The 115,343-nt window shown below is 63.3% G+C and carries 105 protein-coding genes, 1 tRNA gene and 1 pseudogene (1 of these 107 running past the window's edge); 53 read left to right on the top strand and 54 right to left on the bottom strand.

The window, feature by feature from the left end; translation table 11 throughout:
- On the top strand, positions 1-1,303 hold the 3' portion of the coding sequence (locus LCM4576_RS13625; RefSeq protein WP_071032551.1) for a thiamine pyrophosphate-dependent enzyme. Its footprint begins 458 nt before the window's first position; 1,303 of the gene's 1,761 nt are visible here — the last part of the coding sequence; its start codon lies off the left edge, out of view; it ends in the stop codon at positions 1,301-1,303.
- 48 nt (positions 1,304-1,351) lie between these two features.
- Here LCM4576_RS13625 and LCM4576_RS13620 read toward each other — a convergent pair whose 3' ends face one another.
- From LCM4576_RS13620 to LCM4576_RS13605, 4 genes are all read right to left on the bottom strand, one after another.
- Positions 1,352-1,954, bottom strand: coding sequence for a diguanylate cyclase (locus LCM4576_RS13620; protein WP_071032550.1), 603 nt, complete (start codon positions 1,952-1,954; stop codon positions 1,352-1,354).
- A 154-nt stretch (positions 1,955-2,108) separates the two neighbouring features.
- Positions 2,109-2,534, bottom strand: a complete 426-nt coding sequence (locus tag LCM4576_RS13615; protein WP_071033130.1) for a hypothetical protein — start codon at positions 2,532-2,534, stop codon at positions 2,109-2,111.
- Between the two features lie 261 nt (positions 2,535-2,795).
- Entirely contained in the window at positions 2,796-3,146 is a 351-nt protein-coding gene (locus LCM4576_RS36515; RefSeq protein WP_157900450.1) for a response regulator, read from the bottom strand.
- A gap of 416 nt (positions 3,147-3,562) precedes the next feature.
- Positions 3,563-4,045: a DUF6894 family protein gene (locus LCM4576_RS13605; protein ID WP_040990475.1), complete on the bottom strand. Its 483-nt coding sequence runs from the start codon at positions 4,043-4,045 to the stop codon at positions 3,563-3,565.
- On the opposite strand from LCM4576_RS13605, the gene LCM4576_RS37630 reads away from it, so the two are divergent.
- Positions 4,019-4,567, top strand: a complete 549-nt coding sequence (locus tag LCM4576_RS37630; RefSeq protein WP_320411855.1) for a hypothetical protein — start codon at positions 4,019-4,021, stop codon at positions 4,565-4,567. The genes LCM4576_RS13605 and LCM4576_RS37630 overlap by 27 nt on opposite strands.
- Before the next feature lie 85 nt (positions 4,568-4,652).
- Positions 4,653-4,790, top strand: coding sequence for a hypothetical protein (locus LCM4576_RS36510; protein WP_157901213.1), 138 nt, complete (start codon positions 4,653-4,655; stop codon positions 4,788-4,790).
- Between the two features lie 829 nt (positions 4,791-5,619).
- On the opposite strand, the gene LCM4576_RS13590 is transcribed toward LCM4576_RS36510, so the two are convergent.
- Together LCM4576_RS13590 and LCM4576_RS13585 are read right to left on the bottom strand one after the other, a co-directional pair.
- Complete coding sequence (locus tag LCM4576_RS13590; RefSeq protein WP_040990472.1) at positions 5,620-5,859, bottom strand: hypothetical protein; 240 nt, start codon at positions 5,857-5,859, stop codon at positions 5,620-5,622.
- A 191-nt stretch (positions 5,860-6,050) separates the two neighbouring features.
- Positions 6,051-6,323: a hypothetical protein gene (locus tag LCM4576_RS13585; RefSeq protein ID WP_041004172.1), complete on the bottom strand. Its 273-nt coding sequence runs from the start codon at positions 6,321-6,323 to the stop codon at positions 6,051-6,053.
- A gap of 184 nt (positions 6,324-6,507) precedes the next feature.
- On the opposite strand from LCM4576_RS13585, the gene LCM4576_RS13580 reads away from it, so the two are divergent.
- The 9 genes and pseudogenes from LCM4576_RS13580 (at position 6,508) to LCM4576_RS13530 (ending at position 15,952) form a co-directional block, all read left to right on the top strand.
- Positions 6,508-7,614, top strand: coding sequence for an NAD(P)-dependent oxidoreductase (locus tag LCM4576_RS13580; RefSeq protein WP_071032549.1), 1,107 nt, complete (start codon positions 6,508-6,510; stop codon positions 7,612-7,614).
- A complete protein-coding gene (locus LCM4576_RS13575) occupies positions 7,611-8,684 on the top strand; it encodes an NAD-dependent epimerase/dehydratase family protein (RefSeq protein ID WP_071032548.1) in 1,074 nt (357 codons plus the stop codon). The genes LCM4576_RS13580 and LCM4576_RS13575 overlap by 4 nt, the downstream gene beginning before the upstream one ends.
- The gene (locus tag LCM4576_RS13570) at positions 8,681-9,973 is read left to right on the top strand and encodes a TIGR04295 family B12-binding domain-containing radical SAM protein (RefSeq protein WP_071032547.1); all 1,293 of its coding nucleotides are present in this window, start codon (positions 8,681-8,683) and stop codon (positions 9,971-9,973) included. Before LCM4576_RS13575 ends, LCM4576_RS13570 begins: the two co-directional genes overlap by 4 nt.
- Positions 9,958-11,058 (top strand): glycosyltransferase family 4 protein, encoded by a 1,101-nt coding sequence (locus LCM4576_RS13565; protein ID WP_071032546.1) that lies wholly within the window; start codon positions 9,958-9,960, stop codon positions 11,056-11,058. Before LCM4576_RS13570 ends, LCM4576_RS13565 begins: the two co-directional genes overlap by 16 nt.
- A 2-nt stretch (positions 11,059-11,060) precedes the next feature.
- Entirely contained in the window at positions 11,061-12,191 is a 1,131-nt protein-coding gene (locus LCM4576_RS13560; RefSeq protein WP_071032545.1) for a glycosyltransferase, read from the top strand.
- Complete coding sequence (locus LCM4576_RS13555) at positions 12,188-13,282, top strand: glycosyltransferase (protein ID WP_071032544.1); 1,095 nt, start codon at positions 12,188-12,190, stop codon at positions 13,280-13,282. Before LCM4576_RS13560 ends, LCM4576_RS13555 begins: the two co-directional genes overlap by 4 nt.
- Positions 13,279-14,385 (top strand): glycosyltransferase, encoded by a 1,107-nt coding sequence (locus tag LCM4576_RS13550; protein WP_071032543.1) that lies wholly within the window; start codon positions 13,279-13,281, stop codon positions 14,383-14,385. Before LCM4576_RS13555 ends, LCM4576_RS13550 begins: the two co-directional genes overlap by 4 nt.
- A gap of 23 nt (positions 14,386-14,408) precedes the next feature.
- A pseudogene (locus LCM4576_RS34780) lies at positions 14,409-15,428 on the top strand (UDP-glucuronic acid decarboxylase family protein); the annotation flags it as partial.
- A gap of 365 nt (positions 15,429-15,793) precedes the next feature.
- Positions 15,794-15,952, top strand: coding sequence for a DUF3309 domain-containing protein (locus tag LCM4576_RS13530; protein ID WP_041010234.1), 159 nt, complete (start codon positions 15,794-15,796; stop codon positions 15,950-15,952).
- Positions 15,953-15,985: 33 nt separating this feature from the next.
- Here the strand turns inward: LCM4576_RS13530 and LCM4576_RS13525 are convergent, their stop codons facing one another.
- The 6 genes from LCM4576_RS13525 to LCM4576_RS13500 all read right to left on the bottom strand — a co-directional run bounded on the left by LCM4576_RS13525 (position 15,986) and on the right by LCM4576_RS13500 (position 22,284).
- Entirely contained in the window at positions 15,986-16,867 is an 882-nt protein-coding gene (locus LCM4576_RS13525; protein ID WP_244510797.1) for a cytochrome c oxidase assembly protein, read from the bottom strand.
- 62 nt (positions 16,868-16,929) lie between these two features.
- Positions 16,930-17,526: a cytochrome c oxidase subunit 3 gene (locus LCM4576_RS13520; RefSeq protein WP_071032539.1), complete on the bottom strand. Its 597-nt coding sequence runs from the start codon at positions 17,524-17,526 to the stop codon at positions 16,930-16,932.
- Positions 17,527-19,440 (bottom strand): cytochrome c oxidase subunit I, encoded by a 1,914-nt coding sequence (gene ctaD, locus LCM4576_RS13515; RefSeq protein WP_071032538.1) that lies wholly within the window; start codon positions 19,438-19,440, stop codon positions 17,527-17,529.
- Positions 19,437-20,516, bottom strand: coding sequence for a cytochrome c oxidase subunit II (gene coxB / locus LCM4576_RS13510; protein WP_083361394.1), 1,080 nt, complete (start codon positions 20,514-20,516; stop codon positions 19,437-19,439). Before coxB ends, ctaD begins: the two co-directional genes overlap by 4 nt.
- A gap of 167 nt (positions 20,517-20,683) precedes the next feature.
- Positions 20,684-21,736, bottom strand: a complete 1,053-nt coding sequence (locus LCM4576_RS13505) for a c-type cytochrome (RefSeq protein WP_071033129.1) — start codon at positions 21,734-21,736, stop codon at positions 20,684-20,686.
- Positions 21,737-21,828: 92 nt separating this feature from the next.
- Positions 21,829-22,284 carry a cytochrome c family protein gene (locus LCM4576_RS13500; protein ID WP_071032536.1) on the bottom strand — a complete coding sequence of 152 codons (456 nt, stop codon included), beginning with the start codon at positions 22,282-22,284 and terminating at the stop codon, positions 21,829-21,831.
- A 202-nt stretch (positions 22,285-22,486) separates the two neighbouring features.
- Between LCM4576_RS13500 and LCM4576_RS13495 the strand changes: the two genes are divergently transcribed.
- The 12 genes from LCM4576_RS13495 (at position 22,487) to LCM4576_RS36810 (ending at position 31,573) form a co-directional block, all read left to right on the top strand.
- Positions 22,487-23,590: an inositol-3-phosphate synthase gene (locus LCM4576_RS13495; RefSeq protein WP_071032535.1), complete on the top strand. Its 1,104-nt coding sequence runs from the start codon at positions 22,487-22,489 to the stop codon at positions 23,588-23,590.
- A complete protein-coding gene (locus LCM4576_RS13490; RefSeq protein WP_071032534.1) occupies positions 23,587-24,183 on the top strand; it encodes a histidine phosphatase family protein in 597 nt (198 codons plus the stop codon). The genes LCM4576_RS13495 and LCM4576_RS13490 overlap by 4 nt, the downstream gene beginning before the upstream one ends.
- Positions 24,184-24,196: 13 nt before the next feature.
- The gene (locus LCM4576_RS13485; protein WP_071032533.1) at positions 24,197-25,297 is read left to right on the top strand and encodes a glycosyltransferase; all 1,101 of its coding nucleotides are present in this window, start codon (positions 24,197-24,199) and stop codon (positions 25,295-25,297) included.
- Positions 25,297-26,100, top strand: a complete 804-nt coding sequence (locus tag LCM4576_RS13480; protein ID WP_071032532.1) for a nucleotidyltransferase family protein — start codon at positions 25,297-25,299, stop codon at positions 26,098-26,100. Before LCM4576_RS13485 ends, LCM4576_RS13480 begins: the two co-directional genes overlap by 1 nt.
- Positions 26,101-26,102: 2 nt before the next feature.
- Positions 26,103-26,864: a TIGR04290 family methyltransferase gene (locus LCM4576_RS13475; RefSeq protein ID WP_071032531.1), complete on the top strand. Its 762-nt coding sequence runs from the start codon at positions 26,103-26,105 to the stop codon at positions 26,862-26,864.
- Entirely contained in the window at positions 26,857-27,789 is a 933-nt protein-coding gene (locus LCM4576_RS13470; RefSeq protein ID WP_071032530.1) for a beta-xylosidase, read from the top strand. The genes LCM4576_RS13475 and LCM4576_RS13470 overlap by 8 nt, the downstream gene beginning before the upstream one ends.
- A 7-nt stretch (positions 27,790-27,796) precedes the next feature.
- Complete coding sequence (locus LCM4576_RS36300) at positions 27,797-27,985, top strand: hypothetical protein (RefSeq protein WP_131803248.1); 189 nt, start codon at positions 27,797-27,799, stop codon at positions 27,983-27,985.
- Positions 27,982-29,046, top strand: coding sequence for a glycosyltransferase (locus LCM4576_RS13465; RefSeq protein ID WP_071032529.1), 1,065 nt, complete (start codon positions 27,982-27,984; stop codon positions 29,044-29,046). Before LCM4576_RS36300 ends, LCM4576_RS13465 begins: the two co-directional genes overlap by 4 nt.
- On the top strand, positions 29,043-30,029 hold the full coding sequence (locus LCM4576_RS13460; RefSeq protein WP_071032528.1) for a GNAT family N-acetyltransferase: 987 nt from the start codon (positions 29,043-29,045) through the stop codon (positions 30,027-30,029). The genes LCM4576_RS13465 and LCM4576_RS13460 overlap by 4 nt, the downstream gene beginning before the upstream one ends.
- 50 nt (positions 30,030-30,079) lie before the next feature.
- Positions 30,080-30,940, top strand: a complete 861-nt coding sequence (locus LCM4576_RS13455) for a bifunctional 2-polyprenyl-6-hydroxyphenol methylase/3-demethylubiquinol 3-O-methyltransferase UbiG (RefSeq protein WP_244510796.1) — start codon at positions 30,080-30,082, stop codon at positions 30,938-30,940.
- 63 nt (positions 30,941-31,003) lie between these two features.
- Positions 31,004-31,222, top strand: a complete 219-nt coding sequence (locus tag LCM4576_RS13450; protein ID WP_040990444.1) for a hypothetical protein — start codon at positions 31,004-31,006, stop codon at positions 31,220-31,222.
- A 174-nt stretch (positions 31,223-31,396) separates the two neighbouring features.
- Entirely contained in the window at positions 31,397-31,573 is a 177-nt protein-coding gene (locus LCM4576_RS36810) for a hypothetical protein (RefSeq protein ID WP_198540247.1), read from the top strand.
- Positions 31,574-31,582: 9 nt separating this feature from the next.
- Here LCM4576_RS36810 and LCM4576_RS13445 read toward each other — a convergent pair whose 3' ends face one another.
- From LCM4576_RS13445 to LCM4576_RS13415, 7 genes are all read right to left on the bottom strand, one after another.
- Positions 31,583-32,167, bottom strand: coding sequence for a sigma-70 family RNA polymerase sigma factor (locus LCM4576_RS13445; RefSeq protein WP_071032527.1), 585 nt, complete (start codon positions 32,165-32,167; stop codon positions 31,583-31,585).
- 106 nt (positions 32,168-32,273) lie between these two features.
- Positions 32,274-33,560, bottom strand: coding sequence for an Nramp family divalent metal transporter (locus tag LCM4576_RS13440; protein ID WP_071032526.1), 1,287 nt, complete (start codon positions 33,558-33,560; stop codon positions 32,274-32,276).
- A 280-nt stretch (positions 33,561-33,840) separates the two neighbouring features.
- Positions 33,841-34,221, bottom strand: coding sequence for a response regulator (locus tag LCM4576_RS13435; RefSeq protein ID WP_041004134.1), 381 nt, complete (start codon positions 34,219-34,221; stop codon positions 33,841-33,843).
- 25 nt (positions 34,222-34,246) lie between these two features.
- Positions 34,247-37,810 carry a CheR family methyltransferase gene (locus tag LCM4576_RS13430; protein WP_071032525.1) on the bottom strand — a complete coding sequence of 1,188 codons (3,564 nt, stop codon included), beginning with the start codon at positions 37,808-37,810 and terminating at the stop codon, positions 34,247-34,249.
- Positions 37,764-38,861 carry a chemotaxis protein CheB gene (locus LCM4576_RS13425; protein WP_083361391.1) on the bottom strand — a complete coding sequence of 366 codons (1,098 nt, stop codon included), beginning with the start codon at positions 38,859-38,861 and terminating at the stop codon, positions 37,764-37,766. The genes LCM4576_RS13430 and LCM4576_RS13425 overlap by 47 nt, the downstream gene beginning before the upstream one ends.
- A 126-nt stretch (positions 38,862-38,987) precedes the next feature.
- Positions 38,988-39,902, bottom strand: a complete 915-nt coding sequence (locus LCM4576_RS13420; RefSeq protein ID WP_071032524.1) for a YihY/virulence factor BrkB family protein — start codon at positions 39,900-39,902, stop codon at positions 38,988-38,990.
- A 39-nt stretch (positions 39,903-39,941) separates the two neighbouring features.
- Positions 39,942-40,931, bottom strand: a complete 990-nt coding sequence (locus tag LCM4576_RS13415; protein ID WP_071032523.1) for an SDR family oxidoreductase — start codon at positions 40,929-40,931, stop codon at positions 39,942-39,944.
- 286 nt (positions 40,932-41,217) lie between these two features.
- Here LCM4576_RS13415 and LCM4576_RS13410 point away from each other — a divergent pair, with 286 nt between their 5' ends.
- Positions 41,218-41,592, top strand: coding sequence for a hypothetical protein (locus LCM4576_RS13410; RefSeq protein ID WP_131803429.1), 375 nt, complete (start codon positions 41,218-41,220; stop codon positions 41,590-41,592).
- Here LCM4576_RS13410 and LCM4576_RS13405 read toward each other — a convergent pair.
- From LCM4576_RS13405 to LCM4576_RS13375, 7 genes are read right to left on the bottom strand one after another with little or no spacing between them, the layout of a single operon-like run.
- On the bottom strand, positions 41,589-42,461 hold the full coding sequence (locus LCM4576_RS13405) for a DUF3618 domain-containing protein (protein ID WP_071032522.1): 873 nt from the start codon (positions 42,459-42,461) through the stop codon (positions 41,589-41,591). The genes LCM4576_RS13410 and LCM4576_RS13405 overlap by 4 nt on opposite strands.
- A complete protein-coding gene (locus tag LCM4576_RS13400; protein WP_041004125.1) occupies positions 42,458-42,850 on the bottom strand; it encodes a phage holin family protein in 393 nt (130 codons plus the stop codon). The genes LCM4576_RS13405 and LCM4576_RS13400 overlap by 4 nt, the downstream gene beginning before the upstream one ends.
- Positions 42,847-43,602, bottom strand: coding sequence for a hypothetical protein (locus LCM4576_RS13395; protein WP_244510795.1), 756 nt, complete (start codon positions 43,600-43,602; stop codon positions 42,847-42,849). Before LCM4576_RS13395 ends, LCM4576_RS13400 begins: the two co-directional genes overlap by 4 nt.
- 21 nt (positions 43,603-43,623) lie before the next feature.
- Positions 43,624-43,953, bottom strand: a complete 330-nt coding sequence (locus tag LCM4576_RS13390; protein ID WP_071032521.1) for a PRC-barrel domain-containing protein — start codon at positions 43,951-43,953, stop codon at positions 43,624-43,626.
- A 2-nt stretch (positions 43,954-43,955) separates the two neighbouring features.
- Positions 43,956-44,315: a hypothetical protein gene (locus tag LCM4576_RS13385; RefSeq protein ID WP_071033126.1), complete on the bottom strand. Its 360-nt coding sequence runs from the start codon at positions 44,313-44,315 to the stop codon at positions 43,956-43,958.
- Complete coding sequence (locus tag LCM4576_RS13380; RefSeq protein WP_071032520.1) at positions 44,315-45,535, bottom strand: NRAMP family divalent metal transporter; 1,221 nt, start codon at positions 45,533-45,535, stop codon at positions 44,315-44,317. The genes LCM4576_RS13385 and LCM4576_RS13380 overlap by 1 nt, the downstream gene beginning before the upstream one ends.
- On the bottom strand, positions 45,532-45,966 hold the full coding sequence (locus LCM4576_RS13375; RefSeq protein WP_071032519.1) for a hypothetical protein: 435 nt from the start codon (positions 45,964-45,966) through the stop codon (positions 45,532-45,534). Before LCM4576_RS13375 ends, LCM4576_RS13380 begins: the two co-directional genes overlap by 4 nt.
- 114 nt (positions 45,967-46,080) lie before the next feature.
- Here LCM4576_RS13375 and LCM4576_RS13370 point away from each other — a divergent pair, with 114 nt between their 5' ends.
- On the top strand, positions 46,081-47,715 hold the full coding sequence (locus LCM4576_RS13370; RefSeq protein ID WP_071032518.1) for a M20/M25/M40 family metallo-hydrolase: 1,635 nt from the start codon (positions 46,081-46,083) through the stop codon (positions 47,713-47,715).
- A gap of 52 nt (positions 47,716-47,767) precedes the next feature.
- Here LCM4576_RS13370 and LCM4576_RS13365 read toward each other — a convergent pair whose 3' ends face one another.
- Positions 47,768-48,652: an alpha/beta fold hydrolase gene (locus LCM4576_RS13365; protein WP_244510794.1), complete on the bottom strand. Its 885-nt coding sequence runs from the start codon at positions 48,650-48,652 to the stop codon at positions 47,768-47,770.
- 464 nt (positions 48,653-49,116) lie between these two features.
- Positions 49,117-49,467, bottom strand: coding sequence for a DUF768 domain-containing protein (locus LCM4576_RS13355; protein WP_071032515.1), 351 nt, complete (start codon positions 49,465-49,467; stop codon positions 49,117-49,119).
- Between the two features lie 122 nt (positions 49,468-49,589).
- On the opposite strand from LCM4576_RS13355, the gene LCM4576_RS13350 reads away from it, so the two are divergent.
- From LCM4576_RS13350 to LCM4576_RS13340, 3 genes are all read left to right on the top strand, one after another.
- On the top strand, positions 49,590-50,198 hold the full coding sequence (locus LCM4576_RS13350; RefSeq protein WP_071033125.1) for an ATP-dependent Clp protease proteolytic subunit: 609 nt from the start codon (positions 49,590-49,592) through the stop codon (positions 50,196-50,198).
- A gap of 110 nt (positions 50,199-50,308) precedes the next feature.
- On the top strand, positions 50,309-50,842 hold the full coding sequence (locus LCM4576_RS13345; protein ID WP_071032514.1) for a DUF4142 domain-containing protein: 534 nt from the start codon (positions 50,309-50,311) through the stop codon (positions 50,840-50,842).
- 63 nt (positions 50,843-50,905) lie between these two features.
- A complete protein-coding gene (locus tag LCM4576_RS13340; protein WP_040988197.1) occupies positions 50,906-51,232 on the top strand; it encodes a low affinity iron permease family protein in 327 nt (108 codons plus the stop codon).
- A gap of 258 nt (positions 51,233-51,490) precedes the next feature.
- Here the strand turns inward: LCM4576_RS13340 and LCM4576_RS13335 are convergent, their stop codons facing one another.
- A complete protein-coding gene (locus LCM4576_RS13335; RefSeq protein ID WP_071032513.1) occupies positions 51,491-52,408 on the bottom strand; it encodes an NADP-dependent oxidoreductase in 918 nt (305 codons plus the stop codon).
- A 286-nt stretch (positions 52,409-52,694) separates the two neighbouring features.
- Positions 52,695-54,188 (bottom strand): FAD-dependent oxidoreductase, encoded by a 1,494-nt coding sequence (locus LCM4576_RS13330; protein ID WP_198540245.1) that lies wholly within the window; start codon positions 54,186-54,188, stop codon positions 52,695-52,697.
- A 384-nt stretch (positions 54,189-54,572) separates the two neighbouring features.
- On the opposite strand from LCM4576_RS13330, the gene LCM4576_RS13325 reads away from it, so the two are divergent.
- Positions 54,573-55,217, top strand: a complete 645-nt coding sequence (locus tag LCM4576_RS13325) for a redoxin domain-containing protein (RefSeq protein ID WP_071032512.1) — start codon at positions 54,573-54,575, stop codon at positions 55,215-55,217.
- A gap of 195 nt (positions 55,218-55,412) precedes the next feature.
- Here the strand turns inward: LCM4576_RS13325 and LCM4576_RS13320 are convergent.
- A tRNA-His gene (locus LCM4576_RS13320) sits at positions 55,413-55,489 on the bottom strand.
- A gap of 339 nt (positions 55,490-55,828) precedes the next feature.
- Positions 55,829-56,296, bottom strand: coding sequence for a phasin (locus tag LCM4576_RS13315; RefSeq protein WP_071032511.1), 468 nt, complete (start codon positions 56,294-56,296; stop codon positions 55,829-55,831).
- A 276-nt stretch (positions 56,297-56,572) separates the two neighbouring features.
- On the opposite strand from LCM4576_RS13315, the gene LCM4576_RS13310 reads away from it, so the two are divergent.
- Positions 56,573-60,595, top strand: a complete 4,023-nt coding sequence (locus LCM4576_RS13310; protein WP_071032510.1) for a PAS domain S-box protein — start codon at positions 56,573-56,575, stop codon at positions 60,593-60,595.
- Between the two features lie 253 nt (positions 60,596-60,848).
- Here the strand turns inward: LCM4576_RS13310 and LCM4576_RS13305 are convergent, their stop codons facing one another.
- A complete protein-coding gene (locus LCM4576_RS13305; RefSeq protein ID WP_071032509.1) occupies positions 60,849-62,807 on the bottom strand; it encodes an acetoacetate--CoA ligase in 1,959 nt (652 codons plus the stop codon).
- Between the two features lie 266 nt (positions 62,808-63,073).
- Here LCM4576_RS13305 and LCM4576_RS13300 point away from each other — a divergent pair, with 266 nt between their 5' ends.
- Positions 63,074-64,954, top strand: coding sequence for an AsmA-like C-terminal region-containing protein (locus tag LCM4576_RS13300; RefSeq protein WP_071032508.1), 1,881 nt, complete (start codon positions 63,074-63,076; stop codon positions 64,952-64,954).
- 28 nt (positions 64,955-64,982) lie between these two features.
- On the opposite strand, the gene LCM4576_RS13295 is transcribed toward LCM4576_RS13300, so the two are convergent.
- The 6 genes from LCM4576_RS13295 to LCM4576_RS13270 all read right to left on the bottom strand — a co-directional run bounded on the left by LCM4576_RS13295 (position 64,983) and on the right by LCM4576_RS13270 (position 72,136).
- Positions 64,983-65,801: an ABC transporter permease gene (locus tag LCM4576_RS13295; protein ID WP_041008830.1), complete on the bottom strand. Its 819-nt coding sequence runs from the start codon at positions 65,799-65,801 to the stop codon at positions 64,983-64,985.
- Positions 65,798-66,760 carry an ABC transporter permease subunit gene (locus LCM4576_RS13290; protein WP_071032507.1) on the bottom strand — a complete coding sequence of 321 codons (963 nt, stop codon included), beginning with the start codon at positions 66,758-66,760 and terminating at the stop codon, positions 65,798-65,800. Before LCM4576_RS13290 ends, LCM4576_RS13295 begins: the two co-directional genes overlap by 4 nt.
- Before the next feature lie 9 nt (positions 66,761-66,769).
- Positions 66,770-67,909, bottom strand: a complete 1,140-nt coding sequence (locus LCM4576_RS13285; protein WP_041007979.1) for an ABC transporter ATP-binding protein — start codon at positions 67,907-67,909, stop codon at positions 66,770-66,772.
- Between the two features lie 80 nt (positions 67,910-67,989).
- Positions 67,990-69,087 (bottom strand): polyamine ABC transporter substrate-binding protein, encoded by a 1,098-nt coding sequence (locus tag LCM4576_RS13280; protein WP_071032506.1) that lies wholly within the window; start codon positions 69,085-69,087, stop codon positions 67,990-67,992.
- A 503-nt stretch (positions 69,088-69,590) separates the two neighbouring features.
- Positions 69,591-70,556, bottom strand: a complete 966-nt coding sequence (locus LCM4576_RS13275) for a DMT family transporter (RefSeq protein ID WP_071032505.1) — start codon at positions 70,554-70,556, stop codon at positions 69,591-69,593.
- Positions 70,557-70,693: 137 nt separating this feature from the next.
- On the bottom strand, positions 70,694-72,136 hold the full coding sequence (locus tag LCM4576_RS13270) for a short-chain fatty acyl-CoA regulator family protein (protein ID WP_071032504.1): 1,443 nt from the start codon (positions 72,134-72,136) through the stop codon (positions 70,694-70,696).
- Between the two features lie 252 nt (positions 72,137-72,388).
- Between LCM4576_RS13270 and aceA the strand changes: the two genes are divergently transcribed.
- The 3 genes from aceA to LCM4576_RS13255 all read left to right on the top strand — a co-directional run bounded on the left by aceA (position 72,389) and on the right by LCM4576_RS13255 (position 74,649).
- Complete coding sequence (gene aceA, locus LCM4576_RS13265; RefSeq protein WP_071032503.1) at positions 72,389-73,678, top strand: isocitrate lyase; 1,290 nt, start codon at positions 72,389-72,391, stop codon at positions 73,676-73,678.
- 54 nt (positions 73,679-73,732) lie between these two features.
- A complete protein-coding gene (locus tag LCM4576_RS13260) occupies positions 73,733-73,975 on the top strand; it encodes a hypothetical protein (protein ID WP_027168360.1) in 243 nt (80 codons plus the stop codon).
- Positions 73,976-74,199: 224 nt separating this feature from the next.
- A complete protein-coding gene (locus LCM4576_RS13255; RefSeq protein ID WP_040988168.1) occupies positions 74,200-74,649 on the top strand; it encodes a response regulator in 450 nt (149 codons plus the stop codon).
- Between the two features lie 66 nt (positions 74,650-74,715).
- Here the strand turns inward: LCM4576_RS13255 and LCM4576_RS13250 are convergent, their stop codons facing one another.
- The 3 genes from LCM4576_RS13250 to LCM4576_RS13245 all read right to left on the bottom strand — a co-directional run bounded on the left by LCM4576_RS13250 (position 74,716) and on the right by LCM4576_RS13245 (position 76,418).
- The gene (locus LCM4576_RS13250; RefSeq protein ID WP_071032502.1) at positions 74,716-75,126 is read right to left on the bottom strand and encodes a hypothetical protein; all 411 of its coding nucleotides are present in this window, start codon (positions 75,124-75,126) and stop codon (positions 74,716-74,718) included.
- Between the two features lie 77 nt (positions 75,127-75,203).
- Positions 75,204-75,518, bottom strand: coding sequence for a MerR family transcriptional regulator (locus LCM4576_RS37730; protein WP_083361390.1), 315 nt, complete (start codon positions 75,516-75,518; stop codon positions 75,204-75,206).
- Between the two features lie 186 nt (positions 75,519-75,704).
- On the bottom strand, positions 75,705-76,418 hold the full coding sequence (locus tag LCM4576_RS13245) for an HAD family hydrolase (RefSeq protein ID WP_071032501.1): 714 nt from the start codon (positions 76,416-76,418) through the stop codon (positions 75,705-75,707).
- A gap of 148 nt (positions 76,419-76,566) precedes the next feature.
- Between LCM4576_RS13245 and LCM4576_RS13240 the strand changes: the two genes are divergently transcribed.
- From LCM4576_RS13240 to LCM4576_RS13230, 3 genes are all read left to right on the top strand, one after another.
- Complete coding sequence (locus LCM4576_RS13240; RefSeq protein WP_407067377.1) at positions 76,567-78,003, top strand: glutamine synthetase family protein; 1,437 nt, start codon at positions 76,567-76,569, stop codon at positions 78,001-78,003.
- Positions 78,004-78,013: 10 nt separating this feature from the next.
- Positions 78,014-79,300 carry an FAD-binding oxidoreductase gene (locus LCM4576_RS13235; protein WP_071032500.1) on the top strand — a complete coding sequence of 429 codons (1,287 nt, stop codon included), beginning with the start codon at positions 78,014-78,016 and terminating at the stop codon, positions 79,298-79,300.
- A gap of 258 nt (positions 79,301-79,558) precedes the next feature.
- Complete coding sequence (locus LCM4576_RS13230) at positions 79,559-80,452, top strand: SH3 domain-containing protein (RefSeq protein WP_198540244.1); 894 nt, start codon at positions 79,559-79,561, stop codon at positions 80,450-80,452.
- Here LCM4576_RS13230 and LCM4576_RS13225 read toward each other — a convergent pair.
- On the bottom strand, positions 80,436-81,755 hold the full coding sequence (locus tag LCM4576_RS13225) for a Mur ligase family protein (RefSeq protein ID WP_244510793.1): 1,320 nt from the start codon (positions 81,753-81,755) through the stop codon (positions 80,436-80,438). The two genes, LCM4576_RS13230 and LCM4576_RS13225, sit on opposite strands and share 17 nt — an antisense overlap.
- A 122-nt stretch (positions 81,756-81,877) precedes the next feature.
- A complete protein-coding gene (locus LCM4576_RS13220) occupies positions 81,878-82,624 on the bottom strand; it encodes an SDR family oxidoreductase (RefSeq protein ID WP_071033122.1) in 747 nt (248 codons plus the stop codon).
- 289 nt (positions 82,625-82,913) lie between these two features.
- On the opposite strand from LCM4576_RS13220, the gene zwf reads away from it, so the two are divergent.
- From zwf to edd, 3 genes are all read left to right on the top strand, one after another.
- Positions 82,914-84,383 (top strand): glucose-6-phosphate dehydrogenase, encoded by a 1,470-nt coding sequence (gene zwf, locus LCM4576_RS13215; RefSeq protein ID WP_071032498.1) that lies wholly within the window; start codon positions 82,914-82,916, stop codon positions 84,381-84,383.
- Positions 84,365-85,081, top strand: coding sequence for a 6-phosphogluconolactonase (gene pgl / locus LCM4576_RS13210; RefSeq protein WP_071032497.1), 717 nt, complete (start codon positions 84,365-84,367; stop codon positions 85,079-85,081). The genes zwf and pgl overlap by 19 nt, the downstream gene beginning before the upstream one ends.
- Before the next feature lie 62 nt (positions 85,082-85,143).
- Positions 85,144-86,967, top strand: a complete 1,824-nt coding sequence (gene edd, locus LCM4576_RS13205) for a phosphogluconate dehydratase (RefSeq protein WP_071032496.1) — start codon at positions 85,144-85,146, stop codon at positions 86,965-86,967.
- A gap of 491 nt (positions 86,968-87,458) precedes the next feature.
- On the opposite strand, the gene LCM4576_RS13200 is transcribed toward edd, so the two are convergent.
- From LCM4576_RS13200 to LCM4576_RS13185, 4 genes are all read right to left on the bottom strand, one after another.
- Positions 87,459-89,120 (bottom strand): VWA domain-containing protein, encoded by a 1,662-nt coding sequence (locus LCM4576_RS13200; RefSeq protein ID WP_071032495.1) that lies wholly within the window; start codon positions 89,118-89,120, stop codon positions 87,459-87,461.
- 95 nt (positions 89,121-89,215) lie between these two features.
- Positions 89,216-90,214, bottom strand: a complete 999-nt coding sequence (locus tag LCM4576_RS13195; protein ID WP_040988147.1) for a GlxA family transcriptional regulator — start codon at positions 90,212-90,214, stop codon at positions 89,216-89,218.
- A gap of 14 nt (positions 90,215-90,228) precedes the next feature.
- Complete coding sequence (folD, locus tag LCM4576_RS13190) at positions 90,229-91,128, bottom strand: bifunctional methylenetetrahydrofolate dehydrogenase/methenyltetrahydrofolate cyclohydrolase FolD (protein ID WP_071032494.1); 900 nt, start codon at positions 91,126-91,128, stop codon at positions 90,229-90,231.
- Between the two features lie 211 nt (positions 91,129-91,339).
- Complete coding sequence (locus LCM4576_RS13185) at positions 91,340-93,817, bottom strand: GumC family protein (RefSeq protein ID WP_071032493.1); 2,478 nt, start codon at positions 93,815-93,817, stop codon at positions 91,340-91,342.
- 199 nt (positions 93,818-94,016) lie between these two features.
- Here LCM4576_RS13185 and LCM4576_RS13180 point away from each other — a divergent pair, with 199 nt between their 5' ends.
- Positions 94,017-95,312, top strand: a complete 1,296-nt coding sequence (locus LCM4576_RS13180) for a lipopolysaccharide biosynthesis protein (protein WP_071032492.1) — start codon at positions 94,017-94,019, stop codon at positions 95,310-95,312.
- Positions 95,313-95,315: 3 nt separating this feature from the next.
- Here the strand turns inward: LCM4576_RS13180 and LCM4576_RS13175 are convergent, their stop codons facing one another.
- From LCM4576_RS13175 to LCM4576_RS13165, 3 genes are read right to left on the bottom strand one after another with little or no spacing between them, the layout of a single operon-like run.
- A complete protein-coding gene (locus LCM4576_RS13175; protein WP_071032491.1) occupies positions 95,316-96,242 on the bottom strand; it encodes a DUF6492 family protein in 927 nt (308 codons plus the stop codon).
- Entirely contained in the window at positions 96,239-97,033 is a 795-nt protein-coding gene (locus LCM4576_RS13170; protein ID WP_071032490.1) for a WecB/TagA/CpsF family glycosyltransferase, read from the bottom strand. Before LCM4576_RS13170 ends, LCM4576_RS13175 begins: the two co-directional genes overlap by 4 nt.
- Positions 97,030-98,202 (bottom strand): glycosyltransferase, encoded by a 1,173-nt coding sequence (locus tag LCM4576_RS13165; protein ID WP_071032489.1) that lies wholly within the window; start codon positions 98,200-98,202, stop codon positions 97,030-97,032. The genes LCM4576_RS13170 and LCM4576_RS13165 overlap by 4 nt, the downstream gene beginning before the upstream one ends.
- 170 nt (positions 98,203-98,372) lie before the next feature.
- Between LCM4576_RS13165 and LCM4576_RS13160 the strand changes: the two genes are divergently transcribed.
- The 3 genes from LCM4576_RS13160 to proC all read left to right on the top strand — a co-directional run bounded on the left by LCM4576_RS13160 (position 98,373) and on the right by proC (position 101,657).
- Positions 98,373-99,371: a glycosyltransferase family 2 protein gene (locus LCM4576_RS13160; protein ID WP_071032488.1), complete on the top strand. Its 999-nt coding sequence runs from the start codon at positions 98,373-98,375 to the stop codon at positions 99,369-99,371.
- Positions 99,340-100,659, top strand: a complete 1,320-nt coding sequence (locus LCM4576_RS13155) for an O-antigen ligase (RefSeq protein WP_071032487.1) — start codon at positions 99,340-99,342, stop codon at positions 100,657-100,659. Before LCM4576_RS13160 ends, LCM4576_RS13155 begins: the two co-directional genes overlap by 32 nt.
- A 182-nt stretch (positions 100,660-100,841) precedes the next feature.
- Positions 100,842-101,657, top strand: a complete 816-nt coding sequence (proC, locus tag LCM4576_RS13150) for a pyrroline-5-carboxylate reductase (RefSeq protein ID WP_071033121.1) — start codon at positions 100,842-100,844, stop codon at positions 101,655-101,657.
- Positions 101,658-101,661: 4 nt separating this feature from the next.
- Here proC and LCM4576_RS36295 read toward each other — a convergent pair whose 3' ends face one another.
- A complete protein-coding gene (locus tag LCM4576_RS36295) occupies positions 101,662-101,964 on the bottom strand; it encodes a hypothetical protein (protein WP_131803247.1) in 303 nt (100 codons plus the stop codon).
- A gap of 110 nt (positions 101,965-102,074) precedes the next feature.
- On the opposite strand from LCM4576_RS36295, the gene LCM4576_RS13145 reads away from it, so the two are divergent.
- From LCM4576_RS13145 to LCM4576_RS13135, 3 genes are all read left to right on the top strand, one after another.
- Entirely contained in the window at positions 102,075-103,481 is a 1,407-nt protein-coding gene (locus LCM4576_RS13145; RefSeq protein ID WP_071032486.1) for a PTS galactitol transporter subunit IIC, read from the top strand.
- Between the two features lie 83 nt (positions 103,482-103,564).
- A complete protein-coding gene (locus tag LCM4576_RS13140; RefSeq protein WP_071032485.1) occupies positions 103,565-104,026 on the top strand; it encodes a PTS sugar transporter subunit IIA in 462 nt (153 codons plus the stop codon).
- A 13-nt stretch (positions 104,027-104,039) separates the two neighbouring features.
- Positions 104,040-104,327 (top strand): PTS sugar transporter subunit IIB, encoded by a 288-nt coding sequence (locus LCM4576_RS13135; RefSeq protein WP_040988125.1) that lies wholly within the window; start codon positions 104,040-104,042, stop codon positions 104,325-104,327.
- A gap of 108 nt (positions 104,328-104,435) precedes the next feature.
- Here LCM4576_RS13135 and LCM4576_RS13130 read toward each other — a convergent pair whose 3' ends face one another.
- A complete protein-coding gene (locus LCM4576_RS13130; RefSeq protein ID WP_071032484.1) occupies positions 104,436-105,776 on the bottom strand; it encodes an NAD(P)H-dependent oxidoreductase in 1,341 nt (446 codons plus the stop codon).
- Positions 105,777-106,188: 412 nt separating this feature from the next.
- On the opposite strand from LCM4576_RS13130, the gene LCM4576_RS13125 reads away from it, so the two are divergent.
- The 4 genes from LCM4576_RS13125 to LCM4576_RS13110 are packed head-to-tail and all read left to right on the top strand — an operon-like array spanning position 106,189 to position 111,746.
- Positions 106,189-107,637, top strand: coding sequence for a TolC family protein (locus tag LCM4576_RS13125; protein ID WP_083361389.1), 1,449 nt, complete (start codon positions 106,189-106,191; stop codon positions 107,635-107,637).
- A 40-nt stretch (positions 107,638-107,677) separates the two neighbouring features.
- On the top strand, positions 107,678-109,810 hold the full coding sequence (locus LCM4576_RS13120; protein ID WP_071032483.1) for a type I secretion system permease/ATPase: 2,133 nt from the start codon (positions 107,678-107,680) through the stop codon (positions 109,808-109,810).
- A 15-nt stretch (positions 109,811-109,825) separates the two neighbouring features.
- Positions 109,826-111,115 carry an HlyD family type I secretion periplasmic adaptor subunit gene (locus LCM4576_RS13115; RefSeq protein WP_071032482.1) on the top strand — a complete coding sequence of 430 codons (1,290 nt, stop codon included), beginning with the start codon at positions 109,826-109,828 and terminating at the stop codon, positions 111,113-111,115.
- On the top strand, positions 111,105-111,746 hold the full coding sequence (locus tag LCM4576_RS13110; RefSeq protein WP_071032481.1) for a ribbon-helix-helix domain-containing protein: 642 nt from the start codon (positions 111,105-111,107) through the stop codon (positions 111,744-111,746). The genes LCM4576_RS13115 and LCM4576_RS13110 overlap by 11 nt, the downstream gene beginning before the upstream one ends.
- Positions 111,747-111,757: 11 nt before the next feature.
- Here LCM4576_RS13110 and LCM4576_RS13105 read toward each other — a convergent pair whose 3' ends face one another.
- Entirely contained in the window at positions 111,758-112,681 is a 924-nt protein-coding gene (locus tag LCM4576_RS13105; RefSeq protein WP_320411854.1) for a transglutaminase-like cysteine peptidase, read from the bottom strand.
- 350 nt (positions 112,682-113,031) lie between these two features.
- Between LCM4576_RS13105 and LCM4576_RS13100 the strand changes: the two genes are divergently transcribed.
- Positions 113,032-115,343 (top strand): Ig-like domain-containing protein (locus LCM4576_RS13100; RefSeq protein WP_198540243.1); only part of this gene is annotated, 2,312 nt, incomplete at its 3' end.

Here is a 115,343-nt window from a genome sequence, read left to right as displayed (position 1 = left end):
CGTCGCCCATCTTTCGATCGCCAGCGACATCCAGGAGCAGCCTTCCGACGCGGCCAAGCGTTCAAAGCGCAACCGTCCGGCGCATACGCCACAAGACATGTTCGTTCCCCATTGCGTCGCCGAGGACGAGGAACTGGACAAGGCGGCAGCCATCCTGAACGGCGCCAAGCGCGTGGCCATTCTGGCGGGCCGCGGCGCTATGGGTGCCGCGGCCGAGCTGGAGGAAACCGCAGGACTGCTGCAGGCACCGGTCATCAAGGCGCTACTAGGTAAAGCGGTACTCCCAGACGACCATCCCTATACTACCGGCGGCATAGGCATCCTGGGGACCTTGCCGTCGCAGGAAGCAATGGAAACCTGCGACGCCGTTCTCATTGTCGGCTCGACATTTCCCTACATCGAATATTATCCGAAGCCGGGGCAGGCGCGCGGCGTTCAGATAGATTGCGACGCGCAGCGTATCGGTTTGCGGTTCCCCGTCGAAGYCGGGCTGGTTGGCGATGCAGCGGAAACGCTTCATGCACTTAACCRCAGGCTGAAGCCGAAGGCCGACGGCGCCTTCCTCGCCGCGGCTCGAACCGCCATGCAGGAGTGGCGAGAGATGATGCGCCAGTCAGAGGATGGCGAAGGGCATCCTCTCAAGCCACAACTGATCGCCCGCGCATTCGGCGAACGGCTTGCCGACAACACGATATTGGCTACCGACTCCGGGCAGAATACGGAACTTRCCGCACGCCATGTCGACCTGCGCGAGGGGCAGGAGTTCGGTGTCTCCGGCGCGCTTGCGTCCATGGCCTGCGGTCTGAGCTATGCGATAGCCGCCGGCATTGCGTTTCCCGRCCGGCCGATCGCTGCAATTGTGGGGGATGGCGGATTTGCCATGCAACTCGGTGAGTTCTCGACAGCCGTGCGCTACGGCATTCCGCTGAAGCTGTTGGTCATCAAGAACAACATGCTGAACCAGATCGCCTGGGAGCAAATGATGTTTCTCGGCAATCCGCAATTCGGCTGCGAATTGCAGCCGATCGATTTTGCCAAAGCGGCCGAGGCGATGGGCGGCAAAGGTTTCAGCATCGAGCGGGCCGACGAGGTCGAGCGCGTTCTCGACCAAGCCTTCGCTGCCGATGGGCCGGTCGTCATCCAGGCGCTCGTCGATGCCTACGAGCCGATGATGCCGCCGAAGATGCCGCCCGATTATGCCAAGAACTTCCGCAAGGCGCTGCCGGATACCCCCGGGCGCGAGCGGATCGAGGAGAACGTCGCGCGGGAGCCGGCCAAGACGATGATGGAGGCCGAGGGATGATGCTGCCGCGAACGCTGGCAACGTTCCGCGAATGGACCGGCGGCATCCTCAGCGCGTTGCCGTGTCACCTGCCTTGTTTCGCCTGGCCTTGGGAGGGACCAGTCGGCCGGAATTGGCTCGCAGGCCTCTGAAAAACTCTTCCACATAAGGCAAGAGTTCGAACAGCAGAATCACGGTCATCACCGTTGCGATGTACCCCACGGGCAGCTGCTGCTCCTTCCAGGCAAGGTCAAACCGAGCCTTCTCTGGCCCAAACCCGAACAGTGCCAGGAACTGGCCCCAGTGCAATGAAACCACGCTGACAAGGCCCATCAGCGGGATCATCTCCAGAAAGCTGTGAACGTGCTGTTCGATGGGAGTTACGGTGCGCGCGGTCGTTGCGTAACGCACGTCCCATATGGCGGTGGCCTCGTGGAGGACGAAGACGATCATCATCACGGCGATGATCAGGGCATTAATCTCCAAGAACATCGCCGCGAGCAAAGGAATGCCTACCTCGACGAACATCAGGAGATGGATCAGCGATTCCTTCGCGCCGGTCGTCGCTTCGATGTGCGTGGCGCGGTGACAGAGCCAATCGRCGAAGCCGGCGATCAACCAGACGGGCAACACGAAGTACATCAGTATCAGCACCATTGGATCGCTCAGCATCGAGCCGTGCCCCAGCTCTGATCTGTCCGTGCTGCTACGTCCTCCATGAAATCCCTCATGCCAACTCACATTCGCRCAAAACACCGCCGGGGCCGAACTTTGCCCCGCAATGGGTGCCGAATGAGCCCAGGTGCCGCCGACGGCTCGCGCTCAGTCAGTGCGTGAAGCGACTTCTCAGCCAGCCAAGTAGACGATTGCCGGTGATGATCCTGCGAACGCGCTGCGCCGCCCAACCTGCCTGCATGGTTGCGCCGGCATGGCAGCTGCAGACGACTTCATGCAACTGCCAATCGGACAGCTCAAAGAAACGTCTGGCCTCTCCGTATGTATCGGATCGCAAGCCCGATGCCCTGAGCAGCGGGTCCTCAAAGGCAACCGTGAGCGGGGAGCCTGCCGCCCGTGCTTCTTCGCGCATCCCTGGATAAAGATATTCGGTGCCGGTGAGAGCAGCGAGACAGCGCAACGGATTGCTGTCGAGCAGTTCTGCCCACCTCTCAATCTTTTCAGTCCGCGTGGCGAGCGGCACCAACGGATTGATATCAGCGACTGCGTGCAATTGGTCGAGCGTTTGGTGTTTCATGACAAGCTCCCGTCCATCCCTCCGTGACCGGTTCGTCATAGCGAKAGGTCGGCGGGCCCGCGCCCGAGGGACCAAAGCGCGGGCCGATCAGTGTTGCCCACCGATCTTCGGCAGACATCCAGCAGCGGAGCCTGCACTGCACTGAACTGACCGCCGTCCCGAATGTTCCGTAGGAAGACCGAATTCCGCGCATTGAGCGGCGCCGTCGCGAGAAGCGGCGGCGTGTCGGACCAAGGACGTGCTCGAAGATTCGACTGAATCTCAGGCTCGAGCTCGACTCTCGATCATTCGATTTGCAAGCTTGATCAGATCCTGGATCGCGGCCGGCTTCGGCAGATACGGCGCGTCGTGAAAGGCGGGCGCCTGAAATTCAGGGTCATAGCCCGAATGGACGATAAAAGGCACATTCAGCGCTTTAAGGCGGCCGGCGGCAATGCCGCGCTGGCCGTCCAGCAGCTGTATATCGATGATGGCCAAATCCGGCCTGTGGTCGGCCAGCCATGTTTCGGCTGCTCGTTCGGAGGCCACGCAGGCGACGTCGAACCCGCTGTCCATCAATCCATTCGCCATGTCCGAAGCGATCAGATACTCGTCCTCCACGACCAGCGCCAAGGGCGCCCTCATATCGGCTTCCTTAACGTTCATTGCTTCTTGCGGCCTAAACAAAAGACTGATCCCTAGTTCCACAGAGACGGAAGGCAAAGGGCTGACCTCGGCGGAGCTGAGGACCGCTGACGCTTGTCTAATTCTTCCGGCGTCGAGCTTTGAGACTTTGCCGGGTGGGAAACCGGAGCACACCCGCTTGCAGCTCTCCGTCGATGTTGCCAATCGGATTAGGACCGGCCTGGATCGGGGCGCCATTCCGGGTTTGGCGGAGCACAACCACTCCAGATCCAGCCGATGCGAGCCGTGTCCTGAGCAGACGGGCAAGCTTTGGATGCAGCCCATCGCCTCTGGCAGCTGCCATCGCGTCTAGCGAGAGGAAGGGAAGCATCGTTTATCCTTTCTTCGGCTATGCAGCTCGGTCCTCATTCCGCCGCCGCCTTTTCACGCCTTGCCTCATCGAAGTCGACCGACGACACGATCTTGCCGCTTCCGTCGCGGACCCGCACGGCCCAGCCCTCCTGCCCGCCTTCGGGCGTGTCGTCCAACAGATCGATGGCCGACCGCAGCGCCTCGCCATGCGCGGCCTCGAGGCTCGCCAGTTCCACCCCCTGGAGTTGGCGCACACTGTTGTTGTCGCGATACTCGAATGTGAACAGACCCTGCGACTTGATCGACGGCCCACCGAGGTCGCGATAGCCGCTCTGCCCGGATACCCGCTCCGTGTTGCCGAAGGCCGCACACTGGGCCATCATCTCTTTGGCGCAGCCGACGAGAGCGGCCTTATCAAGCGTCAGTCGCGGATCCGATGTCGCCATTGTGACGGCAATCTTTTCGCCGCCGTCGCCAAGAAACTCGACCACCGTACCTTCCGGTCCGGCATGTATTTCAGTTTCGAGAACCTGCATTGCCGCCTCGTCGTCTTCGCATCGGTGAAGATTAAAGCTGGCCCAATCGGAAAGGTTCCGGGTCCAATCAGGCTCGTCTTCCGCGATGTGGGCGCCCTGCCCAAAATCCGCGCCATGTCATGGCGGCATTCTTCTCCACCTCCGGCAGCCTTATTGGAACAGCAGGGCCGAACAGAAGTTTGGTTGCGAAGGAGCTATCGAATGATCTCGCCGAGCAAGCGGACACCTGCCGAGGATCGCGGTCAAATCCAGGCCGGCAGGACTGAAGACAAGACGCCCGGGTTCGATCCGGCGGCCGCGCCCCTGGAAACGGATGCCGAGGCTGGCGACGCCGCCAATCCGGCGCGGCCTGCGACGCGACATGAAGCGAAATTCACCAACCAGGCGAGTTTCGCCAATGCAATGCGGCGCCCGGAGAATGCGTCCGGTCTTCATCCCGGCAGAAAGGGGCCGGTTTTGGTGATCGCGGCGGCCGTAGTCCTCGCGGCCGCCGCGATCCTGCTTGCCGCGCTGCTCGGGTAACTCCTTTGCCGTCGTCTCCTCAAACGACGTGGCGCCACGGCTGAAATATCCGTCTTGCATTCAACAGCTCAGAGGGTGATTTTTGATGCCAACATTGAAAAAGCTCCTTCGCCGTCTGTGGCGGCGGAAAATCCAACCGACGGCGGATCCCTCTCCGGTCGATGCGATCGTGCGGCTGCTGCGCGAAGCAAAGGACCAGAAGCTGCACGGCGGCAAAGAGTAGAAATATCGATCGTTTCGCGTCCTGCCGTTCGGAACAACGGCGGACAAGCTGGATGTCCCTCCAACCGTTTCTGAAACAACGCATGGTGACCGCGCGAAAGATCGACAAGGACAGGCACGAACGGACATCGGCCGCGGCGCGCGCGTTGATGGAAGCGGAGCGACTGACGCGCCAGGCGAAGACCGCTCGGCTGCGCGAGCAGCGTCTGGCCGCGACGCCGGCGACAAAGACGCCCTCTCCTGCCGAACCGCCTCCTCGCGCGACCGGACCCAAGCCACCGCCAATGAAGAAACGGAAAATGACGGATATCAGCTAACGCCTGGCTCCGCTCGGTGCTGCTGCACCCTGGCAAGGCTGCCACCAGGCGGACCAAGATTCCGACCACCAGTACGATCGGCAAGATCRCTGCCAAGCCCCTGGGCACAAAGAGGCGTTCCAGCAGGCTGACTGCGGGCTGCAGGAGCAACTTGAGAAAGACGGCGWGAACGAGCGGAAGCACGATGGCGCCCGCGRCGAAGAAGGCGGCAAGGATTGCCAGGACGAAAAGACCGCCTGTGAAGAATGTCACCGCGCGCAATCGTGCTGCTTGCCGGCTCTCAACGGTTTGCAAGATGGGCTCGGCCGTTTCCACAGGAGCCGGCGATGATCGTTCGAACTCGGAGCGTCCGTTCTGCATTGAAGTCATTGCCTGCGTACTGAACCCGGGGAAGGACTCAGATGTTCCCTGCGCAACAGAGAACGWCGAGCTTCAGGCGGGCGCTTGRCATTACGCCGGACCAGGCATGCGCACGGCGGACTGAAATGATCGAGAGTTACGAAACGGAAACTCTCAGTCCCCGGCCGCTGGATCTCCAGGCCCGGTCTCGATCTCATCAAATATGTGTTCGTGGATGATGCCCAGGATTTGCAGCCTCACCGCCTCACGCGCCTCCGGCTGAATGAACGGCATAAGGAGGCCGACTGTCTCCACGACCCGCCGTGGCAGATCCGCGCTTGGATCGGTCAAACGGCTTCCGTGATCGTAGATGTTTTCAGTGAGCTTTTTATCCAGATCCGAAAAAGTGCCCATGCTATCGCTCCGAACCTGACGTCGGAACGGCCGGATCCTGAAAATGGTTCCGCGCCATAGCGGCCGCTCTGGCCAGYGCCTCAAAGTTTCGCAAGGAAATATCAGCGCGCAGTTTGGGGCAACCCACAGGCCTGTGAGGTCGCGCAACCTCGATCGCTCTTAATGCAACGGACATCGATGCCGGCAAGAGCTCAAGTCTTGCGGCCGCGCTCGACGAATTTGTTGAAACGGCTTTCTCCTCCGCTGCCGGCCTTGTCCTGGTGAAGGAAAGCCAGATCGTTCTCGTCGAAGATCCTGAAGAACTCATCCCACTCGATCGGCTCGAGCGCTTCTTCCGGCTCGCCGAAATCGATGCGCAGGATGCCACCCTTGCCTTTGGTGCGGACCACGGCGGGATGGCCATCCCTTTCCTCCACCCATTTACGGATTTCGTCGTGATTGGTGGTCGTCTTCGCCTCGGACATGGCTTTTCCTTTCTCGCAGCGGGACCGACGCGGTCCTAACAGCGCGCAAAGGGCAATGTTCCAACCGATCGGCAGTCCGACCACGGATTGTCACGCGCATTGCGGGAGGAGCTTTGTTGAAGCAGGGAACAAACCTTTTGTCCCGCAGTTCGGGAACCCAACGCCAAATCCGCAAGGAGTTCTCGTGAAACGTGTACTGGTTACGGGGGGCTGCGGTTTCATCGGCCGGCATGTCGCCCAGGAGCTCATAGAACATGGCTATGAAGTGCGTATCCTGGACGTGCTTCTGGATCAGGTCCATGGCAGCGAGGCCATCAGCATCCCGGGTGGCGCCGAGCTGACAAAGGGCGATGTGCGCGACCCGGGAGCAGTGGCAGAAGCCGTTTCGGGTATCGACGCCGTCATCCATCTCRCTGCCGAGGTCGGCGTCGGCCAATCCATGTACGAGATCGCCCGCTACGTCGGCACCAATGATCTCGGYACCGCGACCCTGCTCCAGGCATTGATCAAGCAACCGGTCGAACGGATTGTCGTCGCGTCCTCGATGAGCATCTACGGCGAGGGCCTCTATGAGACACCGGACGGGCGGCGCATTGACGACGCCCGCCGCAAGCCGAGCGATATCAGGAACGGCCAGTGGGACCCGTTGTCTGCTGCGGGCGAAAGCCTGTCGCCGATTCCAACCGACGAGGAGAAGCGGCCTGACCTCGCCTCGATCTATGCGCTGACCAAATATGCGCAGGAGAGGGCGGTGCTGATCTTCGGCCAGGCCTATGATGCGGATGCGGTGGCCTTGCGCCTGTTCAACGTCTTCGGCGCCGGACAGGCGCTCGCCAACCCCTACACGGGCGTGCTCGCCAACTTCGCCTCGCGTCTTGCCAACGGCAAGCGGCCGATGGTCTTTGAGGACGGCAAGCAAAAGCGCGACTTCGTCCATGTGCAGGACGTCGCCCGGGCCTTCCGACTGGCATTGGAGCAACGCCAGGCAGCTGGCCACGCCATCAACATCGGCAGCGGACGGTCCTACACGATCAGCGAGGTCGCCCGCCTGCTCGCCGAGGCAATGGGCGTTCCGAAGCGGCCACCCGAAATTCTCGGCAAGGCGCGCTCCGGCGATATCCGCAACTGCTTCGCCGATATCGGCAAGGCGCGCGAGCTGCTCGGCTTCGAGCCGAGCCGCCGGCTGGAGGATTCGCTTGGCGAATTCGCGGCCTGGGTTCGCAACAGCGTCGCCATCGACCGCGGCGCCGACATGAAGCGCGAGCTTGAAGAGCGAGGGTTGGTGTCATGAGCCAACGGGATCGCAATCCTCGCAAGGCGCCGGTGGTTGTCATCGGCGGCAGTGGCTTCATAGGCTCCAATCTGGCCGACAGTCTGCTGTCGGACGGCGAGCCGGTGCTGGTCATCGACAATTTCAGCCGTTCCGGCGTCGAGCAGAACCTCGAGTGGCTGGCGCAAAAGCACGGCAGCCGGCTCAGCGTGGAAACCGTTGACATACGCGACGGGAGCAGCCTGGCCTCGGCCCTGGCGCCGGCCAAGGCGATCTTCCATCTGGCCGCCCAGACCGCCGTGACCACGAGCCTGGTCGATCCCGCGCAAGACCTCGACATCAATCTCAAAGGCACGTTCAACGTGCTCGAAGCGGCGCGCCGCACGGGCGTCCCGGTAATCTTCGCCAGCACCAATAAGGTCTATGGCAGCTTGCCCCAGATCGCGGTGCGAGAAGCCGACGATCGATACGAGCCGGATGACGAAGCCATCCGCGCCAATGGCGTGGCCGAGACGATCGGCCTCGATTTCTGCACGCCCTATGGCTGTTCGAAGGGCGCTGCGGACCAATATGTCCTCGACTACACCAAGTCCTACGGCCTGCCGACGGCGGTGCTGCGCATGAGCTGCATCTACGGCCCGCGCCAGTTCGGTACCGAGGATCAGGGCTGGGTCGCGCATTTCCTRCTCAGCGCGCTCGACGGCCGACCGATCACGATCTAYGGCGACGGCAAGCAGGTGCGCGACATCCTRCATGTGTCCGACGCGGTTGCCGCCTATCGCGGCTTGCTTGGCAGGATCGAAGACCTCAAGGGCCAAGCCTTCAACCTCGGCGGCGGACCGCACAACGCCGTCAGCCTGCGCGCGCTGCTGTCGGAGATCGCCGCCATGACAGGCCGCAACATCACGCTCCGCCACSATCTGCAGCGGACCGGTGACCAACCCTTCTTCGTCGCAGACACCCGCAAGATAGAGGCCGCGTTGGGCTGGCGGGCGCGCGTCCCGTGGCGCGAGGGCGTCTGCGATCTCGCTGAATGGCTGCTGCGGCACCGTCTACAGCCCCGCCCCGAAACCGCGAGGTATGTCGCATGAAGGTCGCACTGGTCAACCCGCACTGGACATACGAGCACAGCATCTATTTCGGATGCCGGCAGCCGCATCTGCCGCTGGAGCTTGGCTACTGCAAAGCGCTGCTGGAAGCCAACCGCCACGAGGTGCTGATGCTGGATGGACAGCTGCAGGACCTCGACAACGCCACACTCGCGGAGCGAGTGGCCGCGTTCGGGGCGAACATGACTGTCGTGACCACGGCGCCGACTTACCTGTTCTGGCGCTGCGCGCCTCCGGAGTTGCGGGTGCCGGCAGAGTTCCTGCAGCATCTCGCCGGACGCGGCGGCCGCACCGTCGCCGTCGGGCCGCACGGCTCGGCAACCCCTGCCCCCACCCTGCGCAAGCTTGGCGCCGACATCGTCGTGCGAGGCGAATGCGAGGAAGTGGTGGCCGAACTCGCTGGGTGCGACGACTGGACCGCCGTCCCCAACACGGCGTGGTTGGACGGCGACGCGCCGGTCAGCAACGGTGGCGTCGCGGTCAGCCGCTTTGTAGACCACCCGGCCCTCCATTGGCCGTCCGATTGGATTGCTGCCCATGCGCATCATCATCATCGGTTCGATACAAACCAGAAGGGCTTCGGCGCGGAAGTGGAGGCATCCAGGGGCTGTCCATATAATTGCAGCTTCTGCGCCAAGATCGATTTTCGCGATGCATACCGGCGCAGGAACCATGACGCCGTCATTGCCGAGATTGACTGCTTGATCGCGCAKGGCGTTGGCTACGTTTATTTCATCGACGAGATTTTCCTGCCGCAGAAGGCGCTGCTCGAGGCGTTGATCAGCCGCGACGTCCAATTCGGTGTCCAGACCCGCATCGATCTTTGGAAACCGGAGCTGCTCGAGTTGCTGGGCGAGGCCGGCTGTGTCTCGATCGAAGCAGGCCTCGAAAGCCTGACCGTCGAAGGCCGCGAGATGCTGGCCAAGCGCTGCCGGCTGGACACGGAGGAACTGGCCGCGCTGCTGGTCGATGCCCGGCGTCACGTTCCCTTCGTCCAAGCCAATCTGATCGGCGTGGTCGAGGACGACCCGGCGCTGGTGGATTATTGGCGCAAGCATCTTATCGACAACGGCGTCTGGGCCAACGAACCGGTGCCGCTCTACCCCTATCCAAGCTCGCCCAGTTACCGCGAGCTATGGGGCGAGCCCRACGATTTCGCGTGGGAGCGCGCGCATGAGCATTACCTCGCCTCGTTTCGAACATTCAGCGACATCCAGGACCAGCGTCCGCGCGCATTGGCCGAGTTGGAGTCCTCATGCTGCAATCGCTGATCCATCGCCCAAGGCGTATCCTGATGACCACCGACGCCGTCGGCGGGGTTTGGCGCTATTCGCTCGATCTGGCGCGCGAGCTCGTTGCCGGCGGCGACACCGTCATGCTGGCCGGCCTGGGACCCCGGCCTTCGGCGGAACAGGTCCGGGAAGCGCAATCCTTCGCATCGCTCGCGTGGCTTGAAACCCCGCCGGACTGGATGACGCGCGACGAGAGCGCTCTCGATCGGTTTCCCGAAGAAATGCAGGCCATCGCAACAGCCTTCGCCGCGGATCTTGTTCATCTCAACGCACCGGCTCAGGCGGCAAGGATCGATCTGCCCTGCCCTCTCGTGGTGGTCTCGCATTCCTGCGTCGTGACGTGGCTGCATGCTGTACGCGGCCAGGTCGTGGCGGGCGACTGGGCGTGGCAGAAGGATCGCAACCGGGCTGGATTCGACCGCGCCGGGGTAGTCGTCGCACCCAGCCGCAGYCACGCCGCCATGCTTGAGTCCTGCTATGGAGCGATCTCGCGACTGAGCGTCATCCACAACGGCGCCCTGCCTGGCCCACCGGAGTCGCGCCGCGAATCGTTCGCTTTCGCCGCCGCCCGTTGGTGGGACGAGGGCAAGAACGCCAAGGTGCTCGATGCCGCCGCCGCGATCACCGAATGGCCGATTTACGCCGCCGGCCCGCTCGACAGTGGTGATGGACAGCGGACTTGCCTCGATCATTGCGTCACGCTTGGCCCGGTCGGCCACGCCGAGGCGCGGCGGCTGATGGCGCGGGCCAGCATTTTCGTTTCGCCCTCCATCTACGAGCCTTTCGGACTTGCCGCTTTGGAGGCTGCGCTCTCGGGTGCGCCCTTGGTGCTCGCCGACATCGCGACCTATCGCGAGATCTGGGACGGCGCGGCCATGTTCTTCGACATGCACGATCCTCGCGCCCTTGCCCAATGCATCTCCCGCCTCGCCGGCGACGCCGACCTGCGCCGCCAATTCGGCCGGCGCGCCGCCCGGCGCGCGCGTAAACTTTCGCTGCAGGCGCAGGCAGCGGMGATGCGCGAAATCTACGATCGGGCGGCGATGGCCGTCGCGGAGCGCTGACCATGCGGTTCGTGTTCTACACCCATTCCGTCGTTTCCGACTGGAACCATGGCAACGCGCATTTCCAGCGCGGCATCATGCGCGAACTCATCGCGAGAGGACACCACGCATTCGCGCTCGAGCCCGCGGACGGATGGAGCCGATCGAACCTGCTGGTCGAGAWAGGTCCTTTCGCAGTCGAACGTTTCCGGAAGGATTTTCCCGAGCTGATACCGGTGACCTACGACGCATCCTTCGATCATGAGGCCTGGATCGCGGACGCGGATGTGGTGGTCGTCCATGAGTGGACCGATCCGGATCTTGTCGCCCGTATCGGCCGGGCCAAACTCAACGGCGGCAATTTCACGCTGCTGTTCCACGACACGCATCATCGCGCCGTATCGGCCACGCAGTGGATTTCGGCATTGAACCTTGAGCATTATGACGGCGTCTTGCTGTTCGGCCAGGCATTGCGAGAGAGCTATCTGCGCGCCGGATGGGGCAAACGGGCCTTCACCTGGCATGAGGCAGCCGACGATCGGCTGTTCAAGCCGTTCCCCGACGTCGATCCCTTCCTGGATCTGGTGTGGGTCGGCAACTGGGGCGATGACGAGCGTAGCGCCGAAATCCAGGAGTTCCTCGTCGAGCCGGCACGTGAGCTTGGCCTTTCGGGAACCGTCCACGGCGTACGCTATCCGGCACGAGCGCGGGCGGCACTGGCCGACGCTGGCCTCAAATACCAGGGTTGGCTCGCCAATGCCGATGTCCCGAAAACCTTCGCGCAGCATCGTGTGACGGTGCACATTCCGCGCCGGCCTTACCGCGAACACCTGCCCGGCATTCCGACGATCCGCATGTTCGAGGCGTTGGCCTGCGGCATTCCTTTGATCTCGGCACCCTGGCCGGACGTCGAAGGGCTGTTCCGTCCCGGCCAGGATTTCCTCTTTGCCCGCGACGGCGCCGAGATGCGGCAACATCTGTGCGATGTGCTGCACGATGCCGGATTTGCGCAGGCGTTGGCGGCGGCCGGRCTGGAAACCATTCTCGCGCGGCACACGTGCCGGCACCGCGTGGACGAACTGTTCGACATACTCGCCGCGTGCGGCAATCGCGCTGCGGTCGACAGCACGACAGCAAAGGAGGCTGCCGCATGAAGATCGCCTTTTACGGATCCAGCCTGTTGTCATCCTACTGGAACGGCGCCGCCACCTATTATCGGGGGCTGCTGAAAGCGCTTTCCCGGCATGGCTACGACATCGTCTTTTATGAGCCGGATGCCTTCGACCGCCAGAACCATCGCGACATCGACATTCCCGACTGGTGCGACGTCGTCGTCTATGAGGCGACGCCGGATGCGCTGATGCAGGTCGCGTCCCGCGCCGCTGAGGCCGATATCGTCGTCAAGGCGAGCGGTGTCGGCTTCGAAGACGAGGCCCTGTTGCGCGCCGTGCTAGACCACTCCCGCAGCGACGCGCTGACGGTGTTCTGGGACGTCGACGCCCCGGCGACGCTCAGCGAGTTGCGCAACCATCCCGACCATCCTCTCCACGAGGAGCTCAAGAGGATCGCCCTGGTGYTGACCTATGGCGGCGGCGATCCCGTCGTATGGGATTACCGGGCGCTTGGCGCGGCCGAATGCGTGCCGATCTACAACGCGCTCGACCCCGAGACGCATTTCCCCGTCGCCCGCGATCCCCGCTTCRCCTGCGATCTCGCTTTTCTCGGCAACCGCCTGCCGGACCGCGAGGCGCGCGTGGAGGCCTTCTTCCTCAAGCCCGCCAGTGCCCTGGAGGACCAGAAGTTCCTGCTCGGCGGGTCAGGCTGGGGCGACAAGCCAATGCCGGCGAATGTCTCCTGGCTCGGCCATGTCGGCACGCGGGACCACAACGCGTTCAATGTCACGCCGAAAGCGGTGCTGAACATCAGCCGCGACAGCATGGCCAGCAACGGGTTTTCGCCGGCAACGCGGGTGKTTGAAGCAGCCGGCGCCGGCGCATGCATTATCACGGATGCCTGGGCCGGCATCGAGCTGTTCCTGACGCCTGGCGAGGAAATCCTGGTGGCTCGGGACGGCGCCGACGTTGTCGAGATCATGCGCACGCTTACGCCTGGGCGCGCGAAGAGAATCGGCAAGGCGGCGCTTCGACGCGTTCTTGCCGAACATACCTACACATTGAGGGCTGAACTGGTTGACGCCATCTTCAAGGCGCATTTCGAGCGCCGGACCGTGGAGGCCGCGGAATGACGAAGCCGCTCGACATCGTTTTCCTCGGTCTGTCGTTGTCCTCCTCCTGGGGCAACGGCCACGCGACGACCTTTCGGGGGCTGTTGAGAGCGCTCAACAAGCTCGGGCATCGCGTCACATTCCTCGAGCGCGACGTGCCCTGGTATGCGYGTCACCGCGATCTGCGCGACCCCGATTTCTGCGACTTGCGCTATTACGAGACGGTCGGCGAACTCCGCCGCAACCATGAGCGAGACCTTCGGCTTGCCGATGTCGTGGTCATTGGTTCGTTCGTACCTGAAGGCAAAGCGATCATCGACGATCTCGCGTCCTTGTGCACCGGGCAATTCTGCTTCTACGACATCGACACTCCGGTGACGCTGGCAAGGGTCGCGGAAGACAGCTGCGACTACCTCGCGCGTCGGCAGATCCCCTATTTCGACGTCTATTTCTCCTTCACGGGAGGGCCGACCCTTGAACGCCTGAAGCTCGAATTCGGAGCGCGCCGGGCAGAGCCGCTCTATTGTTCGGTTGACCCMGAGCGGCACCATCGGATCGGAAGCAAGATCGAATGGGATCTGGGCTATCTCGGCACCTATAGCACTGACCGGYAGCCGATGTTGGAAGCGCTGCTGGTCGAACCGGCGCGCAGGCTGCCGCAGCGAAAGTTCGTGGTTGCCGGTTCGCAGTACCCCTCCGAGATCGCCTGGCCTTCCAACGTCGAGCGGATCGAGCACCTGCCACCCGCCGATCATGCCGCCTTCTATAGCAAGCAACGTTACACGCTGAACCTGACACGCACTTCGATGATCGCAGCCGGATGGTCTCCCAGCGTGCGGCTTTTCGAAGCCGCAGCGTGCAGAACGCCGATCATCAGCGACCGCTGGCCGGGCCTGGAAAACTTCTTTCCAGCCTCGGCAATCYGGACGGCCGCGAGCGCGGAAGATGTGACGGAAATCCTTCTGGGACAGTCGGACCGCGCCAGGCTGRACATGGCCAGACAGGCTTGTTCGCTGGTCCTCGGCGGACACACCGGGGATGCTCGGGCACGTGAGTTCACGTCAGTGCTCGCGCAGCCACGGGTACGYCCGCTGCTCGCGGTGGACGTCGAAAGTGCAGCATAACAGGCATACAGGAGAACGTAGAGATGCGGCGTTCAAGAATGGTTCGACAGACACGGACGGTGCTTGTCGCCGGCGGTGCGGGTTTCCTTGGTTCGCACCTATGCGAGGCCCTGTTTGCCGAGGGCCATCGAGTGATCTGTGTCGACAACTTTCTCACCGGGCGTGTGGAAAACATAACCCCCCTTGTCGGCCAATCGCAGTTTCGGCTGATCGAGCAGGATATCTGCACTCCGCTCGAGCTCGGTGAGCCGGTCGATCATATTTTTAACCTGGCATGCGCGGCGTCTCCTCCCCGTTACCAAGCCGACCCGGTTCACACGACCCGCACCTGCGTGATCGGAACGCTCAACCTGCTTGAGCTTGCCGTGCGCGACGGCGCGCGATTCCTGCAAGCCTCAACGAGCGAGATCTATGGCGATCCCGAACAGCATCCGCAGCACGAGGATTATTTCGGCCATGTGAACTGCACTGGCCCGCGCGCCTGCTACGACGAAGGCAAGCGCGCGGCAGAGACGCTCTGCTTCGATTATTTGCGGGCCGATATGGTCGATGTGCGTGTCGCTCGCATCTTCAACACTTACGGCCCGCGAATGGACCCTGCCGACGGCCGCATCGTCTCGAATCTGGTCATGCAGGCACTGGAAAGACGACCGCTGACTATATTCGGCGACGGTCGGCAAACGCGATCCTTCTGCTACGTCACCGACCTGGTCGATGGCCTGTTGCGGCTCATGAACGTCGAGCCCAATCCGCGCCTGCCGGTCAATCTTGGCAATCCCGGAGAATTCACCATCCTCGACTTGGCCGGCCTGGTGAGGGAACTGACCGGCACCAGGTCGCCCGTGAAATTCYTGCCTTTGCCACAAGACGATCCTCGCCGGCGACGGCCCGACATAGCTCGCGCGAAAGCGCTTCTCGGTTGGTCACCCAAGGTGCCGCTCAGGCAGGGCCTGCTGCAGACAGTCGTCTACTTCGCCGATCTGGACGACACTGCGTCTGTGCGGTCGGCCRCACCGAATGCCAAGTCGGGGGTGGGCAGATCTGGATCTTTCAGCTCCAACGATGCGGATCCGGCGAGCGTTCTTTTCACCCGAGCGGAACATCCGACCAAGGTTCTGGTTGGGCCTGACAACCAGTTAGGAGAACATAGCCGTGCAGTCGAAGCGATCAGCCAAGGACATCGACCAGATGGTGGCCGCGGAAACCGCCGCCTTCCTGCGACGAGCCTCCATCACGTATCTCGAATGCTGCGTCAGTCTGATGATGACGCATCTCCAACGCGAAGAAGTCGCCAGCATCCTCGAGCAGGAAGCTGACATGCTGCGCAAGCTGGACTGAGACCTGGGCACTGTTCCATTTTTCGCGACTACCGGGCCGGCATTGCGCAAACCAGGAAAGGAGAACCGATATGGGTCTCAGTACAGTCCTCATCATCATTCTTATCTTGGTGCTGATCGGCGCGATCCCGGCTTGGCCGTATTCGTCAGGCTGGGGCTACGGCCCTTCAGGCCTCGTCGGCGTCATACTTGTCATCTTGGTGATCCTGGCTCTCATGGGCAGGATTTGAGGATTGGATAGCCCGGCCAAGCCTGAAATTGCTCTAATTTCGCATGGAACTCGCACTGCCGGCCTTCACGGCGGACGATCCGCTTCCGATCCAAAAGGCCGTCAGGACCAATGCGGCCGCGAGGTAGAGCGCGGAGGCGCCCACCCACATGATCAAGCCGCCAAGCTGCTGGTCTTCGAGGGCCGTGAGGTTCCATTGCGACGCTGCCGAGTTCTTCGGAACGAACACGTCATTTTTTGACAGAGCCAGAATCGCGCCAAGCAGCCMGCAATGCGTGGAGGTGAAGAACAGATAAAACACCGACGCGCCGTAGCCTCTTCGGCGCGCTCGGCCATTGAGCAAAGCCCACCAGAAGAGCAGCGCGCTTGCCAGGAAGCTGAAATGCTGCAGCCAATGCACCGGCTCGCTCGCGAGGGCGGYGTCGAACAGAGCTGGTATGTGCCATGACCAGATCGCGAGGCCATGCAAGATCGTCGCGGACGCTGGGTCGGTCAGGCCGCGCCACGTCATTCGCACAAGGCGCCATCGTGCCCCGCGCGCAAGGTGCCGCCGTATGGCGCGAGGGAACGCCCACAACATGGCGCCGAGCGGTCGCGACAACACAAGCGGAGGCGCCGCGGCGATCATCAACACCTCGTGCTCAATCATGTGCGCCGTAAACAACCGCTCGCCCAATTCGTGTAGCGGAGACACAAGGGCCGCAGCAAGCGCTGCCCAACCTGCCGCAAAGCAGGCCAGTTGCCACCATGCGACGCCGCGCCCCACTCCTGCCTGCCGCCAAAGCCRCACCACGCCACCGATGTAGAGCAACAATGCAAGGCCAAGCGGAATGACGGTCACRCCGGAGACCGGCCAGCCGCCACCAGGCGCTTGATCCGCGCCATGAGCAAAGGCGATGGCCGGCGTCAGCGCCATGCATGCTGCCGAAGCAAGCGCTCCGAGYAATTGCGCCTGGCCGATGCGTAGGACGCCCCGCATCAGAGCCTCGGCAGCCAATAGAGCACCGCGTAAAGCGGCAGCCACGACAACACGACAAAATACCAGTAGAAAGCATTGTCCTCGGCATCGCTGAAGCGTTTGCCCGTCCCATGCTTGGTGAACATCAGCACGGTCAGGACGAGCGTGTCGGCGACGTCCGTCAGCACGTGCACGCCATGCAGGCCGAGCAGAAGCCAGACAAAAGAGCCGTACGCGTTGTCGCTCCAGCGCACCGGCAAGGCCGAGAATTCCATGACACGCAGTCCGACAAGCACCAAACCGACCGCGCTCATGACCAGCAGCAGCACACGGACCGAGCGCAGGCTCTCCCGCATGGCCGCTCGCCTGATCAAGAAGTTCGGCAGCGCGCTGACGACAAGGACGATCGTGAAGAGCGCGGACCAGGCCAAATTCAAGGGAACCGCGTCCTTCGTCCAATGCGTGTTGGTGACGGCCAGGTAGAGATAGCCGCCAATGCCAAGGGCAAAGCCAGTTCCTTCCAGCAGACAAAATGAGAGGGTCCCCCACCAGGGAGTGACACGCGAGCCGAAGGCATAGGTCGGCAAACCGGAGACATCGATGACGCTGCGGACCATCTAAACGTTCTCCTCGATGGTCTTCGGCCAGAACCAGGCGACCAGGACAATGGCGACGACAGGCGAGCCCCAGGTAATCGCCCACGGTGTGTAGATCGAACCGATGAAGGCGACGGCGGTGGCGAACGCCGCCAGAAAGGGCCAGATCGACGGCGCCGGAGATTCCTCGCGAATGTCCGGCCGAGCCTCGGTGATGCTCGTCACCACCAATTCGCGCTCATCGACCTTGAGGCCGCCGACCACCGCCTTGTCGTCGCCCTGATCCCATAGCGGCGAGCGGGATGTGATGTAGGGGATGCGATCGAAATTCTGGGGCTGGGGCGGCGAGCTGGYCGCCCATTCCAGCGTTTCGGCATCCCAGGGATTGTCGCCGGCAAAGGCCCCCGAGCGAGCGCTGACGACCATGTTCCAAAGCATGAGCAGAAAGCTTGCGAAGAACAGCAGCGCACCGGCGCTGGCGAGCAGGTTGAGCCCGCCCCAGCCCATCTCGGCGGGATAGGTGTAGACCCTGCGCGGCATGCCGTGCAGGCCAAGCAGATGCATCGGAAAGAAGGCGGTGTTGAAGCCGATGAAGGCAAGCGCGAACTGCCACTTGCCGACCCGCTCATCCATCAGCCGGCCCGTCACCTTCGGGAACCAGTAGTACACCGCCGCGACAAGCGGAAAGAGAGTGCCGCCAATCAGCACGTAGTGGAAATGAGCGACGACGAAATAGGTGTCGTGCACTTGCRTGTCGATCGGGACCGACGCCAGCATCACGCCCGAGAGGCCGCCGGCGACAAAGATGAAGAAGAAACCGAGCACGAAGATCAGCGGCGTCTTGAGCACCGGCTTGCCGTCCCAGAGCGTCGCGATCCAGCAGAATATCTGGACGCCGTTCGGAATTGCGATAGCCATGCTGGAGGCGGTGAAGAAGGCGGCGCCCACCTCGGGCAGGCCGGTCACGAACATGTGGTGAACCCACAAGCCGAAGGACAGAAAGCCGATTGCGATCAGCGACAGCACCATCGGCAGATAGCCGAAGACCGGCCGCCTGGAGAATGTCGCCACGATCGCCGACACGAAAGCGGTTCCAGGCAGGAAGATGATGTAGACTTCGGGGTGGCCAAAGAACCAGAAAAGGTGCTGCCAAAGCAGCGGATCACCGCCCGCATCGGCATTGAAAAACTGCGTGCCGACCAGCCGATCCATGATCAACATCGACGAGGCGAGCATGACCGCCGGCATAGCGAAAATGATGATGAAGGAATGGACAAGCATCGTCCATACGAAGAGCGGAATGCGGTCAAGCGTCATGCCCGGCGCGCGCTGCTTCAGCACCGTGACGACGATCTCCACCGAGACCGCGAGCGCGGCGACTTCGGTAAAGGTGATCWTCTGCGCCCAATAGTCGGGCCCCTTGCCTGGAGTGAAATCCAGGCTTGCGAGCGGGACGTAGGAGAACCAGCCGACGTCCGGGCGAATGCTCAACGCGAAGCCGCCCCACAACATCAGGCCGCCGAACAGGTAGACGTAATAGGAAAAGGCGTTGAGGCGCGGGAATGCGATGTTGCGGGTGCCGACCATGAGCGGCACCAGATAGACGGCGAACGCCTCGCCAACCGGCACGCCGAACAGAAACATCATCGTTGTGCCATGCATGGTGAAAAGYTGATTGTAGAGCTCGGCGTCGACGAGATGGCTGTCCGGCCGCGCGAGTTGCAGCCGCATGATGATCGCCATGATGCCTCCGGCCAACAGGAAGGCGAAGGCCGTCACGGCATATCGGATGCCAATGATCTTGTGATCGACCGTCGAGAGGGYTCCGATCAGACCACGCCCCGTCCCCCAGGTCTTGCTTAGCCTCGCGCGCAGTTCCTCTTCACCCAGATCGGTATCGCGGGTCTCGTGACGTTCTTCGGCCGCCGGGCTCATTGCGAACTCTCCGACGGAGCGGCGGATGGAGGCGACCCCGCGGAAGCAACGCTTTGCCTTGCAAGATGCGCCATCGGCCTTGCCGGTGCGGCCTGATTGGCGCGCCAGCGCTCGAACTCTTCCGGCTCCATTGYCACCACGAAGATCGCCATATGCGCATGCTGCAGACCGCAGAATTCGGCGCACTGGCCGCGATATGTGCCTGGCTTGTCGGCTTCAATACGGAGCTCGTTGCTTTTGCCGGGAATGAGATCGAGTTTGCCGGCGAGGCTTGGTACCCAGAAAGAGTGGATGACATCCGCGGTGGCGAGCTTGATGTCGACCGGGCTGCCGACCGGAATGCGAATCTCGTTCGCCGTCTCGAAGCCGTTATCTCCTTCGTACCGGACCTGCCACCACCACTGGTGCCCYATGACGGAGATCGTCAGCGCCGCGCCTGCCCCGCTCCTGAACACCGCCTTTTGTCCGCCGAAGCTGAGCACGGTCAGGCCTGAGAGAATGATGGTGCTCGACGCCAACATAGCGGCAAAGGCGATCTGCATCGGTGGCCTGACGGCCGGACGGGTTTCAGYAGGCTCGCCGGGACTGCCGCGCCTGTGCACAAGCGCGAGCAGCAGCCCCGCCATGGTGACGAGCCAGATAAAGCCGAGCACTGACGCGAAGGTCCAGAACAGAACAGCCAGAGCGTCGGCCTGTCTGCCATGCGGATCGAGGACCGACTGCGTGCCGGTACAGCCCGAGACGAGCATGCAGCTGTGAGCGCCTAGGAGACCTGGCAACGCCGCCGCTCCCMTTTCGAAGACCTTCAGAAACCGAGCAAACAGGGCATTCGGAACTCTCCAGTTCCGTTCCGTGTTGTTGGGTTGATCCGAGGCCGAGGAAGCCGAGCCGTGAGTCTCAGACGCGATATGAGGATTTTCCGTGAGCCCGGATTTTACCTTGCGACATTCCTCGCCTTCTGCCTGATTGGTGGCGTTCTTCTGTTTTGCGGCATCTATGCGCCATAAGGTCAGCGGATGCCGGGGGTGACCGCCCGCCCCGAAATTCTGCATCTCGTGAGCCTGCCAGAAATCCATTCAGCGTGGTTCACCCGGAGAAGGACGCCTCAGCCGGCTGTCCGCCTTACGCGGCCCGCTGTGCGCATTCGGAACTGGCAGCAAGGGATAAAGTTCCTTGGAGCCGATCTCGACCTGCCCGCCCAGCAGCCCTCCCCGCTTTCGATTCCGCAAGCCGCGCATCCTGGTCATTGAGGACCTGCAGAGCGCTTGGAGAAAAAGGCCGATACCGCCCGTATGTCGTCGTCCGTGAGGCGTTGCGCCGCGGTCGCCATGATATGCCAGAATCGCGTGCCGCCTCGGYTCTCGGATCGGAACAGCTTCAGTTGCCGTTCGAGGTAAGCGGCATGCTGGCCGTCAAGGCGCGGGTAGAGCGGATTTTTGTCGGAGCCGATGTGGCAGCCGGAACAGGCAGGCACGTTCCGCTCCGGAATTCCGTCCTCGGCGATTTGCTGTCCCCTGCCGATCACCTCTGCCGGAACTTGATCGCTGTCCGCTGATACTGACGGCTGCGCCGCAAAATGCCGGGCAAGCGCAGCCAGGTCGGCGGGGTCGACGCCGGTCACCGGCAGAGCCATGAAACCGCTCGTGCGATCGCCTCTGGCATAGGCTTGGAGACTCGCGAACAGATAGGCTTCCTTCTGCCCGGCGAGAGCGGGTACGAGGTCACCCCTGCCCCCGCCGTGCCCTCCGTGACAGCGCGTGCAGTCGGCGAGCGCCGCCGGAGCGGTAGGTTGCGATCCACCTAGGGCAAGGTCCCGAAATCCGTTTGCATCGAGCTTCGGCAGCTCCCGCAGGAAGGCAACCATGGCCCAGACCTCATCATCCCGGTCGCGGGCCGGCCAGGCRGGCATTCCCGTGAAGCGTATTCCATGCTTGACGATGCGAAACAGCTGAGCGTCGGTCCAGTCTCCGACCGTCAAGGCAAGATCCGGCGGCTGCGGAAGCATCCGCATCACCGCCGGTGAGCGGGGCTCACCCGGTTCGCCGTGGCAGATCGCGCAGCCCCGGGCAAAATGTCCGGCTGCCGCCGGAAGGCCCCGGCTGTCGAGCGTTTTCGGGGCATCCACGGCCAACGCATAAGTGCGCACGGCCGAGCGCATGGCGAGCTGGAGGAACCAGGCGGTCACCTTCCAATGACCACTGCTGGCACCGACGTTGAAGAAGCCGACCCACGCTCCAAGCAATATGACGATCGGCAAACCGACAGCGCCGAGGACGACATGCTTCAGGCGGATCATTATCGGCTGGTCTTCGACCTGCTCGAGAGCAGTTCCCGCGTCAGGAGGAATCCTGGACCTCTGTGGYAAAGGGCGCTTTCGAGAACCGGACATCACTGCAGGGCTTTCAAATATCGYGCGATCGCCTGGATATCGGTTTGCGGAAGCATATCGAACGCGGGCATCCTCACGCCCGGCTTGAGCAGATCTGGCCTGGCGATGAACCGCGCGATAGCCTCCTCCGTGTTCGGCAAAACGCCGGCACCGATCGCTGTTCGCGACCCGAGGTGGGAAAGGTCTGGGCCTATCGTTCCATGGGCATTGGTGCCTCTTATGGTGTGGCATGCGCCGCAACCATTGCGCAGGAACAGCGAAAGCCCACCGCCCGGGTCTCGAAGTGCCGCTGAGTTGTCGGGTTGCGGCGCAGTCATAGTTGTCGGCGCGATCGTAAGTCCGAGGGCCGTCGCCCGGGGCTCGCCGAGTTCGTCGGCTGCGGCCCAGCCGATGCTCTTGGCAAAAAAACAAAATGCGCAGCCAACCAGAAGAAACAGGCCGACGTTTGCGGACATGACATCGCTCCGGCGCTTTAACTTGGCAGGATGGGCGAGGTTCCATTCTCGTACGCCAAGGCTTCACTATGCGATAGCAACGCGCTCTCGGAAGCGTTGACCCGCGATCGGCCCAGCAATTTTTCCGAGAGCAAGGAACATTCCTGGCCGATCCTGGTTCGGCGGCGAGGAACTTACCTCCAACAACAGAGGCAGCGGTTTCGTGACATCGAAAAAGGTTCGCATCGGCATCATCGGTGTCGGCAATTGCGCATCCTCCCTTGTGCAAGGCCTCACCTACTACCGCCAGGCAGAAAGCAACGAGCCGATCCCCGGGCTGATGCATGCCGATCTCGGGGGCTATCATGTCGACGACGTCGAAGTTGTCTGTGCCTTCGACATTGCCAAGCACAAGGTAGGCCGCGATGTGGCCGAGGCGATCTACAGCGCGCCCAACAACACCTTCCGCTTTGCCGATGTGRCACCGACCGGCGTGCGCGTGGAACGCGGGCCGACCCTCGACGGCATCGGCAAATATCTGCGCGATCTCCTCGAGGAAGYGGACGAACCGGTCGTCGACGTGACCGCGAGCCTCCGGGAAAGCGGAGCCGAGGTGCTGGTATCCTATCTGCCCGTCGGATCAGAAGCGGCCACCCGCTTCTATGCCGAATGCGCGTTGGCAGCCGGCTGCGCTTTCGTCAACTGCATACCGGTTTTCATTGCTTCGCGGCCGGAATGGCGTCGGCGCTTCGAGGAGCGTGGCCTCCCCCTTGTCGGCGACGACATCAAGAGCCAAGTCGGCGCGACCATCGTTCACCGGCTGCTCGCCAATCTCTTCCGAGACCGCGGAGTGCGCATTGATCGCACCTACCAGCTCAATTTCGGCGGCAACACAGACTTTCTCAACATGTTGGAGCGGGAGCGGCTGGAATCCAAAAAGATATCCAAGACGCAATCGGTCACCAGCCAGATCGATGTTCCGCTCGAACCGGGCAATATCCATGTCGGGCCCAGCGACCATGTACCTTGGCTCACCGACCGCAAATGGGCCTATATCCGCGTCGAAGGCACAACTTTCGGCGGTGTGCCGCTGAATGCCGAGCTGAAGCTGGAGGTGTGGGATTCGCCCAACTCCGCCGGCGTCGTGATCGACGCYGTGCGATGCGCCAAGCTGGCCCTCGATCGTGGCATTGCGGGGGCACTCACCGGGCCCTGCAGCTACTTCATGAAGTCGCCGCCGGAGCAGTTCACCGACGCCGAAGCCCGCCTGCGCACGCTCGCCTTCATCGACGGCAGGGACGAGCCGATGCTCGACGCCGCCGAATGACCACGATCTTCTTTCTTGTCCGGCATGCGAAGCACGATGATGTCGGCCGCTGTCTGCCGGGACGCCTGGATGATGTCGATCTCGGCCGCGCCGGCCAATCGCAGGCGCGGCAACTGGCGGACCGCATGGCGAGTGAGCCGCTTGCCGGGATCTTGAGCAGCCCACGCAGGCGCACCCTGGAAACCGCGAAACCCATTGCTGCCGCCTGCGGYATCGAACGGATCTCGATACGTCAGGAGTTGGACGAGATCGATTTCGGTGCGTGGTCGGRCAAGACGTTCGAAGAGCTGAATGGCGACGCCGCCTGGCGGATGTGGAACGACCAGCGACAGAGCGCACGCACCCCAAACGGCGAGACCATGCAGGACACGCAGCAGCGGATTATCGGCCTGATGGATGCGCTGCGCCAGCAACACCCAAACCGGCACCTTGCGCTGATCAGCCATGCGGACGTCATCAAGGCCGCGGTGTGCAAGGTCCTTGGCCTTCAGCTCGGCGACTGTTTCCGTTTCGACATTGAGCCCGCCTCGATTACGACCATTGTCCATGGCGACTGGGGTTCAAAGCTCATTCGCCTGAACGAAATTGCCTGACGGGAGCTGTCCGATGCGGATGGTGATCTTCGGCCTCACTGTCACCTCCTCCTGGGGAAACGGGCATGCCACGCTCTGGCGCGGGCTGATACGCGCCTTGGCGCCCCTCGGCTGGTCCATCACTTTCTTCGAACGCGACGTGCCCTATTACRCCGGCGCAAGGGATCTCCATCACCTCGATGGYGGCGAACTCGTGCTTTATCCGCGTTGGAACGACATCGCACAGCTCGCGGCTGCCGCGGTCCGGGAAGCTGACGTTGTGATCGTTACCTCCTACTGCCCGGATGCCGTTGAGGCCTCACGCCTTGCGCAAGAGAGCTGCCGCKGGCTCAAGGTGTTCTACGATCTCGACACAGCGGTGACGCTGGYACGCATCGAGCAAGGCGACCAGCCATCCTATTTCGGCTCCGAAGGCCTTCGCGATTTCGACCTGGTGCTGAGCTACACCGGCGGCCCGGCGCTCGATGCGCTCAAGACGACGCTGGGTGCGCGTCTCGTCGTGCCGCTCTACGGACATGTCGACCCCGATCGCCATCGGCCGGCGCAGCCCAGACCGGAGTTCGCTGGCGATCTGTCCTATCTCGGAACCTATGCCGAGGATCGTCAGGCGGGAGTCGAGGCATTGCTGGTGGCGCCGGCTGCGCGGATGCCGGGTTGCCGCTTCATTATCGGCGGCGCGCAATACCCGCAGGATTTTCCGTGGTGCGACAACATCTTCTTTGTCAGGCATCTGCCGCCTGCCGACCATCCGGCCTTCTTCTGCTCCTCACGCCTGACCCTGAACGTCACGCGTGAAGCGATGGCGCGCAAGGGCTGGTGTCCCTCCGGCCGACTGTTCGAAGCGGCAGCCTGCGGCGCCGCTATGATTTCCGATGACTGGCCGGGCATCGACAGCTTCTTCAACCCCGGCAGTGAAATCGTGCTTGCGCATTCCACGGACGACGTGGTCGCCGCGCTCGGTTTGTCGGATGCGGAGCTCGAGGCGCTGCGCCGCAAGGCCCGCGAGCGCGTCCTCGATGAACACACATCGACGCGCCGCGCCGCGGAACTGGACCGTATCCTGAACGAGACCGTTCGGGCGCGAGCAAGCGAAGCTTTGAAGGAAGCCGTCTGATGTTGGGTATCGTGCCGGCCGCCGGGCGGGGCAGCCGCATTCAACCGCTTGGCTTTTCCAAGGAACTGCTGCCGGTAGGCAGTCGAATGGACGGGCAAACCGAACGCCCCTGCGCCGTCAGCGAATATCTGGTGCGCCGGATGGTGCGAAACGGCGTCGACAGGATCTGCTTCATCATCGGCTCGGGCAAGTCGGACATCCTCGAATATTATGCGGCCGGCTATGACAGCGCCGCCGCCATCTTCGTGGCGCAACCTTCTCCAGTCGGCCTCTGCGACGCGATCTTCCGCGCCGCGCCGATCGTTGCGCCCGAAGAGACGGTGCTGATCGGCCTGCCCGACACGATCTGGTTTCCCGAGGACGGCTTCTGCCACCTTCCGGACGACCGGCTGTCCTTCCTGCTGTTCCCTGTCGACCGGCCGGAGCTTTTTGACGCCGTGGCCGTGGATCGGGATGGCCGTGTCGAGCAGATCCAGGTCAAGCAGCGGGATGCTGTCACCAACTGGGTCTGGGGAGCATTCAAGATGCCGGGGCGCATTTTTCACCGGCTCGCTGCGCTCTGGCGCGAGCGGGACGGCTACGACGAGTATTTCGGAACGCTGATCAATGCCTACCTTGCCGCCGGAGGTGAGGCCTGGGGCGTTAAGGCGGGCTCGGCCTATGTCGATGTCGGGACGTTCAACGGCTATCGCACGGCGCTCCGGCTGCTTGAAAACAACGACGCGCCGAAAGACGGCGGCATGCCGATATTGGTGACGTCAAGCCGCTCGCAAACACCTTTCTTGCCGGGCGAAGGAGCCTGATTATGCTGCATTCCGACGCGGAAATACGCCGTCGCATCGACGCGCTGGGCCCTTGGTTCCACAACATGGAACTGGCGGGCGTGCAGACGGCTCCCGACCATTTTCTTGGGAACTATCYGCTGATCAAATGGCAGAAGTTCGCGGATGCGATCCCGGCCGATCTATCGGGCAAGTCCGTGCTCGATATCGGCTGTAATGCCGGTTTCTATTCGATCGAAATGAAGCGRCGGGGCGCCGACCGCGTGCTCGGCATCGATTTCGATCCGGCCTATCTGACACAGGCACGCTTCGCCGCGGAAATTGCGGATTGCGACATCGAGTTCCGCGAGCTCTCGGTCTACGACGTCGGCGCCMTCGGCGAGACCTTCGACATCGTGCTTTTCATGGGAGTGCTCTACCACCTGCGCCATCCGTTGCTGGCGCTGGACCTGATCCGCGAGCACGTCGCGCGCGACCTGATGATTTTCCAGTCGATGCAACGCGGGAGCAGCAAGGTCCTCGCGCTCGAACAGAATTACGATTTCTGGACGCACGACCTCTTCGATCGGCCCGAATTCCCGAAGCTGCATTTCATCGAGCATCGCTATGCGGACGACCCGACCAATTGGTGGATCCCGAACCGCGGCTGCATCGAGGCGATGCTGCGCAGCGCCGGTTTCGAGATACTGATTCACCCGGAGGATGAGGTTTATTTCTGCCGCGCGGCCGGTGAGCCGGCCGGCGAAGGCGCGGTCTATCCAGTGAAAGGACGAAACGATGATTGAAGCCGCCATGATCTGGAACGAGCCCAACAACAAGTCGCATTGGGATCCCGAGCTCGATCCGGACTGGAGCCGCTTCGCCAGCATGGCGATCCTGGCGGGCGATGCCATCGGCCTCGAAAACCCTGCGATCACCCGGATCCTTGGTGGCATTTCGCCGATCGATGCCGGYTTCATGTCGCTGATGAAGGGGTTCGGAGTACTCGATCACGTCGACGCCGTTGGCGTGCATGGCTTCCCGCTCGACTGGAATCTTTGGCAGATCCATGAATGGCCGCAAAAGCTCGGCGAGATCGCCGCGGTCACCGATCTGCCGATCTGGGTCAGCGAAGCCGGCGTGTCGAGTTTCGGCGCCGAGGAGGTCCAGCTCTGGGGCCTGCGCCAGACAGCGGAGTTGCTGCGTGGCAACGCGCCCCGTGTGCAATGGTACAGTCTTTATGACTTGCCTCACGCATGGGGAGCGACGACGCGGCATCGCGAGGTGGAAGGCTCTTCCTACTATCGTCATTTCTACATGGGTCTGCTGCGCGAGGATGGCACGCCCAAGCCGGCACTCGAGGAGTTCCTGCTCCACACTCCGGAGATGGGGCTGGTCCAGTGGTTCCATTTCGAGGACCACCGGCTGGACGACGCGGTTGCCTGGATGAAGCGCCTGGGCGTCACCAATCTGCGCACGGGGCTTTCCTGGGCCGACAGTTTCAGGCCGAACGCGCTCGACTGGTTCGATCGTCAGATGGAAGCGCTCGCCGACTTCGACGTCACCGTCACCTTTTGTTTCACGCCAGAACATCGCGGCCTGCAGCCTCATCACACCAGCCCACCCCAGGTGCCCGAAGAATTCGCCGAATTCTGTGCGAGCATGATCCGCCGCTATGCCCCGGCCGTGCACAACGCCGTCATGCCCGCGCGGCGGGTCTCGGCCGCGTGAGATCATCATGCCGACCGCCGAGCACTCGCCACATGCGCTGACCGAACCCGCCTTTCGGCGAAAACAAGCCATGCCGGCCGGCCACACGACGCAACAGCTGATGTTCGCGCCGTTCTCCGGTTCGATCGGGCGCTGTCGACGGGCGCCGGCAGGCGACTTTCGCGAAATTGAGGGGCTTCGGTTCGATCGGCCATGACGCTCACCGTGCTCAACGTCGCCTACCCGCTTGCGCCAGTCGGCCTCAATGCGGTCGGTGGCGCCGAGCAGGTGTTGTCGGCGCTGGATCGCGCGCTGGTGCGGCAAGGCCATCGTTCCATCGTCGTCGCCTGCAAGGGTTCCAGTGCCGCCGGCACGCTGGTGGAGACGCCCGCCGAAACAGGCGCGCTCGACGAGACGGCAAAGCGCCGCGCCCAGCGCGCGCATCGCGCGGCGATCGCTGCCGCCCGGGCGCGCTGGCCAGTTGATGTGGTCCACCTGCACGGTATCGATTTCGACGCTTATCTGCCCGGCGACGGCCCGACGCTCGTGACACTGCATCTGCCGCTCGCCTGGTATCCGCAAGACGTCCTGAGGCCGGCACGCGAGGACCTGTGGCTGCACGCGGTGTCGGACGCGCAGCAAAAAACAGCGCCGGCAGGATCGAGGCTGATCCCGCCCATTCCAAACGGGATCGACGTCGATGCGTTGAACGACGCCCGGTCGCGTCGCAATTTCGCGCTCGTGCTGAGCCGGATATGCCCGGAAAAGGGCATCCACCTGGCGATCGACGCCGCGAAGCGCGCCGGCGTGCCGCTTGCGATAGGTGGGCAACTCTATCCCTATCAGGCACATGTCCAGTATTTCGCCGACGAAGTGGAGCCTCGTCTTGACAGGCGGTGCCGCTTCCTGGGACCGCTCGGGTTTTGCGCCAAGCGGCGGCTCCTCAACTGCGCCCGCTGCCTGGTTGTTCCGAGCCTTGCCGCGGAAACGAGCTCGCTGGTCGCCATGGAGGCCCTCGCCTGCGGCACGCCCGTTGTGGCCTTCCCGAATGGCGCCCTGCCCCATGTCGTCGAGCACGGCAAGACCGGCTTTCTGGTCAATGACATCGATGAGATGGCGATCGCCATCGACGCCGCGGGCGACCTCGATAACGAAACATGCCGGGCGGAGGCGCGTGACCGGTTTTCGCTCGATCGCATGGTTTCGGCCTATATGGATGCCTATCGGGGGCTGGCCAAGCTTGGCGCTTCGCGCGCGGTATCGGGGRCCGCCCGGTGAGCGGCTTGTGTGCCGATATCATCCGGGACCAGGCTGCGTTCGATGACCTTGAGCCGCATTGGTGGGTACTATGGTTCCGAAGCGCCTCCGCGACGCCTTTCCAGTCACCCGCCTGGCTGTTGCCGTGGTGGCGGACATTCTCGCCCGGTGATCTCTGCRCGATCGCCATATGGAGCGGAAACGATCTCGTCGGCCTGGCGCCTCTCTATCGCGAGACGCGCGTTTCCGGCTCTTTGCTGCTGCCGGTCGGAATCTCGCTGAGCGATTATTTCGATATCCTGTGCGCGCCCAACCAGGAGGCAGCTGTAAGTGCGGCTATCGCCGAGGCCACGCTCTCGCTGGAGTGGTCGCAATGGATCTTGCCGGATCTGCCGGCTGGGGCTGCCTCCCTCCACCTCGGGCTGCCGAACGTCGCGGAGAGCCGATCTCCGAACCATGCCGCTTGCCCGGTGCTCTCGCTTGCCCGCGGTGAGACATTCGCACGCTCGATACCTTCCCGGCGCCGGCGCCAACTGCGCCGCGCCGAAAGAGCTGCGCAACGGCGAGGACGGGTAGCCGTCGAGCGATGCGAGGCCGATCCGAAGACATTCATGGATCAGCTGGTTCGACTGCACAGCGCCCGTTGGGCCGGACAGGGTGTGCTCACCGACATCGCACAGGATTTCCATAGGAGGGCGCTGCCTCGCCTCGCCGCGAACGGACTGGCCAGGTGCTGGTTGATCGAGATCGGCGATACCATCGTTGGCGCGTATTACGGGTTCCATCATCGTGGTCGCGCATATGCCTATCTCGGCGGCTTCGATCCCGCTTATGCGCAGGAGAGCCCCGGCGCGATCCTGATCGGCAAAGCCATTGCCGAAGCCGCTCGAGAGGGGGCACGGGAGTTCGATTTTCTGCGAGGCCGCGAGAATTACAAATACGGCTGGGGGGCAGAAGATCGATGGACGGTGCAAAGAGTCTGGACCCGGAACGCGTCGCCATGACCGCAGCGGAACGAGAGAGGATGACCGCGAGGCATATCCTCGAGAGATGCATGGCAAACGATCTGTCCGCCGAAGTCGCAGTCGCCAGATTGGCGCTCAATCTCCAGCCGGACGTCAAGCCGGCGGAGCTGGCCGATATCGCGCTGGACATGCGCTCATACGCCCCGCGTCGGAGAGGCTGGCTCGAAGAGGTGGCCATGCTGCTTTCCCGCAAGGCGGTTTCCTTTGACGATCTCCGGACAACGGCAGCTTCCGTATGTCATGACCGTCTGGACGACGAAACGCATGAGATGACTGTCAGCAGGCTGGCCAGCGGCTTCGACCGGGCCGCCGCCATTTCTCCGGCTGCCAGCGYCCAACTGTCGTCGCTTGGCGATGAGGAGAAGCTTTCGGCCGCGACGGCCGAGATTGCTTCCTGGCTGGAGCAACAAGGCTTTCTGGGCAGGGGCAAGACAATACTCGACATCGGCTGCGGTATCGGCCGCTTCGAACGCGCGCTCCACCAAAAGGCAAAGCACATTGTGGGCATCGATATCTCTTCGAGGATGCTCGAGATCGCCCGCCAACGCTGCGCCGGCCTCGGCAATGTGGAGTTCCGCCAGACCTCGGGCCTCGATCTTGGTGAGTTCGTCGCCGCCGGTTTTGATGGTGTGCTGGCGGTGGACTGTTTCCCCTATCTGGTGCTCGCCGGCATCGCCGATCGGCACTTCAGCGAAATCGCGCGCCTGTTGCGGCCAGGAGGACTGGCGGCCATTCTCAACTATTCGTACCGGACGTCGCCAGCCGTCGACTCTTTCGATGTCCGCCGTCTTGCCCACGCATGCGCAATGGACGTCCTCGTCGATGCCGATTTGCCTTTCCGACGCTGGGACGGCACCGCGTTTCTTGTTCGCCGTTCCGGCGGAACATAACCGGGAGACCGAAGTTGGGGCGCCGAACCACTCTCGCAGAGCTGACATGCCCAGGAGAAGAAGATGACAACCGGTGGCAAGAAACATATGGGTCGCGGCAGTCAGGGCAAGGGTTCGGGAACCGGAGCGAAGACGGAGCTTCCGAAGGACATGGTCGGCGAAAACGACGTGCTTTCGAACCGGGATAAGAAGCAACACACGAAAGAGCGCGGTCTGGATAGCAATCGCATCAAGTCCGATCAATATCAGGACAACGCGGCAAACCGGGTCCCCAAGGATTGAGGTGGCTTTGGTCTCTTAGGAGTCGGCAAGCCCGCAAAGGGATCTGGTAAAGTTTTCGCTCTGCCCACAGCTTATGCGAAGCCGGAGCCGATGGGCGGCAGGAAGCGCCTTGTAAACTCCGGCGGCCTATGGTCTCAACGTGAAACTAAGGGACCCGTTTGCTGAGAGAATGCCATGACTCGTCGGAGCCAGCGCGATTTCGGCCCCCAGGGGAACCTGAGGGTGGAACAAGAGATTGCGTCGTTGTTGGAAGCCATCGAGCAGGAGAAAATTCCCGATCGGCTGACCGAGCTCGCGATCGAGTTGCAGAATGCCCTGATCCAGAAGCGTCACTGCAAACCGGAGAGCTGATATCCGCCCTTATCGGTGTTGGTCGGCGCCTCGCTCCCAGCTGTCTTCCAGAAGATGGTCCTGTCTTTCGACCAGTGTCTGCGATGAGCTTTCATTCAGGAGTTCCAGAACGTGCACGCGAGCGCGGTTGAGGCGRYTTTTCACCGTTCCAACCRCACAATCGCATATCTCAGCCGTTTCTTCGTAGCTGACCCCCAGCACACCGATCAGCATCAAGACTTCACGCTGATGTTCGGGAAGCTTCTGGATGGCTGCATGAACTTCCTTRCTGCGAAGGGACCAGTCCTGGGTGGCTTCCGAAATCGGTCGGCTGGAGGCGCAATCGAGCAACCCTGGCGCTTCCCTGGCCGCGGCCTTGACGCGCGTGTAGTGCGTGTTGCGCATGATGGTGAAAAGCCAGGACTTCAACCGCGTTCCCGGTTCGAACTTGTCCAAATTGCCGAGCGCTTTGGTCAAGGTCTCCTGAACCAAGTCGTCGGCGTCGTCAGGAACACGGCAAAAGGTACGCGCGAAAGCGCGCAGGGCCGGGATCAGATCGACGACGGAGATTTCCGCCGGTGCACGATCTGGCGCGGCATGACCATTGGGTAACACGGTTCGAACCCCAGCAGAGACATGAGTTTTGATTAGGGACAATGCGTGACAAAGATGATCGTTCCTGTTTTGAAACGAACTTGCTCGGACGCCTCAGCCAGCGCGCCTAAAAGAACCAGCTCGCCACCAAGCCAATCGATGCCGCAAAGATCACCATCGTCGTGATGCCCCCGAGGATATTCGTGCTCCGGCTGTTGACCCGGTCGCCCATGATCCTGCGATCGTTCGTCATCAAAAGAATGAGCAGCAGGAGCGGAGGCGTGGAAAAGCCTTGCACGATGCCAGCCCACACCAAGGCCCGCATCGGATTGAAGCCAAAGAAATTGAGCCCGACTGCGATCAGCGTGAATGCTCCGGTAGCCAGGTAGAAGCCCGGGGCGTCCCGCGGCTTCGCATTCATGCCGTTCTTCCAGCCCATTGTCTGCGCGAGATCGAAGGCCGCACCGGTTGTCATGACGGGAACGGCCAGAAAACCGACTCCGATCACACCGGCGGCGAAGATTATGCCTGCCGCATCGCCGGCAAGCGGCCGCAGCGCGTCAGCTGCCTGGGCCGCCGTTTCGATCTGGGTCTGCCCGGCCTTGTGAAGCGTCGACCCGGTGGAAAGAATGATGAAATACATGATCAGGTTGGAAAAGGTCATGCCGATCAGAATGTCCTTGCGCGACCGGCTCAACTCTTCCTCTGTCGCCCCTTTCCGTTTCTCGAGCGTGTTTCTACCCAGCGCTTTCTCCTCCTCTACCTCCTGGTTGGACTGCCAAGTGTAGAGGTAGGCTGAAAGTGTGGTGCCGATGATCGCGACGAGGATCGACAAATACTCACGGCTGAAGTGAACCTTTGGCAGAAAGGTACCGCTCAGCACCGGCATCAGCTCCGGCCGGGCGAGGACAGCCGAGACGACATAGGCGAGCAGCGCCAATGCCAGCACTCGAAATAGATTCCTGAGAAGATCGTAAGAACCAAAGACCTGAAGAGCAAACATGAACGCCGCAACCAGGGCGACGATGATTGGGATCGGTAACGGCACAAACAGGTTGATCGCCGCCGCCATGGCACCGAGATCCGCAGCAGCTTCGATGGTGTTGCCGATCAGGACACCAACCAGGACAGACCAAAGCAGCCAGCGCGGATAAAAATCAGCGATAACCTGGAAAAGTCCCCGCCCCGATACCTGGCCGAGCTTCGATGAGAGGTACACGACAGTGTACATCATCGGCAGCGTCACGGGCGCAGTCCAAAGCAGGTCCGGCCCGAACCTCGCCCCCGCGCTGGCATAGGTTCCAATTGCCGAGCAGTCGTCGTCGGCCGCACCGGCGATCAAGGCCAGACCGACGGCTCTCCCGATACCTTTGCGCGTTTGCCTGTCTTGCCCTTGATTGGCTTGTTCGGTCATCACTCGCGCTCGGTGCCGTTGGAAAGGATCGGCCGAACATGCGTAAGTGAGTGCCGCCTTTGGGTTTTGGGCCGAACCGCGCAATCAGGTGTTTTGTTCCGCGGCAAGGTCGGCTGATCCGGCTGTCAGGCGTCGCCTCCCGCAAGCTGAATCTGTTGTGGTCATGGACCGGTCGTGACGGCATGGGCAGAGGAAAGCGTCAACCCCTGGTTGGCCCAGGTGCATGYCTTGGCAGCAGCGGCTGAAAAAGTATTGCTGCGGGAGAGAAAGCCGCGAGACGTCAATCCTTGTGCTGGCTGAAACGTGAAACGGCTTCGATGAGCAATCTGGTCTCGACCGGCTTCGACAATCTCGGCGAATTGCGGAACTGATCGGGAAAAACGGTGGCGCTGTCATAACCGGTCAGGAAAACAAACGGCACGTCGCGAGCGGCGAGGTGTTCGGCAAGCGGAAAACTGCGTTCGCCTTGCAGGTTGACGTCGAGCACTGCCCCATCCAACTCGACGCCGTCGATCTGCTCGAGCGCCTGTTTGACGGAGGGCGCGGGACCGACGACATCGCACCCTGCTTCGGTCAACTCGTCCGAAAGATCCAGCGCAACCAGGAAAGCGTCCTCGACGACGAGGATGCGCAGGCCCGATAGTGGAGCGCTTTTGTTCATGCGTGGCTGGACAACGGCTCGAGGCTTACGTCCGGGTTAGGGGAATCTCAAGCAGACACTCCAGGCCGGCAGGCCTGAAGTCCAAAGAAATACTCCCTCCCAACTCGTACTCTAAACTCTGCTGGATGAAAGTGGTTCCAAAATTCCTTCGCGACGGCTCCCGCACGGCCGGGCCCCCCACTTCCTTCCAGTGAATCGACAGCATGCCAGGCTTTGTAACGTCCCAGGAGACTTCGACGCGGCCGGKGTCTGCGGAAAGGGCTCCATATTTGGCGGCGTTGCTGGCAAGCTCGAAGAATACCATGCCCAGTGCGGCCGCCGTTGCCGCATCGAGATGGAATGACGGGCCATGGACAACGAGGTTCTGGCGTTCCGCGCTGTTGTAGGGAGAAAATGTCGCCCTGAGCAGCTGCTCCAGGTCAGCATCGCCCCAATTATGGGAGGACAGCACCTCATGCGTACGGGCCATCGCGTGCAGCCGCTCATGGAACGAGGCAGCGAATTCCCCCATCGAGMCTGACGAACGGATCATACGCCCGGCCAGCGCGGTGATCGTCGCGAGGATGTTCTTCACCCGATGCTGCAGTTCGTGCAGCAATCTTTCCTGCGCGCGCTCGGCTTCCTTGTGGYTGGATATGTCGACCAGCGTCGCTATGGCGCCGCGCACCGYGCCGTTTTCGTCGAACAGGGGGTTGGCCGACATCATGACGTCGATGCCGGAGCCGTCCTCGCGCAGAATTCTCGCTTCATAGGCTGGGATTGCCTTGCCGGTTCGGATCGCCTTGAACAGAGGCTGGTCGTCGGCATCCACTTTGGCCCCGTTGAGCGTCAGCGGCAGGGTAGCAGGGACAGGGATTAGCTTGTCTCCGGTGGCGCGCAGTCCCGCGAGCTCCACCGCGCGCCGATTGGCGCGTATCTCCGCGCCGCCGCCGTCCTCGGCGATGAAGATACCGACCGGCACCAGGTCGAGCAGGGTTTCGAGGCTTTCGACCCGATTGCGCAAATCATGCGAGAGCACGCCGATTCTTTCCTCCGCCCGCGCGATCTGGGTGACGTCGACGAAGGTGACGACCACGCCGGCGATGACGTTATCGACCGTGCGGTAAGGCAGGACGCGCATGATGTAGCGCCTGCCGTTGTCGGTGCCCGCGACCTGCCGCTCAATGGTRCCGAGCCGCTGCAGCACCTGCTCCATGTCAGCCTGYAGCCCGTCGGCGGGAAAACGCGGGCGCACATGCGCGAGAGGCCGGCCGACATCGCTTTCGACCAGCCTGAACAGGTCGCGCGCCGTCGGCGTGAAGCTCTTGATGCAAAGGTCGCGGTCGAGGAACACGGTGGCGATCTGCGTGCTTTCGAGCAGGTTCGCCATATCGTTGTTGGCGCGGCTGAGCTCGTCGACGCGGATGTTGAGCTCGGCATTGACCGTCTGCAGTTCCTCGTTGATCGACTGCAGCTCTTCCTTCGAGGTCTCCAGCTCCTCGTTGGACGATTGCAGCTCCTCGTTGATGGAGGACAACTCCTCGTTGGAGGATTTCAGCTCCTCATTGGAGGATTCGAGCTCCTCCGTCGTGATCTGCAACCGCTCCTTGGTTTCTCTCAACTCCCTTTCGAGCTGGCTGACATTGGCGCTTTCCACATCGTCGGTCGTGTGGACCGGCTCGTCCTCCGATTCCGGCTTGATGCCGCCGACGTCACGGAAGACCAGCATGTAGAGCGGGTCCGACGAGCCGTCGGAGGGCAGTGGCTGCACGGCCAGGCTGATCGTCTGGCGGCCGCCATTGGTGCCGACGGTGATTTTGTTCTGGATCGCCACCTGTCCGGTGCTGGCCGCCTTGTGGAGCGCGGCACGCAGATCCATGCGAAGGCCCCGCCGTGCCATGGAAAAGACGTTGTGGTCGGGGGCGCCCGCGGCGAGCTCGAGATATTTACCGGTGCCGCCCGAACTGTGCATCAATTCGCCGCCGGCGTTGACCACCACATAGGCAGGCGCATAGCGCTCGACGATGACACGCTCCGCCACCTCCTGCAGGGTTCCGTTCGTCGACCGCTGGCGCACATTGGGCGCCGCCTGCCTGGCGGCGGCGGCGAGCGGGAATTCGGGCAGCCGGTGCGGCGTCACCGCCCCGCGCTTCTGGAAAATCCGGCTCGCCTTGTCGACGGTGGAGAAGAGGCGGGCGTGYCGCGTGACGTTCTCCGAAGATCCGAGGAAGAGATAGCCGTTGTTGCGCAGCGCGTAATGGAAGATCGGGACGATCTTTTCCTGCAGTTCCGGTCCCATATAGATCAGGAGGTTGCGGCAGGCGATCAGGTCGAGCTTCGAAAAGGGCGGGTCGCGCAACAGATTGTGCGAGGAGAACAGGCAGATTTCCCGCAATTCGGCGGCGATGCGGTAAGTGCCGTCCTCGCGGGAGAAGAACTCCTTCAGCCRCTTCGGCGTGATGTCGCTGGCGATCGTCGCCGGATACCGGCCGGCGCGAGCCACCTCCAGCGCGCGCTCGTCGATGTCGGTGGCGAATATCTGCAGATTGGGCGAGGCGGCGCCGCGCGGCGCGGCCTCCTTGAGCAGCATGGCGATCGAATAGGCCTCTTCRCCCGTGGCGCAGCCCGGCACCCATACGCGGATCGTCTCGTCGGGCTTGCGGTCCTCGAACAGCCGGGGAATGACAAGTCTCTCTAGGACATCGAAGGCGTGCTCGTCGCGGAAGAAGCTGGTGACGCCGATCAAAAGGTCCTGGAACAGCAGATCGACCTGCTGCGGCTCGTCGCGCAGGCGCTCGTAAAAGGCGGACGGGTCGTCGATCTGCAGCACCTGCATGCGGCGCTGGATGCGCCTAAGGATGGTGTTGTCCTTGTAGCCGCTGAAATCATGGCCGGTTCGCACGCGCAGCAGCGCCGCGATGCGCGAAAGCTGGTCGGCCACATCGCGCTTGCGGCGGTCGCGCTCGCTTTCATTGCGGTTGGCGTGATTGAAATAACCAATCAGCTTTGATGCCATCTCATCGACCGGYATCACCATGTCGACAAGGCCGCTGTGCACGGCGCTGCGCATCATGCCGTCATATTCGGCGCTTTCCTGCGCCAACGTCAGGCCACCACGCTCCTTGATTGCCCTCAGTCCAATCGTGCCGTCGCTGCCGGTTCCGGAAAGAATGATCCCGGCCGCCTGTTCCGACTGCTCCTCGGCCATGGAGGTGAAGAAATCGTCGATCGGCGTCCGCCTGGCGCGCGTCGCAACCATCTTGGCCATATGGAAATGCTGGCCGCGCAGCATCACCGACACACCTGGGGGTGTGACGTAGATCTTGTCGGGCTCGATATCCATGCCCTCGGCCACGGTTTGCGTTTCGATCGCGGTGGAGCGCTGGATGATGCTGGCAAGGACGCTTTCGTGCTCGGCGTCGAGATGTTGAATCACCACATAGGCAAAGCCGCTGTCGGCCGGCACCTGGGGGAAGAATTGCTGCAGTGCCGCGATGCCGCCGGCCGACGCGCYGATGCCTATGATCGGGAAGGGCRCAGCCTCTTTCGCGCCGTCGCGCGAGCTAGCGCTTGCTTTCTTTTTGCTTGCCTTCCTCGCCGTCTGCGCCATTGCCTGCCTGTGCCCGCCTGCTTTCCAGGATGCGCTCGATGACAGCGGCATCCGCTTCGTATTCCCTCGCCCGCTTGCCGAACTCGCTGGCGAGTGTGGCACGGTTCTGCGCCTTTTCCCGCTTGGCCATGCGCCGGGCGAACTCCGCCCGTTGYTGATGCGCCCGCAGCAAGCCCCACAGGATCTCGTCCGCCTCGATCGCCTGCGCCTCCATCACGGCGTCGGCGGTGAAAGCGTGCCCGGTATGGCACCGATAGCGCAACATGTCACCGTCTTCGATCTCCCACAACGGCCCGTGGCATTCCGGGCATGTAAACACCGACAGCTGCCCAAGTCGATCTGCGTCTTTCATCGTCGAATGCTCCTGTGCCGCGATTGCGGCCTCCAGCCTGACCGTCTGTGGGGCCGGCAAGGTCTCGCCGRCCGGCTCAGCCGCCAGCTGCGCCAACAAGCCGCCGAGCTTGGCGGCAGGTTCGCAATGATCGATTTCAACATAACGCAGCGCGCTTTCCACCATGGAAGGTACCAGCGTGTCCTTGGGGTGCTGGACCACCGCGAGACCGCCCACAGACTTGATGGCCCTCAGGCCGGCTGTGCCGTCGGAAAGCGCGCCCGACAGCAGTACGCCGATGACGCTCGCGCCGTAGCTCAGCGCCRCCGAGCGGAACAGCGGGTCTATCGCCGGCCGGGCGAGGTTTTCGCGCGGCCCGCGACGCAGCATCATGTGGTCGTCATGAAGCAGGAGGTGAGCTCCGGGAGGCGCGACATAAATGTTGCCGGTTTCGATTCCTGCGCCGTTCTCGGCCACGGAGGTCTCGAGCGTCGCGATGYGTTGGAGAATTCCCGGCAGATAGCTGACCTGGCYGACATGAATCACTATGAACACGGCCGCGGGCAAATCGGCGGGAAGATCGCTCACTATCTTCTTTAGAGCCTCAACCCCGCCGGCGGAGGCGCCGATGACGATAACGGAGCGGTTGCGCGCGCTGGGTCGCCGCGAGCCTGTCGCCGTTTCGCGAGCAGGTGAAATGCGGTTTCGATCGTCGGCCATGTCACCCTTAGAATTGCCCCCGCCCTGAAACCATAAGTCGTTTAACGGGCGCTCGGTTCCATAGGGCACTCGATCGTGCAGGTCAGGCCGGAAAGTTAGCTCCGTTGTCAAGCACGTGGCGATTGGTCACCTTCGTGTCTTTTCGACATTTTGCTTCACAACCGGCGCGAGATCGGCGCGGCTTCCGCTGCTCACCGAATAAGCACGCGTGATTTCGGCGCCGAACAGAAAAATCTGGGCTGAGTAATAGACCCACAGCAGCACCACCATCAGCGCCCCCGCGGCGCCGTAGGAGGTCGCGATCGAACTGCTGCCGATGTACCAGCCGATCAGCGACTTTCCGATGGTGAACAGAAGCGCGGTGACCAGGGCGCCGACGGCGACGTCTCGCCAGGTGAGGCTGYGGTCCGRCAGGACTTTGTAGATCGCYGCGAAGAGCAAGGCGATCAGCAGGAACGAAACGATCGTGTTGATGGAACTCACGATCAGTTCGCCGAACGGCAGGCGCTGGTTGATCACATCGCTCAATGCCGAGATGGCCGTGCTCGCCGCGAGCGACACCAGGAGCATGAAGYCGAGCGCGGCCACGAGACCAAGGCTTGCCATCCGCGCCCGCACAAGGCTCGAAAGCGACATGTCGCTTGGCTCGACTTTCCAGATCTTGTTCAGCGACTGCTGCATCTCGCCGAAGACGCCGGAGGCCGTTATCAGGAGCGTCACCAGCCCGATGATCGTGGCCACCGTGCCGGACCACCCGCGCGAAGCGGTGGCGATCGTGGCCTTCAAGAGATCGGCGCTCTGCGGACCCATGACGCCCGATATCTCGGCCGAGAGCGCGAGTTGCGCGGCGTCCTTGCCGACAACGATGCCGGCGACCGCCACCACAATCAGAAGGATCGGCGCAAGCGAGGTGGTGGCATAGAAGGCGATCGCCGCGCCATGGCTCAGGGCGTTGTCATCGATGTAGCCGCTTACGCTTTGCTTCAGCAGCGCCCAGGCCTCTTGCGGCCAGCCGGTCTTCGATTTCCTGTCCTGCGCCATGTGTGCTGCCCATCTCCAACGGGCTTTTCCGGGTGGTGCTCAGTAGCCTCCGATGATGGGCAGGATCTCGCCGGTGATATAACTGGAGCATTGCGGCGAGGCCAAAAACACGTAAGCCGGCGCAATCTCTTCCGGCTGGGCCGGCCGCTTCATCGGCGTCTGGGCGCCGAACCGCGAAACGTCCTCGGCCTCCTTCTCCGAGGGGTTGAGCGGCGTCCAAACCGGACCAGGCGCCACTGCGTTCACGCGGATGCCCTTGCTGATGAGATTGYCGGAGAGCGCCCGGGTGAAGGCGTGGATGCCGCCCTTGGTCATCGAATAGTCCACCAGATCCTTCGAACCTTCGATGCCGGTGACGGAACCGGTATTGATGATCGCCGACCCGGGCTTCATATGCGRCACCGCCTCCTGCGCCATGTGGAAGTAGCCATAGAGGTTTGTCTTCAGCGTGGTGTCGAAATGCTGCTCGGTGAGATCGGCGAAGTCGGTCGAATGGATCTGGAAAGCCGCGTTGTTGACGAGCACGTCGATCCTGCCGAAGGCCTTGACGGTCTGCTCGACCAGCTTATGGCAAAAGGTCCGCCTTGAGACGTCTCCGCGAAGCGTGATGCAGCGCCTGCCTTCAGCCTCGACCGCCTGCTTCGTCTCCTTTGCGTCGCGGTCCTCGCTGAGATAGGCGATCGCGACATCCGCCCCTTCCCGCGCGAACAGAACCGCCACGGCGCGGCCGATGCCGGAATCGCCGCCGGTGATCAGGGCCACCTTGCCGTCCAGCTTGCCTGACCCTCGCCAGAACGGCGCGTCGTAAAGCGGCGCCGGTTCGATCGCCCATTCCTCGCYGGGCTTCGGATGATGCTGCTTGGGGAATGGCGGCGCTGGATATTGCCTGGCGCCGGCCTGCATGGCTCGCTGCGATTTGGATTTGCCGTTCGGCTTGGCGCGGTCGGCCGCGTCGACCTTGCGCTGAACGCTCCGCTGCCGGTTCGCCGCGCGATCGGTAGCGGACTTGGTCGGTGAGGCGGATGCCATCGATGTAGCGGATTTTGTCGCTCTGGCGGATTTCGTCGGCATTGCTTTCTCCTTTGATTCTCTCTCGGGACAACGCAGCCGAACAGAAAAGGTTGGCATCGCCACCCAAAGCCCACTTTTTCGGTTGTCCACCGCGCGGCTCGCCCTCGATCCCGCTGTTGGTTGATTGGATGCAACCGGGCAGGCGAGGGGCTGGCGAACTCGTCATGAAATGGAACCGCGGATGATTTAGCCTCTCTTGTCGCGCGAGATACGGAACGACATCGGTGGTTTCGCGTTATGCGCGATGCTTCTCGACGACCACATCAGCATGGCGCAAAGGCATGTTCGGCATGGCGAACTGCACATTGCGCGCCAGCAGGAGCGGATTACCCGATTGAGGAGCAAAAGCCTGCCGACGACGGATGCTCTGACTTTCCTGAGGCTGTTGGAAGACGTTCACGCCCTGCAGCGGCAACACCTTTCGCGACTTCTATCGAAGTCGGCCGCTTCACAAGCAGCGTCCGAGGTTTCGGCTGCCGAGACGCGGCCGGTGCATGCCGCACCCGATTTGATTTCGATTCCCGATCCCATCCTCCGGCTCACGCTGGAGCTTGAGGAGAAGCTCAAAGCCAGAATGAAGTGGCTGACCGCCAAGCCTCCCAAGGGCAAGCTTCACTAGCTTACTCGTCCTGCCGGACTACCTGCCTCGGAATCGGAGAGCTTCTGTCGCACCGACTCGTCGGTCCTGTCGGCCGTGGCTTTGACGACGCCGCCGACCTTGTCGGCCAGCGTCCCCTCGCTTGACGCCTGCCGTCCGGCTTCGTCGCTCGCCGTCTGGTAAGCGTCGGCCGCGACTTGCTTTGCGGCGTCGAGGCCTTCTTTCAAAGTCTCTTCGGCACTGTCCCGAAGCCTCTCGCGATAGGCGCCYAATTGCTCATCCTCGATCTCAGTGTGGGGCAACATGGCGCCGATCGCAGCTCCGATGGCGAGGCCGACGGCAGCCGCGGCGAGAGGCTGGTCCTGAAGCAGGCTATGCGCCGAGCGGGTAGCGCTCGTTGCCATATCGGCCGTAGCTGCCGCCGAACCCGCGAGCGTGTCCGCAGCRCTGCTTGCCATGTTCGACACTGCGCCGGCTGCTTCGCTTGCCATTCCCGAGACGGTTCCGGCCGCTCCGCTGGCTGCTTCGGCAACAGAGCCCGCAACATCCGTGGCCGTCGAACCCATTCCGGCGCCGAATGCTCCATGATCGAGGCTAGGATCGCGCCGCGTCGTACCGTCGGTACCAGCCGAAGCGGCGGAAGTGCCGCTGCCCAACATCAGCCACGCCAAGCCCGCGCCGATTACGGTCAGCGGCAACGGATTGTCCCGCACCTGGACCTTCAGGTTGTGGACCATCTCGGAGCCCGCGCCTCCCCTGAAAAGCCCGGTGAACTCGTCGAAGAGCTGGCCGGGGGTCATCTTGTCGCGAATGGAGTCTGCGGTCGCCACCACCCTTGCGCGCGTGGCTTCCGCCTCGCGTTCGAGCTCGGCTGCGGATTTTTCGGTCATCTCGCTTGTTCCTTGATCACGTTCACGTCACGCTTGAGCTGTTCTTGTGTGCGGTCCGGAGCGAGCTCGGAGGGCGCCATGCTTGCCATGCCGGTCCGCAACAGGATCACGCCCAGCACGGCAACCACCACGCCGACGAGCAGGGCGGACCACCCGGCGCCCAGACCGAGGCGGGCCAGGGCGATGACGAGCGCCTGCAGCAAAACCAGCAGCGCCGCGAGCAAGCATATCGCACCGCCCAGCACCTCGACGGCGCCTGCGCCAGCCTTGGTCGCGTTCTCCGAGATCTCCGCTCTCAGGAGCCTCGCCTCCGTTTGCACGAGCGTGCTCACCTGTTGCGCCAGATCGGCGACCAATGTGCCGAGACTTGGGTTATCCTGAGTGTTCATTTCTTCAGCTCCGCTGCCTTCCCGGGTATGCCGCCGTCGGAGCCCCAATTTGCTGGAGCGGTATCCCGGCGGGCGCTCGTTCCCATGCCGGTTTGTCTGGAATATTCAGGCTTGGCCGTAGACTGCGTCGGACGGCGCGTGCCGGGCGGCGAAGCCTTTATGAAGCGGCCAAGCGCCAATCCCGCCAGAACCGAACCGGCAAGAAGCGTTCCGGGATTCTGGCGGCCAAAGGCCTGGACGTCTTCGAGCACCTGCCCGAATGGCTTCTCCTTCAATGAAGAGGAAAGCCGTTCCAGCCCGCTCGCGGCATCCTRCATGAATTTCGAGGCCGCGCTCTGGTCGCTGTTGGCCAGGTGATCGCTCGCGGCGCGCAGGGCGCCGCCGAAGGCGGACAGGCTCGATCCGATATCGCGCTGCGTCTCCTCGGCCCTTTCGGCGACGGCCTGCCGAGCTTCGGCGGCATAGGCCCCCGTCCTGCGGGCGACGTCATCGCGGGCATCGTGGAACGCTTCGCTGGCGCTTTTGGTTTCTTGCTGGATCCGATTGGAAACTTCGTCCTTCGCCTCGGCGAAGTCGGCGGGCTCGCGGCCCCGATCATTCTCGCGCTGCATGGTGCCTCCTAGTGAAAGCCGAGGAAGGAAAGCACCGCGAGCACAACGACGATCAGACCGATGAGATAAATGACACTGTTCATGGCGCAGCCTCCTCGATGCCGGTCCGAACTTCGCGCCGGGCGCTATGTTCCGCCGCACCAGCAGCTTTTTAGCGAATTATCATTTGCCCTCGGGCCGCGCCTTCAAAGCGGCAAGCTCCTCGTCCGGGCAGAGTAGCCTCGGGCGCTCCGGATCCGAAATATCGAGCTTGTCCCACGGAATGCGATAAAGCCGCTCACGACGCCGCAGCCCGAAGACGTCGAGCAATGCGGTACCGATGGTCGAAGCGGACAGGCGCTCGAATGCGGCAAAGATACCGACATGAAATTCGATGACGACGAGGTCGCCGCCGTCCTGCTCGGCGATGATCTCCTCGATATAGCCAATGCTCCTGCCCTGCTCGGAGAACACGCGCCTGCCGGCAAGGTGATCGAGATGCACGGCCGCCATCCTCAGGCTCCCGGGATTCGGCCGACGACATGTTCGCGCAGCCAGTCCTGCCAGGCGAAGATCCTGGTGCGGCGCACGTCGATGTCGAATTCGATGTCGACGCCGATGTCGCGCACCTTGTTCCACGCGATCCGGTGCGGCCGTGGCTGACGCTTGCCGCTCAGCCTTGCCGCGAGTTTCGCGGTCCATCGTCCGGGCGCCGAGCCAAGCCGTCGCGCCAGCGCAATCGAGCCGAGTTCARCGGCAATGACCCTGGGCGGCTTGCCCGGCCTCAGCTCGGCGACAATGCTATCCACCTTGCCGATCTTGACCTGCTCGCGATCGACGACCTGCTTGTCCAGTATATCGCGCAGCAACTGCATCATGTGCCTCCGAATATCTGCAGCGGAATGGTCACCACCGCCAGCACGAAGCCGAGCGCGATGACGAAAATCACGGCTGCGTTCGAAACCACGCCGTTGCGATGCTTGCCGACATAGCGGTCATCGTTGAGCAGGAAAAGGAAYGGCACGACCGTCAGCGGCAGGCTGGCCGCTGTGAGCGCCATCGAGAAGATGGTGACCTTCAACGGATCGAGACCGAGCGCTATCGGAACGGCGGCGAGGAAGAGCGTCAGCGTGTAGACGAGGCTGAAGCCGGGATCGTCGCGCGGCTTCAGATCCTCGCCCCATGTCCACCCGAACCCCTGCGCGACGAGATAGGCCTGCTGCAACGCCACTTCGAGCGCGGCGCYGAAACAGGCGATGGCCAGCGAAGCCACGAAAAGGACGAAGCCCCAAAAGCCGAACATCGGGATCAGCATCAATGGCAGCTGATTGTAATCGTCCACTTCGGTGACGCCATGAGCGCCAAGCACGAGCGCCGCCACGATCAGAACGCCCACCGAGATCGTTCCGCCAAAGCTCATGCCGAGCCCGGCTATCGCCCGATTGGCGCCGAGATAGCTCTTGTCCCACTGATCTTCGATCGCGCCTGAGGAATAGAACATGAAAAGGTAAGGCGATATCGAGGCGCCGAGAATGCTGACGGCCATGAACCAGTATTTTGCCGTATCGTGGTGCGGCAGGCTGGGCACGGCCCCGAGCRCCACTTCTTTCCATTCGGGGCGAAGCATCACGGCCGCGACGACGAAGCAGAGCGTGACCAGGCCGAGCATCGACACGCCTTTCTCGATGAGGCCGAATGTGCCTTTCCACAACAGCAGCCACGCCAGGAAGGCGACCGGCAGCGCCCACCACTGGAAGCTGATTCCCGTGGCAAGTTCGGCAGCGATAGCCACCCCGCCGATCTCGGCGGAAAGCACCAGGAAGTTGACCAGCAAGGTTGCCAGCAGCGGCCAGATGAAAGCATTGAAGCCGAACCGTTCGCGAATGCCGTCGGCGATGGTGTGATGGCTCACCGCAGCGAAGCGGYCGGCCATCTCGACCAGGAAGATGATGCAGATGGTGCCGAGCACGACCGCCCAGATGAGCTGGAAGCCGAACAGCGCTCCGGCCTGCGCCGCGGTCGCCATCGACCCGACCTCCAGGAAGCCGCCGACGCTGGTGACGACACCAAGCGAGATTTCCAGCAGCTTCTTCATCTGTCGGGCGAGAAATATTGTCGATAGCCGTTGGCGAGATCGCCTTGGGCGGCGCGAAGCTCCTGGAGGGCCTGGCCGGCTTGCGCATGCTGTTCGGCCTCGACTGCGTCCTTGGCCCGCTTTGCCGCGTTCGACAGCCGGTTGACGGTCTCTGCTAACGCATCTCGCTTTGCCTTGTCCGACAGGGGCGCCGATTCCACTTGCCGGCCAGCGTCGGCAAGCGTCTCGGCGAAGCTCTGCAAGGCGGAGGATGCGTAGTGCGACGGTGCGGCGCCCGAGAGCCAGGCATCACTCACCAGCACTGCCGCCTGCGCTGTCGATGCCGCAAGCTTCGACTGCTGGTCGACGGTTTCAGATGAGGAGCAGGAGGCARGCRCCAAGRCCAGCAGGGGCAGGAAGACCCGGCTCGGCCGGGCAATGGTGCGCAACATCTTCCACTCGTTGCAATTGCTTGAAATCGCGAGGATAAGGCCGCAGCCTCAGGAAAGTTCCTCCGTGTTCCGGATTTGCGGCATCGAGGCTGTTTCAACGCTATTGGGACGATTATGGACCGAGATCTTGCCAAGACATTGCCTGAGCGCGCCGGCAGCTGGGCGATCGCGCTCACCGAGCAGAAGAGCGTCACCGGGACGCAGGACGAAGCGGCATTCGGTCCATGRCTGGCGGTGCAACTGCGGGAGGATCCCGCCTTCCGCCGCGCGGATATCTGGACGATCGAGGTCGGGCCTGGAGACGGCCGGCATTGCGTGGCGATGCTGCTTCGCGGGACGGGCCGCTCGACCGTGCTTCTGACCGGTCACTACGACACGGTGGCAACGCGAGACTACGGCGAGTTGGAAGAGCTGGCCACGCGGCCTCAAGCTTTGACGCGCGCCTTGCGCAATTCCCTGATGGACGCCGATACGCCTGCCGCCCGGTTGGCCCGCGCCGACCTGGAGAGCGGCGAGTATCTGGCCGGACGCGGCTTGCTGGACATGAAGGCCGGTCTCGCCRCCGGGCTGGCGGTATGCGCGGATTTCGCCGAAAGCGCCAATGCCGCGGGCAATCTGTTGTTCATCGCGGTGCCGGACGAAGAGAACAATTCGGCCGGTGCCCGCAAGGCCGCCCAAGCGCTGCCCGGCATTTATGAGCAGCACGGCCTCGATCTTGTCGCGGCTATCAATCTTGACGCCATTGCCGATGATGGCGACGGCTCGAAAGGACGCATCATCGCGCTTGGGACAGTCGGCAAGCTGCTTCCGACCGCCTATGTGGTTGGCGTTCCTACCCATAGTGGATTTCCGCTGAACGGCATCAATGCGGCAGCGCTCGCCGCTTCTATCGCCGCCCGCGTCGAATGGGCAACCGAGCTGACGGACCATTGCGGTTCTTCGCCCGGCACCCCGCCCAGTCTGCTCGGCATCCGTGACGGAAAGGCGGGATATGACGTCACGACGCCGGCAACCRCCTTCGCCACCTTCAACGTGCTCAGCTACCGTCGCACACCGGAYGAAGTGCTCGACCGCTTCGACCGGCTTTGCGCGGAAGCCGCATCGAACCTTCTGGGCGACCTCAGACGCCGAAGCCAGGCTCCGGACGGCATCGCAAATCTTGCAAGACCCGTCCCGCTCTACCGGTTCGAAGCGCTGGTCGGGCATCTCGACCAGCAGGAGAAGCACAGGCTCGATGCATACTCCGCCTCGATCGCTGACAGCGATCTTCCGCTGCCGGAGAAGTGCCGGCTGATCACACAGCAAGCCTGGGGCTTAAGCCGCCTCACCGGCCCGGCGATCGTCACCGGTTTCGGCTCGATACCCTATCTTCCGACGAACCTTTCCGACGCGCCGGCGGCCATGCGGCTGAAAGCAATTGCCATGCAAATCGCGCGCGAGTCGGCCGAACATTATGGCAGCACCATCGCTTGCGCCGATTATTTCGCCGGAATCTCGGACATGAGCTTTTTCGGCGAGGCTGCCGAGTCCTCGCTCGATATCGTTGCCCGCAACACGCCAGCCTGGAAGGACAGCGTGCGCTGGCCACCCCGACAGGGTCTCGCCAACGTGCCGACGATCAACATCGGCCCGTGGGGTCGGGATTACCATACGCCGCTTGAGCGATTGCACATAAGCTATGCGTTCAACGTGCTGCCTCGCGCCATCCGGGATCTGTGCGCGAGGCTGCTGCAGCCGTCCGGTTCTTGACCGAATGGCTTACGGCACGGCGGGACGCAGGCGTTTCTTGGGGACCGCAGACTTAAATAGGCTTCCCTGAGACCGGGCCGGAAGCGCTGGCAAGAGCGGCTACCTTGTCGATCATCGCCAGGACCGCCTGCGGCTTGCTTTGATGAACCATATGCCCGGCATCCAGGACGATATCCAGCAGCGAGTGGTTTATCTCGGCGTGCAGCCGCAGCGCCTCGGCCCTGGCATCGAACAGCTGATCGCCAGCGCCGGCGATGATCCCGACAGGGATGGCGATCTCGGCATATCGACGATTTGGGAACAGTGCCGACGCCAGCATCAGGAAGGATTCCGCAGAGATGGACCGCAGTTGCGAGGGGCGGCTCGCCAACTCCCTTGTCATTGCCGCGAAAGGCGTCGCGATCGTTGCCGGATGGAAAATCTGCTTCATCGCCCAGCGCCAGTTCAGCCTGACCAGCGAAGGCAGCACGGTGTGACGCAACACCGTCCCGATCAACGGAATCGCCGGCAACGCGGAGATGGCAAGAGCCAGCCTTGGCGGTGGGTAATGATAGCCAGCGACGACGACAACCCCGGCGACGGATCGGGGATGCCGACGGGCCATCTCGAGCGCAACGGTCGCGCCCCAGGAATGGCCGACAACCATGTAGCGCTCGATGCCGAGTTTCGCGGCTGCGGCATGGATGAGATCGGCCTGGGCGCCGGCGGTCCAAGGTCGTCTGCGGGCGGGGCRTGGGCTCAGGCCGAAGCCAGGTCTGTCGAAGGCAAGCACGCGATATTTGGCGGCGGCTTTGTCAAAGATTCCGCTTGTCGCGAAGTCTTCCGCCGAAGCGCCGTTGCCGTGCAAGAGCAGCAACGGTCGCCCACGGCCCGCTTCCAGAAAATGCAGCTTCGCTCCRCGCAAGTGGATGAAGCGCCCGAGCGGGCGTGCAGCCAATGCCCGCCTCGCGAGGCGATGGTTGTAGAGCGCCAGCCCGACCGCTGCGGCCGCAAGCGACAGAAGCAGGTTCCGCCTGGGCTTTACCGTCATGGTTGGAAATCAAGGAGCAGGTGCTGAAGCAGACGACATTTGCGACGGTGGYGGCGCTGCTCGCTGTCAGGCCGACCCTTTCTGAGGCAGCTCCGTCTCTTCCTCGACCTGGTCCCGCAGCGCCTGTCGTCCGGACTTTCGATCCTCGGCCTCAGGCGAGCGCTTTTTTTGCCGCTCCAATTCGTGATCCACCGTCTCGCGCGATCCTTCCGCGGGATCTTGCTCGGRCAATGTCTCTGTTTGCCGCTTCACCTGATCACTGCTCGATTCCGACGCGACAGGATCGCTCTTTCCGGGAGACTTTATCATTGTGTGCTTCTCTGTTCGACCGCATGGCTGCCGTGGATGAATCGGGAGCCCAACCTTTGGCGTCAGTCTTTGTTCCTCCACGGCTGATCATTACCCGAGCCCTCGGCGTCGTCCGATGCCTCATGGTCGGGCTCCGAAGCTTCCAGGGCATCGATAACCGGTGCCAGTGAATTCTCCTCATCGGAATTCGATTCCGTCTCTCCATTTTCCTTGCCGGTCTTATCAAGCGCGCGTTGGATGGCGTCTTCGATGTTGCCGATCTCCTGCTCCCGCACTTCGCGGGTGTAGCCGGCGGCATCGGCATCCTGCTCGAACTGCTGCGCCAACATCGGCACGCTGACCTCGGTGTCGGCGGGCAAATTGCCGACATTCTCCTCCAGCCAGCTGCGCAGGAATTCTTTCGTCGCGTTCATGGAGCTCCTCCTCGCGGCGAAATAAACCGGTCCGTGGCGTCGATGTTCCCGTAAATCCGAAACCGCGAGGAACGAACGGATCGATGGAGGGTTGGGATCTCGAGCATCCGGCGAGACATTCCATGACTTTCCATGACGACAGCGTTTCACACGAGCAGGACCGCTCGACCCCGAGCCGGGACAAGCTCCTGTTCCAGCCCAATATCTCCATCAACGGGCTGATCGATGATGAGACGGTCAGCTTCTTCCTCGGTCGCCTGGAAACTGTCCGCAAAGACGGTCAGGACATGATCATGGAGTTGAACACGAGCGGCGGCGATGCGGACGCCGCGCGCCGCGTCGCGCTGGAGGTTCGGTTGTTCCGCCGGCATTCCGGCCGGAACGCTTTCTGCGTCGGGAAGACGAAAGTCTATTCGGCGGGAGTGACGATCTTCGCGGCCTTCCCGAAGCAGAACCGCTTCCTGACCGAAGACGCCGTTCTTCTCGTGCACGAGCGGCGCATGGAAACGAGCATTGCGCTCAACGGCCCGATGCAATCGTGCATCCAGGTTGTTCGYGAGCAGCTTGCCTTGCTGGAGACATCGCAACGTCTGGAGATGGAAGGCTTCAGGGAACTTGTCGAAGGCAGCTCGCTCAGCGCGGACGAGCTTTACCGACAGGCGACGCAGAATTGCTATATCCACGCCGCCGAAGCGCTCACTCTTGGAATGATAGGTGGTGTGCTGCGTTAGATTAAGACCCGCCGAACCTTTCCATTGCGAACCGGAGATCTCGCGCCTGTTTCGTGCCCGGGAACAAACCGACTTGTCTTCGGTTGGGAAATCAGAACGGAGACAAACAAATGAAAACATTCGCTCTGACGGTCACCGCCGTCATGCTTGCATTGCCGGCGTGGGCCCAATCGACCTCGACCACGGAAAAGACCGGCGTCAATTCGGTTCTGGGCGTTGCGCCGTCGACGCAGGACTTCGTTACCGAAGCAACCACCAGCGATATGTTCGAGATCGAGTCCAGCAAGCTGGCGCTCGAACGGTCTGACGATGCGACGAAGGCCTTCGCCAAGCAGATGGTCGCCGACCACGAGAAGACCACCGCCGACTTGAAGGGCCTTGTGACCAGCGGAAAGGTAAAAGCCACGCTTCCGACGGCCATGACCGACAAGCAGCAGTCGACCCTCAACGATTTGAAGGCGTTGCAGGGCAATGACTTCACCAAGCAGTACCATTCCGATCAGGTCGATGCGCACAAGGACGCGGTCGATCTCTTCAAGCGCTACAGCGAGGGCGGCGATCAGCCCGATCTGAAGGCCTGGGCAGGGGCGACATTGCCGCATCTGCAGCACCATCTGGACATGGCGAACGGACTTAATAAGTGACTCTGCCTGGGATCGAAGAACCGACTCTGCGGGAACCCGCATTGCCCTCAGCCGTTCGCAGGCATGGCAACGTTGCAGCTTCGAGAAGCGCTGACCAAGGTCGGCACGCTGACGTCCCGACCGGCGGCCTTTTTAATTCTCGGCGGCTATACTGTTTCTTGGTTTGTCTTCGAGCGGGAAACGCTTGACTGGCACGGCGTCGCGACGCTGATCACTTGGGCGATGACGCTGCTTATCCAAAGGGCCGAGCATCGTGATACCCAAGCCCTGCAGGCGAAACTCGATGAGCTGATCAAGTCGAACGACAAAGCTCGCAACGAGATCGCCGAAATGGACGACAAGGAGCCGGAAGAAATTGAGGAAATGCGAGACTCGGGCGAACGAAGCTGAGCCTCAACACCCCGCCGCTATATCTCGGCGAGTTCATCAGAGGCTTCCTGGAGACCGTGCGCAGCCGCCCGCTCGAAGGCGTAGATGATGACACCGAAATCGGGCGTGCGCACGACGTCGCATGTGTCGTGCCGGGTGATATCGCAAAGCGGCGCGGGCACGGGAGAAACAGGCCCGTCAAGATAGCCTCGCCGGCGCAGGAATTCTGAGGCCTGCCCGGTCGGCGGCCATCACCGACCGATCGGGATTTTCGCCGGTCTAGGCCACGTCGAGAACGACCTTGCCGCGGATATGGCCTTCTTCCAGAGCACGTTCGGCGTCCGCCRCCTGCCGCAGCGGGAAAACCTTGCCGATCTCCACGCGGACAGCGCCCRCGTCGATCAACTGTCCAATCTCGGCCAGCTGACCGCCGTCCGGCTTCGTCATGTAGTGAGCCCCGCGAGCCTTGCGCTCGTCGGCTTTTTCCTTCGAAGGTTGCTGAAGCGTCGAGACGATGATCCCGCCTTCCTTGAGAACCGACCAGGAGCGTTCCTGGGTGTCGCCGGCAAGATCATAGACAACATCCACAYCTCGCACCGTGTCCTCGAACCGCTGGTTTTTGTAGTCGATCGCCTCGTCGGCCCCAAGGCTTCGCACGAAATCGATGTCGTTCCCGGAGCATGTCGCGTAAACCATGGCGCCCTTCGCCTTGGCGAACTGAACCGCAAAATGGCCGACGCCCCCGGCCGCGCCGTGGATCAATATCCGTTGCCCCGAACTCAGACCGCCATTGTCGAAGATTCCCTGCCAGGCGGTCAGCGCCGCAAGCGGGACGGCGGCAGCATGCAGATGGTCGAGGCGTTTCGGCTTGGCTGCGCAGTCCTTGGCCCTGGTTGCCACGAACTCAGCGTAGCCGCCGCGGTCCGGTGTCAGGAGCGCATAAACTTCATCGCCCTGCTTGAAGGCGTTGACGCCTGCCCCGCAACGTTCCACCACGCCCGAGAAATCACGTCCGAGTGTCAGCGGCAGCCGGTCTTCGGCGACATAGCCACCATTGCGAATCTTGTGGTCGACCGGATTGACGCTGGCGGCACGGATGCGAACCAGGATCTCTTCGGGCTTTGGCTCGGGCGTCGGCTCTGTCTCCAGTGTCAACACCTCAGGGCCGCCAAATGCGTGGATACGAACGCTCTGCATTCCGGCACTCCTGTCGCTTCTGGGTGTCCGCCGCCGAATTTGGCGGCCTAACTGCCGATGGGAGAATTGGTTCCGGACGGAGCGCCAAAGCTCGCCTCGTCGAAGAYGGCTAGAAACATTGCGCCATGTTGCTCGTTTGAAATGAAGCGAGGAAAGGTGGCGGATGGCAAACCGGGCAGATCGAGGCGATGCAATCAGGACCCGTACCGTTACAGTCTTCGGCGGTACCGGATTCCTGGGACGTGAAAACCCAATCCCCGCCTTCATCATTTCCAGCGCCAGGCGTTCAAAGGTCGACCGGGTGAAGCGGCTTTCTGGCGGGGCCGTGGATCAGCGATCCGTCTGCCGCGAAAATCGAGCCGTGGCAAGAGCAATCCCACGTTCGATCGGCATTGTTCCAGCTCACGGTGCAGCCCTTATGTRTACAGACCGCGGAAACTGCATGCAGCTTGCCGGAGCCATCGCGCCAGGCAGCAATCTTCTGTTTGCCGCTCACAACGACACCGCCTTCTCCAGGGCCGATTTCATCGAAAGTCGCGACAATCGATCGACTGCTCCCGTTGACRTGAAACGTCTTGTCGTAGGGGCGCGCCGGATCGTAGAGCTCCTCCCAGGGACATGGCTGACGCAAAATACGACCCGCGATCAGCTTACCGACGGCCGTTCCGTTGCTGATACCCCAGGCATTGAAGCCGGTTGCAATATGAAAGCTCGGCGACTTGTCAGGATCCGGCTCGCCGGCATAGGGCACGCGATCCGGCGTATCGTAGTCTTCATTGCACCAGCGCCACGCGACATCGCCCACCGGAAGATTGGCGCGCGCCCAGGCTTCCAGTTCCACGAACCTGCCAGCCACGTCCGCTTCCTGACCCGTGTTGAATTTCGGCCCGAGCACCAGAAGCAGCGGCCCTTTGTCGTCGCGGGCTGTCCGGATGGACCGGGTCGGCTCGTCGATGCCGAGGAAAAAGCCATCGAACGGCGTCGGATCGTCAAGTCGGAACGCTATAGCCGTGTGGCTGCGCGGCTGGGTGCGGTTTGCCATCCCGACCGGGCTTTTGATCGTCATATTCGTGGCCACGACAACGTTCTCGGCATCCACGATCCCATTGTCCGTCGAGACGCGCCAGCGGCTTCCTTCATCAATGGACACTACGCGGCTCATTTCAAAAACGCGACCGCCCAACGTCTCCACGGCCCGGGCAAGACCGACTGCGTACTGGATCGGATTGAATTGCGCCTGGTCAGGGAAGCGCAATGCCCCGGCTGTCTCGAAAGGCAACGGTGCGCGCTCGACCACTTCCGCATCCAGGCCTACTTGCCGCGCTGCATTCRCCTCGGCCGTTAATTCTCCGCGCCGCGCGACGTCGGTGGTATAGGCGTAGGCCGGTTTGATCTCGAGCTCGCATTCGATTCGGTGCGCAATCGTCCAGTCGAGAATCTGGTCGACGCCGGCRCGATTCGCGTCTGCATAGCTTTGTGCCGCCGCTGGCCCCATATCACGAATGAGGTTGTCGTAGATCAAACCGTGCTGGGTCGTGATCTTGGCTGTCGAGCGGCCGGTCACCTGGCATCCGACACGCAGCGCCTCGAGAAGGATGACCGAGCGTCCGGCTTCGCACAGCCGCAATGCGGTTGTCAGACCAACGATCCCCGCTCCTATGATGACGATCTCGGCTCGGCTGGAGCCAGCAAGCGACGAATAATAGCGCTGCTTGACAGTCGCCGCCCAGCAGCTGGCATTCTTGCCACCAAGCAATGCGGTTTTGGTCATATCGGCCATTCAGCTCGCCGTGCTCGTTGATGCACGCGATTTTCCTCTGCGTTCGTGGCGACACAGGCGCCCTTGGATCGGCTGCGTATTGAGCTGACAGCCCGGCGCCAATCAGCTCTTTCGCAGCGCCGGCGGAGCCAAACTTCCAGAACTGAAAAGAGTTCCGGCCGAGAACGTAAAATGATCGATGATGGAGAGGGCGTCCTTGTGCAGATGCGGCACTTTCGGYGCTGCTCACAGGAACCCGCTTCGTTTCCGATCCGATTCCCGATTAGCGTTGCCGGAGCAATCGCGGCATGGACAGATATTTCCATCGTTTGCGCCGCGCGCCCCTCGGGAACAAGCCACAGCCGCGCGGGTTCGGTGCATTGCGCAAACGATAGGAGAATTCTGATGAGACAGGATATATCGGCTGGAGCGAAATTCCCGGATTATGTTCTTCCCGACCATACCAAGACACCTCGGCGCTTGTCCGACCTGCAGGGCGACCAGCTCATGATCCTTGTGCTGACGCGAGGCTCATTTTGCCCGAAGGACCGTCAGCATATGCTCGAACTCGTGCGCTTCCATCCGCAGTTCGTCGTCGRCTACACCCAACTTGTCACCATCACGACGGACGACTGGCACACCACGAACAACTATCGCCAGCAGACGGCCGCCTCATGGCCTTTCCTCTATGACGAAGAGCGGATCGTGCAGAAGGATTTGGACATCAAGGAGTATACAGATAGCTCGCACGACGTGATGATCCCGCACACGATCGTGCTTGGCCGAAATCTCCAAGTGTTCAAGATTTACGATGGTTATTACTATTGGGGGCGGCCATCGGTATCGGAATTGCACGCCGAGCTGCGCGAATTAGCGCGACAGACTTATCGCGATTGGGACATCACGGACGCCGAACTGCGGCAGAAATGGAAGAAGGGCGACAAATCAGACTTCTATCCGTACGGAGACAATTCCATCTCCATGGACGAGCTCATGCTGCAGATGGCGGGAGCAGTCGATCAATTTGCGGGCAAGGCTGAGAAACCGTGACCTGAATGCACGGAACTCAAGGTCACGCGCGTGAGCCGCCGCAGTCGCTTGACAGCGACTGATCTCGGACAACGAAGCGGAGTCGCAGCTGTCGTCGGCAGGCCCGATCGGGCAAGTCCATCCCGCGTCATAAACCGCACCTTGCTCGCCGCCCTTTTCAAATAGTTGAAAACAGCCATTCAAGCGAGAAGGCGATGGTACCGTTGGCTGGGCTCGAACCAGCGACCCCCAGATCCACAATCTGGTGCTCTAACCAACTGAGCTACAACGGCACGCGTGCCTGAGCCGGATCGAGGTGAAGCGTCTTTCTCCGTGATCCGCCCCGTCGTTCGGCGATGCGTCCAATACGGGCTATCGGATTCTAATTCAAGGGCCTTGATAAGGCAAAGCACGGGTTTGCTCATCCGCCTTTCGTCAAGGCAAAGAAAAGGCCGGCGGGAGGAGGTGCCGGCCTTTTCCTGTTACGAGCCAGCGGGAGGAGGTGCTGGCTGGTCACCCCGGAGACGGAGGGAGGAGGTTCCATCCCCGGGTATCTGGTTGCTCAACCCATCGCACGACTGCTTGTCTGACGAAATGCGACGTTTTGATGCATCGCAGGGTTGTGCATGAAATCAGGCAGCCTTGGCGTCCTTCATCGCCTTCTCGAAGGCGGCCTTGACCGGCTTGGAGACATCCTCGACCGCCTTGGTGGCAACGGTCTGGAACTCCTTGGCCTGCTCGACGGCCATTTCGACGCGCTTGCGCAGGAACGCGGTCTGCAACTCGACGACTTCCGAAAGGGTCTTGGCGCCGACCAGGGCTTCGAGGTGCGAGAAGTTGGCCTCGGCATTGGCGCGCAGCGCGGCGATGGCCTTCAGCGAAACGTCGCCGGAAACGGTCTTGGCGGTCTCGTAGGTCGACTCCAGAACCTTCTGGGTCTCCTCAGCGCCGGTCTTCAGCTTGGCGTAGGCTTCCTTCGACTGCTCGACGCCCTTTTCGGCGAAGGCGCGGATCTGGTCGGTGGCCTTGGAAGCGTCGAAGCTCGGGAATTCGACGTTTTCGATGGTCTCTGYGGCGGTCTTGGCAGCGGTCTTGGACATTTTCCAACCTTTTTCGGGGTAGCGGCTTTGACAGAAAGCCGTCTCGTTCATGTATGGTGGCAATATAAAGGTTTTTTTGTGCATTGCAACATCTTTGTTGCACCGCACCATAAAAATATTCCCGTACGTCAGCCATTGGGCGTCAGCCATTGGGCCGTTAACCAAGAGCCCAGAGATTTCGACCGATRCAAGCCTAGGCTTGTGGACCTCCGGGCCATGGGCTTTTATTAACAAAGCGTTAACTGAAAACGCCCGCTCCGGAGGGTCGGCCAGCACATGCCGCCTGAAAACTACTCCTTCCTCGACGTCGCAGTGCTCGACGCGGTGCGCCAGCGCTTTGCCGCAGGCGATGCGTTGGCCATTCTGTCGGCCGATCTCGAACAGGTGATCTGGGCGAACGGTCCGGGGGCGTCGGCGTTCGGTTATCCGGATATCGAAGCCATCATCGGCGCCTCGGCGCAGCTGCCGCTGATCGCCCGGCGGCAGATCATGGCGACCAGCGGTTTTCCGGACATCGGCAGCGACCGCGCCATCACGGTGAGGCTGGCTACCGGCATGGTGAGCCGCGCCGTCGGCTTCCTGGCCAGCGCCGTGACGATGCCGGATGGCGAGAAGGCAATCCTGCTCGCGGTACCGGCGACCCAGACCAGCTCGCGCAGCGCCGGCGAAATCGCTGGCCGAGCCATCGGCGGTTTTACGGAGGCCGGGCATTTCATCGCCTTCATCGACGCGCGGGGCGATGTCGAGGCAGCCTCCGACGGTTTCGCGGCGCTCGGCATCGAGCGGCGGACGCTGGCGGCCCTGGTCGCGGATGTGGCAAGCAGCGGCGACCGCGTCGTCAAGCGCCTGGTGCCTGGCGCCGACACCTCCTACCCGGCCGGCCTTGCGCGGCTCACCGACACGCGTCATCTGCTGGTGGTGATCGACGAAGACCAGCTCGACGGTGCGGACAGCGACCAAGAAGATCGATCGACCACCGACCAAGGCGATCGGACCAGCGATCGACAGGCTGCGGCGCCAGAGGCCGTTAGCGCTACCCCGTCAGATGAAAGCCCGGCAGTCGGACCCGAGCCCCGGTCCGCCCCGGACAGCCACGTGCCGGCCGCGGCGGCTGGCGAAGAGGCCGAGCCGACCCCAGAGGCTCTCGACGGCGATACGGGGCCCGGCACCGATAGCCGGACCTTGGCCGACCGACAAACCGCCGCCAACCGTCAGGCCGATGCCGCCGGCTCCAGTCAGCAGCCCGTCGATGCCGGCGCCAGCCAGCACGACCATTGGTACTTCAATGCCGGCAACGAGGATGCCGGACATGCTCAACCGGCAGCGCCGGCGAAGGACATGGAAGGAGCCACCACGGTCGAAGCCCAAGGGCAGGATGCCAGCGGGACCGCGACGTCAGCCCAGCCGACCCCGCCCCGCGACATCGACCGCTCCGCGCCGCCGCTGCGCTTCGTCTGGCGCACCGACGCCGAAGGCAGGTTCAGTGCGCTGTCGCCCGAATTCGCCGATATCGTCGGCCAGCCTGCCGCCGATGTGATCGGCCGTCGCTTCAGGGATGTCGCCGCCACCTTCGGCCTCGACGCCTCGGGCGAGATCGCCGGCCTGCTCGACCGGCGCGATACCTGGTCCGGCCGCTCGGTGCTGTGGCCGGTGGCCGGAACCGGTCTGAAGATCCCCGTCGATCTGGCGGCGCTGCCCGTCTACGGCCGCAGCCGCGCCTTCGAGGGTTTCCGGGGTTTCGGCGTCGCGCGCGCAGCCGACGCCGTGGCCGATCCCGAAGCGCTTGGCATGGCTCTGGTGCCGAATGCCGCCCCGACCGAGGCCACCTCCGGCGGAACCGAACCGTCGGTCGGGCAGCCAGCTGCGGAGCGGACGCCGCCGGAACAGCCAAAGCGCGAAGATCCGTTTCAGGGCGAAGTGCCGGCGCTGACCATCGTGCCGAAACCGGAGCGTCGCTTCGCCGACAAGGTGATAAGGCTGGCCGAGCATCGCCAGCCGACCAACGACAAGCCGCCGGGAAGCGACACGCCGGCAAATCAGCGGAGCCTGTCAGTCCTCGAGCGCAGCGCCTTCCGCGAGATCGGCGAGCGGTTGCGCAAGGACAGTTCTGCCGAGGAACGCGCGCCTGAAGCCGACAAGCAGCCCGACGCGGCCGCCGGTGAGAACACGGCGACGGTGAAAGAACCGACAAACGAAGCGAGGGCCGACGCAGACCAGCCGGTTGCGCCCGACACGACGGAGCACGACGATTCCGCGCGGGAAGCGAGCCCGGCATCCGCGGCGAAAGCCTCTCAGGCCGACGACGCGAAGACCGATGCGGAGACCGCTGAGGCGCAGACCGAGGCTGAGGACCAGGAAGACCTGGCGCGGCTCGACGGCATCGATGACTCCGCCGGGACGGGCGCCCCCCGCCAGACCGGGACCTCGGCCGTCTCCGGCTCGCTGCTCGACTATGCCGATGAGGAGAAATCCGCCGAGGAAATCGAGGGCGCACCGGTTTCCCAGCCCGWGCAGGCAGAGGACGCCCGGCAGGCCGCCGAGCCGCAGCAGCCGGTCGAACAGCCTACGGCGCAGAAGGCCGCGGCCGGGCAGCCTGACCTCGGTGCGACGGCCGACGACGACAGCATGACCGCGGACGATTTCCGCGATGCGCAGGACAATGAAGATTGGGCCGGGTCCGACGCGGACACTGTCGAGGCTGCGGAAGAAGCGCCAGTGTCGGTGCGGCCGCGCCTCGACGTGCCGCCGCTGAAACTGTCGGGTTTCGTACCCTCCGCCTTTTCGACCGGAGAAGAAGCCAAGGCGCCCGATACTTCGATCCTCGCCCGGCTGCCGGTGCCGCTGCTCATCCATTCGGGCGACGTGCTGCATTATGCCAATGACGCCTTCCTCGAACTCACCGGCTACGACGCGCTGGACGACCTCGCGGATGCGGGGGGGCTGGGCGCGCTCTTTGCCGATCCCTATGCCGAGGACACCGCGACTGACGAGAGCGACCACTCGCTGAAGCTCAAGACCCGCAACGGCCAGGAATTCCCGATCGACGCGCTCTTGCGCTCGGTGCCGTGGCGCGGCGGCAAGGCGCTGATGCTGGTGGTGCGGCGCTCCGGCGAGGACGACGCGGCGGCGCATTTCRCCGYCGCCAATGAYGAACCGGCGCTGCAGCCGGATGTGCCGGAGCTGAAATCGCRCATCGCCGAGATGCGCACCATCATCGACACCGCCACCGACGGCGTCGTGCTTATCGGCCGCGACGGCGACATCCGCTCGATCAGCCGTCCGGCGGAAGCGCTGTTCGGTTTCGACAGCGACGAGGTCGCGGGCAAGCCGTTTGCCTCGCTGTTCGCCATAGAAAGCCAGCGCGCGGCGCGCGACTATCTCGCCGGCCTTTCTGAACCGGGCGTCGCCAGCGTGTTGAACGACGGCCGCGAGGTCATCGGCCGCGAGGCTCAGGGGCGTTTCATCCCGCTGTTCATGACCATCGGCAGGCTGCCCAACGACAGCGGCTTCTGCGCCGTGGTGCGCGACATCACGCAATGGAAGCGGGCCGAGGAAGACCTGACGCAGGCGCGCGCGGTGGCCGAGCGCGCCTCCTCGCAGAAGACGGATTTCCTGGCCCGCATCAGCCACGAGATCCGCACGCCGCTCAACGCCATCATCGGCTTTTCCGAGCTGATGGTGGACGAGAAATTCGGCCCGATCACCAACGACCGCTATCGCGACTACCTGCGCGACATCAACCGGTCAGGCAACCATGTGCTCGACCTCGTCAACGACCTGCTCGACATCTCGAAGATCGAGGCCGRCCAGCAGGAGATGGATTACGAGGCGGTGTCGCTCAACGACACGCTGGCCGAGACGGTGGYGATGATGCAGCCGCAGGCCAATCGCGAACGCGTCATCATCCGCTCCAGCTTCGCCTCGCGGCTGCCGGAGGTGGTGGCGGACCTGCGAAGCGTGCGCCAGATCGCCCTCAACATCCTGTCCAACGCCATCCGCTACACCCAGGCCGGCGGCCAGGTGATCGTCTCGACCGCTTACGAAGCCTCCGGCGACGTCGTCATGCGCGTGCGCGACACCGGCATCGGYATGACCCAGGCCGAGATCGAGCAGGCGCTGAAGCCGTTCAAGCAGATCAATGCGTTGAAGCGCGGACGCGGCGACGGCACCGGCCTCGGCCTGCCGCTCACCAAGGCCATGGTGGAGGCGAACCGCGCCCGTTTCGCCATCACCTCGACGCCTGGCGAAGGAACGCTGGTCGAGGTCGCCTTCCCCTCGACGCGCGTGCTCGCTGAATAAGATTATACGGGGAAGGTCCGGCCAAAGAAAAAGGCGTCCAATTGGACGCCTTGAGAGATGGGATGCTGTCACAACGGGGGCTTGAGCTGAACCTCAGGGGACGAGGAACGGGATTTCTCCCTCAAGTTACACGCGACTATCGGGGTCGTCCCTTAACAAGTCCTTACCGGGCCTCAAAAAAATTTACGAATGTGTACCACCCATGAAATCTAGGTAAATTCGGTGGGCAGATTTTATTTACCATATCAGGCGGTCAGCTAGCCAGTTGCGGCAGGTCGCGGAACAGCTCCAGCGCCTCGGGATTGGCGAGCGCTTCCTTGTTCTTGACCGTGCGGCCGTGGACCACGTCGCGTACCGCGAGCTCGGTGATCTTGCCGGACTTGGTGCGCGGAATGTCGGTGACGGCGACGATCCTGGCCGGCACGTGACGCGGGCTGGCGCCGGTGCGGATCCTGGCGCGGATGCGCTTTTCCAGATCGTCGTCCAGGGTAACGCCTGCCGCCAGCCGCACGAACAGCACGACACGGACATCATTGTCGAAGTCCTGGCCGATGCAGAGCGCCTCGAGGATTTCCGGCATCTGCTCGACCTGGTTGTAGATCTCGGCCGTGCCGATCCGGACCCCGCCCGGATTGAGCGTGGCGTCGGAGCGGCCGTGGATGATCATGCCGCCATGGGCCGTCCATTCGGCGAAGTCGCCATGGCACCAGACATTGTCGAAACGCTCGAAATAGGCGGCGTGGTACTTCTTGCCTTCGGGATCGTTCCAGAAGCCGACCGGCATCGACGGGAAGGCTTTCGTGCACACAAGCTCGCCCTTTTCCTGCCGCACAGGCTTGCCGTCGTCGTCCCAGACGTCGACCRCCAGGCCAAGGCCGGCGCCCTGGATCTCGCCGGTCCAGACCGGCTCGGTCGGCACGCCGAGCACGAAGCAGGAGACGATGTCGGTGCCTCCCGAGATCGAGGCCAGGTGCACGTCCTTCTTGATGCCGTCATAGACGAAGCGGAAATCCTCCGGCGACAGCGGCGAGCCGGTGGAGGAGATGGTGCGCACGCTCGACAGATCGTGGCTCGCGATCGGCTTCAGACCGGCCTTGCGAACCGAATCGATGAATTTGGCCGAGGTGCCGAAATAGGTCATCTTCTCGGCATCGGCGAAATCGAACAGCACATTGCCGTCGGGGTAGAAAGGCGAGCCGTCATAGAGCAGCAGCGTCGCGCCGGAAGCGAGGCCCGAGACCAGCCAATTCCACATCATCCAGCCRCAGGTGGTGAAATAGAACAGACGATCGCCGTCGAGCAGGCCGGCATGCAGCCGATGCTCCTTGACGTGCTGGATCAGCGTGCCGCCCGCCGAATGGACGATGCATTTCGGGATGCCGGTGGTGCCCGAGGAAAACAGGATGTAGAGCGGATGCGCGAAGGGCAGCCGCTCGAAGCTGACGGTCTTCACCGCAAATGGCGAGAGCGCATCTTCGAGCGCGGTTGCCTTGTCGATGGTGGCGGYGACGTCCTGAGAGGTGCCGAGATAGTCGACGATGAGCACCTTGCGCACGCTCTCGAGCTTCTCGGCCACGGCGCGCACCTTGTYGGCCACCTCGATCGCCTTGCCGTTGTACCAATAGCCGTCGGGCGCGATGAAGACGACCGGCTCGATCTGACCGAAGCGGTCGAGCACGCCCTGCTCGCCGAAATCGGGAGAGCATGACGACCAGACAGCGCCGATCGAGCTTGCCGCCAGCATCGCCGCGATCGTCTCGGGCATGTTCGGCATCATGGCGGCGATGCGGTCGCCGGCCTTGACGCCGAGCGACAGCAAGAGCTGCTGCAGCCGCGAGGTCAGCGCGTGGAGCTCGTTCCAGGAGAGCCRGCGCTCGACCTTGTCCTCGCCGCGAAAGACGATAGCCGGGCCGCCGCCGGTCCTCTGCAAAAGATTCWCGGCAAAATTGAGCCTGGCGTCGGGGAAGAAGCTGGCGCCGGGCATCCGCTCGCCGTCGACGARGCCCCGCTCGCCCTTGTCGCCGACAAGCCCGCAGAAATCCCAGACCAGGCTCCAGAAGGCTTCGCGGTTGTCGATCGACCAGCGATGAAGTTCGGCATAGCCGGAGAAGGAAACCGCGGCTTTTGCTTCCGCGGCCTTCATGAACGCGCTTAGAGGCGCTGCGTCGATGCGCTCTTGCGTCGGGGTCCACAAAGGTGTGTCGGTGGCCATGATCGCTCCTCCCAAAGCGCGTCCCATTCGAGCCAGTTAAGCTCATCGTCGCCTATGCCATCGTCCCAGAAACGGCGCGCGATTGCGGATCGGGATCGAGCAGCCCGCTTATGCATATTGCAGCGCAGCAGAGCAAGATTTTGTTCGGTCGGCCCATGGTCGCCGCCGCGCAAATGCCATCGCAAGGCCATAAAGACTTGAAAAGCGTCGGYGCTCGGTTACACCCGTCGGGCGATTTTGTCGGCAACGAAAGCATACGGGGCGAAATGCCATCATCTCTGATCCGGCGCGGGGTATGGGTGATCGGCGTTGCCGTGCTCATCATCGCGCTCGCGGTCGCGGCGCTGCCGCTGATTGCCTCGACCCGCATCGTGCGCGACCGCATCGCCTGGGAATTGAGCGCCTGGAGCGGCTTCAGGGTGACGATCGACGGCTCGCCGCGCATCGAGGTGTGGCCGAAGTTCCGGGCCATCCTCAGCGACGTGACGCTGTCGCAATGGACGGAGACCGAAACGCCGCCGGTGGTCGAGGCCGACCGCGTGGAAGTCGATCTCTCAGCCATGGCGGCCTTGCAGGGCAACGTCGCCTTCTCGACCGCAAGGCTGGTGCGCCCGACAATCAGAGTCCAGCGCATGGCGAACGGCTTCTATCTGCCGCCGCTTCCGACCGGAGGGCGCATCACGCGCTCGATCGACACCGCGCGCGGCGTGGTCACCGCCAACCCGCAGAAGCCGGATCTCGGCAGATTGCCGTCCGATCCGTTCGGCACCGTGGAATTCCGCGATGGCCGTGTGGTGACTTCGGTTGACGGCAAGGACAGCGAAATCCTGAGCAGCCTGAACGGCCAGGTGAACTGGGAAGCGATGAACAGCGATGCGTCGATGACCGCGACCGGCATCTGGCGCGGCGAAAGCGTGCAGGTCGATTTCTCCTCGACAAAGCCGCTGGTGTTGTTTGCCGGGGGCGCGGCGCCCGTCACCTTCTCCTTCAAAGCGGCGCCCGCGACATTCTCCTTCGACGGAACGGCATCGATGTCGGACAATGCCTATCTGGACGGCCAGGCAAAATTCGCCGCGCCGTCGCTGCGGCGCGTGCTGGAATGGTCGCAGGCCGGCATCGCGCCGGGCGCTGCGATCGGCGCCGTCTCGGTCAGCAGCAAGGTGAACGCCTCGGCGGGACGCGCGAAGTTCGAGAACACCACGGTCACGCTCAACAACAATCCGGGAATGGGAGCGCTGGATTTCTCCTTTGCCGAGGGACGCCCGGTAATTGCCGGCACGCTTGCCTTCGACACGCTGGATCTGAAATCCTTCCTGTCGGCCTTCACGCCTGTCGTGCCCACCGGCGAGGCCGGCCCCGGCGACATCGACACCAGCTTCGCCGACCGCATCAACCTCGACCTCAGGCTGTCGGCGGCGCATGCCATGGCTGGACCGGTGCAGCTTGCCGACGTCGCGGCGACCGCGCAAGTCAAGAACGGCCTTGCCGTCTTCGACATATCCGACGCGTCGGCCTTCAACGGCACCATCCAGAGCAGCCTGCGCTTCGACCGCAAGCCGGAAGGCACGCAGGTCGAGATGCGGCTCCTGGCGTCGGACGTGGATACGGGTGCCTTTGCCACGGCGGCGGGAATGACGCGGCTGGTGCCGGCCGGCACCGGCACGGTATCGGTCATCCTCAAGGGCCCGGGCAAGGCCTGGAATTCCATCTTCGAGAATGCCGACGGATCGTTCTCGGCGACGTTCGGGCCGGGCATGCTCAACGGGCTCGACCTGCCGGCCTTCCTCAAGCGCAACCAGCAAGGCGGCTTCTTCGCGCTCGACGACGTCGCCAACGGTTCGCTGCCGATCGACGGCGCCGAGATCAAGGCAAGCATTTCGAAGGGCGTGGCGCGACTGGACAAGGCCGAGATCAATGCGCAGAAATACAAGATCTGGCTGTCCGGCATCGCCTCCTATGTCGGGCGCGGGCTGGCGCTCTCGGGCGGCGTGGTGCCCAGCGGACAGCCGGCGCAGCAGCCCCAGCAGGCCAACGGTCAGGCGGYCAGCCCACCTGCCCCTCCGCCGAACCAGTCGCTGTTCTTCGTCGGCGGCAACTGGAGCGCGCCGTTCATATCRCCAATCGCTCCCGGCGTTTCAGGCCAGTAAACAGGGGGCGGCGCCCGCCCCCTGTCGCTCAACCGCGCTGCGCGGCCTGCTCGTCGAGCTGGCGCTGGATCTCGCGGCGCTTGTTGGCGATCGAGGCGATGATGACGCCGATCGCCACCACCGCGATCAGGATCGTGCAGGCGGCGTTGATTTCCGGGGTTACACCGAGACGCACCTGGCTGTAGATCTTCATCGGCAGCGTGGTGGCGCCGGGACCCGAGGTGAAGCTCGCGATGACCAGATCGTCCAGCGAAAGCGTGAAAGCCAGCATCCAGCCGGAGATGATCGCCGGCAGGATGACCGGCAAGGTGATCTGGAAGAAGGTCTTCACCGGCGGCGCGCCGAGATCCATCGCCGCCTCCTCCAGCGAGCGGTCGAAGGAGACCAGCCGCGACTGCACCACGACGGCGACGAAGCACATGGTGAAGGTGATGTGGGCGAGCGTCACCGTGAAGAAGCCGCGGTCGAGCCCGACGGCGACGAAGAGCARAAGCAGCGACAGCCCGGTGATGACCTCCGGCATGACCAGCGGCGCAAACACCATGCCCGAGAACAGCACCCGCCCCCTGAAGCGCGTGTAGCGGGTCAGCGTGATGGCGGCGAGCGTGCCAAGCACGGTCGCGACCGTCGCCGATATGACGCCGACGCGCGCCGTCACCCAGGTCGCGTCCATCAGGCCCTGGTTGTGGAACAGCGACACGTACCATTTGGTCGAGAAGCCGCCCCAGACGGTGACGAGCTTGGATTCGTTGAAGGAAAAGACGATCAGAAGCACGATCGGCAGATAGAGGAAGGCAAAGCCCAGCACGATCGAGGTGATGTTGAAGCGGCTCCAGGTCGAGTTCATCTGCCCTGCTCCTGTGCCTTTGCCTGMGCCTGCTGGAAGAACATGATCGGGATGGTCAGCACCAGGAGCAGGATGACGGCCACAGCCGACGACACCGGCCAATCGCGGTTCGAGAAGAACTCGTTCCAGAGCGTCTTGCCGATCATCAGCGTCTGCGAGCCGCCGAGGAGGTCGGGGATGACGAACTCGCCGACCGCCGGGATGAACACCAGCAGGYAGCCGGCGACGACGCCGGGCAACGACAGCGGGAAGGTGATCTTCCAGAAGGCGCCCGTCGGCGGACAGCCGAGGTCTTGGGCTGCTTCGATCAGCGAATAATCCATCTTCTCCAGCGAGGAATAGAGCGGCAGCACCATGAAGGGCAGGTAGGAATAGACGATGCCGATGAAGATCGCGGTGTAGGTGTTGAGGATCACCAGCGGCTGGCTGATCAGGCCCGTGGCAAGCAGAACCYGATTGAGCAGCCCCTCGGGCTTCAGGATGCCGATCCAGGCGTAGACGCGGATCAGGAACGAGGTCCAGAACGGCAGGATCACCAGCATCAGCAAGGTCGGACGGATCGTGGCCGGCGCGCGCGCCATGCCATAAGCGATCGGATAGCCGACGATCAGCGTGAGTATCGTCGAGATGCCCGCGATGATCAGGCTCGTCACATAGGCGTTGAAATACAGCGCATCCTGGGTGAGCCAGGTGTAGTTGTCGAAGTTGAGCTCGCGGAATCCGGCGAGGAATCCCGCCACACCATCCTTGAAGTCGAGCACCGGCGTATAGGGCGGCATCGAGATCGCCGTCTGCGACAGCGAAATCTTGAACACGATGATGAAGGGGACGAGGAAGAAGAACAGCAGCCAGAGATAGGGGATGATGATGACGAGGCGGCTGACGAAGCCCGCCGCCAGCCTGGCTGGCAGCGTCGCGGTTTCGGTCGGTGGCGCGGCGGTCGCTGCGATATCGGTCATCTCAGCCTCCTACCTTGTCAGCACGACGCCGGCGTCGGGCCGGAACGAGACCCAGGCGCGATCGTTCCAGGTCAGCGGATCCTCGGTGATGCGCGAGGCGTTCAGCGCGCTCGCCCGCACGATCTGCCCGTCGTCGAGCTTGATGTGATAGACGGTCATGTCGCCGAGATAGGCGACGTCGTAGACCTCGCCTTCCAGCGCGTTGACGGCATCGGCCGGCTTTTTCGAGGAAACCTTGATCTTCTCCGGCCGGATCGCGAAGACGATGTCGGAGCCGGCGGCGGCGTGGCCGCCATTGTCGACGACGATCTGCGCCCCGGTCGCGCCGGTGATACGCGTGGTGCTTGCCGTGCGCTCGGCGACCTTGCCCTCGAACATGTTCACGTTGCCGACGAAATGCGCCACGAAACGCGAGGTCGGCGCCTCGTAAATCTCGGCAGGTGTGGCGACCTGCATCACCTCGCCCTTGTCCATGATGGCGATGCGGTCGGCCATGGTCATGGCCTCCTCCTGGTCGTGGGTGACGACGACGAAGGTGAGGCCGAGCTCCTGCTGCAGGTCCATCAGTTCGAACTGGGTTTCCTCGCGCAGCTTCTTGTCCAAAGCGCCGAGCGGTTCGTCGAGCAGCAGGACCTTCGGCCGTTTGGCGACCGAGCGGGCCAGCGCCACGCGCTGGCGCTGACCGCCGGAGAGCTGGTGCGGCTTGCGCTTGGCGAACTGCTCGAGCTTGACGAGCTTCAGCATCTCGGCGACGCGCTTTTCGATATCCGGCGCGGGCATGCCTTCTTGCTTGAGACCGAAGGCGATGTTCTTCTCCACCGTCATATGCGGGAACAGCGCATAGGACTGGAACATCATGTTGACCGGCCGCTTGTAGGGCGGGATGCCGCGCAGGTCCTGCCCGTCGAGCAGGATGCGGCCCGCCGTCGGCTCCTCGAAGCCGGCGAGCATCCTGAGCAGCGTCGACTTTCCGCAGCCGGAAGCGCCGAGCAGCGCGAAGAATTCGCGCTCGAAGATGGTCAGCGACAGATTGTTGACGGCGGTGAAGTCGCCGAACTTCTTGGTGACCTTGTCGAACTGGATATAAGGCTTGGCATTCGGGTCGTTCCATGGCGCGAAATCCCTGCGGATGCTGCCAAGCGATTTCATGATCCCCACTCCGTTACTTTTTTAAATTTCCCAAAAGAAAGCGGCCCCGGCAGTTGGCTGCCGGGGCCGTCTCTCAATGCTTATTGGCCGGTGACGATCTTGGTCCAGGTGCGCGTGATGATGCGCTGTGTCTTGGGATCGTATGGCGCAACCGTATACAGCTTCTTCGTCGTCTCTTCGTCCGGATAGACCGAAGGATCTTCCAGGATCGCCTTGTCGATGAACTGCTGCGAAGCCTTGTTGCCGTTCGCATAGAGCACGTAGTTCGACGATTTGGCGATAACTTCAGGCGTCATCATGTAGTTGATGAATTCGAGCGCGTCGGCGACGTGCGGCGCGTCCGCGGGGATCGCCATCTGGTCGAACCACATCTGGGCGCCTTCCTTCGGCACGGAATAACCGATCTCGACACCCTGCTTGGCCTCCTCGGCGCGGTTGCGCGCCTGGAAGACGTCGCCCGACCAGCCGATCRCCAGGCAGATGTCGCCATTGGCCAAGGCGTTAATGTATTCGGACGAATGGAACTTGCGGATATAGGGCCGCACCTTCAGCAATGCCTCCTCGGCCTTGGAAATATCATCGGGCGAGGTGCTGTTGGGATCGAGGCCGAGATATTTCAGCGCCGCCGGAATGACGTCGGCGGGAGAATCCAGCACATAGACGCCGCAATCCTTCAGCTTGGCCAGCTTTTCCGGATTGAAGAAGACGTCCCAGCTGTCGATCTTGTCGGTGCCGAGCGCGGCCTGTACCTTCTTGACGTTATAGCCGAGGCCGACCGTGCCCCACATATAGTTGACCGAGTATTCGTTGCCCGGATCGTATTTGGYGGTGCGCTCGGAAATGACGTCCCACATGTTGGAAATGTTGGGCAGCTTCGACTTGTCGAGCTTCTGGAACACGCCCGCCTGGATCTGGCGCGCCAGGAAGTTGGCGCTCGGCACGACGACGTCGTAACCGCTGCCGCCGGCAAGCAGCTTCGTCTCCAGGATCTCGTTGGAATCGAAGGTGTCGTAGACGACCTTGATGCCGGTCTTCTTGGTGAAATCGTCGATGATCGAAGAGTCGATATAGTCCGACCAATTGTAGACGTTGACGACGCGGTCCTCCGTGTGGCCGCTTAGTGTGAAAAGCGTCAGAAATGCCGACGTCGCCGAAAGCAAAAGCGCTTTGCGGATCATGGTGTTCTCCTTTGGTGAGTGTTCCCTCGCCGGCTCGTCGCGATATGGCGGGGCGGCGTTGGTTTTAGACTATTGAGCTTTCCGGAGAGCGACAAGCGTGAACTCAACACGCCAGGCCCGATCATGGCATCAAGATTCGAGGCGTCCCGGCCTCCCCGGCGAGGCGCCCGGGTGGCGTCAACGGCATGCACCGTGGCGTATTGAGAGCTATGACGATGCTGTCCGGCCCCGAGCAGGCCGGCGGAGACACTTGGCAAGATACGCCTGTCTTGTTGTTGCCGTAATCGCAGCCTGCCCGCCCGGCAACAGGGTTGTCAATGGGGAACGCTGCCTATCGTCCTAAAGCGCGCCGCGCTGAAACGGATTCAGGCGACGCGCTTTAGGACTTTGTCTTGATGCATGTCGTTGCCCCAGAACCGCTGCGCACTTCTGGGCGACATGCATTGTCTTGATGCATGTCGTTCTCCCAGAACCGCTGCGCACTTCTGAGCGACATGCATTGGTCAATTGGGTGACGGCAGGCCGGTGACGCCGGGACGCGCCGGCCGCGCCTGGCGCTTGAACTCCAGGCCGATATGGATGAGCAGCGCCGTGACCACGACCGCGCCGCCGATGATGGTGCGCACCGACGGCACTTCGGAATGGACGAGCCAGACCCAGATCGGCCCAAGGATCGGCTCGAAGGTGCCGAGCAGCGCCGCGATCGCCGCCGGCACCAGCCGCGCGCCCATGGCGAAAAAGGCGAGGCCGACGCCAAGATTGACGACGCCGAAGGCGAAGAGGAAGCCCATGTCCCGGGCCGAGACCGCGAATGCCGAGGCCTGGGAAGCGGCGAAAGCACCGGCAAGCAATGCCGCAAGGCAGTTGGCCGGCACCATGYGCACATGCGCGAAGCGCCGGGTGATCACGGTCGCGACCGAAAACATCACCGCGATCAGCAGCGCCAGTCCGTCGCCGATCGGCGAGACGGCGCCGCCCAGGGATTCGGAGACCATGATGGCGACGCCGACGATGACGGCTGCAATCGCGATCCAGGTTGCCGGACCGACACGTTCGCGAAACAGGAGCCAGGCAAGCAGAGCCGCAAGCAGCGGCACGCCGGCCTGCATCAGGAGGATGTTGGCGACCGTCGTGTAGGCAAGCGCCACCACAAAGCTGGTCGAGGCGGTGGCGAAGCAGAAGGCGACGCCGAGGCCGGGCAGGCCCATGTGCCGAAAGAGGTTCAAGGTGCCGCGCCAACCGTCGCGCCACAGCATGAATGCGATGAGAAAGGCCACGGCCCAGAGCGAACGCCAGAACACCACGGTCCAGCTGTCGCCGATATGGATGAAACGGGCGATGGTGCCGCCGAAACTCCACATAAGCGCCGACAGGAAGACCAGGAGCATGCCGATCCGCTCCTCGCGCGGCGAGACGGCCGGCAAGGCAGTGGAGGATGGGGCGACGGGGGCCGAGGCGGTATCGGTCATRGCAGATGACTGTCAGCGGGTTGCGTTCGACACGATGCACCAGGAACGACAAAGAACTGCGTCTCAATCGCGTAGCGCAAAGGCGCAAAACCGGYGTGATCCAGCATCCGGCGAAGCTTGGGGCACATCCKCCGGGATCACCCCTGGAAATCGAAGGCGCTGAGGCCCGTCACCATCTCRTCGAGGCCGAGCGGGCGCGTCACCGGCGGCTCGGCGCGCGCCAGGCAGCCGACGCGCTCGCAGAGCCTGCAGGCGGGACCTACCGGCGTGGCGAAGCCTTGCCCGGGCTTGCCGGCGGCTCCAACCGGCAGCGCCGCGCCATAGACGATCTCGTCGCGGAAACCGATATCGCAGCCGAGCAGGAGCGCGGTGCGGCGCGGCCGTTCGGAGAAGGCCCCTTGCGGACCTTCCAGCGTGCGGGCGATGCAAAGGAATTCGGCGCCATCGGGCATTTCCAGCGCCTCGACCAGGATCTGGCCCGGCTGCGAGAAGGCGGCATGGACAGGAAGCTTGGGGCAGCCGCCGCCGAAGCGGCTTTGCGGATAACCCTGACTGCCGGCCTTGCGGAAGCGGTTGCCGGCATTGTCGACTTCCAGCATGAAGAAAGGCACGCCCGACGCACCCTGCCGCTGCAGCATGGTCAGCCGGTTCGCCGCCTGCTCGAAAGAGACGCCGAAACGGGAGCGCAAGACGTCGATGTCGTAGCGTGCGCGAACGGCGGCGGCATGAAAGGCCTGGTAGGGCATCATCAGCGCATGCGCGGCGTAGCGGCCGAGCTCGAAGCGGGCAAGCCGGCGCGCCTCGTCGGTGCCGAGCTTCAGCGCCTGGATCTCGCCCGCGATGGCCACCGACATGCGGATCAGGCTCGCCTCCATGGCGACTTCGCGCAGCTGGTCGAAAGGCGAGAGCCGCTCGGACAGGAACAGACGCTGCGAATGGCGGTCGTAACGGCGGCGCCAGTTGGGCATGGTGGCGACCGGCAACACCTTGACGACGATGCCGTGCTCGCGCCTCAGCCAGGCCTTCAGCGCGCCGGACAGATCGTCGCCGGGCTCGAGGACCGATGTGAAAGCCTCCGCCTCCTCTTCCAGCGAAGCGAAGTGGTTCGGCCGACGCTCGAACACTTCGTGGACTTCGTCGGCGGGCAGGCGCGCGCCGGACAAAGCGGTCGCCCTGCCTTCCCTAGCCAGAAGCTGGTTGAGGTCGGACAGGCGCTCGGCCTGCTCGCGGTAGGCGCGAAAGAGCTTCACCATCGCCGCCGAGGCATTCGGCGCCGTCTCGGCGAGATCGATCAGTTCCTGATCGCCAGGCAACTCGCCGGCAAGGAGCGGATCGCTGAAGGCTTCGCRCAATGCCGCGATCGAACCTTTTGTCTCGCCCTGAAGTTCGTGCGGATCGACCTTGTAGACGGAGGCAAGCTTGAGAATGAGCTGCACCGTCAGCGGCCGCTGGTTGCGCTCGATCAGGTTGAGATAGGAGGGCGAGATGCCCAACCCTTCGGCCATCGCCGTCTGGGTCAGGCCCCTGGCGTTGCGCAGCCGGCGYAGCCGCGGCCCGGCGAAGATCTTCTGGTCGGCCATCCCTGCCATCCTTGACAAGAATTTACATGAACATCAAGTCCGGCGCTTGCTTCGCCGTTTTTACAATCGTGACAAATTTACAGAGTTGACTTGTCAATGACAACACAGCTTTTCCTTTATTTTCCGAGGAATCTTGCGGTTTTCCTAGGCACCCTTCGCACCGCAATGTAAATGATGTCATACGCAAACATCGCAGGATATGCCTTTGCGATGCAGCGCCTGGCACAAATTACCAAAGACCCGGAGTGACCCATGACCGATTTTTACAACCTCGTCCCCTCCGCGCCGGAAGGCCGTTTCGACGGCATCGAGCGCCCCTATTCGCCAGAGGATGTGAAGCGGTTGCGGGGCTCCGTGCAAATTCGCCAGACGCTGGCCGAGATGGGCGCGAACCGGCTGTGGAAGCTCATCCACGAGGAGGATTTCGTCAATGCGCTGGGCGCGATGTCGGGCAACCAGGCCATGCAGCAGGTTCGGGCCGGGCTGAAGGCGATCTATCTCTCGGGCTGGCAGGTCGCCGCCGACGCCAACACCGCCTCGGCGATGTATCCGGACCAGTCGCTCTACCCGGCCAACGCGGCGCCGGAACTCGTCAAGCGCATCAACCGCACCTTGCAGCGCGCCGACCAGATCGAGACGTCCGAAGGCAACGGACTGTCGGTCGAGACCTGGTTCGCGCCGATCGTGGCTGACGCCGAAGCCGGCTTCGGCGGCCCGCTCAACGCCTTCGAGATCATGAAGGCCTTCATCGAGGCGGGCGCCGCCGGCGTCCACTACGAGGACCAGCTGGCGTCGGAGAAGAAGTGCGGGCATCTCGGCGGCAAGGTGCTGATCCCGACGGCGGCGCATATCCGCAACCTCAACGCGGCGCGCCTCGCGGCCGACGTGATGGGCACGCCGACGCTGGTCGTGGCGCGCACGGACGCCGAGGCGGCGAAGCTCTTGACCTCCGATATCGACGAGCGCGACCGGCCTTTTGTCGACTACGACGCCGGCCGCACGGTCGAGGGCTTCTACAATGTGCGTAACGGCATCGAGCCCTGCATCGCGCGCGCCGTCGCCTATGCGCCGCATGCCGACCTGATCTGGTGCGAGACCTCGAAGCCGGATCTGGCGCAGGCCAGGAAGTTCGCCGAAGGCGTGCACAAGCACCATCCGGGCAAGCTGCTCGCCTATAACTGCTCGCCGTCCTTCAACTGGAAGAAGAATCTCGACGACGCGACGATCGCGAAGTTCCAGAAGGAGCTCGGCGCGATGGGCTACAAGTTCCAGTTCATCACGCTGGCCGGCTTCCACCAGCTGAACTTCGGCATGTTCGAGCTGGCGCGCGGCTACAAGGACCGGCAGATGGCGGCCTATTCGGAGCTGCAGGAAGCCGAGTTCGCGGCGGAAGCCAACGGCTACACCGCGACCAAGCACCAGCGCGAGGTCGGCACCGGCTATTTCGACGCCGTGTCGATGGCGATCACCGGCGGCCAGTCTTCGACCACCGCCATGCACGAATCGACCGAGYACGCCCAGTTCAGGCCGGCGGCCGAGTAACGGATAACAACCAGAGGAAACGCCCGCAGGGCATTTGCATCGAGGAGAAGACCAATGGCATCGATAAGCCGCGTCAAGGAAAGGGCAGAAGAACAATCGAGCGCAATGAGCGTCGACCAGCAGGCGACGATCCGCATGCTCGCCAACGATCTGCACAGGCTCAACCAGTCGGTCATGAAGGCAGTCGAGGCCGGCGTCTCGGTGGAGCTGGTGCGTTCGGCCAGGCACCATGGCGGCGACGGCAACTGGGGAGACCTTTTGATCCCGGTGATCGTTACCCAGCAGAGTCACACCTGACGTAACGTCAACAGTTTCGGCGATGGTCTCCCGCGCGCTATACGTTCGGAAGACTATCGCATTTTTTCGGTTTGCCTTCACTGTCTGGGGGTACGACTTGCACTGAATCTCGGAAATTCTTGCTATATTTTCGAGCTCGACCGTTTCAGCTTGACACCGGCCGCGATCTCACCCAATTGTGCCTCAGGTTTCAACCCTGCATTGAACCAGAGTGCCTCCCGCCGATGTGTCCCGCTGACCGTGACGACCACTCCGAAAGACACCCGAAACCGGCAGCCCGGAAGGGGACGATCGCGGCTGACTTTTCCAAAGTGCTCGTCGTCGGAAAATCGTCGATCAACCGGGTCGTGGTGTCGAAAATCGTCGAGAAATCGGGACTGAAGCCGATTTCGGAACCGCCCGAGGCCGCAGAGAAGACGCTGGCCGGGCAACTGCCCGGCACCGTCATCCTGGATGGCGGCCCGGACAACAAGGATTGCGACCCGCTGATGTCGGCCATCGACGCGCTGCGGCGCGCCTCCGGCAAGCCGCTGCCCGCCGTGATCCTGCTTTCAACCAGGAATGGCACGCCGGAGAGCCTTGGCCTGTCGAGCGTGGTCGATGCCGTGGTCGCCAAGCCGATCACGCCCGAGAGGCTGCAACCCGTGGTCGATCGCCTGGTCGGGCGCGGCTAGGGAATTCGGGACAGGCCTCCCGGAGCGCCGAAGCGGCACTCCGGCGTTTGCTCTCGGGAGGCTGGGTCAGTCCAGCTCGCCGCGTTCCTTCATTCCCTGCGCGACTTGTCGGAAGAATTCGAGGACCGCCGGGTCGAACGACAGGGGCTCAGACCTGGCCTGCGCCTCGGCGACCGCTTTGCTATACGCGTTGCGTATAATCTCTTGCTCGGCCTGGGGGGTCGAACGCCTGATGTCGGCGGTACGGGATCGCATACGCCGAACGAACTCTTTGGCGGCTTCGGAATTAACGTCGCCTGCCTCTTTCAGCTGGCTTGCTTCCGCCATCATGGCCGTTAGCGCAGCCTTATGGGCGTCTGCGCTGTACTCTTTCTTTATCCCGTCAAAGGTGCGGCTTGCTTGACCAGTCAGGTCCTGTTCCGCGATCAAAGCTTCGAACCTCGCGGCGAATTTCTTATTGTCGGTGGATTGCTGCATGACAGTCTCCTTGGTGAGGCGTTCTAAGTCATCCAGAGAAAGGTCTCGACCCTCATCAAGTTGGCGTTGCGCCCTCTCTATGAGAGTGATCGCGCACCTGATCTTGTGTTCCTGGGATTCCAGCTTTCGCGTTGCAGCCGCAGAATCTCCCGAAGCCGGGAATGATCCCCGACAAGCTTCTTGATCGATTTGAGCGAGAGGCCGAGATCGCGAAGCACGATGATCTGGTGCAAGCGGGCGATTTGAGCAGGTCCGTATAGGCGCCATCTCGATTCGGCGCGGTGAGGGACAACGAGCCCCTCCCGCTCATAGACCCTGAGCGCCTTGGTGGTGACCCCGACCCGCCGAGCTGTCTCRCCAGGACCGAACCATTGCTCCTTTTCGCCGCCCATAGCCGACCTTCCGTTCCGGACCCTCGCCTCTGTAAGGGCGGCCCCAGGGTCCGATGCAAGGGCTTGTCGGCCGGTTCGTTCGCGCCGACCGCTCACCACCCGAACCGATGTTCAGGGCGTCCGCTCACCCGACGCCGCGAAGGCATGCYGCTCACCCGCCGGGCACAACCCGGGAGCTCGGACGTATCAATCCGCCGTGGCGATGCGTTCGACCAACGCGGGCAGTTCRCTGAGATCGGCGATCTCGCGGAAACGTGGCGCCGCGACCGGCGCCTCGGCGTGCTCGGCCGCCCAGGTCAATTCATGCGGGACATAGATGCCCCAGCCGCCGGCATCGATGGCAGGCACGACATCCGACTTCAGCGAATTGCCGACCATCATGCTTTTTTGCGGTCCGTCGCCATGACGGCTGAAGATGCGGGCATAGGTGGCGGCGCTCTTGTCGCTGACGATCTCGACGGCATCGAAAAGCCCACCCAGCCCCGACTGCGCCAGCTTGCGCTCCTGGTCCATGAGATCACCCTTGGTGATCAGCACCAGGCGATAGCTGCCGGCAAGCTTCTCGATCGTCTCACGCGCATGCGGCAGCGGTTCGATCGGATGGCTGAGCATGTCGCGACCGGCAGCCAGGATTTCCGCAATGGTCGAGGCCGAAACGCGGCCTTCGGTAACCTCGATCGCCGTCTCGATCATCGACAGCGTGAAGCTCTTTATGCCGAAGCCGTAGAGGCCGAGGTTGCGCCTTGCGGCTGCAAGCAGGTTCGCCGAAACCACGCTCGCCTCGCCGTGCTCGGCAAGCATGGCGATGAAGCGCTGCTCGGTCATGCGGAAGAACTGCTCGTTCTGYCACAGCGTGTCGTCGGCATCGAAACCGATCGTGGTCAGATGAGAGGCGGGCATATGCAGACACCGTTCTTCATGGACGGCTGTGTAGCCGTTGTTGCAGCATGCYGCCAGCCTCAAGACGGATGCCCGCCTTGTCCCGCCTCCTCTTCCCTTCCCCCGCGGCGCCCGGCTATAGTCCGAAATCCGCAACACAATCTGGTGAATGATGCCGCCTGAGAAAAAGGAAGTCCGTCCGTCAAGCCGGGGGGGACGCGCCCGCACGCCTGCCTTCTTGAAGAACCAAYGCGGTGTGAAGAACTGGAAGGAGGCCAGCGCCTGGCTGGAATGGCGCGGTATCGAGGACATAGAGTGCATCACGCCCGACCAGGCGGGCGTCGCCCGCGGCAAGATGATGCCGTCGAAGAAATTCACCTCCAACACCTCGCTGGCGCTGCCTTCGGCCGTGTTCATGACGACAATCTCCGGCGGCTATCCCGAGGATGGCAACGGCTTCCACTATCCCGAAGATGACGGCGACCTGAAGCTTCTGCCCGATCTTTCGACGCTGACCGTGGTGCCCTGGGAAGAAGACCCGACGGCGGCGGTCATCTGCGACCTCGTCCATCAGGACGGCCGCTCGGTCGAGTTCACGCCACGCAACGTCTTGAAGCGCGTGCTTGCGGCCTATGACGAGCGCGGCCTGAAGCCGGTGGTGGCGCCCGAGATCGAATTCTATCTGGTGCGCAAGAACCCCGATCCGGATTATCCGCTGACGCCGCCCGTCGGGCGTTCGGGCCGGCCGATCGGCGGCGGCGCCGGCTATTCGATCGCCGGCGTCAACGAATTCGACGAACTGATCGACGACATCTACCATTTCTCGGAACGGCAAGGCCTGGAGATCGACACGCTGATCCACGAGGAAGGCGCCGGCCAGCTCGAGATCAATCTGCGCCACGGCAACCCGATCGAGCTCGCCGACCAGGTCTTCATGTTCAAGCGCACCATCCGCGAGGCGGCGCTGAAGCACGAGATCTACGCCACCTTCATGGCCAAGCCGATCCAGGGCCAGCCGGGCTCGGCCRTGCACATCCACCAGTCGGTGGTCGACAAGAAGACCGGCAAGAACATCTTCTCGGCGGAGGACGGCTCCGAGACCGACGCGTTCTTCCATTTCATCGGCGGCATGCAGAAGCACGTGCCGAACGCGCTGGTGATGTTCGCGCCCTACGTCAATTCCTACCGCCGGCTGACGCAGCAGGCGTCGGCCCCGGTCAACAACAAATGGGGCTATGACAACCGCACCACCGCCTTCCGCGTACCACGCTCGGATCCGGCGGCGCGACGCGTGGAAAACCGCATCCCGTCATCCGACGCCAACCCCTATCTGGCCCTGGCGGCGTCGCTGGCCTGCGGGCTGGTCGGCATGAACAACAAGATCAAGGCGGAACCACCGGTGCTGACGACCGCCAATGCGGACGAAATCGACCTGCCGCGCGGCCTGCTGGAGGCCGTCGGCCTGTTCGAGGACGACAAAGAGCTTGGTGCCATCCTCGGCAAATCCTTCGCCGCCACCTATACCGCGATCAAGCGCGCCGAGTTCGAAACTTTCATGGAAGTGATCAGCCCGTGGGAGCGGGAGTATCTCTTGTTGAATGTCTAGGGCACCGGTCATGCCCTATCAATCTCCCATTTCTCCGGGCCGCTCCTGGTACGAGGATACGGCTGGGCCTCGGCCTGAATACCCTTCCCTAGAAGGTGACCGCCGATGTGACGTCGTCATTGTAGGCGGTGGCTTCACCGGACTCTCAGCAGCAGCGCATCTCGCCAAAACCGGCGCGAATGTCGTGCTGATCGAAGCCTATCGCTTCGGCGACGGCGCGTCGGGGCGCAATGGCGGCCAGCTCGGCACCGGACAGCGCGCCTGGGCCGAGGAGTTGGAGGCCGAATACGGCCTCTCCCGCGCCAAGGCACTGTTCGACATGGCTGAAGAAGCCAAGGCGCATCTGCTCGATTTTGCCGCCGCCAACGCGATCGACATCGACTATATGCCGGGTCAGCTTTCGGTGGCGCACAAGAAGCGTTACGTCGACGACTACAAGCGCCATGCCGAGATCATGGCGAGCCGCTTCGGCTACCCGCATTTAAGCTTCATGGATGCGGCGGAAACGGCCGAGYGGTTGGGCTCGACGCGCTATTTCGGCGGCGCGCGCGACACCGGCACCGGGCATATCCAACCGCTGAAGCTGGTGATCGGCACGGCGAAAGTCGCGGCGGCGGCCGGCGCGCATCTCTTCGAGCAGACGCCGTCCACCGGCATCGTTTCCAATGGCGGCAAGGTGACGGTCACGACGCCTAGCGGCACGATCTCCGCCGACAAATGCCTGATCGCGGTCAATGCCTATGGCGGCAATCTGGAGCCGGTGAGCGCGGCGCATATCATGCCGATCRGCTCCTTCATCGGAGCGACCGTGCCRCTCGGCGCCGCCTCCAAGGTGCTGCCGGGCGGCGAGTCGGTCGACGATTCCCGCTTCGTGGTGCGCTATTTCCGCAAGTCGAAAGACGGACGGCTATTGTTCGGCGGCCGCGAGGTCTATGCCGTCAACGATCCCAAGGACATCCATATCCACATCCGCAGGCAGATCGCCGAGCTCTACCCGGCGCTKAAGGATATCGAAATCACGCATGGCTGGGGCGGCTATGTCGGCATCACGATGCCGAGAAAGCCGTTCGTGCGCGAGGTGATGCCGAAGGTGATCTCCATAGGCGGCTATTCCGGGCACGGCGTCATGCTTTCGAACTTCTTCGGCAAGCTCTATGCCGAGACCGTTGCCGGCAATCGCGACCGGCTGAAACTGATCGAGGATCTGAAAATCCCCGCTTTCCCGGGCGGCCGGCGATTTCGCGCGCCGCTCTTGTTTCTGGCCCTCAACTGGTTCGCGCTGCGCGACAGGATTTGAAGCTGTCGGCCCAGCCGAAGCCGTCGAATCGACGCTGGCGGCTCCCACACGGCAGGTTGTGAAAGCCTTAATGGACGCGCAGAATTTCGCAATTTGGCTCACTCGTGCCATAATCAGCAGTAAAAGATGCAATTATGGGCGAAAATCCGGGGATTTCGCGGGCCTTGTCCGCAATAATTTCGGGACCGATGCCGATCGAAGCCAATCGTTGCGGCAATGATCGAAAGAACGTCGGCCCGCTTGTTGGAGGTGGTTTGAGTGAACGGGCCCTTCAGTTTCGGCATGCCGGAACGGCAGCGCTTTACAATGCAGTTCGGCTATAGCGTACGGCCATCCTTCTGGCAGAGGGTRCAGTCGAACGCCCATCTGGTCATTGCGGCGATCGGCACTGCCGCGTTGCTCGGCGTGGCCGCGGTGGCTCTGTGGCTTTGTTTTCCGGGCAGTGACCGGCAAGTGGCTGCGGCAAACGCCGCGCAAACCGTTCCGACAATTCCGGTGAAGACCACGAAGATCGCTCCGGCGACAGCGGCGGTCACCGTGGCTGCAGCAGCGCCGCAAGCCGCGCGCAAGGCGGACGCGGTCACGCCCACGACGGCGGCTCGCGAAGCCAGCATTCCGGCGCTGGCGCCGAACAGTCCCCGCTGGACGGCTTCCGATGCCCAGACGCCGCCGGCCCCGACCGATGACCAACCGGCTCCATCCAAGCAGGCCGCCGCCACCAACCCCGCACAATCCACCGATACGGCCTTTGCCGAGGCCGATGCCGAGAACGACGCCTCGAACGCGCTTTCGCAGGTCGCGGGCGCCGCGAGCGAGACGTCGACGGCCGCGAAGAAGCCTGGCGACAAGATGGATGGCGCCCAAACCGCCGCCATTCCCGAAGCCAAGCCGCAGGTTCCCGATCCGCAACCGGCAGCGGCGGATGACTCGGCGCAGCCCAAGCCGAAGCCTCAAAAAGCCGGCGCGGCCGCAAACGGGCGCATCTTGAGGGCCGTGACCATGCGCTCGGGTCCGAAGAAAGGTGCCGCCGCAATCATCACGGTGCCGGCCAAGGCATCGGTACAGGTGATGAATTGCAAGCAATGGTGCGAGATCGTCTATAACGGCAAGCACGGCTGGGTCTACAAAAGCTACGTCAAGACCGGCGCCTGAAACCTAACCCGCCCAGCAGCCGTTCGTACCGACGTTTTCTGCGCTCGATCCTGCGGTTTGCGAGGAAGGACTTGTGTTCCTCGAACGGCACCTCGTATAAGCCGCACGTGTAACACCCTTCGTTCTTACCACATGCCGGGATCCAGCATTTGACGTCGTGGGTCCATGCCAGCGCAATCCTCTCCAGATGAAGATTGGCGGAGCTCTTGAGCAGGATCAGTTCGCCGGGGACCGCCGTCTGCTTGATGTGGTCCGAGGCATCCTTCGGAGTACGAAGCTCCAGGAAACGCCCGCTGTCGCGGTCCGCCTGGCTCGCGCGTGAGCGATGGGCATTGTCACCAGTGTAGATAACCTCGTCGGCGATATCGCGCGCGACGCCATAAGCAGTGCGATATTTCCGCGACGAACCGGCGTAGTCGGAAATCTGGCCGAGAACGATCCGCTTACGAACAGCCCGCGCTTTGGCCACCATCTCGAACGCGATGTTCAGCGAATGCCAAGGCGCTTTGGCGGCATCGATGATGAATTGCGGGCCGCCATCGATCGCCTCCACCTTGCAGCGATTTGCCAGCGGTTCGAAGGATGCCGTCTTGGCCACGACTTCCTCCGGCGGGACACCAAGTTCCAGCGCCGTGACAATGGCGGCAACCGCCGGCAGCCAGAAGTGCTCGCCGGGAAAAGGTGTTTGCACGTCGATCTCACCAGCATTCCAGCGCAACGAAAATGTGAGCCGGTCCGGGTAGGCGGCATGGACATCCGTTACACGATAGTCTGCAGTCTCTGACTGGCCGAAGGTCGCGACACGGCCCCTTACGTCTGAAGCCATACCGAGCACATGCGGGTCGTCGGCATTCAAGATTGCGAGCCCGCCCGGTGACAATGCCTCGACCAGGGCCTTTTTTTCCCGGGCGACAGCCTCCAGGCTTCGGAATTGAGCAAAATGCTCCAGCCTGACCATCGTTACGACGGCCAAGTCCGGCTTTAGCATCTCCGCCATCGGCCTGATCGAACCAGGCTCAAACGCGCCGGCTTCGAAGACGACGTAGTCGACCTCGCCCGCGCGCTTCATGCGCTTGTAGAGCGTGCGGACAAGTGCTTTGAGCGTGTTGRCCAGAACTTGCGTATGGACCGTGCCGTGACCGGCCAGGATATGCCCAAGCAAGCTGGTTGCCGTCGATTTGCCGGAACTGCCGGTTATGCCGATGAAGATAGCCTTGCTTTKGGCACGCGCACGTGTTGCCCGATAGCGCCGCAATCGCCAGCCCAGATCGTTGCGAATTTCACGCAGCCTGACCTTAACCACGCGCCAATTCCCCTGCCCCGGTCCGTTATCGTTTCGACGAACCATGAAGTCAAATTGGAGACTTGGCTTGACGGCGCCAGCCTATCCGTTCGCCGCATGAGCAGCCGCTACCTGGAAACGGCTCAGATGCAGCGGCCGCCATCGACCTCCAGCGCAACGCCGGTGATGAAGGCGGCTTCATCCGAAGCCAGCCACAGCGCCGCGTTGGCGATGTCGAGGGGTGTCGAGAGCCGGCCGAGCGGGATCGAGGCGCGGAACTTTTCGCGGATCTCGGGCGTGTCGGCGCCCATGAATCTTTCCAGCATGCCGGTCTCGCCGGCGACCGGGCAGAGGCAGTTGACGCGGATGTTCCTCGGCGCCAGTTCGACCGCCATCGACTTGGTGGCGGTGATCGCCCAGCCCTTGGAGGCGTTGTACCAGGTCAGGCCTGGCCTCGGCCGAAGCCCCGCCGTCGAGGCCGTGGTGAGGATGACACCACCGCCCTGCCGGTCCATGATCGGCACGACGGCGAGCGCGGCGTGGTAGATCGCCTTCATGTTGACCGCTGTGATCAGGTCGAAGGTCTCCTCGTCGACGGCGAGCATATCGCCGTTGCGATGGGTGAAGCCCGCATTGTTGACCATGATGTCGATGCGGCCGAAGGCGCTCTTGGCGGCATAGATCATCTCGTCGAATTCGGAGCGCAGGGACACATCGGTCTGGGTCCAGATCGCGTTGGGACCGATCTCCTCGGCCACCCGCTCGGCGCCCTTGGCGTTGAGGTCGGCGACAACCACGCGCGCGCCCTCTTCGGCGAAGCGCCTGGCCATGCCCTCCCCGAAGCCAGACGCAGCGCCGGTGATGATGGCGACCTTGTTTTCCAGACGCATGGTTTTCCCGCTCATTGGATTTCCGCAGTTCTTGATTTCCGACCGCCGCCCCGCWGCGATATTCTCCCTTAGCTTTCGTCACATTCGCGTTCTATGGTGCGGCCGCGAACGTTGCCGGAAGCCATGGCTTTACCGACAGGCCTGTCGGCGGCGCAAGTGTCGGGAAACAGGTGGACCGATGCAACAGCAAGCGATTGGTCCTGCCTGTGACACCATGGCACTGGAAAATTTAAATCGATTAGAATATACCAACCACGCTGCCGGTATCCGGCATCAAATCGGACTGACCATGACCAGCCAGATCATCCCTGTCGATCCCTTCGACTTCATCATCTTCGGCGGCACCGGCGACCTGTCGGAGCGCAAGCTCCTGCCCTCGCTCTATTATCGCCAGCGCGACCATCAGTTCTGCGAACCGACGCGCATCATCGGCACCTCGCGCGCCAAGATGACCGACGCCGAGTTCCAGGCTTTCGCCAGGCAGGCGATTTCGTCCCACGTCAAGCCGGCCGATATCGACCAGAAGGAACTGGAAACCTTCCTGGCCAGGCTTTCCTATGTCCCGGCTGACGCCACCAGCGGCGCGGGCTTCGACAAGCTGAAGAAGGCGATCGGCGACAGCGACCGCATCCGTGCCTTCTATCTCGCGGTGGCGCCGGCGCTGTTCGGCGATATCTCGCATCAGCTCAAGCAGAACAAGCTGATCACGCCGAACTCGCGCATTGTGCTGGAGAAGCCGATCGGCCGCGACCTGACCTCGGCGCGCGCGCTGAACGACGCGGTGGGCGACGATTTCCATGAAGGCCAGATCTTCCGCATCGACCATTATCTCGGCAAGGAAACCGTGCAGAACCTGATGGCGCTGCGCTTTGCCAACGCGCTCTATCAGCCGCTGTGGAACTCCGCCCATATCGACCATGTGCAGATCACGGTCGCCGAGACCGTCGGCCTCGAAGACCGCGTCACCTATTACGACAAGGCCGGCGCGCTGCGCGACATGGTGCAGAACCATATGCTGCAGCTGCTTTGCCTCGTCGCCATGGAGACGCCGTCGTCGATGGACGCCGACGCCGTGCGAGACGAGAAGCTGAAGGTGCTCAGGGCGTTGAAGCGCATCAACGGCAACGAAGCGCCCAAGCACACCGTGCGCGGTCAGTATCGCGCCGGCGCCTCGGCGGGCGGCCCGGTCAAGGGCTATGTCGAGGAGCTCGGCAAGGACAGCACCACCSAGACCTTCGTCGCCATAAGGGCCGAGATCGGCAACTGGCGCTGGGCCGGCGTTCCGTTCTACCTCAGGACCGGCAAAAGGCTGGCGAGCCGGGTTTCCGAGATCGTCATCGAGTTCAAGCCGATCCCCTTTTCGATCTTCGACGACAGTGCCGGGCCGATCTTCGCCAATCAGTTGGTGATCCGGCTGCAGCCCGACGAAGGCGTCAAGCAGTTCATCATGATCAAGGATCCGGGGCCGGGCGGCATGCGGCTGCGCCAGATTTCGCTCGACATGAGCTTCGCGCAGTCCTTCGACGGGCGCGCGCCCGACGCCTATGAGCGGCTGATCATGGATGTGGTGCGCGGCAACCAGACGCTGTTCATGCGCCGCGACGAAGTCGAGGCGGCCTGGAAATGGATCGACCCGATCCAGAATGCCTGGGAAAGCGCCAGGCAGGAGGCGCAGGGCTATACGGCCGGAACCTGGGGGCCGTCGGCCTCGATCGCTCTTATCGAACGTGACGGACGGACATGGCACGAGAGCAATTGAGCGAAGTCCGCTACGGCTGGAACGGCTTTGCCGACCGCCAGGACCTAGCGACGGCGCTTGCCGGTGAGATCGCCGACCGGTTGACCAGCGCCATCGCGAAACGCGRCACCGCGCTCCTCGCGGTGTCCGGCGGCAGCACGCCGGCGAAGCTGTTCGCCGCGCTGTCGACCACGCCGATCGCCTGGGACAAGGTTACCGTGACGCTGGTCGACGAGCGCTTCGTGCCGCCCTCCTCGCCGCGCTCGAATGCCGGGCTGGTGGCGGCGAACCTGCTGCAGAACAAGGCCGCGGCGGCGCGCTTCGTGCCGCTCTACCATGAGGCGGCAAGCATCGAGGACGCGGCCGCGGCGGACAGCGAAGCGCTCAAATCATTGCCCTGGCCGCTCGACGTGGTGATCCTCGGCATGGGCGGCGACGGCCATACGGCGTCGTTCTTCCCGGATGCCGGCAATCTCGAGGAATTGCTCGATCCGGTCTCGCAGCGGATCGTGCTGCCGGTGCATGCGGCGAGYGGCGGCGAGCCGCGGCTCACTCTGTCGATGGCGCGTATCATCGACGCCGGCTTCGTYGCGCTCCATATTGAAGGCGAGGACAAGCGCGCCGCGTTCAACGGCGCGACGGGTCCCGGCGCGAAGAAGCCCATCCGCAGAGTGCTCGAGGCGGCGCCGAGACCGATAGAGGTGTTCTGGGCACCCTGATTTCATATGAGGACAAGTCCGGTGGCAGAGGGAGGACGTCGCCGGGCTCGAAAGGACGGACCATGACAGCCAGACGCGATATCGAAGCCATCACGGAACGCATCCGCCACCGTTCGAAAGCCGGCCGCGAAGCCTATCTCGGCCGCATCGCGGAGGCTTCCAGCCGCACCGCCAACCGCGCGGTTTTGGGCTGCGGCAACCTCGCCCATGGCTTTGYAGTGTGCAGCCCGTCGGAAAAGATCGCGCTTGGCGGCGACCGCGTGCCGAATCTCGGCATCATCACCTCCTACAACGACATGCTGTCGGCACATCAGCCCTTCGAAACGTTCCCGGCGCTGATCAAGGAAGCCGCGCGTGAGGCCGGCGGCATCGCCCAGGTGGCGGGCGRCGTGCCGGCGATGTGCGACGGCGTCACGCAGGGCCAGCCCGGCATGGAGCTGTCGCTGTTCTCGCGTGACGTGATCGCCATGGCGGCGGCGATCGGCCTGTCGCACAACATGTTCGACGCGGCCGTCTTCCTCGGCGTGTGCGACAAGATCGTGCCCGGGCTGGTGATCGCGGCGCTCACCTTCGGGCATCTGCCGGCCGTCTTCATCCCCGCGGGGCCGATGACGACCGGGCTGGCGAATGACGAGAAGGCCAAGGTCCGGCAGCTTTATGCCRAAGGCAAGGTCGGCCGCGCCGAGCTTCTGGAGGCGGAGTCTAAGTCCTATCACGGGCCAGGCACCTGCACCTTCTACGGCACCGCCAATTCCAACCAGATGCTGATGGAGATCATGGGCCTGCATACGCCCGGCGCCTCCTTCGTCAATCCGGGCACGCCGCTGCGCGACGCGCTGACCAGGGAAGCGGCGAAGCGCGCATTGGCGATCACAGCGCTCGGCAATGCCTATACGCCGGTCGGGCGCATGATCGACGAGCGTTCGATCGTCAACGGCGTGGTCGGCCTGCACGCCACCGGCGGCTCGACCAACCACACGATCCACCTGATCGCCATGGCGGCGGCGGCCGGCATCGCGCTGACCTGGCAGGACATTTCCGACCTGTCGGAGGCCGTGCCGCTGCTCGCGCGCGTCTACCCGAACGGGCTTGCCGACGTGAACCATTTCCACGCCGCAGGCGGGCTCGGCTTCCTGATCCGCGAGCTGCTCGACGAAGGCCTGTTGCACGAGGACGTGCAGACTGTGTGGGGCGAAGGCCTGCGGCCTTACACGGTCGAGGCGAGGCTTGGCGACGACGGCGGCGTGGTGCGCGAAGCGGCACCTCTCAACAGCGGTGACGAGAAGGTGCTGGCGCCAGTCAAGAAAGCGTTCCAGCCAACAGGCGGCCTGAAAGTGCTTGGCGGCAATCTCGGCCACGCCGTCATCAAGACTTCCGCCGTGAAGCCCGAGCGGCGCGTCATCGAGGCGCCGGCAAAGGTGTTCGACAGCCAGCAGGCGCTGAACGACGCCTTCAAGGCCGGTCAGCTTACCGGCGATTTCATCGCCGTCATCCGGTTCCAGGGCCCGAAGGCCAACGGCATGCCGGAACTGCACAAGCTGACCACCGTGCTCGGCATCCTGCAGGATCGCGGCCAGCGCGTGGCGCTGGTGACCGATGGGCGCATGTCGGGCGCCTCCGGCAAGGTGCCGGCGGCGATCCATGTGACGCCGGAAGCGGTCGAGGATGGACCCATCGCCAGGATCCACGACGGCGACATCATTCGACTCGATGCCGATGCCGGCACGCTCGAAGTTCTGGTGCAGGGAACCGAGTTCGCGCTGCGCCGCACGGCCGACGCCGATCTCATCGGCAACGAGTTCGGCTTCGGCCGCGAGCTGTTCGCAGGCTTCCGCCAGCTGGTCGGCCGTGCCGATCATGRGGCGGCGGCGTTCGGAAGCGCCTGACCYAGATCCATGTGAAAAGCAACTTAGCGGCGTGAAGGTGCTTAAGTTCTAAGGCTGCGGGCTACAGCGATCTCATGAAGGAGCTAATTCCTCTGCGCAGTAATTTTGAAAGATTGCAGGCTTGTCGGGCAAGCTATCAACGTCCGTTTGGGGTTAGTCAGCGTAAACGCTGGCGATGAGCCGAAGGCTCCTGAACCTCGTCATTCCAGGGCGGAGCAAGGAGCGAAGCGACGCGCGCAGACCCTGGAATCCATGCCGTTACCTGGACCGAAGTGTGCAACGGTGCAGAATTGTGGACTGCCGCGGCGCTTCCGGGTCACGGCATGGATCCTCGGGTCTGCGCGCGTCGCTTCGCTCCTTGCTCCGCCCGTGGATGACGACCGCGATAGGCGTCTCGGCCAACCGCCAAGGCATGGGATCTGCCAACCGAGATGGCATTCCGCGAGCCATTGGCGGAATGCCGATAGYTGGAACGCAGGCAGGCTGCGCGCCTACTGCACGGTGAGCTCGTTGCGCTCGCCGGCCTTGACGGTGAAGGGCGTTTCCTTGTCGGCCTTGTCGGTGGTGAAGTTGGTCACCAGCACGTAGTCGCCCGCGGCAAGCGTCGTTTGCATCTTTTCGCCATAGGCGTAGGTCACCTGCTTGCGCTCGCCCTGGATGTTCTTCTTGGCCTCGAAGATCTTGAAGCCATCGGCGCCTGGCGCGTCGACCGCCACGACACYGGCATTCAGCGTCACGTTGACATCCGCCATCTGCCCGACCGTCACGCTGAAAGGCTGCTCAGCGGACACGGCCTGCACGTCGACGCCCATCACATAGTCGCCGGGCGGCAGGTCGAACTGGCTGTCGGGTCCGTAGGCATAAGTCACCTGGTCTCGGGTGCCATCGAGCTTCTTGGCGGCCTTGTATACTTTCCAGGACACGTCCGTGCCGGCCTTCTCCCCGCCTTGGGTGTAGAAGGCATTGGCCTTGGCCTTGCCRACGCCGACGATGATGTCCTTGTCGACAACCTGGCCGGCGACGAGTTGCATCGTCTCGCTCGCCTGGCCGGCTCCCAGGCTGACGGTGACCTTGGTCTCGCCGGTCGGGACGACGAACTTGACCTCACCGTAATTGGCGTCCGAGGTGCCTCCGGGATAGGCGATGCTGATCTGCGCCCCGCGGTCGATATCGGCGCCCGGCGCCGGTCGGGCATGGATGGATATCTCCGCGGCGTTCAGGTTGAGCGCCGGTTCCGTCGCCTTGTCGGCCGTCAGCCAGACCTTCTGCTCCGCCTTGGCCGCGCCGCTGGTGGCGACGACGATGTAGTTGCCGGCGTCAAGGTGGAATTTGAYGGTGTTATAACCGTAATCGACGTGCTCGCCGCCGGTCCCCTTGGCGTCGTCCTTGAAGATTTCAAAATAGACGTCGGACTTCGGCGCCTCGCCACCATCCTTCAGCAGCGCCGTCGGGATGAGATTGTAGTCGACCTCCGCTGCCTTCGGCGCGGGAGCCGGTGCCGGTTCGGGAGCTGGCTGAGGTGCCGGCGCCGGAGCCGCGACGGTCTCGACCAGAGCTTCCTGCAGCGCCTTCTCGTCGGAGGCCTGAATGTATTTGCCGCCGGTGTTTTCGGCGAGGCAGGCGATCTGCTTGCCCTCGTCGGCGGTCAGGCCGAAGCCGACGACATCGGCGGTGAAATCGACGCCGCTTTCCTTCAGCTCCTTGCCGAGCGCGCAGGGATCGCCGCCGCAGGTCTCCAGGCCATCGGTGATCAGCACCACGGTTGCCTTGTCCTCGGTGTATTTGAGCGCCTCGGCGGCCTGCTTGACGGCGGCCGTGAGCGGCGTCTTGCCCAGGAATTTCATGCTGTCGGCCGCCGCCGAAATGGCGCTGGCGGAGCCGGCCTGCGGCGGCACGATCAGCTCGATGTCGTCGCAGCTGCCCTTGGTGCGATGGCCGTAGGCCATGAAGCCGATCTCGTCGTCGGCCGGAACCGACTGCAGCACCGTGCGCAGCGATTCACGCGCGATCTCCAGTTTCGGCTTGCCGTCGATCTGCGCCCACATCGAGCCCGACGCATCGAGAATGATGATGACCTTGTTGGCGGCAAAGCCAAACGTGGTCATCGACAAAAGGAGGACCGCCGCAGCGGCGCTCCGTATCAGTCCCGCCATGAAAATCTCCTGAGAGCAACCCTCGTCCGCGCTGCGAAAGCTATTTGAGGCGGGTCCTGGAAACAAGCCCGGCCGAGGGTGAAAGGCGGAGCGCTCTAATAAGTGGTGCGCCGCTCTTCCGATGGCGGGCGACCGAACTGCAGCCGATAGCTCTGCGCGAAATAGGAGTGCGAGGTGAAGCCGGTGGCGATGGCGACATCGAGGATCGGCATGTTGGTCTGGCGCAGCAATTCGCGCGCCCGCTCCAGCCTCAGCCGCATGTAATAGCGGCCGGGCGTCACGCTCAGATGGCGCAGGAACAGGCGCTCGACCTGGCGCACCGACAGGCCCGCCGATTTGGCGAGCTGCACCGCGGACAGCGGCTCGTCGAGATGGTCGGCCATCAATTCGACKATGCGCCTCAGCTTTTCCGACTTGCCGGTGAGGTCGCGCTCCGGTCCGACGCGCTGGCGGTCGCCGGCCGAGCGGATGCGCTCGTGCTGGAACTGGTTGGCGACGCCATTGGCGAGGTTGGAGCCGAAATCGCCGCGCACGATCTCCAGCATCAGGTCGATCGAGGTGGTGCCGCCGGCGCAGGTGTAGCGCTTGCGGTCGATCTCGAAGACATTGCCGGTGCAGTTGATGTCGGGGAAACGCTCCATGAAGCCGGCGCGGTTCTCCCAGTGGATGGTGCAGCGGTAGCCGTCGAGCTGCCCTGCCTCGGCGAGCAGATAAGAGCCGACCGACAGGGCGCCCAGCGCATTGCCGCGCCGGCCCCAACTGCGCAGCGCCGCCAGCACCTTGCTCTTGCCCGGGAATTCGGTGGTGAGCCCGACCGAGACGAACAGGATGTCGACCGGCGGCATGTCGGCGACCGAGTAGTCGATCTTCAGCGGCAGGCCGTTCGAGGCCATGACCGCGTCGCCATCGGCCGAAATCGTCGTCCAGCCATAGAAATCGCGGCCGAGCAGGCGGTTGGCCGAGCGGAAGCAGTCGATGGCCGCCGCCAGCGAGAACATCGAGAACTTGTCGACGAGCAGGAAGCCGAACTGACGGCCGCCCTGAACGGGATCGTTCGTGATCGGCCGTTCGATAGGAGCAGTGAGGTTCGGCAAGGATCTGCTTTCGATCAGAAGGACGGCCGCTTCAGCCCGGCCGCGAGGTAGGCGGAAGCTACAGTGTTCGCCATCAGCATGGCAATGGTCATCGGCCCGACGCCGCCGGGCACCGGCGTGATGGCGCCGGCGACCTTGGCCGCCTCGGCATAGGCGACGTCGCCGACAAGGCGGCTCTTGCCCTCGCCCTTCTCGGGCGCGGGGATGYGGTTGATCCCGACGTCGATCACGGTGGCGCCCGGCTTGACCCAGTCGCCCTTGACCATCTCCGGCCGGCCGACGGCGGCGACCAGGATGTCGGCGGTACGAGCCAGCGCCGGCAGGTCTTTGGTGCGGCTATGCGCGATGGTGACCGTGCAGTTGGCGGCGAGCAGCAGATTGGCCATCGGCTTGCCGACGATGTTGGAGCGGCCGACGACGACGGCGTTGAGGCCGGAAAGGTCCTTGCCGCGCACGCGCTCGATCAAAAGCATGGAGCCCGCCGGCGTGCAGGGCACGAAGGCCGTTTCGAGCTCGCCGGTGCCGAGCTTGCCGACATTGATGAAATGGAAGCCGTCGACATCCTTCTCCGGCGCGATCGTCTGGATCACCTTGCCGGCGTCGATATGGCCGGGGAGCGGCAATTGCACGAGGATGCCGTGGATCGACTTGTCGGCATTCAAGTCGCCGATGATCTTCAGCAATTGCTCCTCGGTGGTGTCGGCCGGCAGCGTATGCTGGAGCGAATGGAAGCCGCATTCCTTGGCGGTGCGCGATTTCGAGGCGACATAGACCTGGCTTGCCGGGTCTTCGCCGACGATCACCACCGCAAGGCCGGGCTTGGTGGCTCCCTTGGCCGACAGCTCCGACGTCAGCGCCTTGACCTTCGAAACCACATCCTCGGCGACACGCTTTCCGTCAATCACTTCGGTCATCACGAACTCTCCGTTTCGAGGCCGCATCGATGCATGCCCCATGCCTCAATCCGCATCCCGATCCGCCGGCGCAGGGCGCAATCGGCCGAAATGCCGCGCGGCATTTTCACGAAAATTCGACAAGGCAATCCCGTCAAAGCGTCGTCGGATGCCGTAAACCCGAAACCGACTGCTTTTATCGAAGGTCAGGCGGTTAAGAAATACGGGCGGTTTAGAAATAGCGGCGGCGCGAGCGGCTTTCGGTCAGCTCGYGCACCGCCTCGCGGAATTCACGCAGGCTGGCGCGGATGTCGTCGATCTCACCCTGATCGGCGGGCGACTGGCGAGCGTCGTCCKGGACCGGCGGTTGCGGATGATAGGATGCCGGCGAAGCCGGATAATGGTCCTCGTAGGGATCGGTCCGCGCATGATCCGGCCGATAGGAATAGGAATAGCCCTGCTCGTATGGCGGCCGGAAGTTCTCCCGCGCCGATGTCTGAGCCTTCGGGTAGCGCTCTTCCAGAGTAGGCGCGCGCCAGGCGCTTTCGGGCGGAACAGTGTCCAAATCCACCGTTTCGGCCGGCTCCCGCCGCACGAAATAGCGAAGCGCCGAGGCCAGCGAGCCGAAGAGCCCGGGGCGGCCGGCATCATTGGCCGGTTCCGGCGGCGTGACGGATTGCGCCGGAGCCGACGCGACCGGCGGAGGGGCCGCAGGCGAGGCAGGCGGCGTCGTGTAGGACGYAGCCGGCGATGGCGTGAATGACGCGGCTGAGGGCGGCGTGAAAGCCGGAGCCGGAGATGGCGGCGGCGTGAAAGCCGGAGGCGGCGGAGCGACAGGCGGGGCCGGAGGCGGTGTTACGAGCGGCGGCGGCGCCGGCGGAGCTGCACGGTTCGAAGTGTTCTCCACCGTGGGAGCACGCTCACCCACTCTGCGCCGCGAGCGGCTATCGGCCGTCTCGCGCAGGCTCGCATAGACGCCGCGCAGCCCGCCAAGCCCGATGCCGGCGAACAGGCCGGCAAACAGGCCCGCCAGGGCCATCACCGCACGCGACGGTCCCTTGGCCTGCAGCGGCGCATAGGCCTCCGAAATGACGCTGATATTGGCGGTGTTGATGTCCTTCTGCTCGCCGGTTTCCTTGGCGCGCAGCAGGAACTGCTCGTAGACGGAACGCTTGGCGGCGGCCTCGCGCTCCAGCTCGCGCAGCGAGACCAGATTGTTGTTGACGTCGCCGCTCTGCACCTTGGCCTGCGCCAAGCGCGAGGACAGGTCCTGCTCGAGCTGGACGGAGCGCTTCAGGTCGACCTGCAGCGAGGATGCGATGCGCTGCAGCTCGGCGCCAATGCGCTCACGCGCGCCGGCGAGCTGGGCGTTGAGCGCCTCGATCTCCGGATGGCGCGGCCCGAGCTTGACCTCGGCGCGGTCGGCTTCCTGCTTCAGCGCCGCATATTGCGAGCGCAGCTCGCTCATCATGTTCGAGTTGATCTCCTCGGGCAACGTGCCGCTGAGGACCGAATTGACGTTCAGCGAGCGTGCCGAGGCGGCGCGGGCGTTGAGCTCGAGCGTGCGGGCGCGGGCGACGGAAAGCTGCTCGTTGAGCTTCAGCATCTGGTCGTCACTGATCAGGTGGCCCTGCGCATCGACGAGGTCGTGCGTCGCCCTGAAATCCTCGACGGCGCGTTCGGCCGTCTCGACGCCCTTGCGCAATTCGTCGAGCCTGGCGGTGAGCTCGTCATTGGCGCGGCCCGCCGTGCTCGACTGGATCTCGCTGGAGATCTGCTTGAACGCCTTGACCATGGTGTTGGCGATCAGGGCGGATTTCTCGGCGTTCTGCGTGGTGGCGCTGACCGAGACCACGAAAGTCTTGCCGCCGCGCTCGACATCGAGGCTTTCATACAGGTTGCCGACCGCCAGCGCGCGCTTGCGCGCTTCGTCCGCAGCGCCCGCATCCTGCCGCGACAGGATCGAGCGGAGCGTCGACATCAGGCCGAAGCCGCCCTTGCCCTGGCCGTTGAACTCAGGATCGTTGGTGAGGTTGAGATCGGTGACGACCTTGTTGAGGACGGTGCCCGAAGTCAGGATGCGGACCTGGTTCTCGACAATGGCCAGCGTCGCATCCGAGGCGACCACGTTCTGCGTCAGGTCGCGGTCGGTCAGCTTGAGGTCGCGCGGGTCGACGATGACGTCGGTGGTGRCTTCATATTTCTTCGGCGTCGACAAGGCGATGGCGACGCCGAGCGCGGCGCCCAGGATGGTCGTCGACAGGATCAGCGCCCTGGATCGCGTGATGCCGTGCACGACCTGCATCGGGTCGATCAGCGGCTTCCATTCCTGGGAATCGTCGCCGGCGGATGGCCGGCTCGTATGAGGTTCGGGGGACGCATGCGGCTGCTGGCTCTCCGCCGGGGCTTCATAGAACGGCTCGGGCGACGCAGACCGATTCCTTCCGCGCCGGTCATGTTCGGGTGCGACCGGCTCGGATTCCGGTTGTGCCTGATCGCCGTCAAATCCGCCGGTATCGGCGGGCCGCGGGCTCAACTTCCCTTCGCGTTCGGAACGCGCGGCGCGATGGCGCGCGGCGGCGTCCTCGCGCCAGGAGGAATTGGCCCGCTCGCCGATCGAAACCGTGTTGTCGTCGCCACGCATGGCTTGGCCGAGCGCCAGCAGAGAACGCTCGCGCCTCCAGTCATCACGGTTATCCCTGTCGACCATTGTCCTGGAACTACTCTCTGGCGGCTTGGGCGCGGCGGGTCGGCCAATCGTTAAGCCACGCTAAACGGGCATAGGAAACAAACGGTTAATTTTGCACCCAGGCCCGCACGGTTTCTCGCCTTGTTCGCGGCATTTCGGCGCCGCCAGGACAGGCGCCAGAACGCCGCGTTAAACTTTCCAGCCTATCTATCGCCCCGACATGACCCAGGCCAGCGACATGCCGCAAAGGCGGAGCCTCGCGCGGATCGGCCACTTCGTGGCCAACCGCCGGAAACTGGTATTCGACTATTTCTCGGCGATCAGCGGCGCCGGCGGCCGGCTGGTATTTTCACTCGCCTATTTCATCGCCTTGGCCAACACGCTTTCGATCGCCGAGTTCGGCATGTTCGCGACCGCCTCGGCCGCAGGCATCATGCTGTCGCGCATCCTCGCCTTCGGCTTCATCTCGGCGCTCTACCGCACCGCCACGATCCGCCCCAACCTGATCGGCACCTTCACCGCCGGTTTCCTGCTTCTCGGCCTGTTCTCGCTGCCGTTCCTCGCCGCCGCGTCCTACGTCGTCTATCTGATCTTCTTCGCCGGCACCGTGCCGCTATCGGCCTTTGCCGCTGTCGTCTTCGCCGAGGCGCTTCTGTGGCGGCCGGTCGAAGTGGTGCTGATCGTCAACAACGGGCTCGGCAAGTTCGGGCGGGCAGCCATCCTCGCCATCCTGACGACGGCGCTGAGAGCAGTCGGCGCGATCCTTTTCATGCTTGCCGCGCGGCACACGATCGGCGTCTGGTCGCTGTTCTACATCGGCGCCAACGCCGCCTCGCTCATCGTCGCCTTCGTCTTCTTCTATCCGCGCCAGCGGCTGCGGCTGCGCAGCGAACTCTATTTCCGGCGGCTCGCCGATTCCATCTATGTCGCAGGCTCCGAAGTGCTGTTCTACCTGCAGATGGAGTTCGACAAGCTTCTGGTGCTGTCGATCGGCGGGCCGCATCTCGCCGGCATCTATGCCATCATCATGCGGCTGGTCGACCTCACCGCGATCCCGATCCGCACCTTCTCGATGATGCTGGTGCAGCGCATGATGCGGGCGCCGGAGCTTCTGTCGCGGCTGGCGGTGAAGAGCGGCATAGAGGGCGGCGTATTCCTGGTCTCGACGCTGGCGCTGGTTTCGCTCGRCATCGTGCTGCACTTCTTCCCGAATGCGCTCGGCAAGAATGTCGCCGAGGCAGCGCCGCTGGTCGCGCTGGCGGTCTGCGTGCCTGGCCTGCGCAACCTCGTCGAATACCAGGCCGAGCTGCTCTTCGCGCGCGGCCAGACGGCGGTGCGGGCAATCAATCTCGGCCTGCTCGCCGGATTGAAGGCGGTGCTCTTGACCTATGTGCTGACGACGATCCCCGACACGGCCAATCTCGTCCTGTCGCTCAACATCGTCTTCCTGCTGCTCTATCTCGCCTCGATGCTTTTGACCTATTCGGCCATGCGCCGACCGGCCAAGGCAATTTAAGCCCTACGCGGAAAGCCCGATCAGGCGGCGGATGCGGCCGATATCGGTGCCGATGAAGGACTGCATGCCGATCGCCACCTGTTCCGGCGCCATGGTGTCGACGAAGCGGCGGAACTCGTCATCCGAGAGCGGCTCGCCGGTCCAGTGGACGCGGCAGAACTCCTCCGAACCGTGGAAATGGCCGGCGCCTTGAAGCACGTCGTCGACGTAGCGGCCATAGATCATGCATTCGGAGAACTGGCGCGCCGAGCCGACGACGCCGACCCAGTCGCGGCCGTGCACCTTCTCGATGCGCCCACACATCGCGTTGACCGTCTCCCGACGCCAGGCAATCAGCGTCGAGATGTAGTCGTGGCTCGATCGATTGGCGGGATCGATGCCGAGCGCGGCACCGGCATTGCGCGACCAGATGCGATGCTCGGCATGGCCATCGTTCGACAGCACGCCGTCGCGCCGGAACAGCCGCACCTTGCCCTCGCGCCAGAAGGCGTTCGCGTCGAACGGCTTCAGGAAGGCGACGTCGGAATCGCAAAAGACCAGCACGTCTTCCTTCACCTGCCCGGCAATGGCGATCCGGCGCAGCTGCTGCACATGCCAGCCGCGCAGCGGCTGCGTCTTCAGGCTCAGCCAGACGCGGCGGCGGAAGCCGCTCAGCGGATCGTCAATGACGCGCAGCCAGCGCGGCAACAGGTCCCGTTCGTCCACGACGCTGCGACGRCTGCCTTCGAGCTGGCGAAACAGCGCGACGTCGCGATGTTCGGTCAGGATGTAGTGATGCGCCATGCCGGTGACGTGGCGGTCGACGGTTTCGCACAAAAGCCGGYAGCGCTCGAAGTCCGGCGCGTAGCTCGCCGTGACGATCGCGGCCAAAGGCATGCGCGGCAGCGCTTCGATCGCGGTGGAGGTGCCTGGCACGAAGCGGCTGTTCACCGGCGCGCCTCCAGCGGCCGCGGCCCGAGCGACAGCTTCTGCCTGACGACGCGCCACAGGAAGAGCGGATTGCCGACGATGTAGCGGCGCCACAGCCGGCCGGGCTCGATCCACAGGCGGAACAGCCATTCGAGACGCAACCGGCGCAGCCATAACGGCGCGCGCGGCACCGAGCCGCTCATGAAATCGAGCAGCGCGCCGACGGCGACCGGCAGCGTGCAATGGCGGCTGTCGATGTGGCGCTCGATCCACAATTCCTGGCGCGGCACGCCCATGGCGACGAGCAGCACGTCCGGCCGCAGCCTGGCGATGCGCTCGAGGATCGCCGGCTCCTCGGCAGCGGAGAAGAAGCCGTCATGGACCACGACGAATTTGTGCTGCATGGCGAGCGTCGAAAGCTTCGCGCAGGCGGCTTCGGCATTGGCGYGCGTCGTGCCGAGCAGCGCCACCGTCAGCGGATGCGACGAGGCCTGCAGGAAGGCCGGGATGAAATCGGTGCCGTTGAGATTGCTGGGGAAAGGCGCGCCGTAAAGCAGCTTTGCCGCCATATCGACGCCGACGCCATCGGGAAGGATCAGGAAATTTTCCAGCGCCTCGGCAAAGACCGGATCGGTGCAGGCAAGGTTGGCGTTGTGGGCGTTGAGAAAGCTCACCTTGGTGAAGCGGCGCTCGTCGATCAGCCTGGTGAGCAAGGCGATGGCCTCGTCCCAGCGTATGGCAAGCACCGGAATGCCCAGAATGGTCTTGAGCGTGTCGAAGCCGAAGGCGGCGCGCGCGGCGTGCATGTTCATGCGGCGACCTCCTGCCTGACGGCGCCAAGCTTCTCCAGGCCGAGCCCGATCGCGGCCTCGAGCGCCTTGAGCTGGCGGCGATGGAAGGCGCTGCCATCGACATCGCGGACATTGGCGGCGGCCGCCTGGAGGGCGGCGGCGAAAGCGATCGGATCGTCGGTCACCACGCAATTGTCGGGGCGATAGCCGATGCCGCGCAGCGAGCGGCTGGTGGCGACGGACGGCAGGYCGAGCTCGAAGGTCTCGATGGTCTTCAGCTGCACGCCGCTGCCGGCGGTGCTGATCAGGGGAATGACGGCGGCGGCGCGCACGAAGGYCTGCGCATCCGGAACCCTGCCGACGAAAGAAACGCCGGGATGCGGCGAACTGACCCCTGCAGGCATGTTGCCGGCGATCCTGACGCGGAAATCCGGCTTCAGATGCGGCACCACCTTGGTCAGGAACCAGTCGAGCCCGATGCGGTTCGGCTGCCAGGTCCAGGTGCCGATCAGCGCGGCGTCGCACTCGACATGGCGCTTGGCCTTGCTTGTCGGCGCTTGCGCCCGGGTCACCAGCGGCAGCACCGCCGAGCGCCTGTCGGAGGCGACGCCAAGTGCCGCGCGGTCTTCCTCGGCCAGCGTGAAGACAAAGCGCGCGGCGCCGCAGAGGCGCTCCTCCATGACCTTGAGGAGCCTGGCCTCGCGGCGGAACAGCCAGCGCTGCAACGCGCTGCCGGCCGCGGCCGCATTCTCCTCGGCCGAGCGGTGCTCGACATTGTGCGCCACGAAGACGAATGGACGGTCGACTAGAACCTTCTCGAAGGCGCCAGCGAACTGCACCGAATTCAGGACATAGCCGTCGAAGGGACCGGCGCGTTCGATGGCGGCGCGAACCTCGGCGTCGGAAACGACACGCAGCTTTACGGAGGAGAAGGTAAGACCGGAGAGAACCGCCTTGCCCAGCCAGGCAAGTTTCCGCAAAGCCGAAGCGCTTTCGGTGCGAACCTCGACGGCGTCGAGCACGATGGTGTTCTGGGGATCGGACGGGGCTTTGCCCGGCCAGATGAAGCCGATGACCGTCACGCGCACGCCGGCGCGTCGCAGCGCGTCGATGATCGCGGCATTGGCAATCTCGTAGCCCGAGGCGAGAGCGCCATCGGGCACGATCGATGTGGCGAACAGCAGATGCATCTCACCTATCCTTGGCTGCAGCCGGTAGCAAAACGCGGTGAAGCCTTGATTAAATGGCACTGTCAAAGGCCGAAGACCCGCCTTTTCCGACAGCCGGGCGAGAAGGTGATTAACGAAACGTTATCACCGCGATGCTATCGAGGGCTCAAACCCACGCTGCTCAAAAACGGATGATCGCTTTGCCGTCCGACGCTTCTGTATCGATCGCGGGACGGTCGCCGGGGCTCGCCGCCGAGACCGTCGAGGCGGTCGTGACGCTGCCGACCTTCAAGCGGCCCAAGCAGGTGCTGGAAACCCTGGCCTCGCTCAAGGCGCAGCGGACCGACAGGCGCTTCGCCGTCATCGTCATGGAAAACGAGGCCGAGGCGCGCGAGGGCGCCAAGGCGGCGCTGCCGCTGTTCGAAAGCGGCGAGATGCCCGGCCTGGTGATCATCGCGCATGAGCGCGGCAATTGCAGCGCCTACAATGCCGGCTGGCAGACGGCGATCCTGCAGTTTCCCAACTTCAAGCACCTTCTGGTCATCGACGACGACGAGATCGCCGAGCCCGACTGGCTGGAGCGCATGTGCAAGGCTGCCGAGACCCTTGACGCCGACATTGTGGGCGGTCCTCAGGTGCCCATCTTCGCCGATGCCTCGCATGTGCGATGGGCCGAGCATCCAGTGTTCGCGCCGCCCTATCGGGAAACGGGCCGTGTGCCGGCGCTTTACTCGTCCGGCAATCTGCTGGTCGGGCGCAACGTGCTGAAGGCAATGGGACCGCCCTTCCTCGATCTCAGGTTCAATTTCATGGGCGGTGGCGATTCCGACTTCCTCAGCCGCTCCGCGCAGAAAGGTTTCGTGCTCGGCTGGTGCGCCGAGGCAAAGGTCAAGGAGACGGTGCCGGCCAGGCGCGTCGAGGCCGACTGGATCCGCGCCCGATCCTTGCGCAACGGCGTGATCTCGACGCTTGTCGAAAAGAAGAAGCGGGCCGGCACGCCGTTTGCCGGCCTTAAAGTGTTCCTCAAAAGCCTGGCGCTACTCGCCGCTTCGCCGTTGCGTGGCGCCGTCCGGCTGGCGCGCACCGGCTCGCTGACGACTAGCCTCTACCCGGTCTATGTCGCGCTCGGCCGGGTGCTCGCCGAATTCGGATATGCCAATGAGCAGTACCGGCAGCCTGAGAAGAATTGAGCGCGCGCCGCTCGGCGCCGCCTTCGCCAGGCAAGGTGTGGCGACGGCTGTCGCCGCGCTCTTGTTCACCGTCATCATGATCTCGTTCCGGCCCTTCCAGCCGGCGGGCGCGGAACTGACCGRCGATGGCGGCGACATCGTCAACCAGCTCGGCTTCGGCTCGCTCGGCGCGATCTCCATCTTCTCGCTGCTCGCCTTCGCCGACCCGCGCGTGGTGCGCTCGCTGGTCAGCCCCTCCTGGGCGCTGATGCTCGGGTTCTTCTTCCTGTCGGTGGTGCTGGCGACCGATCCGCCCGCGGCGATGCGCGCCGCCTCCTTCACCATGATCGGCATCATCACCATGGCGACGATCCTGGTGCTGCCGCGCGACGCCGACTCCTTCGCCCGCGTGATCATCTTCACCGCCGTCGTGGTGATCGGCCTTTCCTATATCGGCCTGGTCGTCTTCCCGCATGAGGCGCTGCACACCGCCGACTCGCAGGAGCCGGAGCATGCGGGCCTGTGGCGCGGCRTCTTCACCCACAAGAACATCGCCGGGCCGGTCATGGCCTGCTTCAGCTTCGCCGGGCTCTATCTGTTCCGGCGCGGCCAGCGCTGGTGGGGCGCCGGCATCTTCTGCGCGGCGATGATCTTCATGCTCCACACCGGCTCCAAGACAACGGCCGGGCTGGTGCCGTTCTCGATCATGATCGTCGTGCTGCCCAGCCTCATCGGCATGCGCCTCGGCACGCCGATCCTGTTCGCGTTGGCGATCGTCGCGACCGCTGTCGGCACGCTCGGCATCGTCTTCATCGCGCCGGTGAAACATCTGGCGGCGATCTATTTCCCCGACCTCACCTATACGGGACGCACGACGCTTTGGGAGTTCGCCAGCGAGATGTTGGCGAAGAAGCCATGGACCGGCTACGGCTACGAAAGCTTCTGGGGGACACCGCTGCTGCTCAACCAGGACCAGCCCTTCGACCGCCCCTGGGACATCCGCACCATTGTGCACGGCCATGACGGCTATCTCGACATCGCCGTGCTGATGGGCATCCCGGCGCTGTGCGTCGCCGTCTACACCTTCCTGATCGCGCCCTTGCGCGATTACRTGCGCATCCCGGCGCGCAAGGAAAACATCTTCCTTGGCGACTTCTTCATGATGGTGGTGCTGTTCAYGGCACTGAACGCTTTCCTGGAAAGCTTCTTCTTCCACCGCGGCGATCCCGTCTGGCTGTTCTTCGTGCTGGGCGTGCTGGGCCTGAGACAAGTCTCGCTGCGGCCGATCCCGGTTCGCGTCTCCCACTAGATCAGGATGACGTTTCGTTGAACCGCCATCCTGATCTAGTTCTTTGTTGGAGCATGATCTTCTCCGAAAACCGGTTCCCACTTTTCGGGACCATGCTCTAATCCTGGACAGTCGATGTCTCGCAGCTGGACTTTTCCTGTGCTCCGCAATTGTCTAAGGAAACCTTCTTCTCGGAGGTTTTCATGACGATCAGGCTGGTTCTCGCCGGTTGCGGCAATATGGGTTACGCCATGCTCTCGGGCTGGCTGAAATCCGCCAAGCTCGAACCGCAAGCGGTGTTCGTGGTCGAACCMAATGCCGAATTGYGCCAGCGCGCCGAACATCTCGGCTGYCGGACCGCGGCGGAGGCTTCWGCCATCCCGGCCAATGCCGTGCCCGATCTCGTCGTCATCGCCGTGAAGYCGCAGGTGATCCGCGAGGTGACGGCGCAGTACAAACGCTTCGGCGACGGCAGGACCAGTTTTCTCAGCATTGCCGCCGGTACGCCGGTCGCCACCTTCGAGGAAATCCTGGGCGARCTCGCGCCGGTCATCCGCTGCATGCCGAACACGCCGGCGGCGATCGGCAAAGGCATGATGGTGGTGTTTTCCAACCCGCTGGTCTCCGACGACGTCCGGCGCTTCGTTGCCGAACTGCTTTCGGCCAGCGGCGTCGTGACGGCGATCGACGAYGAGGGCCTCATGGACGCGGTGACGGCCGTCTCCGGCTCCGGCCCGGCCTATGTCTTCCACTTCATCGAGGCGCTGACGGTTGCGGCCGAGAAGGCCGGCCTGCCGGCCGAGACCGCCAAGCTGCTTGCCTTGCAGACCGTCTTCGGCGCCGCTTCGCTCGCCGCGGAAGCAGACGAGGAGCCGGGCGTGCTGCGCCAGCAGGTGACCAGCCCCAACGGCACCACCGCCGCCGCGCTTGGCGTGCTGATGGGCGGCGACCGCCTGACCAAGCTGGTTACCGAGGCCGTGGAAGCGGCGCGGCTGCGGTCGATAGAGCTCGGCAAGTAGCGCCCTACCCGATCCGACGAACAGCCCGGCCCGGCATGCGCCAAATCCACCAGGCCGGATCGACGACTGCCATGCCGGCTAAGAGCAATTCCAGGAAAAGTGTGAGCGGTTTTCCGTCTGGAATTGCGTAAAAACTAAGAGATAGGGCGTTTCGCCGTTTCCGTAAAACGGTGAAACGCCCGATTTCCCCAAACAATCGGTGGGTTTCCCTTTGGCCCAAGGATTGCCGATTGACTTTGGCATAGGCCACCCAGATAAAACTTTCGTTCGCTGACAAAAGCAAATGTTCATTCGTCCGACTGAACATGCCTGCCTCGTCGGCGAGTGGGGAGTGCCTCCGCCGGAAAGGCCGAGGCGTCATTGAATTGCGGGCATCATCACGCTTCGGGCCGAAGCCGATGTCCCTGGGGAGGTAGAATGGACACCATACTTGCAGGCTTAAAAGGCGCCATCGACACGCTCGGCGCCACCGTGCTCTTGCCGATCGTCATTTTCATTATCGCCGTGGTCCTTGGAGCCAAGGTCAGCAAGGCTTTCCGCGCCGCCATCACCATCGGCGTCGCCTTCATCGGCATCAACCTCGTGCTCGRCCTGATGTTCACCTCGATCGGCGACGTCGCGAAGGCGATCGTCACCAACACCGGCATCCATCGCGACATCATCGATGTCGGCTGGCCGTCCGCCGCCGCGATCGCCTTCGGCTCGTCCGTCGGCCTCTKGGTCATTCCGGTCGGCATCCTGGTCAACATCGCGCTCCTGCTGACGCGCATGACACGCACGCTCAATGTCGACGTCTGGAATTTCTGGCACTTCGCCTTCGTCGGCTCGCTGGTGGTCGCCGCCACCAACAACCTGGCTTACGGCATCATCATCGCCGCGCTTGTCGCGGCGCTTGCCCTGCTCTTCGCCGACTGGTCGGCGCGCGCGGTGCAGCAGTTCTACGGCGTGCCCGGCATTTCGGTGCCGCATCTCGCCTCGGCGCAGATCCTGCCGATCGCCATCGTCCTCAACTGGATCATGGATCGCATCCCGGGGATCAACCGCATCAACATCAGCACCGAGACCATCGAGCGCCGCTTCGGCGTCTTCGGCGAGCCGGTGATACTCGGGCTGATCATCGGCCTGGTGCTCGGCCTCATCGCCTTCTACAACGCCGGCGACCTCGGCACGGTGCTGGCCAAGGTGCTCGGCACCGGCATGACGCTGGCGGCGGTGATGCTGCTTCTGCCGCGCATGGTGAAGATCCTGATGGAAGGCCTGCTCCCGGTTTCGGATGCCGCGCAGGAATTCGTGCGCAAGCGCACCGGCGACCGCGAGCTGTTGGTCGGGCTCGACTCCGCCATCCTGATCGGCCATCCGGCGGCGATCTCGTCGTCGCTGATCCTGGTGCCGATCGCGATCATCCTGTCGATCATCCTGCCAGGCAACCGCGTCATCCTGTTCGCCGACCTTGCCGTCATCCCCTTCATCGTCGCGATGACCGCGCCGCTGGTCAGGGGTAACGTCTTCCGCATGGTGGTGATCGGCACGGTGACGCTCGCTGTCGGCTTCTACGTCGCCAACGCACTGGCGCCGCTGTTCACGAGCGCGGCCGTCGCTTCCGGCTTCAAGCTGCCGGCGGATGCGCTGCAGATCACCTCGGTGGTCGACGGCTTCCTCTGGGTTCCCTATGTGATCATCGAAGCGATCCAGGGGCTCGGCGTGATCGGCATCGTCGCCATCGCGGCGATCATCGCGGCGCTGTTCCTGTTCTACCGCCGCAACCCGCTCGGCTGGGAACGCGCCGCCGGCGCCGAGGACGAGCCGGCCGAAGGCGCGGCCTGAGCCGGCCAGGCCTGACCTGACACGACCGTGCTCCCCGAAACCGATATTGCGGGGCGCACGGTCCGCATCGAATGGAGTAGCCCTTGTCGAATGGCCTGATCCAACTGCTGGACCCCGAGGCGGTCGTCCTCGGCTCCGATGCCTCGACCAACGAGGAGATCATCCGCATCCTGGCCTCCAGGCTGGAGGCGCTGGGCTACGTCAAGAGCAGCTACGCCGACGCTGTCGTGCGGCGCGAGATGACGATACCGACAGGCCTGCCGCTGGAGCGCGCCGACAATGTCGCCGTTCCGCATACCGACCCCGAACATGTGCTGAAACCGGGCGTCGCGATGGGCACACTCAAGCGGCCCGTCCCCTTCGCCAATATGGAAGATCCCGACGAGAAGCTGCCGGTGGGCTTCGTCTTCCTGCTTGCCATCAACGACAAGGACAAGCAGATTGACACGCTGCAGACCGTCATGGCCACCATCCAGAACTCCGCGGCGCTGGATGGCTTGAGGACGGCCACGACCTTCGAGGACGTCCGCGCCATTCTCGGCTGACAAAGGAAAGAACATGTCCAGACAGAAAACCATTCTTTTTGCCTGCGGCACGGGTGTCGCGACCTCGACGGCGGTCAATGCAGCGGTGACGGAAGCGATGAAGAAGCGCGGCCTGACCTTTCATGCGCAGCAGGCCAAGGCCACGGAAGTGCCCGGACTGGCCGACAGCGTCGACTTTATCGTCGCCACCACGCCGATCTCGGCATCCGTGAAAAAGCCCGTGATCAAGGGGCTCGCTTTCCTCACCGGCATCGGCAAGGACAAGGCGCTGGACGAGATCGAGGCGGAGCTGCGCAAATAGAGCAATTCCAGGAAAAGCGTGAGCGGTTTTCCGTCCGGAATTGCGTAGAAACAAAGAGATAGAACGGTTCGCCGTTTCCGCGAAACGGTGAAACGCTCTAGACGCGGTTCAGCCCGACAGGGCTGGCGAACCGATCTTCGCTCCGTAGAGCATGTCGTCCTGCAGCCGGCGCAGGGCGTAGAGCCTCGTTGTCCRGTCCGGCGCGGCATTGTCCTCGGTCAGCAACTCGCCCTTCTTCACCGGCTTCAGCGCCTTACCGCCTTCGAGCAAGCCGACCGGCACGGCGCGGCTCGTCCGCGCATCGGCGATCGTCATGGTCCAGGAGCGGTAGCAGGTCTCGCCGATGGCATCGAAGGTCTCGCCGGCGGCGAGATCAYGCTTGGCGACCGCGCAGACTTCCGCCACCGGCCTCGGCAGAGGCACCATGTCGGGCTTGCCATGGAGCATGATACGGGCGGCGGTGAGCGGCACCTCCAGCGAGGTCAGGTGATAGGGTCGGAACAGGCCGTAATAAGGGSCCTTGCCGACATGCAGATCGTCCATGCGCTCGACGACGCGCGGGTGCATCGCCTCGACAATGACGAAGACGCCTGGCGCCACCCCCTTGCCGATCGTGTAGTCGACGACGCCTTTCCTCGACAGGAGGCCACCATCCTCTTTCGGGATCAGCACCCTGGCCAGTTGATCGCGATCAGCCTTTGGACCGTGCATGCCGGGAACATCCGGGACCAGGCCGGTGGCGTTGGCGATGGCGCACATCTCGACCATGGTCTTCGAGCCGTCGACGAACTCGACCAGCATGCGCGGGTTCATGTTGCGTCGGGCAGCCTCCTCCCGGTAATCGTCCGGAACGGCGTCATGGTTGAGCGGATTGTTCTTGCCCTTGCCGGCAGCGACGATGCTCAGCCCGAGCGCCGAGGCAAATTCGATCAGCTCCATGCAGCTCGAAGGTTCGTCGCCGGCGCCGACGGAGTAGATAACCCCCAACCGGTCGGCCTGCTGTTTCRGGTAGCAGCCGATGGTCACGTCGGCCTCGACATTCATCATCACCAGATGCTTGCCATGCTCCATGGCCATCAAGTCGAAATCGGCGGCGACCCCCGGCTTGCCGGTGGCGTCGATGACGACGTCGATCAGCGGGTTGGTGACCAGCATCTCGTTCGAGGTGATGGCGATCCTGCCGGCTTCGATCGCCTGGGTGACCTTGGAAGCGGTTTCAGCCTCTACCGCCGACGCCTCGTCGCCATAGGCGATGCGGATCGCCTCGCGGGCGGTGTGCGGGCGCCGCGTGGAAATGGCCGTGATCGAGATGCCCGGCATCAGCATGCCCTGCGTCACCAGATCGGTCCCCATCTCGCCGGAGCCGATGACGCCGATGCGCACCGGCCTGTCCTCGGCGGCGCGGCGGGCGAGATCGCGGGCAAGTCCGGTCAAGGCGATATTGGTCATGCAAGAAAACTCACGGCTTTTTGCTCCGGCCCGCAATACAGGGAACGATCCGCGTTTGCCAATCAAACCAGCCCGACATGGCGATTTCTTGCGAATGCTTTGCAAGGCCGCAGCAGATTTCGCGGGAGCTCGTGCATGGCAGCCGCACGATTCGCCGTTTCTTTCAGACCGTTAACCATTGCAGCGCGCTTTGAACTGGAAAAGCCCAGACGGACGCACTCGGTTTCTGTGCCATTTTTGCTACAGGTTTTGGCCCTAATGCCCGGAATTGCAATTTTAAGGGGTGTCTAATCCATTATATGCTCACAACCGCGAAAAATCTGATAGATACTGGTCGAAAGCTCCGGTGGCAGGCTTGGGCAAATAAGCGCCAATAAAAAAACAATGGCGCGGGGATAGTCACGGGGTAGAAATGACCAGGACGGGTAAAGTGACCGTCGGCTGGAGCCTTGCGCTTGCCGTCACGGTGTCGATGCTGGCTTGTGGAAGCGCCAGCRCACTCACACTCAAAGAAGCCGTTGCCGTCGCAGTGGAATCCAATCCGGAGATTGGACAGGCGATCGAAAACCGCGAAGCGATCGAATTCGAGCTGCGCCAGGCGAAAGGCCTTTATCTTCCCAGCGTCGATCTGGAAGCGTCGACCGGCGTTCGCCGCCTGGACAATGATACGAGGCGCGCGCTCGACGAGGATCACAAAGCCCTCTATCCCAACGAGGCCGACCTCACCGTCTCGCAGACGCTTTATGACAGCGGCGCAAGGCGGGCGGAACTGAACCGCCAGGCCTCGCGGGTCGATGGARCATCCTTCCGGGTTCTGGAACGGTCCGAATTCATCGGGCTCGCGGTGGTCCAGGACTATCTTGAATACATGCTGCAGGCCTCGATCGTGGCCGAAGCCAAGAAGAACCTTGGCTTCCATCAGTCCATCCTCGGCGACATCAAGCAAGGCATTGCGGGCGGCGCGCTCAACGAGGCCGACCGGCAGCAGGCCGAGGAACGCCTTTTTGCCGCCAAGGCGCGGATGCAGGAGGCAACCGAAGAACTCGAGGCGGCCAAGATCCGCTTCTTCAAGAATGTCGGCAAGCCGCTGACCAACGCGTCGCGGCCGGCCGATGTCTCGGCCGCCCTGCCGCGGTCGCTGGACGATGCGATCGGGCTCGCCAGGCAGAACAATCCGCGCGTCCRTATGGCCAACAGCGATATCGACGCCGCCGCTTCGCTCGTCGATGCGGCGCGGGCGAAATACGGCCCCACGATCACCRCCGAGGGCGTCGCCCGGGGCGGCTATGACATCGATGGCGACAATGGCGATGCGAGCGACCTGCAGGCGCGGGTGGTGCTGCGCTGGAACCTCTATCGCGGCGGCATCGACAAGGCCAACGAACAGGAACARATCCGCCGCACCAGCGAGCAGCGTCTTGCGATGCACCAGGTGCTGCGCGAGATCGAGGAAGCCGTGCGCACGTCATGGGACCGCCGCTTCCGCCAGGCGGAACTGGCAAAGACACTGCGCCAGCAGGCAGCCACCAACGAAAAGCTCGTCGCTTCCTATCGCGAGCAGTTCAAGGTCGGACAGCGCTCACTGCTTGACGTGCTCGATGCCCAGAACACGCGCTTCAACACCGCGACACTGGCCGACACGTCGTCCTACGCATCGCTGTTTGCCCAGTACCGGCTGCTGGCCGCAACCGGGGAATTGCTGAAGACGCTCAACATCCAGCCGGCCAAGCAGTCCGCGGCCTACGCCCGTGAGGAATTCGGTGTGCCGGCTACGGCCGATACCGAGACTTATGCGCGCACGCCGTCGGAGCAGAAGAACGATCTGCCGTTCGACATCCTCGCGCCGGTCAGGAAAAAGTAGCTAATGTAAGCATCGATCCCTCAGTCCTTCGGGGCGGATCGTGAACCAGCAACCTCATATCCTGTCGCCCAAGGAGGCTTTCAAAGCCTGCTTCTGCGCCGTTGCGGCCTATCTCGGCCGGCCGAGCGCGGAAACAGTGTTGTTTGCAGGCGTGCCAATTTCGGAGACCCGCATCGAACCGGAGGAAATCCGCCATCTGGCCGAACGCATCGGCCTGGAAGCCCAGGATTTCAGCCATCGCGATTTCCTGCGCGGCCGCTTCGACCTTCCGGCGATCGTCTTCCGCGTCAGCCAGTTGCCGGTCGCTCTCCTGGCGGAAATCGAGGGCGGGCAATATCTTACGGCGCCGCAGGTGAACGGCCGCACCACGATCGACAGGGCGGAACTCGCCGAAAACTATATCAGCGGCGGCACGTCCTTTTCGATCACCTATGCCAACCAGGCCGAGGAGATGACGGTCGGCACCGCCGCGCGGATCGAAAGGCGCCACTGGCTGACCGGCACCATGGGGGCGTTCTGGCGCACCTATTCCAAGGTGGTGCTGTCGGCGGTCTTCATCAATCTCTTGGCGATCGCCTCGCCGATCTTCACCATGAACGTCTACGACCGCATCCTGCCGAACAAGGCGATCTCGACGCTTTGGGTGCTGGCGCTCGGCATCGGCGCGGCGATCCTGTTCGACCTGCTGCTGAAGACGGCCAGGGCATCGCTGATCGACTATGYCGGCCGCAAGGCGGACCTGCGAATCTCCTATCTGCTGTTCGAGAAAGTGCTGAATTCCTCGCTTTCGGCGCGGCCCGGGTCGACGGGCGAATATGCAAACCGGGTCACGCAATACGAGTTCGTGCGCGAGTTCTTCACCTCGAACACGATCAGCGTCTTCATCGACACGATCTTCGTCTTCGTCTTCCTGGCCGTGATCTACGCCATCGGCGGCTGGCTGGTGATCATACCGGCGCTGGCCTTCGTCATCTCCGTCATCGTCGGGCTGGTCACGCAGCGGCGCATCGGCAAGCGGGTCGCCGCCTCGATGAACGAGGCCTCGCAGCGCCAGGCCCTTTTGGTCGAGTCCATTTCCACGCTTGAGACGATCAAGTCGCTGCGCGCCGAAGCCTATCTCCTGCGCAAATGGGGCGAGCATTCGAAGAACGCGGCCAACACCTCGGAGAAGATCAAGGAGCTCTCGGCGGCGGCCGGCAACATCACCGGCGCCATCCAGCAATTCGTCACCGTCGCCCTGGTGGTTGCCGGCGCCTATGCGTTCTCGGAAGGCCAGGTCTCGACCGGCGCCATCATCGGCACCGTGATGCTCGCCGGCCGCGCCGTGGCGCCGCTCGGCCAGATCGCCATCACGCTTGCCCGGTTCCGGCAGGCGATGCTGTCGCTCAGGATCATCAACACGATCATGTCGCAGCCGGAGGATCGCCCCGACACGGTCGGCTTCGTCAACCGGCCGATCCGCAGCGGCGCGCTCGTCTTCAGGAATGTCGGTTTTGCCTATCCGGGCACGGAAAACGAGGTTCTGAGCGGGCTCAACATCGCGGTCCGGCCCGGCGAGCGGGTCGGCATCATCGGCCGCATCGGCTCCGGCAAGACCACGATGGGCCGGCTGATCGGCCGGCTCTTCCTGCCGACGTCGGGGGAGCTGCTCATCGACGGCATCGACATCCGCCAATACCACCCCTCGGAGGTCCGCGCCGCGGTCGGCATCGTCGCGCAGGCMGGCGACCTGTTTTCGGGAACCATCAAGGAGAACCTCCTGATGGCGGCGCCGGAAGCGACCGACGAGGAGATCATCGATGCGGCGAAAGCCGCCGGCGTCGACGACTTCGTCTCGCGGCATCCGCGCGGCTACGACATGAATGTCGGCGAGCGGGGCACCAATCTGTCGGGCGGGCAAAGGCAGTCGGTGGCGATCGCGCGGCTGCTTTTGACCAAGCCGAAGATCGTCTTCCTGGACGAGCCGTCGGGGTCGATGGACCTCGCTTCGGAACGGCAGTTGATCAAGCAGCTCAAGGTGGCGTTCGACCGCGACACGACGCTGATCGTGTCGACCCATCGCTACAGCATGCTGGAGCTTGCCGACCGCCTCATCGTCATCGACCAGGGCCGCGTCGTCGCCGACGGGCCGAAGGAACAAGTCATCCAGGCACTGCAGAAGGGCAGTGCCTGACCGGAACGTATAGACATGCTTGCAAGGGAAGACCGGCCACCTCTATTTGCCTCGGCCTCCGTCTACATCATCGGAGCGCTGTTCGTGTGCTTCACGGCATGGGCATCCTTTGCCGAGGTGGACGAGATCGCGCGCGGCGAAGGCAAGGTGATACCCGCCTCGAAGACGCAGATCATCCAGGCCAGCGAGGCCGGYGTGGTGCAGGAGATCGCCGTCCAGATCGGCCAGACCGTCAAGAAGAACGATCTCATCATCCGTCTCGACAATTCGGGCAACACGTCGAGCCTTGGCGAGGAGCAGGCCAAGGCGCGGGCGCTGCAGGCGCGCATCGYCCGGCTGCAGTTCGAGCAGAGCGGCAATGTCGAAGGGTCGTTCCCCTGCCCCGCGGAAATCCAGAAGGTCGCGCCGGAGATCTGCGACAACGAGCAAAAGCTGCTCGTCGCGCGCCGCGACAATTTCGAGGTCAAGCTGTCGGTTCTCAAATCGCGGCTCGACCAGCGCGAGAAGGAGCTGGACGAGGCCACCGCCAATGCCGATCGCCTGTCCAAGAGCCTGGCCGTCAGCGACCAGGAGACGGCGCTCGTCGAATCCATGGTGAAGAAGGGCCTGATGGCCAAGACTGAGCAGATCCGGGTCGAGCGGGAGCAGACGGACCTGCACGGCCAGCTCAACCTGGCCGGCGAGACCATCAAGAAGAGCAAGGCCGCGATCACCGAGGCGCAGCTTCAGGTGAACGAACTGGGCCTGCAATTGCAGCAGGAGGCGTTGAGCGACCTGACGCAGGCGCTCGCCGATCTTTCCGTGGTCGACGAGACCATCCGCGGCGCCACCGACAAGGTGGAGYGCACCGACATCCGCTCGCCGGTCGACGGCATCGTCAACACGCTCGATGTCAACACGCTCGGCGCCTTCGTGCAGCCGGGCGCGRTGGTGGCCGGCATCGTGCCGACCTCCGAGACGCTGCTGGTGGAGGCCCGGGTTTCGCCGCGCGACGTCGCCTTCATCCAGCCGGACCAGGAGGCGCTCATCAAGGTCACGGCCTATGATTTCTCGATCTTCGGCGGCATCGAGGGCAAGGTCTCCAACATCACCGCCGACAGCCTCGTCGACCAGAAGACGGGCGAGCCCTACTACCAGGTGCGCGTCGCCACCGAGAAGTCGACGCTGACGAGGAACGGCAAGACCTATTCGATCATCCCCGGCATGATCTGCTCGGTCGACATCAAGACCGGCCGCAAGACGATCCTCAACTATCTTTTGAAGCCCATCAACAAGGCGCGCCAGGAGGCGATGAGTGAGCGATAGCGCCATCCGCCCGGACACTCCGCGCGAACGGCTGCTGCCGGCCCTCGCGGCCGAGGATTTCGGCCCGGAATTCCGCGTCGTGGCGCGCGGCGGCGTGCGTCGCGGCATCCGGCTGGAACGCGCCTTCTGGGTGTCGCTGAAGCACATGGCGGAAAGCCGCAAATGCACGATCGGCATGCTGGTCGAGGAGATCGCCGAACAACATCCCGACCAGGGAAACCTCACCTCGGCGATCCGCGTCGCCTGCATGCGCGGCCTTGCCGAGGAGAGCATGGAGCTGCGCAAACTCGCTTCGATCCGCACGATCAACGCGATCCTGGTCGCCTGCCCCTCGCCCGCATTCGCGCTGTCGTCGTCGAAGAAGATCCTGGCGTTCAACACGCCGTTCCAGCAACTGGTCAGGCGTCAGTTGCCGAGCGCGCCCGGCGAAGATGGGCGGCAGGATTTGAAGCTGGCGCTTGACCTCAACGTTCCCGATATCTTCGCCCGGCTCGACGCCAACAGCGAAACTCCCGTCACCAGCGGTTTCGTCATCGGCGCCGGCGAGCGCCGCTATCGCGGCCAGCTCAGCGCCGTGYGCGCGCCGGTCACCGAGCCGGAACTGCTGATGGCCTTCGTCTTCAACGGCTGATCCGCTGTAGGCTACCGCCTCAAGCTGGAAGCCACTGACGGTTCCGGCGATCCTTCGCCCGGAGCGACCGTCGCGAAGCCGCCGGCGATGTCGGCCATTTGCGCGCCGGACTTCGACCCGTGGATCCAGGCGCGATCGGTGCTGAAGGAATAGAGCGGAACATAGTCGGGCAGATCGCTGTCACGCATGACGGCGTTGCCGAGGCTGTCGAGGATGAAGGCGCCGCTTCCGGTGCTTACCGACAGGACGGCATGGAAGAACTTGCGGCGGCGGTCCTGGAGCACCACCAGCGACATGCTCTGCGCCGGGATGCCGGCCCTGAGCAACGCCGCCATCTTCAATATGGCGAAATCCTCGCAATCGCCGGCGCGATGCTCGAGGATTTCCGAGGGCTTCGCCCAATAGTCGAGCTTGCCGTAGACGACGCTGTCCTTGCGATAGGCGATCAGGCGGTTGATGCTTGAGTTGACGAAGGACAGCTTCTCGCGAAAACCCTTGGCCGCCRCAATGTCGACGATCTCGGCGAAAGCCGGGCTCTCGTGGTCGCAGGGGCTGCCGGCGGTGCAATCGACGATCGCCCTGTAGACGGGAGCCCAGCGCGCCGCGACGGGAAAGTTGCGCATCGACAAGGCGACGGAGCCGAAGACACCGGGAATGATCGCGGCGGTCTGGATCGGGTCGATGCCGGGATCGGCCGCGGCGGTCGAGCGCGTTTCAACCTCCTGGGACGCTGTGTATCCCGTCGAGACGTCGGCGATCCGGTAGGCCGCGGCCGGCTGCCAGGGCTGCGTCCGGGTCAGCGAAACGCCGCCGAGGCTCGCCGGCGCAAGCACCTTTTGCAGGTCCGGATTCACCCCTGAATCCACGCCGGCGGACGATGGATTTGCCTGAACGGCAAGGCCGATCGCCAGCAAGAGAACCCTGATCCCCGTCATCCCCGGGGCTGCTTTTTGTATTTTCATAACGCCCACCTTTGACTGTGGACGCTACCAATCTTGTCTCAAATTATCGGAAAGGAAGGTGGGTAAATTTCCGCGAATCACTCTATTCTATTTTCCATCAATTTTTATTCAAATTTATACTTTCATTTACCAAACCAACGTGCCGCACCGAAGCGGATCCGGCATTCCTTAAGATCATGCATAACTGGATATATCATCGCGATTTACCAAGTGTAAAAAATGCGATTCTCTACATATTCCAGTATATGAAATAGATTGAAGGTCTGTTGCAAAGTCCGGGCCTGACATGTCTCTTTCCGGGAAATGCCGGAGGGGCTTTAGCTATGACGACCAATATCGAATTCGACGCCGTTTCAAATTCCTGGGACGAGCACACGGGCACCGCTGAAAATCATATCTCGACGGGTGTCGAGGTCGCGCAGGCGACCACCGGCCAGGCGGCGAGYGAGCCGGTGCCGGTCGATGTCGGCAGCGGCGCGCCGGCGCAGGGCGCGGCCAATGCGCCGGCCGCGAACCAGCCGGCAGCCGATGYGAATGCCCCTGCTAACGCTGCGGCTTCCAATGCCGCCCAAGGAAACGCACCGGCCGCAAACGCGCCGGCGGCAAATGCCGCGGCTGCTAACGTTCCGCATGAATATCACGCCGAAGCCGGCAATGTCGTGAAGCTCCCGGCCAATGTCTCGATCGACAACATCAAGGTCGACGGCCACAATCTGGTGCTTCAGCAGCCCGACGGTTCCGAGATCGTCATCAAGGACGGCGCGCTCAACGTGCCGACCTTCATCCTGGGCGATGTCGAGGTGCCGCGCGTGGCGCTGATCGCGGCGCTCGAGGCCAGCCATGTCGATGTCGCCTTCGGCGCCGACGGCTCGATCTCGGCCGGCGGCAACGGCTCGCCGAGCAGCGCGGGCGGCAATTTCGAACAGCCCGCCGGCGGCATCGGCGACGGCTTCGGCCTCACCGCCCTGCTGCCGCCGACGGACCTGGCGTTCGGGCAGCCGGAACATCGCGAGCTGTTCCCTGGGCTCGTCGACAGGGGCGTTTCCGTCGTGGCGATGTCGCTGCTCAGCCCGACCGAGGCGGCCAGCGAAACCGGCTTKAACGGCGGGCCGCAACAGTCGCCGGGCAGCGACGCGCCGAGCAACGCGGAAACGTCGAGCAATGGAACGATCACCATCGACGCGCCGGACGGCATCGGATCGATCGTTATCAACGGCGTTGCCGTCACTACCGTCGGACAGCAGATCCAGGGCCAGTTCGGCTATATCACGATCGTCTCGCTGAACACGAGCACCGGGGTCGTCGAATACAATTATACCGTCACCGAATCGGTCACGCATCCCATACATACGGACGGGTACGACCAGAACGACACGGTTCCGGACAATTTCAGCATCACCGTCACCGATTCCGATGGCGACACGGCCAGCACCACTTTTGCCGTCGCCATCATCGACGACGTGCCGACGGCGGTCGCCGACGTCGACAGCGTAGCGGCCGGCCAGCTCGGCCCGGCTACCGGCAACGTGCTGCTTGGCGGCACCGATGCGGGCGACACCAACACGACGGACGGTGTCGCCGACGTCCAGGGGGCCRACGGCGCGAAGGTGGTTGGCGTTGCCAAGGGCACGACCAATGCCGATCTGGACGACGCGAGCACACTCGATGTGCAGGTCCAAGGCGCCTACGGCAAGCTGACGCTCCACGCTGACGGCAGCTACACCTATGTGCGCGACGCCAACACGCCCGGCGGCGTCAACGATGTCTTCACCTATACGATCAAGGACGGCGACGGCGACACCTCGCACACCACGCTGACGATCTCGATCGGCAATTCGACGCCGGAGATCAGCGACCTCACGCCCGAGGCCAATGGCGGCGACGTCGTCGTCAATGAGGACGACCTCTTGGCCGGCCGAGGCTCCGGCGAATCAGCCGGTTCCGACGCATCGAAGGAAAGCACCACCCAGGGCGGCACCTTCACCATCCATTCGCCCGACGGCATCGCCTCGCTGAACATCGGCGGACACGACTTCATCACCAATGGCCAGTTTACCGGCGGTTCCTTCACGACGGCGCTCGGCAACACGCTCACGGTGACGGCCTACAATGCCGCGACCGGCGAGGTGAGCTACACTTACACGCTCGTCGACAACGAKGCGCACGACCCGATTCAGGGCACCAACAGCCTGTTCGAGAATTTCGACGTCACGCTGACCGACATGGACGRCCAGAGTGCCAACAGCACGCTCTCCGTCAACATCGTCGACGATGCGCCGACGGCTTCGGCCGAGGCCTCGCAGAACGTCGCCGAAGGCGCGACGGTGACTGGCACGCTGGACTTCGTCGCCGGCGCCRACGGCGCAACGGTGACGCACATCAACGGCACCGCGCTGGTCTTCGATCCCGTCACCCACTACTCGCAGCCGATCGACATCGGCGCCGGCACCATCCAGGTGAAGGCGGACGGCTCCTACTCGTTCACGGCCGATGCGTCGGTCAACAACAGCTCCGGTCCGGTTGCGGTCAGCGCCACCTACACGGTGACCGACGGCGACGGCGACACGGCAACGGCCGGCATCGCCTTCGCGGTGACCGACGCCAACCACCCGAGCACAGGCACCGCCTCGGCCTC

It is taken from the genome of Mesorhizobium sp. LCM 4576 (assembly GCF_001854815.1).
Lineage (GTDB): Bacteria > Pseudomonadota > Alphaproteobacteria > Rhizobiales > Rhizobiaceae > Mesorhizobium > Mesorhizobium plurifarium.
The sequence above is the reverse complement of the archived record's forward strand: the minus strand, read 5'-3'. Positions and strand labels throughout refer to the sequence as shown.

Bases quoted from the DNA above. Each gene is read 5' to 3' on its own strand.
- LCM4576_RS13220 (WP_071033122.1), bottom strand. From the start codon at position 82,624: ATGCGTCTGGAAAACAAGGTCGCCATCATCACCGGCGCTGCGTCTGGC.
- LCM4576_RS13585 (WP_041004172.1), bottom strand. From the start codon at position 6,323: ATGTCCGAGGCGAAGACGACCACCAATCACGACGAAATCCGTAAATGG.
- LCM4576_RS37630 (WP_320411855.1), top strand. From the start codon at position 4,019: ATGTATTTCAGTTTCGAGAACCTGCATTGCCGCCTCGTCGTCTTCGCA.
- LCM4576_RS36300 (WP_131803248.1), top strand. From the start codon at position 27,797: ATGCCGACCGCCGAGCACTCGCCACATGCGCTGACCGAACCCGCCTTT.
- LCM4576_RS13440 (WP_071032526.1), bottom strand. From the start codon at position 33,560: ATGACCGAACAAGCCAATCAAGGGCAAGACAGGCAAACGCGCAAAGGT.
- LCM4576_RS13260 (WP_027168360.1), top strand. From the start codon at position 73,733: ATGGCATCGATAAGCCGCGTCAAGGAAAGGGCAGAAGAACAATCGAGC.
- LCM4576_RS13520 (WP_071032539.1), bottom strand. From the start codon at position 17,526: ATGGTCCGCAGCGTCATCGATGTCTCCGGTTTGCCGACCTATGCCTTC.
- LCM4576_RS36295 (WP_131803247.1), bottom strand. From the start codon at position 101,964: ATGTTCAGTCGGACGAATGAACATTTGCTTTTGTCAGCGAACGAAAGT.
- LCM4576_RS13605 (WP_040990475.1), bottom strand. From the start codon at position 4,045: ATGCAGGTTCTCGAAACTGAAATACATGCCGGACCGGAAGGTACGGTG.
- LCM4576_RS13390 (WP_071032521.1), bottom strand. From the start codon at position 43,953: ATGGCGGCCGTGCATCTCGATCACCTTGCCGGCAGGCGCGTGTTCTCC.
- LCM4576_RS13615 (WP_071033130.1), bottom strand. From the start codon at position 2,534: ATGAAACACCAAACGCTCGACCAATTGCACGCAGTCGCTGATATCAAT.
- LCM4576_RS13480 (WP_071032532.1), top strand. From the start codon at position 25,297: ATGTTGGGTATCGTGCCGGCCGCCGGGCGGGGCAGCCGCATTCAACCG.
- LCM4576_RS13345 (WP_071032514.1), top strand. From the start codon at position 50,309: ATGAAAACATTCGCTCTGACGGTCACCGCCGTCATGCTTGCATTGCCG.
- LCM4576_RS13410 (WP_131803429.1), top strand. From the start codon at position 41,218: ATGCTTCTCGACGACCACATCAGCATGGCGCAAAGGCATGTTCGGCAT.
- LCM4576_RS13435 (WP_041004134.1), bottom strand. From the start codon at position 34,221: ATGAACAAAAGCGCTCCACTATCGGGCCTGCGCATCCTCGTCGTCGAG.
- LCM4576_RS13285 (WP_041007979.1), bottom strand. From the start codon at position 67,909: ATGAAATCGCTTGGCAGCATCCGCAGGGATTTCGCGCCATGGAACGAC.
- LCM4576_RS13400 (WP_041004125.1), bottom strand. From the start codon at position 42,850: ATGAACACTCAGGATAACCCAAGTCTCGGCACATTGGTCGCCGATCTG.
- LCM4576_RS13450 (WP_040990444.1), top strand. From the start codon at position 31,004: ATGACAACCGGTGGCAAGAAACATATGGGTCGCGGCAGTCAGGGCAAG.
- LCM4576_RS13255 (WP_040988168.1), top strand. From the start codon at position 74,200: ATGTGTCCCGCTGACCGTGACGACCACTCCGAAAGACACCCGAAACCG.
- LCM4576_RS13135 (WP_040988125.1), top strand. From the start codon at position 104,040: ATGTCCAGACAGAAAACCATTCTTTTTGCCTGCGGCACGGGTGTCGCG.
- LCM4576_RS36810 (WP_198540247.1), top strand. From the start codon at position 31,397: ATGACTCGTCGGAGCCAGCGCGATTTCGGCCCCCAGGGGAACCTGAGG.
- LCM4576_RS13160 (WP_071032488.1), top strand. From the start codon at position 98,373: ATGATCGCTTTGCCGTCCGACGCTTCTGTATCGATCGCGGGACGGTCG.
- LCM4576_RS13590 (WP_040990472.1), bottom strand. From the start codon at position 5,859: ATGGGCACTTTTTCGGATCTGGATAAAAAGCTCACTGAAAACATCTAC.
- LCM4576_RS36510 (WP_157901213.1), top strand. From the start codon at position 4,653: ATGCCAACATTGAAAAAGCTCCTTCGCCGTCTGTGGCGGCGGAAAATC.
- LCM4576_RS13340 (WP_040988197.1), top strand. From the start codon at position 50,906: ATGGCAACGTTGCAGCTTCGAGAAGCGCTGACCAAGGTCGGCACGCTG.
- LCM4576_RS13355 (WP_071032515.1), bottom strand. From the start codon at position 49,467: ATGAACGCGACGAAAGAATTCCTGCGCAGCTGGCTGGAGGAGAATGTC.
- LCM4576_RS13530 (WP_041010234.1), top strand. From the start codon at position 15,794: ATGGGTCTCAGTACAGTCCTCATCATCATTCTTATCTTGGTGCTGATC.
- LCM4576_RS13250 (WP_071032502.1), bottom strand. From the start codon at position 75,126: ATGCAGCAATCCACCGACAATAAGAAATTCGCCGCGAGGTTCGAAGCT.